The organism is Flexithrix dorotheae DSM 6795 (genome assembly GCF_000379765.1).
GTDB lineage: Bacteria > Bacteroidota > Bacteroidia > Cytophagales > Flammeovirgaceae > Flexithrix > Flexithrix dorotheae.
Genome location: NZ_KB903498.1, coordinates 115,344 through 230,686 on the forward strand (window position 1 = coordinate 115,344; position 115,343 = coordinate 230,686).

Sequence of the window (115,343 nt, forward strand, 5' to 3'; positions counted from 1 at the left end):
GGAAAAAATGCCCTGGTTAACAGGAACAGCCTATTGGCCATTCAAGGATTTTTCAACTCCAGTAAGGCCTGAAAATCCGGTACCTTATGTCAATCAAAAAGGGATTGTGGAAAGGGATTTTGCCAAAAAGGAATCTTTTTATGTCTTTCAATCCTATTGGACAGAACAACCTATGCTGCACATTTACGGGCATACCTGGCCGGTAAGATGGGGAGAAAAAGGAGAGGAAAAACTGGTAAAAGTCTATTCCAATTGTGAGGAAGCAGAATTATTTCTGAATGGCAAAAGTTATGGAAAGAAAAAACGGGACAGCCAGGATTATCCGGCAGCTGGTTTAAGATGGCCTTTGGTTTTTCAGGAAGGAGAAAATACGGTGAAAGTGGTTGGGAAGAAAGGGAAAACTACCGTGGAAGATGAAATATCCTTTATTTACCAGACGGAAAAATGGACTTCTCCAACCCAATTGGAGTTGGAAGTTATTGAAAAAACAGATGAACTTACCTGGGTGGAAGTTGTGGCGAAAGATAAAAATGGAGTACTATGTCTGGATGCCAAAAACCTGGTAACATTTTCTCTGGTAGGTGTGGGAAGATTAAGAGATGATATGGGTACTTCTTCTGGGGCAAGCAAGGTTCAATTGTATAATGGGAGAGCAAGAATTGGTATTTATCATGAGAAGGGAGAAAATATAGTTAGCGTTATTGCTGAGGACATTCCTCCGGTTTTTCTGAATCTGGAAGCAAAATGATGGGAATTCGATTTTCTGGATAATCCTCCTTGCAAAAACTAATTCAGCGTATCACTTTTCATAGAAACAACATCTTAAAATTTATAAGGTGTTGTTTCTTTTTTTATAGCGACTACTTTTCACCTCAAAGAGCCCTTCTAAATTTTGTAATTGTGTCATGAAAAATCTGAGGCAATTATGTTATATTTGTTTTGATGAAGTTGGTTTTAAAAAATACAGAAGGTGTAATTAATCAGAGGATCAATATTACCAAAAAAGAAATACCTTGTCTTGATTCCTCATGGCATTACCATGCCCAGTACGAATTATTATATATTTCCCAAAGTTCGGGAATTCGATTTGTTGGGGATAGTGTTTCTCAATTCTACCCTGGGGACTTGGTTTTGGTAGGGCCTTATTTGCCCCATTTATGGCGGAATGATGTTTCCTACTACAGTGAAGATGACACCAATAAGGTAAAAACTATTATTCTTAAGTTCACTAAAGATTTTATAGGAGAAGGAACTTTCAAAAATCCGGAATTTGCTGAAATCGACCATTTGCTTGAAGAAGCCAAATTTGGAGTTTGTTTTGGTAAAGATACCAGTGCCAGCCTTCACCTAGATTTATTGACTATTCCTGATTTGTCACCGGCCAAACAATCCATTAAACTATTGGATATTTTATGCAGCCTTTCTCAAACGGATGACAAAACAGTACTTTCCACCTCAGATATGCGGCAATATACAACGGAACATTCTGACAGACTGGATTCAGTGCTGAAATACATTTCTGATAATTATGCCAATAATATCATGCTGGAAGATATCGCTAATGTGGCCTGCATGACGACCAACTCTTTTTGTCGTTTTTTTAAAAAAATGACGAATAAATCCTTTACCCAGTTTTTAAATGAAGTCCGGATACGAAATGCTTCCCGGCTGTTGGTTCAGGATGATCTACCTGTTTCAGATGTCTGTTATATGGTCGGATATAATTCCATTACCAATTTCAACAAACAATTCAAACAGATAATGGGAGTAACACCAAAGAACTACAGGTATTCGATTTAATTCCCAAAAATCATATCAGGGTAAAATACTGTAATTAAGAGGTAAAATAAGCAATTAGTTAATCAACAGGTTTCTTTTAATTTGTAAATCCTATTAATGCATTTATTATACCTTGTTACTATGAAACGTTTACCTTATCTCCTTTTTTTTATATTTTTTAATCTGATAGGTTTTCAGGCTTTTGCCCAGGAAAAACCTAATATAATTCTGTTATTTTCAGATGATGCTGGTTATGCAGACTTTGGTTTTCAGGGAAGTAAAATCATGAAAACCCCCAACCTTGATCAGCTGGCCAGGGAAGGGGTAAAATTTACACAAGGATATGTAAGTGCCTCTGTATGTGGGCCTTCCAGAGCCGGATTGCTCACTGGCAAATACCAGCAAAGATTTGGTTTTGAAGAAAATAATGTTCCGGGATATATGAGTGCCTCCGGCTTAATGGGTGATGAAATGGGCATTCCGCTCGATCAGCAGACCATGGCAAACTACTTAAAAAAACTGGACTATAAAACTGCTTTTTATGGCAAATGGCATCTCGGTGGAGCGGATCGTTTTCATCCTTTAAAACGGGGATTCGATGAATTTTATGGATTTCGAGGGGGTGCCCGTAGTTATTTTCCTTATAAAAATATTCCAAAAAGCCATTTGGATAAGCTGGAAAGAGGATTTGGAAATTTTCAGGAACATGAAGGTTATCTTACAGATGTTTTAGCAGATGAAGCAAATGCATTTATAGAAAAAAATAAAGAAAACCCTTTTTTCATCATGGTTTCTTTTAATGCGGTACATACCCCAATGGATGCGGATGAAGGGGATTTGAAACAATTTCCCTCTTTGGAAGGAAATCGGAAAAAAGTAGCAGCCATGACTTTGGCTTTGGACAGGGCCTGTGGAAAAATCATGGATAAACTCAAAGCACTTGGTTTGGATGAAAATACAATAATTGTTTTCACCAATGACAATGGAGGACCAACTGATAAAAATGCTTCCATCAATAAACCATTGAGTGGTACAAAATCGAATCATCTGGAAGGCGGAATTCGTGTGCCATTCCTAATGAAGTGGGAGGGGAAAATTAAGGCAAACTCTACTTATGATTTCCCCATCAGTACACTGGATTTATTGCCTACATTTTTTAGTGCAGGCGGGGGTAAAACGGATGAATTGAAAGATTTGGATGGAGTTGATCTCCTGCCTTTCATCAGTGGAGATAAAAAGGACAGACCGCATCAGGTACTTTATTGGAAAAAAGAGGCCAGAGGTGCAATTAGAAATGGAGACTGGAAATTAATCCGCTTTCCTGACAGGCCTGCTGAATTGTATAATATTGAAGAAGATTTATCGGAGCAAAATAACCTGGCTGCGGCTTACCCCGAAAAAGTAAAAGCACTTTACAAACAACTTTTTGAATGGGAATTAACTTTGGAGCGTCCCCTTTGGCAATTAAAAAGAAGCTTTGAAAAGTATGACCTGGACAGAATGGATACTTACAAACATGTGGATGGACAGGAATAAGGTTTTTGATTTTTGAAGAAGATTAAAAATTAAATAAATTCCAGGTGATGTAAATTGCAACAAACGACTCCAAAATGGTCCTAAATATTGTTATTCTGATATTTTTTCTGCTGCTGCTGATTGTTGCCATTTCCAAATGGAATATTCATCCCTTTGTGGCCTTAATTTTAACGGCTATGGGATTGGGAATGGCCATGGGAATGGGCGGGAAACATACAGTTGAGGTATTGTTGGAAGGTTTCAGTGAAACCCTGAGATGGATTGCCATCATTATTATTTTGGGTGCCTTTATTGGAGAGGTTTTGCAGGAGACGGGTGGAGCCATTCGGATATCGGGATTTGTGGTAAAATTAGTGGGGGAAAAGAAATTGCCCTGGGCCATGGGACTCACCGGATACCTGGTTTCCATTCCGGTTTTTGTAGATGTAGCCTATATTTTATTGCAACCAGTTACAGAATCACTGGCTTCCAAAAGTAAAAAACCTGTGCTTTATATTGGGCTTGCCCTTGCAGCAGGACTGACGGTATCCCACACCTTAATTCCCCCAACTCCGGGCCCCATGGCCGTTGCATCCTTGCTGGGGATTAATATTGGACGGATGCTTTTGATTAACTTAATTGTGGCCTTGTTTGCCATGGCAGGTGGAGTGCTTTGGGTGATCTTTTATTGTAAAAATTCATGGATTGCCTACGATAAAAAATTGGAGAGTAAAGCGAAAAATAAAGAAATTCCTGCCAAAGAAAAGGCAGAAAATCATTTTTTGATTTTAGATATTTTACCAATTCTGATACCCATATTTCTAATTGGAACTGGAGCTTTTGTAAATTTGGAGTCCGGAACATTTCTTTCCCAACTTATTGATTTTATTACACTTCCCTTGGTGGCAGTTTTAATTGGGACATTTATTGCCGCGTTTCAATTTACGCATTCCACTAATAAAAGCTCCTTAAATGAACTGGTTGAAAAGGCTGTTTTGAAATCTGCTTTGGTGATAATGATTACGGGAGCAGGAGGAGCTTTAGGATTTATCATTAAGGATACAGGAATACAAAGTGAAATTGTGGAAGTTTTTTCGAAGTTTCCCTTTTTAGGAATAATGTTGCCATTTGTAGTCGCTTCCATTCTCACCATATCCACTGGTTCCATTACCGTTTCTCTGGTTGGAACAGCTTCCATGCTAGGACCGATGGTGGATAGTCTGCCGGTTTCCCCGGAAATGGTAGCCGCTTTAATTGGCTGTGGGGCCTTTTGTGTTTTTCATGCCAATTCGAGTTTTTTCTGGCTTTTAAACCGGCTTCATGAAGTTCCTCCAAAAATCCTTTATCAAACATTTACTTTACAATCTTTAGTAATGGGCATTTCTGGTCTAATTGGAGTAATTATCCTTTTGCTAATTGGATTCTAAGGGGTTTAACAAAAAGCGGAAGTAGGGTAAAATAAGTTAAAAAGAGGGTAAATTTCACTAATTGCTCCTTCTTTGAAATCATTTAATTTGTATAAAGAATAAATTTCCTAATTGTCCTGAAAAAGGAACCCGGCAAAGGAATAACTTAAACTGATTAAAATAATTACCAAAATTTAAAAAACTGTAAATAAACGCACCCATGTGTTTTGGCTTCAAAAGCCTGATAAAAAGTGTTTTTGGATAAATTAATATACAGGTGTTGCCAGAAGTTTAAGGGTTTGCGCTTAAAAAGTGGAAACGGAATATTAAAGTATATTCTGGTTAAATAAGAAAAATATGAAAATAAAAGCAATCGAAACCTTTATCCTTTCCGATAAGCTTCAAAATAGCTTTTTCTTTTCCCAATGGGTATATGATGAAAGGAAAATCTGTGTGGTCAAAATTACCACGGATACAGGATTGACTGGTTGGGGGGAAGGATACGGACCAGCAGAAGTAATCAAAGCTGGTATTAAAATGTTAAAGCCACTTTTGATAGGAAAAGATCCTGTTTCCCAGGAAACACTTTGGTTTGAAATGTATCGTAAAACCCTGGATTTTGCCAGGAGGGGAATTCTTACTGCAGCCATCAGTGCCATTGATGTAGCTTTGTGGGATATTAAAGGAAAGGCGATGAATTTACCTGTTAGTGTTTTGATGGGAGGACAACACCGCAAACGTGTGATGCCCTATGCTACAGGTTTATATTTTTCAGAAAGTGCTAATCTTTCGGAAAAGCTGGCGCTTGAAGCCCAGGAATATGTGGCCCAGGGATTTAAAGCCATAAAAATGAAAGTTGGTTTTACCATAAAAGAGGACGTTAAGTTTGTGAAAGCAGTAAGAGTGGCTATCGGAGACGATGTCCAACTCATGGTAGATGCCAATCATGCCTATTCCCTGAGAGAAGCCACCGAGTTATGTAAATTATTAGAGCCCTATAATATTGGCTGGTTTGAAGAACCTATCAGTCCGGAATTTTATAATCAGTATTGCGAACTGCGGAGCAAATCCAGTATTCCCATTGCAGGAGGGGAATGTGAATATTTACGCTATGGTTTTCATCATTTACTGAAAAATAATTGTGTGGATATTTTACAAGTAGATATCTGTGGGGCAGGAGGTCTTACTGAAGCCAAAAGAATTGCAGGATTAGCGAGTACTTTCGGTATCGAAATCATCCCTCACGTTTGGGGTACAGGAATTGCCTTTCATGCAGCATTGCATTTTATTGCCAATCTGGAGCCGATCCCAGGAAGATTATTTCCTCCGGATTTTTTCATTGAATATGACCGTACTGAGAATGGCATCAGGGAATCTTTAACCTGTCCTGCCATAAAAATGAAAAATGGATTTATTGATATTCCACAATTACCCGGGCTTGGAATTGAAATAAATGAAGAAGCCCTTTACAGGTACTCGGAAAAAGTATTGACTTAAAGAATTTTTTTATTGCAACTCTGCTAAATGAATAGTTAATAACATCATACAAAACAAAACACGCACTTTTAAAACCTTCTACCAAAATGGATTTTGGATACTTGAAATTATATATAGGTGGTCGTCTGGTAGATGCCTCCAGTGGGCAGCGTCATGCCATTATTTGCCCCGCCACCGAAGAGAAAATTGCAGAAATTGCCTGGGCGGATGAATCAGACGCAGAATTGGCTTTGGCTTCAGCTGAAGAGGGATTTCAATATTGGTCGGGTCTGTCCCTTGTGGAACGGACAAAATGGATGTTGAAGTTAAGGGAAGCTGTACTAGCAAAAGAGGAAACCCTGCGCCTTGGAATTATCCATGAAATGGGAAAAACTTACCAAAGTGCCTGGGAGGATATCGAGGCAATAGTAAATGGCCTGGAATGGTATCCCAATGCCATGAAACATCTGCGTGATGAGCAAATCCCCGATTACGAAAACACCCATCAGCATAAGATGATTCACCAGCCTGCGGGAGTGGCAGTAGCCTATTTAGCCTGGAATTTTCCTTTGCTAAATGTAGGTTTTAAAATTGGACCTGCCCTTGCTGCAGGTTGTAGTTTAATCATAAAACCTTCAGAACTTTCTCCGGTTTCTGCTTATTTATTGGGCCAGATTCTTCATGAAATCGATTTTCCTGCCGGGGTAATTAATATCCTTACAGGGCCACCTGAAAAGGTAGCAGAAACCATGACCAAAAGCCATATCCCTAGGGTACTAACCATGATTGGTTCTACCTCAACAGGGAAGAAAGTGATAGCAGGAAGTACAAATACCATTAAAAAACTGGGTATGGAGCTTGGGGGAAATGCACCTTTTATTGTTTTTGAGGATGCAGATTTTGAGGCCGCTCTGGATTTGGCTATTGGGATAAAGTTCGGCAATTGCGGACAAATTTGTGTGGCTGCAAACAGGTTTTTTATCTATGAATCAATTTATGAGCAGTTTTTAACTGCCTATGTGGAAAGAGCCGAAAAACTAAAAATCGGGTTTGGGGTTCGGGAAAATATAGACATGGGTCCACTGGTAAGTACCCCGGCCAGAGAAAGAATGATTGCCTTAATAAAAGATGCCTTAGAAAAAGGAGCAACTTTGGAAACCGGAGGAAAAGTACCAGAAGGATTTACTAAAGGATATTGGTTTGAACCAACCGTTTTAAGTAATGTAACCACTGATATGCGGGTTTATCAGGAGGAAATTTTCGGTCCGATTGCCCCATTTATGTCTTTTAAAGAAGAGGAAGAAGTTTTGGCAATGGCCAACGATACTGAATACGGACTGGCTTCTTACCTGTTTACCAACAATCTCCAGCGGGTGGATCGATTTTCCAGAAAATTGCAATTTGGAGAGATTCAGGTCAATGGGGTGAAATATTCTATATATCTGCCTCATGGAGGAATCAAAAACAGTGGAATCGGGCATGACTGTTCTCATCTGGCCCTTCATGATTATCTGGTGAAAAAAAGGGTAACTGTTGCGCTTTAATACTTTTCTTAAATCTACTGAAAAAATTAAATTCAAAATATTATGGAAGTTTTTTTACCTTTTCTACTGGTAATTTTTGCCAGTATTTTCCAGGGAAGTTTTGGCCTGGGAATGAAATATATGGCTCCTTTAAAATGGGAAGTCTGGTGGCTGGTCCATGTGACTATTGCCATGGTGATTTTTCCACTAACCTGGGCCATTATCGCTGTTCCTGATCTATTCAGTATCATATCCAGCGCACCTGCAAGTGCCATTGGTTTGGGGGTATTATTCGGGTTTTTATGGGGAATTGGAGGGATATTGTTTGGAAAAAGTATTCCCTATATTGGCCTTTCCTTAACTTATGGAATTGTGATGGGATTAGCCGCCTCTGTAGGGTCATTAATACCGTTGTTTCAAATGGAAAATGCTTTTTCTCATCCATCAGTTCCTTATATTATTGCCGGAGTAATGATCATGTTAGTGGGTGTGGCCATTACTGCCAAAGCAGGTATCAACCGCGATAAAATAACTAATGCAGAAAAGGGTTCCTCCAATATTATTTTGGGGATATCTATTGCCGTAAGTTGTGGCATTTTATCCGCCTTGTTAAATGTGGGATTTGCCAATGCCACACCGGTTGCAAAAGTAGCAGAATCTGCCGGGGTAATTACCAGAAACAGTAGTCTGGCCGCATGGGTGGTGGTTTTATTAGGGGCATATGGCATGAATGCGATATATGCAATTTTCTTGTTATTCAGGAATAAGAGCTGGTCAGAATTTAAAACTGCAAATGCCAAAAAGTCTTTTCTTTGGGCTATAATTGCTGGTCTGTTCTGGTTTGCTGCATTAGGCATTTATGGCCAGGGTTCTGCATTAATGGGTGAAATGGGACCAATTATTGGCTGGCCGATATTGCTGGGTTTATCTTTGATTATCAGTAATTTCTGGGGATATAGATCCGGTGAATGGAAGGATGCAAAAAAGCCATTCCAGTTGTTATTAATGGGATTAGCAGTGCTGATTTTTGCAAGTGCCATTCTTGGATATTCTAACACTGTTGGTATATGAACCGGAAAATTTTGGGATATGGAGAGTTGATGTTACGGTTGTCCCCCCAGGGCCATGGCAATTTAATAGAACAATCTGATGCCCTGCACATGTCTTTTGCGGGTGCGGAAGCAAATATAATTGCCGATTTAGCTTTGCTTGGGCATCACACTTTATTTTTCACCACTTTTCCCGGAAATCCCATTGGTAGAAAAGCCAACCAGTTTTTGAATAGTTTTGGTGTAAATACTGATCTGATTTCCTGGAAAGAGGGGAGGTTAGGGACTTATTATATCGAACATGGTTCTTCTATCCGGGCCACAAGAGTGACTTACGATCGCGAAAATTCATTATTTTCCAATACAAAAATTTCCCATAAAGAGTGGGAAAATGCACTTTCAGCTGTGGAGGTGTTAATTCTTACCGGCATTACTCCTGCACTTTCAGAAATATGTATGCTCAATGTAAAAACTGCGCTGAAGGTTTGCAAAGGGAGAAGTATAAAAGTATTGTTTGACCTGAATTTCAGGCGGACTTTGTGGAAAAATGACAAAGCAAAACAATTTTTTGAAAGTATATTACCGGATGTGGCGATTCTGTGTGGCAATGTAGGATCAGCATTTGATATTTTTAATATCCGTACGTCTGAAATAGAAGATTACAAAAGCCTTGAACAGGCGACCAGACAGGCAGCGGATGAATTGGGAAATTATGGTGAATTTGAGTATATAGCCATGACGATGAGGCTACAGGAAAATGCAAGTAAAAACAGACTTGGGGGATTTATCAAAAAGGAAGAGAAATACGCTTTTAGCCATGCTATTTCCATCAAAATAATTGATCGCCTGGGTGGGGGAGACGCTTTTGCGGCTGCGGTGCTCCATGGTATTTTAAAAAAGTGGGAATTGGATAAAATTGTGAATTTTTCTGCTGCGGCCTTCGCTGCTACACAGACTATTCAGGGAGATATAAATTTTCTCACTGAGGAAGAAATTTTAAGTCTTGCAAATGGGAATACCAGAGGATTCGTAAAGAGATAGAAAATGACTAAAGAAGAAATTTTAACTGAATTATTCCAAACAAAAATTGTGGCCATCATCAGGTTAGACAAATCTGAGCCAGTCGTCCAGGTTGCTGAAGCTTTAGTAAAAGGAGGAGTAAAGGCCATTGAAGTCACCATAGGTACGCCAAACGCTGTGGAAGAAATTGAAAAGCTGGCTGGAAATCCGGATATATTAGCCGGAGCGGGATCAGTGATCAATGCAGAAATGGCTGAATTGGTGATTAAAGCCGGGGCGCAATTTATTGTAACACCTGTTAGTAAACCGGAGATAATAGAAATGGCCCATCGGTATGGAAAACCTGTTTTATCAGGAGCTTTTACGCCAGCTGAAATGTTACAGGCCTACGAATGGGGAGCCGATATTGTAAAAATGTTTCCGGCTGAGTCGCTGGGATTGCCTTATTTCAAGGCTGTAAAAGCACCACTCCCACAATTACCAATTATGCCAACAGGAGGTATCACTATAGACAATGCCAGAGAATGGATTCAAAATGGAGCAGTTTGCTTAGGGGTGGGAAGTACCCTGGTAAATAAAAAATTGATTGCACAAAACGATTATGAAGCTATTTCGAAATTGGCCAGAGGAATGAGAGAAGCAGTAAATCGGGCAATGGCTCAATTTTACCCCGGATAAGCGAAGATTTCTCAAAAAGAGGTAAAATAATGTAAGTAGAAGATAATTTTTTGAAATAGGAAATCTGAAAATTCCCATTCCTTTGTATCCAAGAAAGCTTCAAAAAAGGAATTAAGGTGATTTTTAATGACCTGATAAAAAGAACAAATAATAAGATGAAAATGAAAATACAAATTATAGCTATCCTTAGCCTGATTTCAATAAACCTTACTTTTGCTCAGGAAAAAGGAATTATAAATAATGGAAAAAGTCCTTATGTAAAATTAAGAAGTGTAAATCTTGGGGATTGCCAGTGGACTGAAGGATTTTGGGCAGATAAATTCAAAATAGCCGAAAAATCTATGGTGCCTTATATGGGTAGCCTTTTATGCGGAGATACAGGTCATGCCTTAAATAACTTCAAAATTGCTGCTGGTTTAAAAGAAGGAGAACATAAAGGAATGCACTGGCATGATGGAGATTTTTACAAATGGCTGGAAGCTTCTATGTATATCTATGCTCAAAATGGGGACAAAAAAATATTGGAAGAGGTAGATCAGTATATTGAAATAATCGGGAAGGCTCAGGAAGCAGATGGTTATTTGCAAACCCAAACGCAACTCCGGGACCATGTGGACCGGTATGAAAACAGAAGATTTCACGAAATGTACAACACGGGGCATTTACTTACAAGTGCCTGTATTCATTACCGAATTTCCGGCCAGCGGAATTTTCTTGATATTGCCATTAAACATGCCGATCTGCTTTACACCATTTTTATGCCCGAGACAAAGCAATTTGGACGCTTTGGATTTAACCAAACGCAAATTATGGGTTTGGTGGAATTATACCGAACTACCGGGGATAAAAAATATTTAGAGCTGGCAGAAAGGTTCATCAATAACCGGGGGAAATATAAAGTGGAGCATCATCCTACTACTCAGGGATATCCTATTGGGGATATGGTGCAGGAAAGAACTCCTTTAAGAGAATCGGATGAAGCGGTGGGGCATGCTGTTCTGGCATTGTATTATTATGCTGGAGCTGCTGATGTATATGCGGAAACTGGTGAAAAAGCCCTGATTGATGCCCTGGACCGGTTATGGGAAAATGTTACCTACAAAAAAATGTATGTTACCGGGGCAGTTGGACAGGCGCATTATGGAGCATCTACTAATAGGGATATGATTCAGGAAGGATTCATTAATGAATACATGATGCCGAACATGACTGCTTATAATGAAACCTGTGCCAATGTTTGTAATTCTATGTTTAATTTTCGGATGATGGGATTGCATGGGGAATCAAAATTTGCTGATGTGATGGAACTGGTGCTTTATAATAGTGCCTTGTCGGGAATCAGTCTGGAAGGAAAGGATTATTTTTACGCCAATCCGCTGAGAATGATTCACAATACCCGGGATTACGAAGCCCATGCAAATGTGACTGAATCTGCCCATAGGGAGCCATATTTAGCCTGCTTTTGTTGTCCTCCAAACTTGGTGCGGACTATTGCCAAATTATCCGGTTGGGCTTATAGCTTATCCGATAATGGTTTGTCGGTAAATCTTTTTGGTGGAAATAAACTTGACACCAAATTATTGGACGGATCCAGCATCAAACTTACTCAGGAAACACAGTATCCATGGAATGGAGCCGTAAAAATTACTATTGATGAATGTAAAACGGATGCCTTTGAAATAATGGTGAGAATTCCGGATTGGGCTGTTGGTACTAAGCTGCTGGTAAATGGAAAAAATGCAGGTGTGAAGGCTGTGGCAGGTAATTTTGCTACAATTAAGAGGGAATGGAAAAAAGGAGATGTGATAAGCATAGATATGCCAATGGATATCAATTTTGTGGAAGGCCATCCGAGAATTGAAGAAGTGAGAAATCAGGTAGCAATAAAAAGAGGACCGGTAGTTTACTGTGTAGAATCACCTGATTTACCCAAGGACACCGATATTCTTGATGTGTACATTCCAGGAAATGCCAAATTGGATGTAAAATACAATCCTGATTTTTTAGGTGGTGTTTCTACCATCAATGGAAATATTTACCTGCGATCTGATGGAGGAGAAGGCATGTATCGAACCATAAAAAAACCTGCCTGGAAAACCCTGAAAACTCAATTTGTACCCTACTATGCCTGGAGCAACAGGGGTACTGCAGAAATGACTGTATTTATGCCGGTGGTTTGGGAATAACCTTATATTTCAAATGAAAATGAAAAACTTGAAATTACTATTGCAAATCATTATTCTGACTTTCGTAGCTTTTATTAGTCAGGGGCAGGAAAAGAAGAACATTCTTTTTATTGCCATAGATGACCTTCGGCCTGAATTGGGATGTTATGGTTCGGAAATAGCCGTGACACCAAATTTGGATAAATTGGCGGGAAACGGGCTTTTATTTGAAAGGGCTTACTGCCAGCAAGCTATTTGTAGTCCTTCGAGAGCTAGTTTAATGACCGGTTCTCGTCCGGAAACCACCACCATAATTGAGAATTATACCTATTTCAGGGACGTGAAACCTGATATCAAAACGATTCCCCAGTATTTTTGGGAAAACGGTTATGAAACAGTTTATTCAGGCAAAATCTTTCATGGTAAATTTACGGATGAGGAACTTTCCTGGAGCAGAAATCCAGCTCGACCTGCAGTAAATAAACCAAATTTCCCCGGAGGATATGCTTTGCCTGAAAATCAGGAAATTTATAAAAGGAACAAAGCTGAAATGAAGGCAAAATATGGTGGAGAATCCTATGGGTTGGGATTAGGGCCTGCCTATGAGTGTGCTGAAGTAGAAGATCAGGCTTATATGGACGGTTATAATACCGATGTGGCCATTGCTACCCTAAAGGGATTGGCTGAAGATAAAGACAAGCCATTTTTTCTGGGACTTGGTTTTATAAATCCCCATTTGAATTGGGTTTCCCCAAAAAAATATTGGGATTTGTATAAACCTGAGGAAATTCCGCTAACCACACAGGAAAGCCAGCCTGAAAATGGAGCAGCCATGGGGTTGCATGCTTCCTTTGAGTTAAGGGTTCGCGATGGAATTCCCAAATCAGGTAATATTGAGCCCAAATTGGCCAGAAAACTGAAACATGCTTATTTGGCCAGTGTAAGCTATGTAGATGCTCAAATTGGACGCATGATTACCGCTTTGGAAGAGGCAGGATTAAGAGAAAATACCATTATCATCGTTTGGAGCGACCATGGCTGGCATCTTGGTGATATGGGAGTTTGGGGAAAAGCTACAAATTATGAAATAGCGACCAGAGTTCCTTTAATGATATGGACACCTGATATGCCTGACAAAAACCGGGGAAAATCGACTGAAGCTTTGGTAGAACTAGTGGATATTTTCCCTACCCTGTGTGAATTAACAGGATTAGCATCTCCCAAGAAACTGGAAGGACAAAGTTTTGCGCCACTTTTAGAAAATCCAAATCAAAAATGGAAGAAAGCTGCTTTTAGTCAGTTCCCAACTCCGGCTTTAAGAGAATGGGCAGCTAATCCACTTTCCCAGGGAATGCGGGAAATTTATTTCGGCCCTTTAATTGAAGAAGTGGAAGGCAGAATTATAGCCCAGCAAAAGGAGAAATGGGATAGAGCACTATTCGAAAATAACCTGATGGGCTATGCCATGAGGACGGACCGTTACCGTTTGGTAGTTTGGAAGGATAGGAGGGAGAAAGATGCAAAACCTGTATTTATAGAATTATTCGATCATCAATCTGACCCGAATGAAACTACCAATATTTCGGAAAAGCATCCAAATGTTGTAGCTAAACTGATGAAGCAATTTCAGGAAGGCTGGAAGGGAAACCAAATTGATGTGGGAAATTAATCCTAACTGCCAAACATGGATTTTTGCCGGAATATCCTATGGCTGGATTACAATTCAAATTGCGGTTATAAAGGGGTAAAAATTGGTAAAAAAGAAGGTAAAATAATGTAATTATAGGGTAAATGTTGAGAATTTAATTAATGTAAAATTTGCCTAATTTGTAAAGTGGAAATATTGATACTTAAATGATTACCAGCAGTTTAAGGTTCAATAAACGCTTTGTAAAGCAATTCCTAATTCGATAAAACCCAATGTGATAGATAAGATGGACCGGCAGGGTGAGTATTTTACCGATCCTGCCTCATTAAAGCTCCTGAATCCCGATTTACAAAAGGTCTCTATTGAAGACCTTACTAAGAAAAAGTGGTTTTTATGGTACATTGGAAATTACGGCTCTTTCCACTATTGAGCTCATTAAAAGGAAAGAGGGAATTAAATTTTACCTAAATAAATGATTAAATCAAATATCTAAACTAAGCTATTATTCACATTTTTCAACTTGGATCATTATGCTAATAATTCTTTAAACCAGCCAGCTTATAACAAGTTGCACATTATAAGTTTATAGAGATTACCTGCTGAGATCCACATTCCATCAAGAGACAAACCAGTATCCCAAGCCCTTTACCAAAAAGGGGAATGTTAAACTATTGTTTTTAATTTAAAATAATGAAAATGAAAAGGTTACAACTCAAAAGCCGTATGGGCTATCTTTTTAAGTGGTTAGGCCATACCAATCTAACTTTCTTGTTAATTCTGGCATTTCAAATTAATGTAAATGCAGCACCGCCTCAACAAAATACGGTTTCTGGAACAGTATCAGATGAAACCGGGCCATTACCTGGTGTTTCCATCCTCATTAAAGGGACAAATAGCGGAACAACTACAGATCCAATGGGAAATTTTAAAATTCAGGTAGATGACGAGGCCATACTTGTATTTTCATTTATAGGTTATGTTTCCTTAGAGCAACCCGTAGACGGAAGGTCGGTAATAGACGTGATTATGGAAGAAGATATGCAAAACCTGGATGAAGTGGTTGTATTAGGTTATACAACCAGAAAAAGAGGAGAACTTACCGGATCAGTAAGTACGGTAGAATCCAAAGATATTGCGAGTTCTTCCAGCACCAATATTGCTAAATCCCTTTCAGGAAGAGTTCCCGGACTGATTGTGGCTGACAGAGGGGGATATCCCGGAACCAATGATATTACTTTTCTGGTTAGGGGTCAGTCTACATTAAATAACAACTCCCCTCTAATTGTTTTGGATGGTGTACCCACCAACAGTTTTGCTTATCTGGCACCCAGCGATATTGAAAGTATTACGGTATTAAAGGATGCATCAGCTGCGATTTATGGAGCAAGGGCAGCCAATGGCGTTATCCTTGTGACCACTAAAAGGGGTAGCAGTGGAAAACCGACAATTAACTTCAACACTACCAATAAATTCGCCACCTTTACCCGGGTGCCTTCCATGATGAATTCCTATCAATATACTACTTATCAAAATGAGATAGATGAGCGATATGGAAACCCTATCAAATATTCTCCGGAAGAAATTCAAAAATATCAGGCAGGGAATGACCCTATCAATTACCCAAGTACAGACTGGTATGATTTAACAATGGCAGATCATTCTTTCGAAACCAGAAATAGTTTGACCATTTCCGGAGGTACTGATGCAGTAAAATATTTTGTAAGTGGAAATGCCCTGAATCAGGGAGGCATGTATGAATCTGGTGATTTGAGATTTAAACAATATCAAATTAGATCTAATCTGGATGTAAAAGTAAATGACTTTATCAAACTGGGCGTAGATTTATCAGGAATTAATGGCAAAAGAACTGAGCCTGGCGTAGACGTAGGATTTATCCACAAACATTTACAGGTCACATTACCTACGGAAGTGGGGCAATACCCGAATGGATTATTTGGAGTAGCTGCAGAAAATGGGGCAAATCCCAGAGTAATGGCCAGTAGTCTGTCAGGATTTAATGAATTCAGCAACAGTGAATTACGATCGAGATTTACAGTTGATTTAGACCTTAGTAAAATTACAGACGGATTAAGCCTAAGGGGTGTTGGAACCTTTACTCAGAATAATAATGACAGCAAGCTGTTTAATGACACCTGGACAGTATATGATTATAATGCAACTTTAGATGAATATATCCCCATTAATGGATTTAACTTTAATACGGGGAATTACCTCAGCCTTACGGAAAGTCATCATAAACTAAATGAGGAATATTATAATGTTCAACTGGGTTACGAAAAAACTTTAGGGGCACACAGTATAAAGGGTTTTGTAGCCTACGAGCAAATAACCGGAAGACAAAAAGAATTTGAGGCTTATAAAAGAGATTTGATTTCCAAGGAACATCCTTCACTTTTTGCCGGTGGTGCTGATGGTCAGACCAGTGACGGGGTTTCATCGGAGTGGGGAAGACTCAATTTTTTCGGTTCAATCGCTTACGATTATAAAAAGAAATACCTGGTTGATTTTACCTTGAGAAGGGATGGTTCCAGTAATTTTGCTGAAGGTAAACAGTTTGGTACTTTTCCCGGAGTTTCGGCTGGTTGGGTAATTTCTGAAGAAAGTTTTCTGCAAGGGGCAGGCAATTGGTTAGACTTTTTGAAAATAAGAGCTTCATGGGCCCAAATGGGTAATGACAGGGTTCCTCCATTTCAATATTTAACTCAGTATAACTATGGTGGGGGAAATGCCGCCAACAGAAACTATTACATTTTTGGGGAAAGTCCTATACAGTATAATTCCTTCTTTAATTCCAATGTTCCCAATCCTAATATAACCTGGGAAAGGGCAGATTCTAAAAATATAGGAATAAGCTTTTCATTCCTGGATGATAAAATTTCTGGTGATGTCAATTATTTCTACCAGAAAAGAACTGATATCCTGGTGACAAGAAATGCTTCAGTTCCGGATTATACGGCTCTTCAGTTGCCACAGGAAAATATTGGAAAGGTGGACAATTTCGGGTATGAACTGGAACTGTATCATAAAAATACGGTAGGCAATCTTTCTTATGTTATTGGGGGAAATTTCACCATGGCGAAAAATAAAATAGTCTATATGGATGAGGCGGAAAATATTCCTGAATACAGAAAGCAGGAAGGTCACCCGATGAGCTCCTACCTCATTTATCCATCGGATGGATTATTTAAAAGTCAGGAAGAAATTGATAATACCCCTGCCAAACTGGATGGTACACTTCCCGGTGATGTGAAATACATTGATCAGAATGGAGATGGCAGAATAACCGGAGAGGATGTGGTGAGGAAATATACTTCTCCAATACCTGAATTACAATATGGAATATCCGGTTCCCTGCAGTATAAAGGCTTTGAATTCAATATTTTATTCCAGGGACAGGGTAGGGCTGAAATTGAAATTTTGCATGATAATGAGGGCAATAGACCTGAATTTCAGTTCACAGAACGATGGACAGAAACAAATATAGATGCAAGATACCCGAGAGCTTTCCAGCTGGAAGATATTTATAATGCCAAGCTTTCAAATGTCTGGTTACATAATGCCGCTTTTGTGAGGTTAAAAGATATGGAAATTGCATATACCATTCCATCCAGTACATTAGGTTTTGCCAATATCAGAGTATTTGCCAGGGGTTCTAACCTGATCACATTCGATCATCTCAAACATTTGAAAGGATTTGACCCGGAAATGTCAAGGTACCGAAATTTCACTGATGGAATATACGGTCCGTTGAAATCGATCACTTTTGGAGCGAACATTCAGTTTTAAAGTGCAATGTCTGAGTGGGTAAAAAGCACACTCTCCATGATTGAAGTGAATTGAAAATATTTAATCGAATACTTTTTAGTACCCATATTAATTAAAATGTGATCATGAAAAATATACGAATAACCATTATATTTTTAATTGGAATTTTTATTTCCATAGGCTGTGAAGAGGATGTACTGGATACCAAACCAGGAAATGCTTATTCAGAAGCTGATATTTACAGCAATATAGATTTGACCGAAAGACTAGTATTTTATACCTACAATATTACCGAAAACTGGGGACTTAATTTGAATAACTGGTGGACCAGGAGAATAGGAATCGAAAATGCTTCAGATGAAGCCTGGTTCCATTTTGTTCCTCATCAATATAGAATTACCAGAGCTGAAATTAGCCCGAATAACATGGGTTTTTTCCTGCACAAATGGGAACAGTACTATAGATTTATAGGCTCAGCAAATGATTTTTTAAGCAGGATAGATGGAAGTCCTGTAAGCCAGACCAACCCGGAGGAAGTGGCGGTTTTAAAAGCTGAAATGAAATACCTGAGAGCCAACGGTTATGCCAGATTGATTAATTATTTTGGAGGTGTGCCCATCATTGATGAGCCTTTCCAACTTACGGATAATTTCAGTGTTCCCAGAGATTCCTATGAAGATTGTGTGGATTTTATTGTAAAGGAATTGGATGAAGCCATTGCACTTTTTCCTCCGGAAAAGGTGACCAGAACAGGGGCTGAATTTGGCAGGGTTTCAATTAGTGCCTGCATGGCTTTAAAATCGAGAGTATTGTTATATGCAGCCAGCAAATTACATGATCCTTCTACTACTCCCAATGGCCCGCTTTACGATTATACCAAGGCTACCAAATGGCAGGATGCCGCAGATGCAGCTAAAGCATTAATTGATTTGAATGCTTATTCTCTGGTCCCGGTAACCAATGCGATTGATTATCAGAATATGTTTTTGAGCCCGAATTCGGAGCTGATATTTGCCCGGCCCTTCCATCCAGATTTCCCGAATGTACCCGATGATTTCAATACTTTGCCAGATAAAGCGCAATCGCCAGTAGGTTCTGGAGGATGGGGGCTCAGTAACCCTACACATAATTTTGTTCAGGATTTTAAAATGGCCAATGGATTAAGAATAAATGAAGCGGGGAGCAATTACGACCCAAAAGACATGTATACCAACAGGGAATTGAGGTTCTATGCCAATATCAATTATCAGGGGGCAACTTTTAAAGATAGAGAATTGGAATATTGGTTGCCAGGCGGAGCGGATAGTAAAGATGCTCCTGGGCCAGATCACTTTGCAGCCACAGGTTATAACCTGCGTAAATTTTTAGACGAATCTATTGTAATAGATGAAGAGCAATCTGCTAACAGACCATTTCCATTAGCCAGATTACCGGAAATTTATTTGAATTATGCCGAGGCTCAATACCATTTGGGAAATGAAACAGAAGCCAGGAAATATGTGAATATGGTGGCCGGAAGAGTTGGTTTACCAGAAATAACTTCTTCAGGAGTGGATTTACTAGAGGACATTAAATATGAAAGGCAGATGGAATTATTCTTTGAAGGCCATCGGTTTTACGATCTGAGGAGATGGATGGATGCAGAAAAATTGGGAGAAGATATTGTAGGAGTAAACTGGGAAAAGCAGGATGCTAATGGGAACCTGGACCCTGAGGGAGAACTGGTGATGATCGATGTGGAAGTGGAAGATCGGTCATTTACAGAAGCCAATTATTATTTACCAATTCCCCTGGAAGAAATTGAAAAATCGGGAATGCAGCAAAATTTTGGTTATTAGATATTTCAAACCCTAGAAAACAGAGGCCTTGAAATAAGGCCCTGTTTTTTTGTCCATTAAGTACCAGAGTTCCGCTCCGGGGATTCCATTCTGGAAATACTATTCCGGGAATTATAATACAAGATTTTTAATTCTATCCAGGCACTTACTTTAAAGTCCCCATTTCAATTATGGGAATGCCTCATTTCATACCCCAACATATTTTCTGTATCAGTATTTTCGTACAGCAAATGAAAAGCACATTTAAACTTTTCAAATGGGTTTTATTATTTCATTTTTGACTAACTTTCCTTGGAATTTAAATTTATAAGGAATGAGTAAAATAGAAATATTTGAAGGAGATAGAGCTGGGAATTACGAAAATTTTGTGGATACCTGGATTCCGAATTACCGATATTTTATGAGTATTGTCCCTCAATTACTCAATGATGTGGATGAAAAAAATTTATTGGTGGCAGGATGTGGTACAGGCAATGAAATCCTGGAATTCGGGGAAGAACTTTCAAGCTGGAATATTACAGGAGTGGACCCTTCAATTGAAATGCTGAATCAGGCTAAAGAGAAATTGAAAGCATATCCGAATGTTAAACTGATCAATAGCAGGATAGACCAATTACCTGAAGACGTTTATTTTAGTGCCGCAACCTTGCTTTTGGTTTTACACTTTTTACCAGATAATGGTAACAAATTATCTTTATTAAAAGATATCCAAAAAAGGTTAAAACCTAATGCGACCTTTGTTATCCTTGATATTACGGGTGAAAGGCAGCCATTGGAAAATAATCTTAAAATACTTAAAAAATTACTTCCAGACTCAGTGGATGAAGCCCAAAAACAAATGAGAGTAAACAGAATTTTAACTGAACTCGAAATTATTTCGGAAAATCGTTTGTCTGAATTGCTTAGGGAAGCCGGATTTGAAGAACCTACCAGGTTTTTTCAGTCATCTATTTATGTTGGCTGGATTACCAGGAAAAAATGATTTCACTTTAAAGTATCTAAATCTGGGGATATAGTTCCTAAGAATATTCAATCATCATTAAACTTTCTGATCTTTTTCTTTAAATAGGGGCATATTGTCTGTCGATGGACTTGCTGTAAAATCCGATAATCTGAGGAGTATGGTCATTGAAATTATTATTTTTTCACAACGGGTATTTCTGTATTCCCATCTTTCTGAAGGCAATTGGCTCTACATATAATAGTACTTTTTTTGGGAAGTCTTATTTCTGCTGGTTTAACCTTGACCGGATTATTCATTTGGCTTGGCAGAGTTCAGAAGAAGAAAAACGTTGATGCCTATCCATAAAGAAAGGAATAAAAGAAACCATTGATACTAAGCATTTCCGAAGTGTTTATCCACAGCAATTGGTTTTTTGTTTTTATCTATAGCTACAAGGGAAAATTCTCCACTCACAGCCTTTTCTCTATGTTCCGCATACATCTGTTCTATAAAAATATCTACCCTTACCTTTAAACTGGTTTTTCCGATATGAGAAATCCTTCCAACCAACTCGATAATAGTACCTGAAGGAATGGGTTTTTTAAAATCAATCCTGTCACTACTCACCGTTACCATCCGTTGGCGACTAAATCGAGTGGCAGCAATAAAGGCAACTTCATCCATCATGGACATAGCCATTCCTCCAAATAAAGTATCATAATGATTGGTAGTGTTAGGAAAAACGGCTTTAAAAATTCGGGTTTCCGATTGATCTATTCTTTCCTCAATTGTCATAATTTTTCAAAAAAAGTTTATGATTTCATTTTTCAGGATCAATTCGCAGGAAGGATTTTAGTTTATCCTCCTGCAATTGATTTTGGTATTCTGCTTTTAATTCAAGCAAACAATTTATGCAAAGGCAATCATTGTATTTCCCACGAATATAATCCCTTTGTGCTTCATTTAATCTGGCACTAATACACTGGCAAATAGAAATAGAGCCGACTTTACATTCAAATGGTTTGTCACATCTGGGGCAATTTTTCACTTCGTGTTTATACATTTGAATAGCAGTTTAATAGTCGGTCTATTTCTAATTTAATTTAAGGTCTATACAACGGTTTGATCATCCTTTGCCAGAAAGGCTGCTTTCATTTCTGCCGATGCAGCTACCATTTCCTCCAAAGCTTTCTTAGTTTCTTCCCAATGCCTGGTTTTTAAACCACAATCCGGATTAACCCAGAGGTTTTCAGCAGGAATAACTTTGGCAGCTTTCTTCAAAAGTTCAACCATTTCTTTTTTGGATGGAACTCTTGGAGAATGAATATCATAAACACCAGGTCCAATTTCGTTTGGATAATTGAATTCTGCAAAAGCATCCAGCAATTCCATCTGCGATCTTGAACATTCAATAGTAATCACATCTGCATCCATTGCGGCAATGTGATTTATGATATCATTAAATTCAGAATAACACATGTGAGTGTGAATCTGAGTAGCATCTTTTACTCCAGACGAGGCTAACCGGAAAGCGTTAATAGCCCATTTCAGATAGTTTTCCCGATCAGCTTTACGAAGTGGCAAGCCCTCCCGTATAGCCGGTTCATCTATCTGGATGATTTGAATCCCCGCCTGTTCCAAATCGCTTACTTCATCCCGGATGGCCAGCGCAATCTGATTACATGTCTGAGACCTGGGTTGGTCGTTTCGCACAAAGGACCATTGCAAAATGGTCACAGGTCCGGTAAGCATACCTTTTACATATTGCTGAGTTAATGACTGGGCAAATGAGGACCATTCAACTGTCATTGGCGATAAGCGCTCTATATCCCCATAGATAATTGGAGGTTTTACACATCGGCTTCCATAGCTTTGTACCCAGCCATTTTTGGTAAAAGCAAATCCTTTCAACTGCTCACCAAAATATTCAACCATATCATTTCGCTCAAATTCTCCATGTACAAGGACATCAATCCCTATTTCTTCCTGCCAGCGAATACTTTCCTCTGTTTCTTTTTTCAGTTTTGCTTCATATTCCGTTGCGGTCAACTCCCCTTTTTTAAATTTTGCCCTCCAACTTCTAACTTCGGGGGTTTGGGGGAATGAGCCAATAGTGGTTGTTGGAAAAATGGGAAGCTGCAGGGAGTTTTGTTGCTTAATTTTTCTTACAGGGAAAGTATTTTCTCTTTTGGCCATCGAATCGGTAATTGCATTCATTCGCTTAATTACCTTATCATTATGGATCAAAAGAGATTTTTTCCTATTTTCTATGGCGCCCTTATTTTCGAGGTATTGGGTTGATAGTTTTCCAGAGACGTTTTCAGTTGCCAGTTTTTTTAAGATGACTACCTCATCCAATTTTTGTTTTGCGAAAGCCAGCCAGTTTTTAATCTCCTTGCTAAGATTTTTTTCATTGGTTTCTAAATCCAAATCACATGGTGAATGAAGCAGAGAACAGGAAGGCGCAACCATTACACTTGCTTCACCCAGTTTTTCAGTGGCCTTATTGATAAATTGCAATGACTTCTGAAAATCATTTTTCCAGATATTTCTGCCATCGACTACTCCCAAAGATAGCGTCATATTTTCTGGTAAAGCACTCAGGGTTTCCTCCAACTGTTCAGGGCACCTTACCAAATCTATATGTAAGGCACATACCGGAAGTGATGTGGCCAGCTGAAGGTTATCTCTCAGACTTTCAAAGTAAGTGGTAATTATCGTTTTAAGAGAAGGAAATTTCTTCTTAATTTCGTAATAGGCTGCTTTGAAAGCTTGTTGAGCTTTCTCCCCAAGATCCATCGCTAAAAATGGTTCATCGAATTGTATCCATTCTACCCCATATTTGCTTAGTTTATCCAGGATATCAATATAAACTGGTAGAAGATTTTTGATTAAATCCAGTTTATCAAACCCTTCCTCTTTTTCTTTACCCAAGAGCAGATAAGATACAGGACCAAGAATTACGGGTTTGGCCTTTATTCCCTGTTGTTTAGCATCGGCAAACTCATCGATAATTTTGGTTGAAAATAATTTGAATGATTGGTTTTTATTGAACTCTGGAACAATATAATGATAATTGGTATCAAACCATTTGGTCATTTCCATGGCGGTAATATCCAACCCTTCTTTTTGGTATCCTCTTGCCATGGCAAAGTACAAATCCAATTCCTCCTTACCATGATTTTCAAGAATTTGATGGTAACGTTGAGGAATTGCTCCAACCATCAGTGACATATCCAGTACCTGATCATAATAAGAAAAATCGTTGACAGGAATAAGATCAATTCCGGCATCCTGCTGTAATTTCCAGTTTTGAAGACAGATTTCCCTCCCTTTCAGTTTAAGTTCTGCCAATGAAATTTTGCCTGACCAATAATTCTCGCAGGCCTTTTTGAGTTCCCTTTTGCTACCAATCCGCGGATAGCCAAGATTATGCGTTTGCATTTTCTTTTAACTTTTAAATGATTGAAAATAATTTAAAAGCTCTTAGAAGACTTCGCAATGCTCTGCAAGAAGGAATGTTTAGGAAAAGAAGCGTACCAAAAAAGCTATATACCTGTTTTGCTCAAAAAGGCTTATATTTTTTTGTACATCATACCAGACATAAAGCTTTATTCCGCGAAAGCATTGTCAATTCGGAACAGGCAGGTCTCCTGACTTATAACAGTTTTTATCGTCCTTCCCGCCATCGGCAGTGGACATTATTCTGATAAAAACCTTTAAACGTTACTTACAGTTGCGCGACAGTTCGTGATTTTCACACGATTCCCTTTTCATACACAGCTAAGTATAACCTTTTCCGGTTGATGAAGAAACAAAGAACTTGTTGCGGTAAAAGTACTTAAACTTTAAGTTAATTTTGCAATGATGATCAACTTTTATTTTTAAACCACATCAATTTAAGTGTTCTTCCAATCCAACTTTAGAATAAATAGACATACCAGAGACTGAAATGTACACGATGTTGTAAGCTTTGTAACAAGGATTATTATTTTTCTTTGTCCTAAAACTACCTCTACTGAACAGGCGCGTTAATTTTTTGCCTTTTTGAAAGGGGTTTTGCTTTTGTTCTACTTTTTTCCTGTACGCTTCTTTTTAGGTTGATGGCAATAGTGAACGTAAGTATTGAAACTATCAACCAAAATACATCTATGAATAAAATATCATATTGTTGTTTTGAATAGGTAATCCATATCCAGTTGCCGGAGATAATTCCATTGGCAATGGGGATCAGCAAACCAAATACAGCTCCTATAATCAGACAATATTTGTTAGTGAAAAAATTGTCTCGTTTAGCAGAAAAAAGGATAATAAAAACTAACCAGGAATAAAAGAAAATATGGTAGATTGATGTCATGCGGGATGCATCAAATTCATGAATAAAGGTTTTTACAGCTAAGAAGGTGAAAGCGGTTGTGGGAAACATACTTAGGCACATTGCCAGATAAATCCATCCCACCCACCTGTTAAACTTACGCTTTTTCTCTTCCACATTCCTTTTGTCTCTGGCCACCAACCAGATCAATACACCAGAAATAATAACAAAACAGGAGGCTATTCCTAAAATAAAATATATTATTCTTAATCCTGCTCCACCGAAGTCCCCAAAATGTAATCTATACAAAAGTCCTGATGCCCCGTCTATGTAAGAGGTATTTTCAAACGGATTTTTTTCATCGATTATCTCTCCGCTTTTGGCATTAAAAACCAACTCTCCTTCTCCAATAAACCTGCTGGTATATTCCGGATGTCCACTTATTTCGATGTGCATATTGGCATCACCGTAGTTATAAATTTTTACAGTTTTTATGTAGAAGTTTGACCATTTTGATGTGGTGACTTCGACAAAACTGTTAATATCCACTTCATTTTCAAGGTTGGCCATTGCCATAGGAAATTCTTTTTGACCAAAACCCATATCATCATACATTTTCTTTGAGTCGCCTTCGTAAAGGAAAGACAAAACAGGAGGAGACATCACAGTAGTACTGATAATAAGAAATACGCCAGTTACTGCATAAACAAATTGATAGGGGAGACCTAAAATACCTAAAGCTGTATGTGCATCCGTCCAAACATTTTTCAAACTTGCTTTTGGTCTAAAAACATAAAAATTTGAAATGATTTTTTTCCAATGTACTAACACTCCAGTAATTACAGCAAAAAGAAAAAAGAAGGAAACTATTCCAGCTATTAAATAACCTGATCTTCCATATAGATTGAGCTGTGCTAAAAAATGTAACCGATATAAAAACTCACCTATGGAGTAGTTACTGGCATAATTATATGTTTTATAGTCATCAATATTCATATAAAAGAAATTCCCTCTTCTTCCTTTCTTTTTTTCTTTTGATGCGTTTTTAGGGGCGGAAAGATTAACAGACAATCTTCTATTTTCCAGAAATCTCGTAAAAGATATATCTCTGCCGTATAACTCATGCCTGTGGTTAAGGGTATCCAACATCACATTGAGATCGAGCTTTGGAATGCTACTTTCCATTACAGGTTCGTTTCTTTCCCAGCTAATTATTTCATCTCTAAAAAAGGAAAATGACCCGGCAAAAAATATCACATAAAGTATCGCACTAATTATAATCCCACTCACCGTATGAGTGTGGAATAATATATTGTAAACTCTATTACTCATCTTCATAATGGGAGCGGATTATAGATTTTTTCGAAATAGGAAATTATTGAAAAAAAGAATGTAATGAGGAGATAAATGCCCCAAACTTTCCAGCCATTTTTTGCAAGGAAAGCGACAATTAACAGCGTTACCCAAACGATAAACCCTCCAAACCTAAGTGTAAAAATGACATTGGCATGATGGGACCAAAAAGCCAGTGCCAGGTGAAGTGAAATGGTTACCAGGTAACCCCCTAATAAACCAGCAGAGATTTTAGCAAATCGTTGGCTAAAAGATTTGGTTAAGTATTTTTTATTTGCAGGCATTTTAATTAAATAATTTCCAAGAGTATAGAGAGCAAAAAGACAACTATGGCAATTCTAAAGTTGATATAATGAAGAGGAGCCAGCAATATTATCAGGCTCCCGACTGTCATAAGTGTTACTGAAAAAGCAAATATTCCGGACCCAAAACCAAAATATATAATACTTAAAACCAAGGCTGCAATAAACAAGATATTACCTACCCATTTACTGTACAAATGATGGTTTTGTACCCAAACAAGGAGTTTCCCGGAACGATTGAGTTCTGCTTTTTTGGAAGTATTGTAAAAAACATAAAACCCAAAAAAAGTAATAAAGAAAATTATAGTAACCATGGAATAAGTTTGCTATAAAGCTATTAGTTTAAATATTCAGTTTTTGAGTGGCACATCTCCACATAGACTTGTAAGCAGTCGTTTTAGTCTTTCCTGCTTCGTCTTTATTGTAGGTAGTAGCCTCAATAAAGTAAGTACCTGTCTCATCGAAATTAATTTTCAATTCACCATTACTGTCACTTTTCAGCTCTTGTTTCTCACCAGAGGGTAAAAAGAGGGTTACTTTTACATTTCCTTTGATATTCCCATTCAGATAAGTTTTGAATATTTTGTTTGTTTGATGCTCCATAGAAGAAGCTTCTTCTATTAATGCCAATCCATTAGTTTTGGAAACTACTGGTGTGGAAGTATGCTTACCTATAAGTACTTGTGCATAAGCATTAAATTGATAGGCTGTGCCTTCACCCGGATCTTTAGCGGTATGATTGATTTCTAACCGATATATGCCTTCTTTTTTAGGTTTAAATTTAGCGGTAAAATGATCCACATTAGCCTTTGTTTTAAGTTGAGTTCTTTTGCCATTGGGTGATACAAGCCATAATGCAAATTCAGGCACATCCGAATACCAATCGCTGATCTGTTCATTTTTTCTGTCCTCGAACTCGCTATAATAAATTTTCACCTGATGTTCAGTTCCTATTTTTCCTGAAACTTCGGTGTCTATGTAGAGTGCATGAGCCAGCGCATTTGCTACAGTAACTATGGAAAAGAATAAAAATAAATAGATTTGTTTGAAGTTGTTTTTCATGATTTTTAGTCCTTTGATTAAGAAAATTAAGTTTGTTTATATATTATGAACATACCGGATTAAACTATTTTCAATAGATAATACGGTCTTCATTAGGCAAATTAAACCTGTAATCTTGCGCCTGCAATACTAATTGTATACACTGTTATTAAGCACTGCTTTCTCACTGCTCTCACACCAAGTTTCCTTTGTATAGAGGATGTTAATGAGCCACAAATTAAGTATAAGTCACTGCTGCTACTTTATGAGCAAAGAGTTTGACTATGTCAAATTCCAATTCAACAGAATCAACTTTACAGACAATTGGCATCGAAAAATTATAAGGCTATCTGTTTATAATCATTCTAAATAACAGCACAAACATAATAGGTGTAAATTATTAAAACAATTTATTTTGAATAATTCTAAATAATATTTTTTCAAATAGATCTTTCCACAAATTCAATTGATTTGTGAAATTGTTTAAATCTAGAAAGTCAATTTTTTGCTATTATTTCTTAGTAGAGATGAATTACATTGCTATTGCTAGCATTGATTTAATCACTAATTCAGATTCTTGTAGAGTGACATAATGAATACTTTTTGGGGCTATTATTTGCTTACTATGGCTAGATAAATTCAATATGATCAGTTTTTTTTAAATTAGAATACAACCGAGAAAATTGCACGGAACCAAATCCTAAAAGGGTAAATTTCAACAGTAACCTCTTTAACCATTTTCCTATTCTAATTATCCTTTTTTTCATGACTAGAATTGCATCCCTTTTTTTGAAAATTGCTGTGGATATTATTCCATTTCTATTCAGCAAATCTTCATGGCAACTTATTTTATTTCACTTAAACTTTTCACGCTTTTCAAAAGCTATTACAATACTTGAAAAAGCAGGGGAGAAAATTGAATTTTTATAATTTAATTAGAAAATAATCAGATTACAATTACATATATATCTGAAATATAAATAGCTTATTATCAAGTAGTTAATTAAAATTTTACCTATGCTTTAAAATTATATTTTTATTATCTTTCGACTATTTTGATGCCCAAATTTCTTGAAGCAAATACCATCACTAGTGCTAGTTATTTTCCTACTTATTGCTAGGGTTTTTTAAATGGAACTGTTGTTTTTTAGTATTGCCCTTTTTACCTTCGCTCCAGTTATTTAGAATTGTTATAAATAACAAAGATTAATCAATTCAATATCTTTCAGAATGCTTAACAGCCATTTTTCAAAATAAAATTTAATTTAAGGTCTGTTTCTAGCATGAAAAGACCTCTGAAACCGTACTAGGTGCGGTTTCAAGAGGCACAAATACTTATAATTGAATTTATATATTACCAGAAAATACAAACTTTAAATTACGTTTATCATGCTTGTTTAGAATTAGGTGGAGCAAAAATCCACAATTAGCCTATCTCGAATTACTTAGATTGATATATCATCCAACTTGGGGATTCAGAGATAAAAATTAGATTTTACGCATTATATAACAATATACAAACGTACGGTACCTACGAGTTAAACACCAGAAATGTACCTGGAAAGTTAACGTCCTTACCAAAAGGAATGCGACCTGATTATTCCATAAGCCAAAAAGAGAATTTAACTGAACACAACAAATATGACTAAGTTGAGCATTATCATTATATCATTTTTGATATATCTATCCGACCCTACAGGGCTAATTGCACAAACCATAACGGTTTCCGGTTCGGTAACAGATGGAGGAAAGGAGCCTATCCCCGGGGCAACTATCCAAATTGTAAGTGCTAGTACAGGGGCAGTTGCTGATCAGAATGGATTATACACCATTTCGGGATTACCAATAGGGCCTGCTAAGATACGGGTATCCTGTTTGGGTTACCTCACTATAGAACAGGATTTAGCACTCGGTGAAAATAAAAAGGTTACCCAAAACTTTGTGTTACAGGAATCTTCAGTAGATCTTGAAGAAGTGACGGTGACTGGAAAAACCATGGTGCGGGAGGTAAAAGAAAAAGCCTTTAATGTAGGTGTGATTGATGCTAAGGTTTTACACCAAACATCTCTGGATTTGGCGCATGCCCTGGACCGTACTTCTGGTGTAAAGGTTAGGGAGAGTGGGGGAGTTGGGTCTCAAATGAATTTCTCGATTAACGGTTTTAGAGGCAATCAGGTAAGGATTTTTATTGATGGTATTCCCATGGACAACCTTGGCTCGGCTTTTCAACTCAACAATATTCCAGTGGGCATGGCGGAGCGTATTGAGGTTTATAAAGGTGTTGTGCCCATCAGCTTGGGTTCTGATGCACTTGGAGGAGCTGTGAATATCATCACAAATTCCTATGCCAAAAATCATCTTGACATTTCTTATTCCTATGGGTCATTTAACACTCACCGAACTATTGTCAATGCTATTTATGTAGCTCCAAAGTCTGGCTTTACCGTTCAGTTGAATGCATTTCAGAATTATTCGGACAACAATTACAAAATGAACGATATTGATGTTGCCGATATAAATACCGGAGCATATTATCGCGATCAGACTGTAGAACGCTTCCATGATACTTATCACAATGAGACTGCCATAATTAATATGGGGGTAGTGAACAAACCTTATGCGGATCAATTGCTGATAGGAGCGACTTTGGGACAAAACTATAAAGAAATACAAACGGGAGCACGGGTTTCGGCAGTATTTGGCGAATGGAACCGCAAAGGAAACATCATCATGCCAAGCCTGAAATATATAAAAAATGATCTGTTTACAAAAGGATTGAATGTGAGGGTAAATGCCAATTATAATGCAGGTTACGAGCAAAATATAGACACAGTGAATCGCAGATATAACTGGTTCGGGCAATACAAGGAGTATCCAAATCCTGGAGGGGAAAATTCCTATTCGCTTTATAAATACAGAAATAATATCGGGGTAACCATTGCAAATTTTGAGTATAAGTTCAAAGACAGGCATACCGTTGCCCTGACCAATACCTTGAATTCTTTTGATCGAAAAGGAGAGGATGAACTCAATCCAGACAACGATGAATTTAATGAACCTAGAAAAAATTTAAAGAACATTACTGGCTTTGGCTATACTTATGAAGGTGAATCCTGGAACGCCTCGGTTTTTGTGAAGAATTACTTTCAGGAAAATAAGTTCACCAAGGTTACTGAACTGGAAGGATACAATCAGTATGAGTATACAAATACAGTAAATACATTTAGTAGTTTGGGCTACGGTACTGCTCTCAGTTGGTTTCTGAACGATAATTTACAGTTAAAAGCATCTTACGAATCTAGTTACCGATTACCTGAATCATACGAATTGTTTGGTGACCTTATCAATTTGGATGGCAATATTAATTTAAAGCCTGAAAATAGTAATAATTATAATCTGGGATCTAGTTTTTGGATTTACCCAAACAAGAATAACCGTATTAACATCAATATAAATGGTTTTTACAGACATGCCAAGGATTTTATCCGCCCCAGGTTAAACAACAACCAAGTTAAGATTGTGATGGATAACCTCGGTAGTGTTACCAATTTGGGAATAGATGGGGAAGTATGGTATCAATACAAAGAAGCGCTTAGTATAGGAGCGAATATTTCTTATCAGGATTTACGCAACAATACCCAGTATGAACCAGGGCAAACAGTAGAAAGTGCTGTTTACCGGGATCGCATACCCAATGAACCATATTTATTTGGTAATGGAAATATTGCCTACACATTTAAAAATTTGTGGAGAAAAGGGCATCGTATGAATATTGAATATAACCTTCGCTACGTACATGCTTTTTACCTGTACTGGCCTAGCCAGGGAAGCGATAAGTTCGATATTCCAGAACAATTGTCCCACGACCTGACACTCACCTATTTCTTAAATGATAAGTTTCAGTTTACGGTGGAGGGCAGAAACCTGACCGACAAAAATCTTTATGACAATTTTAGTCTTCAAAAGCCCGGAAGAAGTTTTACCGGTAAAATCAGATACAACATTTTCTAACATTTTTAATAACATACAAACATGAAAAAAATACATTTATTAATTATTCTCAGCGGAGCTTTGCTATTTGGGAGTTGCAGTGATGATGAAGGAGATAATCCAACTCCAGAAGAACCAGTTGAAGAATCGGTCTCTAAATATATCATTACAGCCAGACCTATCGCCTCAGAGGGAGTGGCCGATTATATTCTTACAGTTGATGATTTGAAAACTGGAAGTATTTCTACTGAAGGTAATGGAATTGAACAAGATGGTACTTATCGCTATTATGTTACCGGAAATAACAAATTCTTCAGTATGCTGTACGGACAGGGAAATCCTGGTGCCGTAACTACTTATCAATTGAATGGAGAAGGAGAATTGGAATTGTTATCGGATTTTCAATCTGAAACTGTGAGAGCATTTGCTCCGGTGAAGGAGGATATTCTGACTATAAAAATTACGCCTAGCGCGGATAATCCATATGCTTATTGGTATAGCATAAACACCAATTCACTGACTATAGTAAAAGAAGGTCAGATCAATGTTCAGGAATTGGCCGATAAAGAAAATGGTGAACTAGCCTTCTTTTCGTGGATTACCCCAAAAGATGACAAGGTTTATTTACCATATTTCACCATTAAAGGAACCTCAGAAGGAGGATGGGGAACGGATTACCCAAATGAAGCAAACATTGCGGTATATTCCTATCCTGAAATGGAATACCTGGAAACACTTACTGACGATAGAACCAGTTTTATCGGTCGTTATTTCACAGTTGGATTATCCTTTGATGAAAAAGGAGATGGCTACGCCTTTTCTTCTGCAGTTCCTCAAAACTCAAATTGGGAGGTTATTCCAACTTTACCTTCGGCTATAACCAGAATTTCCAACTCTACTGGTGACTTTGATGATTTTTATTTTGATTTGGAAGAAGCCTCAGGAGGATATGTTATTGATTCCCATATATATGCAGGTAATGGTAAATTTGTAGGAGTTATGCAGAAAAAATCTGAATTATCCACAGCCTGGGGTGGTGGGACTGAATATGCCATCATCGATGTTTACAACAAAACTTTCAAATGGATAAGTGGTTTGCCTGATCCGACCACCATCACGAATATTACCGGAAGTTATAACAATTTTGTTTCTGAAGACGGCAGCACCGTGTATGCAGGAATTACAACCGAAACAGGAAGTAATGTTTATAGTATTGATATTGCCACAGCCGCTGCTACTAAGGGGCTATCAGTTGAAGGTGGTCAAATCACAGCAATTAATCACCTGGAAACCCCTGCTTCAGACGAATAATTTAAGCCTTCAGAATTGTATTATACATGATACAGTACTGGAAAACTGAAAACCCAAATCAACATTTGGTTTAATAGTTTAGGTGAGGGAATCATAAAAATTGTAAGACATAAAAAAGCTTGATCTGATCATTCATTAAAAAATTGAACTAACTAACTAAAAGCATCAACCGAATGAATTTGCTCAAGTTTTTTATGGTTCCCCCAAAAATCGAAGCTATGGATTAATGCTCCCTTTTCATTAGGTGACTTCATAATTCTTATACTGAATTAGGAACAATGTTATTTGTGTAATTTACACGTTGATATTAGTTTTAAAATTCTTGTAAGAAATCATTTTAACAATGATTAAATGCACCAGGTATTACCCGGTGCATTTTTTATTTTCCCTGTTGGGTAAAACACTTTAAAAACGGGTGAATTTTGGTAAATTATAAATATGATTTTTAGCCCATTAATATTTCCAGTACAAACACTTTACAAGATATTGCACCTTACTTGTGAGTCAAAAGATAATCCAACTGCAGCATTATTTTTTTACCAACTTTTACTTTTCTAAAATTCCATACTCTAACTTTAAGTAATTGAAAATGGCTTCCATTTCCTGAGATGAAACTGGTCGGTCATAAATTAAAATCCTGGCTAATTCGCCATCAAATGATTCTCCTCCCTGATGGTTTATGGCATTCCTCTCTGTGCCAATAGCCATACGGGAAGGCTCCCAGCTACTCACGGGATATTTTCCTGTGGCAATAGGTTTAGAAGGATCATCTACAAATAATTCCAGATCGACAGTAGTCCCCGGGCCTCCTGCGGCTTGTCTTCCTGAAACAATGTACCATTTATTGATTGGCAGGTAGGGCCCGACTACTTCTGGGGTAGTGTAACCCCCTCTTGAAAACTCTCCTTCACCACTCCTGGAACTCATCCAAACTTTTCCATCAATATAAAAAGATCCCCAAAATCCTGCAAATTGTCCCTCTTCGTTCTGAGGAGGAGCAGAATTGCGTAGGCACCCAAAAAAGGCCTGAGGATAATTTCCACCTCCTCTTTCCTGCTTATAAGGCTTGATTATCACCATCCAGGTATAACCTTTTCCTGTAATTAAGCCGTGGAATGCATTATCATTATCGTTTATTAATTCATCCTCTCTAAATATGATACTGCTATGTCCATTAAGGCCCTCAGCATTTTTATTGAGCAAGGGTCTCCCTGAACCAGGAATAGTTCTGCCTGCATCCGTGTAAATATAATCTTTGGATGCAGCATTTGAAACCTGGTTCCTCCATGAAATTACCAAACTATCTGAAACCACTTTGACCTCTGCATCTGCATTTAAATCTAACAAAAGTCCTTCTGTTATATCCAGGCGGTGCTCTTGCCATTGTTTACATCCATATAAATGGAATAAAATAATTAAAATGTAAAGGATGTTACTTTTCATTTGTAATATTTTTTTGTTCTTCAAATCATTGAAATACAGGTTTTTTGACCATTATATTTGCCTGACCTTCTATTATTTTTATAAATTGATTGACGTCTACATTTTTAAACTCCTGAACATTTCCCGACCCATGCCAGAAAATTTTTAAGGATTTAATGATGGTGGCTTTTCCCAAGCCCACTTCTAATCTCATGGGTGAGCAACCAAAACTGGCCCCAGAGTTTACTTCCCTATGGATTTCCCGGTTTTTTCCCTCTTCTTCAATTATTATCTTTACTCTTGAGCCTACCGCTTGTTTATTTGACTCCATGCCCTCTAAATGAATATTTATCCAATTATTTGATGATTCATTTTGACTGTATGGATTTTCGAATAATAAATTCTGATAAATATCACCCGAATAGGCACCACCCATTACGATATAAATATCCTGATCCCCATCATTATCAAAATCAGCAAAGGACACTCCATGCCCTTTTTGTATATTTCCAAAGCCACCTGCAGTAGTTACATCCTGAAATTTGATTCCTTTGTCATTCCTATACATTTTATTAGGGAGAATTGACCGAAGATCCGGATCACCCGTCCCAAGGTACATGTCCAGATAACCATCGTTTTCCAGGTCACCGTAGTTACAACCCATCGAAAACAATATTTTGTAAAGTCCGGCTTCCCTGGTGACATCTGTGAAACTAACTTTACCGTCTTTGTTTTCGCCATTGTTAAGATAAAGCCTGGGCATATTGGCTTTAAAAGGGATGTCTAAATGTTCAGCAGCAATATTATAGGCCATTGGTCTGGACCCCTTCCAGTTATATCCCGAGACAAAAATATCCAGCCAGCCATCATTATTATAATCCCAAAACCAGGTAGGAAAAGTTGAAATATTTTCTGCTAACCCTGTTTCTTTTGATACTTCGGTAAAAGTGGGAATTTCGTTTGGTGTTTCTCCATTATTTCTAAAAAGCAAATTAGGACTTTCTAATGTAGAAATATAGATATCCATCCAACCATCATTATTGTAATCGCCCGTAGTCACTCCTTTAACAAATTCCTGAATATTGACTCCCGAAATTTTAGCCACTTCTTTAAATGTCCCATCCTGATTATTTATAAATAGTTCTGAAAAGTGATTTTGCAATTTGCTGGAAGATTCATTTCCAATAAAAATATCAAGCCAGCCATCATTATTAAAATCAGCCCAGGAAGCCGTCTGGGTTGGGAAAAAGGAAAGAATTCCAGCTTCAATGGTCACGTCCTTAAATAAAGGAATACCTTCTGCATTAGTACCGGTATTTTTGAGCAAAGAATTGGGGTGTCTGCCGTGTTCATCCAACCAGGCCCCTCTTAACACAAATACATCTGCATTTCCATCATTGTCATAATCGGCATGAACCATATTTAATCCACCTACAATTCCAGTTAAACCTGCTTCCTGAGTTTTTTCAGAAAATGTATTGTCCCCATTATTTTGAAAATATTGCATTTGATCACTGACACCCCAGGAGGTAACCATAATGTCTAAAAATCCATCTCCATTAAAATCTTCCATTACACTTCCTCCTGACAAACCTTTTGCATCTACTCCGGCTTTTCCAGCAATATCAGTAAAGTGTTTTAAGGGATAATCCGATTCAAATTTTTCAAAAGGGATTAACCATTTTTCAGGAACACTTTCGGGATATTCACCGATGGTCATATAAGCAATATTTAATAACCAGATAGCATCCAGTGAACCAGGATTTTGATTAAGAATATTTGTATATATTTTGATAGCTTCCTTAGAACCATTTTGTTTATGATGAATGCCTGAACCTTCAATAGGAATAATACAAGAAGCGACATTATGGTGGTGAATACAATTTTCCTGTTCTCCAATTCTCATATAACTAATGCCAGTATAGGAGTCAATTTTCTCTATAATCTCCCAGACATTTCCCGGAAAAACCTGTTTGTTTTCCAAAAGTTCTTTCCGCAGGTTTTCAAATAGCTTTGCAGCCTCATTTGATTGCCCTGCATTAAGTAGCCCAAGTCCTTTGAAATATTGATATTTGAGTTTATCCTCCAGTTTTTCGGAAGAAGCCATCATTGAATCGTAATGGGCAATACTTAATTCCTGCATGTAGGGATTTCTCCAGGTAGAAGCTTCTTTTCCCATTTGCTTTAGCAAGGCTTTCATATCCGGATTTAAATTCTCCTGTTTGGGATTTTGGCAGCCAATTAATACTAAAACTATGAAGGGGAAAAACCTGAATAAATTCATTGACAGACAATATCTCATGAGATTAGGGATTAAATGCCAATTCTTTTTTAAGTGGAAATTTGATTTTTCTACTTTCACCTTTGTAGGTGTGAAAAATGATTTCATCAAAGGAATCTTCAATCTCCAGGCTCCTTGAAGATTGGGATAAATAAGTAGAGCCATAGTAAAATTCTTTAACCACGGACCTTCCATCCTTCAACTTAATTTCGGCCCAGGCATCATGAGCAGATAAAGGCATCAATTTCGTACTTTTATTTTTAAATCTAAAAGTTTTTAGTTCATCTGAATTTTGGGTAACTACCAAAAGAGGGCCGTTTGATCCCATTAATTTTGCCATTCCCTTTCCTTCTCCTTTTACCAGAAATCCACTTTTTTGAAATGGCAAAACTTCAAAATTTCCTTTTCCATTTCCTTTAAGAAACGTTCCTAAGGAAGCATCATATCGGCCTGTTTTTACATCCGGGGAATATGAATTGCCAGTAAGCACCACATCTAAATGTCCGTCATGATCAAAATCTTCGGCCAGCATTCCATAAACCGGGGCATATTGCACCTCTTCAGGTAAGGATTGAAAATGAAATTTTCCATTACCCTCATTGACCATCAGGCTGGAAACAAAGGTTTTGGCTTGTAAAGTGTATGCATCCTTCAATTCACTTTTGGTGAAAACCCTGTCAATTGTGGCTTTAGAAAAATTTTCATGGTTAGGAAACCGTTTTTTCAAACTGGCAATCTGAATAGCGAGTTCATCTCTATTATGATAGGGAAAGTTTAGTTGCGTATTTTTTGCATTCCACTGGAAACAGGATAAAATTGGATCAACAGTTCCGTTTTCATCAAAATCCTTTGTAAAAAGCGTAACAGGTTTTTCAGGATTACAATCAAATTGGGAATTTAAACCAAGGTTACCCAACAGATAATCCATATCTCCATCCTCATCAAAATCCCCAGTGGCAATGCTATTCCACCAGCCAGAAGAATTTGGAATGGGGTTTTCTTGTTTAAAATGATTGCCATCATTATGGAAAAAAGTGATCGGCATCCACTCACCCACAACCAGCAAATCCATTTTCTGATCCTGGTCATAGTCTGTCCAGATGGCATCTGAAACAATCCCAATACTTTGTAAACCCGGAGCAATCTTTTCAGTTACATCCTGAAATTTTCCATCCACATTTTCCAGAATAAAACTCCTGTCGGCAAAGGGATAACTAAAAGGAAGAGCATTTCCTCCAACAAATAAATCAAGATCATTATCCCCATCATAATCAGCAGCTATTATACAAGATCCGTTATTTTTAATTTCGGGTAATCTTGACGCATCAAGTTCAAAATTTCCGTATCCGTCATTCATATAAATTCTATCCTGATAGGCGTCATCACCCGGAGGTAAATGAGTTCCGCCACTCACTATATACAAATCCAGGTCCTGATCATTATCCAAATCAAAAAACAATACACCTAAATCTTCATAAGCTGAGGTATTCAATTCTCTTTTATTGAAATTTCCATTGGATGTTTGTAGAAAAAAGACAGCATTTTCCCCATAAGCTCCACCCACAAAAAAATCTTCCAGACCATTCTGATCAATATCTCCAACAGCAATTCCAGGGCCTTTCCGGGATAGCTTGTGGGGTAGCAAAGGTTGATTCTTAAAATCTACGAAGTGATTTTCCTGATGTCTATAGTTTAAATTTTCAATTTCCTTCGAAGGGTAAAAAAGTTGGTCAGGTTTTCTAGTCTGTTTTTTATTATACTTTATTTTAGCAGCCTCCTCAAATTTAATTTCAAGCACCCGATTTACAGTTACATTGCTTAATCTGGTCACCAGATTTTCCCTGTCAGGCCAGATTATTTCTATTTCAGAAACGATAGAATCATCTTTTAAACCAAAGTGGATATAATCCTCCATGGTAGATTGATAACCCCGAACAATTTGCTTTTCAACAATCTGTTGTCCTTCCGCAGTTTTTAGGATTACTTTAGCCCCAATGCTGTGTAGGTTTCCATTGGGGCCAGTTAGTTTTAATCTTAAAAAATTTGCCCCTGTATTTACCTGATTATTAATGATTTGATTCTCAAAAATAAATGCGGGTTCATCGATATTATTTACAATTAAATCGAGATCTCCATCATTATCAAGGTCTCCATAAGCCGCACCATTCGATAATGATGGTAATTTAGGGAAACTCTTTCCTGTATGGTTATTAAAATGGTTATTCCCTGTATTTTTGTAATAATAATTTGCTCTTTTGAGTTGCGGCAATTCCGCATAAATTTTGGCAATTTCCTTTTCCCTTTCTGCAGAATTGAAAATTTTTCCTATATCATTCATGGAATAGGTCACAAAATCGAAGTTTGTAATATCCTTTGAATAGCCATTGGTGATAAAAAGATCCTTGAAGCCGTCATTATCAAAATCAGCAAGAAGCGGTCCCCAACTCCAGTCTGTTTGATGTATCCCTGAGAATTGCCCTAATTCACTAAAAAGGGGATTCCCAAATTCATCTTCACCGCGATTAACAAATAACATATTTCGCATATACTGCGGAGTGTAGCCGCTATTCAAAGTTTTTTGAAATCGCTCATAATTCATACTCCCGGCCATCATTTTCTTCCCTTCGCTATGTTCCGGAAGCATATCCAGAGTGATGATATCCAACAATCCATCATTATTCATATCTGCGATATCATTCCCCATGGAAAAATGACTTTGATGCAACAGATAGTTTTTGGAGCACTCAAGAAAACCCTGATGTACGCCATTACTGTCTCCCTTATTGAGATAAAGTAAATCATTTGAAATATAATCATTACTTACAAAAATATCAGGCCAGCCATCAGCATTTATATCTGAAACATTTAAACCAAGACCAAAACCCTCTTTTGTTATTCCGGCAGAATTTGACACTTCCCTGAATACGATATTTTGCCCATTAATACCCTCATTTCTCAACAGCTTATCCGTGGTAATTCCAGTACCATCATCTACCTGTTGCCTGATATCATGTCCATAAAAATCAGAGTTTGCGGCATTGAGCAGGTAAACATCAAGATCTCCGTCCTTGTCATAATCAAAGAAAGCCGCCTGATTGGTATATCCGGTATCATCCAAACCGAAGGCTGCAGCTTTTTCCTGAAAAGTTGGAATGCCTTCTTTATTTATTCCCTGATTGATGAACAATAAATTGGCCCTATCCCTTTTTTTTGAATTACCAGAAACGGAAAAATAAATATCCAATAAACCATCCTGGTTGATATCCACCAGAGAAACCCCCGTGCACCATTTATTTGTTTGTAGGTTCGATAAATGAGTTATATTCTCAAAATTTAACTTTTGGGTTTTTGCAGTTCTATTTAGGTACAATTGTGAAGGAACCATATTTCCAGAAAAAACAATATCTGAATAACCATCATTATTTAGGTCACCGATAGCGGCACCTCCTCCATTATAAAAATATCTGAAATCAATTATATTGAAAGAATCATTTGGGGAAAGTGCATTGATAAAATGCACGCCTACTTCTTCTGGGTCGTGCAATTTAAATTGGAAATTTTCCTTTGGAGAGGAACACGAGCCCAAAAGGATAAGTGATAATAAAAACCATTTAAAAAAGAAAAGAATGCTTTTCATAAAAAAAATAAAGAGCAAGAAAGTAACTTCTTGCTCTTCAATATAAATTTATTGATAATTGGGATTTTGTACTAACAAAGAGTTTGCATCAATTTCAGATTGAGGAATGGGTAACGTTTCATGTTTTCCAGCTACAAAACCATTAAATTCTCCAAGTTCCTGCTCTGCCAACCCCCATCTGATAAGATCCCAGGTCCTGTGATTTTCCAAAAATAACTCAATCCTTCTTTCTTTAACAATAGCCTCGAAAAATGCTTCTTTTGACAAACCAGTTGGTAACTCTTTCAGTTCAGCTCTTTCCCGCACAAGGTTTATAGCAGCCTCAGCATCTCCAGTGGGTCCGTTGTTCACCTCATTCAAGGCTTCTGCATACATTAACAACACATCCGCAAATCGAATCAAATGAAAGTTAATTCCTGAATCTCCGGCACCCCCTGCTTCCAATTCAGCAGGAATTACGTACTTCCTCAATCCATAATCTGTAATGGAATTGGCACTATTGAAAGGTACACCAAAATAGTCTTCTCCTTCTTCCACAATGATATAATCCTTGCGTTTATCTCCATCTTCAAATGCACTCACAAAACTTTCATTAGGCTGAATATTCATTCCAAACCCAAAATTGATGCCTTGCTGAGTCGAGCTATTCCAACCACTCATCCAGCTTCCTTCGCTATCATTGGCCCAACCTCCGGCATTAGTCACATGTTGCACTTCAAATATAGACTCTGATGTGTTATCTCCTCCAGCCATAAATTGAGGTGCATATTCTTCATTAAGTACGTATTCCTTAGAGTCTATTACTTGTTTAAAATAATTGGCAGCTTCAGAAAAATTGTTTTGATAAAGTTCCACTTTCCCTAATAAGGCTAGGGCTGCGCCCTTTGTAGCTCTTCCTAAGTCAGAACTTTCCTGAGCAGATCGTTCTGGTAATACATCAATAGCTGCTTTCAACTCATTTCTTACGAAATCTATAACCTCACTTTTAGGAGACTTGGCCATTTCCAGATTACTAATTGTCGTGGACTCAGTTCTAATAATTACATCACCAAAGTGTGTAGCTAAGGTAAAATAATATAAACCTCTTAAAAAGTTTACCTCTCCAAGTAACCTGGCTTTTAGACTTTCATCCATTTCTATCGCAGGAATTTTTTCCAGTGCGAGATTTGCCCTATTTACTCCTGTATAAATATAGGACCACATGCTTAGCCTTCTTTCATTGGTAGGTTGGAAATCTGCCTGGAATTGATTTGGTCTGGGGATACCGAGGTCGGTATTATATTGATTCCCAATGACAGTAATTTCATATTTCCAAAGCCTAATCCACTGCAAAACATCATAAACAGAGTTTACCGCTGCAATTGCATCACTTTCTTTTGTATAAAAAGAAGCGTCTGATGCTTCATTCAAAGGAACCTTCTCAAGGAAGCTATCATTACAGGAGGAATATATAAAACTCAGTCCAATTATAATTGAAAAAATTATTATTAGTTTTTTCATATTTTTAAAGTTTATTTTTTTGAAAAATTTTAATTGACTTGGTATCAAAAGTCAATATTTAACCCTAATAAATAGGTTTTAGGCTGAGGGGTGGTGGTCATATTATATTTTCCAAATCCCGCACCTTCTCTTCCTAATTCCGGATCATTTATCAAATTATAATCATCATTATTCCAAATCGTAAACAGGTTCTTACTACTCACATAAACCCTAAATCTTGAGATTCCCAGTTTATCGGTAATAGTTTCGGGTAGGGTATATCCAATCTGAATATTCTTACTTCTAAAATATGATCCATCAAAAACCTGGTAACTTCCTGTCCGACCATCTCTACCACCACTGGCATTGTTAAATCCTTTCACCCCCCATAACATGGGATCGTTTGTATCTCCCTCCTTGAACCATCGATCCAGATTATACCTCAATCTTCCTCCGGGTTGAATCATGTAATTATCATTATTTGCCAATAAGATATCATTACCCTGCTGGCCTTGAAAAAACAATGTAAAATCAAACCCTTTATAACTTGCATTAAAATTAAGTCCATACATTAGATCAGGATAAGGAGAACCTATCACCTCTCTGTCTGCGTCTGTAATCAATCCATCCCCATCTATATCTTTAAAACGCACTGCCCCCGGCTCAACCCCCGGATCATAATCACGTTCAGAATTTAGCGCATTAACTTCATCAATTTCAGCCTGGTTTTGGTAAATACCATCAGCCACATAACCAAAGAAAGCAAAAACTTCTGTTCCTTTATCCGCGATAATATCCCCGGTATTCGCCCCGGAAATTATTCGCTTCCCATTGCCTAATGAGGTAACCTCATTTTTGATTCCTGAAAGATTGAGGGTAATATTGTATTGGAACTCCCCATTACTTTTTCTATAAATAGAAGAAAACTCCCATCCCTTATTTTCCACACTACCGGCATTTACAAAAGGAGAGGAACTAAATCCAGATGACGAGGGTATAGGTACCTGAAGCAACATATCATCTGTATTTTTCACAAAATAATCTAAGGTAAATAAAAGTTTATTGTCCATTACTCCAAGATCAAGCCCAAAATTGGTTTGGGTTGTTTCTTCCCATTTTATATCCTGGTTGGCCAACGATAAGGGAGCCGCACCTCCCTGCGGAGTTTGTGAATCGCCAAAAGTATATCTTTGATTAAGATTTACAGTGGCAGCAAAAGCATATAATCCAATTTGATCATTTCCTAGTTTCCCCCAGCTTCCTCTTAATTTCAAATTGCTTATACCAGCCAAGCCATCCATAAATGCTTCTTCAGACAACCTCCATCCTGCAGAAAAAGAAGGGAATACTCCCCATCTGTTACTTTCTCCAAACCTGGATGACCCATCTCTTCTCACATTGGCCTGCAATAAATATTTATCTTTAAAAGAATAAGTAAGCCGACCAATATAAGAATTTAGTGACCATTCATTTATACCACCACTGGTTTGTCTTGATCCATTATCACTTCCATTAATTACCCTTACATTTTCATCCAAAAAGTTCATTCCTGAAGAATTCAGAAATTCATACTTATCTTCCTGAGCCGTAATTCCTCCCAATACAGCTATTTTGTGTGAACCAAACGATTTTTCATAGGTCAAAATATTATCCCATTGCCAGTTGGTAACGGTATTCGTATTTCTGCTTAAAGAGGTGGCTCTACCTAAACCACCAGCGTTTTCCAATAGTGGACTCCAACTTGTGTTATCATTGTAATTGAATAATCCACTGTAAGTTGACCTAAACTTCAGTCCATCAATAATTTCAAGTTCGGCATAAATATTTCCTAAAGCCTGCCAGCTTTTTCTTTGGTCATCCCATTCTTCAATATATTGGTTGGGGCTGAAAGTACTAAAATCAAATGGTTCCCCTGGTCTGGTTGGTCCATTCCAGGAGCCATCTGGAAATCTTTCCGGATTAATGGTAGGTACCATCCGCCAGCCTCCCTGAAATACAGTATTAAATGATCCGGTTCCTCCAATCGCCATTTCATTTCCACGGCTTATTTGCAGACTTTCACCTACTTTGAGTCTTTTCCCAATTTTATGATCAGAATTTATCCTTACGGTGTATCTTTCAAAGTCCTGCCCTATCATTACTCCTTCATTCTTTAAGTATCCAAAAGCTACGAGAAATTGAGAATTAGCATTTCCACCCGAAAAATTAAAGTTATGGTCTGTAATCATTCCTGATCGCCAGAGTTTATCCCAGTAATTTACTCCCTCACCAAATTGAGAAGGATCCCCTGCGTCTTCCCAGGGGGAGACTGTATCACCAGCTCTTGCCACGTCAATAGCATTTTGTACATATTCACTGGCCGACATAAATACCTGTCGGTCATTATCCTGTTGCACACCAAAATAGCCATTGTAACTTAACCTCGTCTTACCATCTACACCTCTTTTTGTGGTTACAAGCACTACTCCATTAGCTGCCCTTGCTCCATAAATCGCTGAAGCAGAAGCATCTTTTAATACTTCAATGGACTGGATATCATTTGGATTAATACTTCCTAATCCTACCCCATCATTTAATATTTGTCCATCAACCACATAAAGCGGATTACTATTTCCTACTGTTCCTGTTCCTCTAATTACTACTGTTGAACCTGCTCCTGGTCGTCCTGAATTTTCAGTAACAGTTACACCAGCAGCCCTTCCCTGTAATGCTGAGGATACATTTACAGTTGGAAGTTGAGTAATTTCTTCAGAGGAAACAGAAGAAATAGCCCCAGTTAAATCTTTTTTCTCCTGCGTACCATAACCAATAACCACAACTTCTTCCAGTTGCTCTAAATCGGGGCTTAGGGTTACATTTAGCACTGATTGATTCCCCACTTCTATGTCCTGGGTTTCATACCCGATATAGCTAAATTTTAAAGTTGCACCTTCAGGAACATTAAGAGAATATTCACCCTGGGCATCACTGGTGGTTCCTGTAGTAGTACCCAGAATTAAAATACTTACACCTGGTAAAACCTCTCCATCTTCAGAAGAGGTGATTTTACCAGATACCTTATTCTGTTGTAAATTATAATCTATTATAGCAGGATTATCTTTTAAATTCCTGCTCACAAATATATTCCCGTTTATTCTTTTAAAGGCCAGTTGATTATCCTTGGACAAACTCCGGAGAATATTACCCAGTGTTTCTTTCCTCGTAATGACCTTAACCTTTTGCCGGTCATTTACAACAGCGTGGTCATAAGAAAACTCAAATTTAGTCTGAGCGCTTATCTCATAAAAAATTGTTTTTAGATCTACATGGCTCCGCTTGAGGTTTACATATACTTCCTCCAGGCTTTTTTTCTGGGCATTTACGTCCTTGGCAATAAGGAACCCAAAGCAAAAGCTCTGAATAAGAAAACCGAACATTGTTATTTTAGACATAAATTTAATTTGCCGTAATAATTTCAATTTCATATTTTTATGAAGGTTTGGTGGTTAAAAAATCATCAATCAACCAAAACATACTTAAGTTGTCATCCGCCAAGAAGCCTGCTTAAGTGTTTCGGTAATCAAGCGCCAGTTTTTCTTTCCGAGAAACTGGCTTTTTTTAGGTAGAATTCATTTTGCTCATATTTACATTTAAAGATTAATTATTACTTTGTTGCTATCAATTTTATAAGAAAATTTGGAAGAAAAACTCAACCCATTCATTACCATTTCAAGGCTGGGATTGGAAAACCTACCACCGCTGTAGTATACCTTCTTTGTTCCTTTTATCTCAAACTCAACCCCATACCATTCCTGCAATTGGGTAAGCACTTCTTTAAGACTCCCTTTTTTTAAAATCAAAATATTATCTTTCCATCCAAAAATCTGCTCATATTCCAAATTTTTTATTATCATTTCCTTATTTTCCTTATTATAACTTACCATTTCATTCTTATGTAAAATAACACTACTGTCCACATCAGAGTTCTCTGCTGGAATTACTTCTACTTTCCCTTCCTCCACAGCAACATGTACGTTGTTATTTTCCGTTCTGCTATTCACATTAAATGAAGTGCCTAAAACCTTGGTCGTCACAAATCCGGACTTTACCAGAAATGGTAAGGATTTATTAGGGGTTACTTTAAAATATGCTTCTCCTTCCAATATAACTTCTCGGGTATTTCCAGAAAATTTTTCGGGAAATTTGATGTAACTATCTGAATTAACCTTTATCTCACTACCATCAGAGAGTCTAAAGGTCTTTTTCGCCCCTTTTGGAATATTGGCTTCAATAAACTTTATATGGTCACTCGATGTACCATTTTTTTGATTATATAAGAGAATAAAACCCAGAAGAGCTGCAATAAAAAATGTAATAACCGCTGCAAATCGTCCAAATCTAATTTTAAATTGATTCAAATTAGATAAATTTGTTTTTGAGCTGATAATGTTTGCATGTCTCGATTTTTTTCCATTTAATATATTTGAATGAACTGCTTGTATTTCTGAATCAGAAATTTCTTCTGTGTCAAATTTAAAAGACAACAGTATTTCTTTAGCTTCCTTTACCTCGTGTACTTTTGCAATGTGATTGGAAATAAATGAATTCCAAAAAATATTGGATTCCTCATTGGGATTTTTAACCCAATTTTGGAAATATTCGTCCTCTACAAAATCTAATACCTTATAACTACTGTATTTCATATCTTTAAATATGTTTTTATATCTTGGTAAACACCTGGTTCTGACATCTGATGCAAATATTTTTGAACCAAATTATTTCCCCCAAAAAAATTGTGGTTAAGCAATCTTCAATGCTTACAAAAAGCAAAATAGAATTTTATCATATTTATTTGATTGCACTCTCATTACATTTAAAGAGCGATAAATTAAGTTTCTTACCGATTTTACATTTGAAATATCCATAATTAAAGCAATTTCTTCATATCCAAGGTTTTCATAGAAATAATAAAAGATAGCCTCCCTCTGCCTTTTAGTAAGTAAATTTAGTGCCTCCTGGAGCACCTTTTTCTTTTCCTCATTCAATGCCTGGTTTACCATTTGGCGTTCCTGTGAAATGGATATTCTAAATTCATGAAATTCTTTTTTTTCTTTTGCAGACAAACGATTTTTTTGTTTTATGTAAGCCTGAACTCTTCTTCTCATGGATTTAAAAAGATAAGCTTTCAGATAAGTAATTTCCCCAAGATTTTTACAGTTTTCCCTTAGATAAATAAAAAAATCCTGGATTAAATCCTTTACTGTTTCCTTATCATTATAAAACTGGCTGCAATAATTGTATAAAGAGGTAAAAAATGTGAAATAAATATAATTAAATGCCCCTTCGTTTCCTGCCTGAAAAGCATTCCAAATTTCCTGGTCTGTTTTTCTGGAAAAAACATGGTAAAGACTATTTGTATTTTTTAGTTTAAATACCTTTTGATCTTCTAGATTTTCAATTTTGGTACTTTCCATTTTCATATATTAAACCAATGAGTGCAAAATAAAAAATATTGGTTTATATAAAGGATAACAAAATCTTTGGAATAACATCAAAAAAAATACTTTTTTTTCAAAAAACTTTTCGTTAAAAAATTTTAAATTATAAAATTTCTATTTTTTATAATAATATTTCTATTTTATGAACAAAATCTCCAAATTCACTAAGTCAATAAGAAATGCTTAAATCATTATATTCAGCCTTTTGATAAGATTATTCTGAATATGATTCCCCGAAAAATCCAATTTTTTCTCTCCGGTTTTTGGGGTTCATTAAAGCCCCAAAATACCCATGAAATTAAGCCTTTCAATAGAAGAAATCTGATAGTCTTAAAGCCACCAAAATAGCAAATTGCCAGGAATTTGGCATAATAAATAATCTGCTAGTTTCTGTATCTTAGCAGTGAAATCTGTGGAAAATCCGACTTTATTTTACACGTAAGATTACTTAACTTAGATTATTGAACAACATCCCCACGATATCCTTTAAAAGTAGTGAAGGCGCTACAGATATAGAATTTCTGCATTTGTCTGAGCTCTTTTCGAGAATAATTAATTCTCCAAATCATAATCCCAGAAGGCCGCATAGGCTCACTTTTTTTGCCTTATTAATTGTGACTGAGGGTTCAGGAGTACATCAGATTGATTTAAAAAAATATGCTATCCACAAAGGCTCAGTACTAAAAATTGCCAAGGGACAGGTACACGCTTTTCAAGAGGATTTGCAATACGATGGGTACCTTGTTGTATTTACAGAAGACTTTGTGTTAAAGTATTTTTCCAAATCTACCATCAAATTTATCTCCCATCTTTATAATTATCACATTTCAGACCCAATGGTTGAAGACAGCCCGTTTAATGACTCTTTTCTGGAACAGGTAACCCGGGAACTAAAAGGCAATAGTAAATATGCCCAAAAGGAAATAATAGCTAAAATGTTAGAGCTTTATTTACTGAGATTAGAACGGCAGGCCCACAGCACACGTGTTGAAAAATTCAACAATAATTACCACTCGATTTTCATAAAATTTAAGAATTTGGTAGAACACAACTTTGCCAAAACCAGAAATGTAAAGGATTATGCCAAACATCTGTCTATTTCTGCCAAGCACTTAAATGTGGTGGTACGAGATGTTACACTAAATACCGCCAAATCTTTTATTGACCAATATGTGATTTTGGAAATTAAAAGGGCCATCCTTAGCAGTGATACCAGCTTAAAGGAAATTGCTTACCAAATAGGCTTTGATGAAGTGACCAATTTCACTAAGTTTTTTAAAAAACATACCGGTTTTTCCCCTAAAGAATTCAAATCTACGCTTTAAACACTGGTTTCATATTTACCATTTTTTACTATTGATTTACCTTTATAGCTCTGACTACAACTCCTACTTTTGTAATGTGAATTAGTGAAATTTAACCATTTTAAAGCACCCCAATTTTTATGTCTAAAGCTTTCAGGTAATGGTATTTATTAAGTTTTAAACACAAAACAATAAAAAAATGAAAATAGCAGTCACTTCAGCCAGCGGACAATTGGGTTCCGCTATTGTCAAAGCGCTTATCCCGGAAATTGGTAAAGAAAATGTAATTGCCATTGCCCGGACTCCTGAGAAAGCCCGGCATTTGGATGTGGAAGTGAGAAAGGGTGATTATAACAATCGAGAAGATTATAATGAAGCTCTAAAAGGTGTAAATAAAGTATTATTGGTCTCAGGGATGGATGATCCTCAAAAACGCATCCAGCAACACCGAAATGTAATTGAAGCTTCAAAACAAAATGGTGTGCAAAAAATAGTGTATACCAGTATTATAGGAGATGAAGAAAAAACGGCATTTAAGCCAATTGTAAAAAGTAATCGAAAAACAGAGGATGACATCCGAAACTCAGGTTTGCAGTATGTAATTGGCAGAAACGGGATTTACATTGAACCCGATTTGGAATATATTGATACTTATGTAAAGACAGGTGGAATCACCAATTGTGCTGCAGAAGGGAAATGCACCTACACCAGTCGGGAAGAATTGGGTTTTGCATATGCACAAATGTTACTGAATGAGGCTCTCAACGGACAAACTTTGAATCTTGTAGGAGAAGCAATCACTCAGGCTCAATTGGCGACATATATCAATCAGGTATATCAAACTCATTTAAAATACACTGCCATTTCTGTGGAGGCATACCAAAAAGAAAGACAGGCAGCCTTAGGAGAATTTCTCGGAACCATCATTGCCGGAATTTATGAAGGCATTAGAAACGGAGCCAATAATGTACCTTCCGACTTTGAAAAGGCGGCAGGAAGAGCTCATCAGTCTCCTTTGACCATGATTGAAAATTATCATCAAAAGCACTCATAAAACATTCTACCAGTTATGCGTATCATTGAAAACCTGCTAAAATCAGTCGTTTTAGAGGAAGGTATAATAACCGAAAAAATAAAACTTTCTGAGGCTGCATTTAAAATTCGCTTAGAAAACAAAAACATTAGCAAAACCAATTTTGTTCCTGGTTCATTCTTAAGAATGGGTATCGGTATTGGCAATGACGAATTGTCTATGAAAGACAAAATCAGGAGCTACAGTGTATGGGATATCAATAAAGATGAAGGGTATTTGGATGTGGCTATTGCTACTCATAGTAATGGAATTGGGTCGCAATGGGTAAAAGATTGCCAGGTGGGTGATTCCGTTCATTTCAAATGGAAAAAAGGAAAATTTCTTGCCGATGATTCCGCAGATAGCTATTTATTGATAGGGGATCTGTCTGCACTTTCACATTTGTATATGATACACCGAAATATTGGCTATGGCAAACAGGTAGAAAGTATTTTATACAGTCAGGGAAAAAATGAATTGTTTGCCGATGTTGATGGGACTTTGCCCTTCAATTTTTACGAATTATCCCCAAACCCTGTAAAAGCCCTCACAGATAAGGTTAAGGAAATAGTCCCTGCTTTTAAGGGTAAGAAAATAGCATATATAGCCGGTGACAGTAGGATTTGTGTAGCCTTAAACCAATTTTTCAGAAAGGAATTACAATGGGAAACCAGGCAAATTAAAACTAAACCCTTCTGGAATCCTGAAAAGAAAGGACTGGAATAAAAATTAATTATCATCGGGGAAAAGAATGTCTCACTAAATGAGGCATGCTTTCCCGATATTTTTTCCAAAGGATACCACCATTAATATTGGTTTTGATTTTTCACAATACCATAAGACTTTCTTTTTAGAAAAGACTGGAAATGTTGAATGGGTTCCTGCCGTGCCTTTAGTTTTTATCTTAAAATATAGATTTAAGGCTCTGATATAAATTCATATTTAGCATTTGCCCGGATGTAAATAAGGCTTTCCTTTTCCCCCGGATTTGATACTCTATGTACTGCATTTCCTTTTGAACTGAAACTACTCCCGGTCTCTAAAGTCTTACTTTCAGATTCAACATTACTTGAATGATACACTGGGCTGCCCTGAATCACCACAGCTCGGAAAGATGCTGCATTACTTAATATTTTTCCTTTAAATCCAGCTGGTAGCTTCACCAGTGTCCCAAATAGCTCGTTTTCCTGCGGTTCCCCCCATAAAAAAGCAACCTTTGGCCCAAGAATAGTTTTTTTATCTGCATCCACCCAATTGAGGTTGGCCGCATCCAACCAGACAATATTTGATTGTTCTACATTAACTGGCTTTTCTCCATTGTCGAAAGCCTCTTCGGTAGGATGAACAAGATACGGCCCACTTTCAATCTCAATGTAGGCCATATTGATGTTACCCCTGGCTGATGTAATATGTCCTTCTCCTGCAGGCTGCGTCCAGAAAGAACCTGCAGGCATCCACATTTCTGCAGCCTCAGGATCATCATTATGAATTTGGCCGCTTATCACTACCCCCCTATAGGTGACATTATGAATATGTGGGGGAGATGAAAAGCCATCTGCAAACTTTACCAGAAAGCCAGTTGGTCCACTACCATTCCGATCTCCCCAGATTGTACCGGCTTGTGGGCTTTTATCGCCACGTGCTGGATTGAGCGGGCTCCACTCAATATCAGAGGCCAATACTATTTCTGTTTGCGAATCGGTAGTCGCTTCTTCTGGGGAAGTGTTTTCGTTTTTGCCCATAGGATAGCCACAAGCTGTTAAGAGGCCTATCCAGGTGATGATTACCAACTTATTTATTTTTGTTAATTCAGATTTCATTATATTTTTCCTTTGGATAAAAATGAGACATTACAAATCTGGCCTTTACACTTTAAAATTGGTAGTATCTATATTGGTAATGATTGTACCTGAATTGGTTTTTCTTTTTAAATTAATCCGATTTACCGGTTTTCTATTTGTTTTTGATATCCCTTATCCCTATGGTTGAATATTTAACCCCCCAAAAATACAATACGAGAACTCAAATCCCTGCCTGAACTATTTGAATTACAGAGAATTTGGGTGTTGAAAAACTGCTTAAAGGGCTATTAGGTCGGAAAGTTTTAAAAACACAAAAATAATAAGCAAACAACTCGTTTTATTAATTAAACCGCTGTAAATGAGTTAGTTATTAAAAATTCATAACTTTGTTTATGTTAAGTAGAGATGGTTTTCCAATTCCTTCGAGAATTTTCCTATTGGCCTGCAAAAATTAAATTTTTCTATTTGGGAGTTTCTCAATTTTAGTCTTCTAAGATTTGGTTAAGGTAAACAATTCAATGGACTTTCTTTTTCCTTTTAATTCGTTTATTCCTAAGGATTTTACCGCAAAAGCTTTATCCAATTCCAGTTCTTGTAGTAAATCTTTGGAAATCAAATTATCTACCTGGAAATCGTTACACAAACTCTGAATCCGTGAAGTCGTATTTAGTACGTCTCCGGTAAAGATTATTTCTTTTTTAATTGCTCCGATTTCCCCAGTAGTTACACGGCCAATATGGAATCCGGCTTTAAATGCAGGCAACAAACCAAACTTTTGAAAATATTTTTCCTCCTGTTTTTTCAGGTCAGCCTTCATATTATAAAAACATTGTACACAGTTATTGTTTTTTATCCCTTTTCCCAATTTCCAGGATACAATGATTTCATCCCCCACATATTGATAAATTTCACCCGAACAATTAATTATGGCCTCTGACAAATCCGCATAATAGGTTTTTAGCAATTCAAAATATTGAATATGTCCGATTTTTTCTGCAATACTGGTGGAAGATTTCATGTCCAAAAACATAAATATTCTTTTTTCCTCAATCGGTTGATGATATTTTCCAGTGAAAAAATTCAATAAAATGCCATGTCCGATATTTTCACTTATTTCCGCATAAAATAAGGAAATTACCAAAGCTGAAGCCAATTGGATATCAGTACTGATATGAGTATAACTCGTTAAATAAGCTAACAATTTCTCCCATACCCTGATATCTAACAAATTTGATTGAAGCTCCATACTTACTGCAATGGGAAAGGTAATGATGGTGATCAGGAATAGTAATAACGAATAAAATAAACTCTTGTAGATGATCTTTTTCAGAAAGCTTTTGTTTTCAAATATCCTGTTGATAAAAAGTAACTCAATAGTTCCTACAAGTAATCCAACAATCGTGATGGCCAGGCTGGAAAATACAAAAATTTCGAAATTCATTTCAATTACCGAAGTATTCTGCAAATCCATGTCTTGAAGTGCACCCCTTTCTACAACTAAGAAAACTAATCCCGATACTAACCAAATCAATCCAAAAGGAAGGATGCGGGAGGCGTTTCTTTTAAATTTAGGTGATAACATCCTTAAGAAAAACTTGTGTGTTAATTTAATAAATTAAAGATTTGTGTTTTTTAACTTAAATCTTTCGATTTTTAAAGATAAAACATTTGATGGAACAAAAGTCCATTGCCGTACTCCCTTTTGAAAATATAAGTTCTGACCCGGAAAATGAATATTTCTCTGATGGTATGACAGAAGAACTTATCAATGCATTGGGGAAAATAGGAGGCTTAAAAGTAACTGCACGGACCTCTTCTTTTGCCTTTAAGCATAAAAAAGAGGATGTTCGCATTATTGGCAATGAATTGGGTGTTTCCACAGTGCTGGAAGGCAGTATTCGGAAAGCCGGGAATAGAGTCAGAATCACCACACAACTTATCCGGACAGATAATGGCTTTCATATCTGGTCTGAAAATTTTGATCGAGAGTTGAATGATATTTTTGCCTTGCAAGATGAAATCAGTCTCTTAATTGCCGATAAAATCAGGGAGAATTTTGGGCATATGGATATCGATGAACATCTGATAGAACCTCCTACTCAAAACATTGAAGCATACACTTTGTTTTTGAAAGCCAGATACCATCATTTAAAATGGAATACTGAAGGTATAACCACTGCTATTCAAATCTATGGAGATTGTATCAGTAAAGAACCAAAATTTTCCCTTCCATATTTTGGATTAGGATACTGTTATTCTATGTCAGGTTCCTGGGGTGAAGATAAAAGTGAATTGCTGGAGGTAGCTGAAAATTATCTGAATGAAGGTTTATTGCTGGATCAGCAATCGTATCATGGTTTTTTTGGTTTGGCCACATTATATTTTTGGGGTAAATGGGATTTTGAAAAAGGACTGTTTTATTTTAAAAAAGCCTTGCAACTAAATCCCTCCTACACAGAAGCTGAAGAAGGTCTTGCTGAATTATATACCGCCATAGGAGATTTTAACAAAGGATTGGTGCATACTCAAAATATACTTAAAATCAATCCCTTATCCCCCAATCACTATTTTACAAAAGGTAATATATTGTTCCTCTCCAATAACTTTCAAGGAGCCTTGGAATGTATGGAATCAGCCCTGCGAATTGATCAGAATTTTTCTCATGCCATTGAATTAAAGCAATTGTGTTATATTAAATTAAAGGAGTATGAGAAATTAAATGATTTTTTATTAAAAAATCATCATCTGGCTGAACATCCCAATGCCTGCAGAGCCCTTTATCAACTGATCCATCAGGATGAAAATATTGATTTTGACCTTGCTTTAATTGGGCCTGTTTTTAATGAGAAAAAGGGTGTTACCTTGTTTCCCTGGCCTCTGTTTTTGCATGTGTATTTGGGAAATATAGAATTGGCATTGGATCTTTTGGAAGAAGCAATAAGAAAAAAGAGAGGTCAATACATTAATTTTATGAATTCCCCTCTTCTGACACCATTACACGGTCACGAACGGTTTAAATCACTAATTAAAGAGACCTTCAAGCCTGATATTCAACCAAAAGAAAAAGTGCAGATTCCGGCAGTGCAAAAAGAAGCAAACAGCTTGTTATCAGAAAGTGAAACAAGGCAATTTTCAGCACTATTACAGGAAATAATGGATAATGAAAAACCCTACTATAATTCCACTTTATCCTTGAGAAATTTGGCTGAACTAATAAATATTCATCCGAATAAATTATCCTGGCTACTCAATAAACAATTGGGGAAAAGTTTTAATGAATATATTAATTCCTATAGAATTGAAAGTTTTAAAACAATGGCCTTATCACCTGAAAACAACCACATGACCTTATTGGGATTGGCCTATGAATGTGGATTTAATTCAAAATCAGTTTTTAACGATTCTTTTAAAAAATCTACAGGGAAAACCCCTAAATTATGGTTAAAACAAAACCGAAAATAAGCACCTGGGCTCCACACCGGGTACAGAAAAGGCAATCTCTCTATCAGCCTTTTATGGCAAAATAATACACGGTTAATTCTGAATTACTACTTAAAAAATTGTCCTACTCCAAACCTGCAGAATAGCACTATTTTTTGAATTGGCAATTACCATTTTTTTGATAATGTGATTTCATATTCCAGAAAACCTCACTCACTTCTTAAAGATTTTACCGGGTTAGCAAAAGCCGCTTTTAATGATTGCCAGCTTATGGTCAATAAAGCAATTACCAAAGCCATAAAACCAGCCACAAAGTATATTTCTACACCTACTCCTACCTGATAGGCAAAACCTTCCAACCAACGATTCATGACATACCAGGAAACCGGAATGGAGATAAGCAAGGCAATAATAAAGAGTTTTATAAAACCTGCGGAAAGAAGCGTTACAATACTGCCTACGGAAGCGCCCAATACTTTTCTCACACCAATTTCCTTTGTCCGCTGACTCGTGGTGTAGGCTGTTAGGCCAAATAACCCTAAACAGGCAATAAGTATTGCAATTCCGGCAAAAACACTAAATAACTGACCAAAACGAACATCTGCTTTGTACTGTTTATTAAAAGTTTCGTCCAGAAAACTGTAAATGAAAGGACGATGCGGAACCAGAGCTGCCCAGGTTTTTTCCAAATCACTAAGTGTGGCCGGAATATTTTCCGATTTCACACGAATAGAAAACTTCCTCATACTGTATGGTTCGAAACGGAGAGACAAAGGTTCCACTTTGTTATGAAGGGACTGGTAATTGAAGTTTTTGACTACACCTATCACCATTCCCGATTTTCCCCATTGATCAAAGCGTTTCCCAATCATATCTTCAGGATTGTGATAACCCCACATTTTAGCTGCGGCTTCATTGAGGATTAGCGATTGTGCCGTATCATTTGGGAAATCTCTGGAAAATGCCCTTCCTGCAGCCATTTCAATCTTATAGTTGGGTATAAAATCCTGATCAATTTCATAAATTGTAGGTCCGTAGCTCACCATTTCCCCATCAGGACCTTCTATGGTGGTTCCTGCATTGGGTAAAAAATTCCCAGGAACTGCCCTTGAAGCAGCAATAGAAAGTACATTAGGATGATCGAGTATGGTGTTTTTAATGGTTTCAATTTGTTCCTGCACTCTTCCATCCCAGCCAAAATCCACAATTAGCATTTGTTCCTGATCAAAACCTAAATCGTGATTGCGGAGGTATTGTAATTGGGAGAAAACCACTGCGGTTCCTACCATAAGGGCAATGGAAAGACTAAATTGAAAAATCACCAAACCTTTTCTCAGGGCAGCACCACTTCCAGACGATTTGAAAGTACCTTTAAGTACTTTTGCCGGTTGAAAACCGACCAATAAAGTTGCAGGATAAATTCCAGCCAAAATACCAATAATCACTATCCCTGATAATAAATATACAATGGTCTCCCATTCCAATAAATTCTGATAAGAAATGGGTTTCCCGGTAAGGTCCTGGAGAATTGGAGAAAATAAAACTACCAATAGCACAGCCAAAACCGCAGCGAAAAGGGCAAGTAAAATGAACTCGGATAAGAACTGGCCCATTAAAGTCTGGCGATAAGCCCCAACCACTTTTCTAATTCCAACTTCTTTTGCCCTCTCCAATGAACGCGAAGTGGAAAGGTTGATAAAATTTATACAGGCAATTAATAAAATGAAAACAGCTATAGAAGAGAAAATGTAAAGGTTTTGTAAACTTCCGGTTTCCCCAGGTTGCCGGCCGGCCACCGAATGCAAATAGGCATCTGCCATGGGTTCGAAGGCTATGTCATAACCGGAATCTTCCCAATTTCCGGTATACTTTTCTACGAACTCCGGAACTTTACTTTTTAAGGAAACAATACTGGCATTGTCATTTAAAGTAAAGTAAGTATAGAAATCAACATAACCCCACCAGTCAAAAATTTCAGGTCTAAATCGCTTAAAAGTACTCATGGAAATCAACCCCTCAAATGTAAAATGGGAATTGGCCGGTACATTTTCCATTACACCAGTCACTTTCAAAACTTCGTTTTCCTCAATCTTTATCAATTTTCCGATTGGATCCTCTGCTCCAAAATATTTTTGAGCAATTTTCTCTGTAAGCACTATGGTAAATGGCTCATCCAGGGCTGTTTGCGGATCGCCTGCCAAAAATTTCCAGCTAAACATGTCAAATGCATTGGAATCGGCAAATACCATATTGTCCTCCTGAAAACGCTTATCCTCATATTCAAAAAGCATATTACTGGGGCTGGTAAACCTGAAATAACTCTTTACCTCAGGAAAATCATTTAAAAGTGCCGGCCCCGCAGGTGCGCAACCCCAAACCTGAAATTCTTCAGGAGAAGTAGGTTTACCTTTTTCCTCAAATGATTTGTAAGCATGCAACACCCGATAAATATTATCCAAATTCTGGTGGTATTTGTCGTAGGACAATTCATGTTTTACATACATGATAATCAACATGCAGCAGGCCATTCCCACACCAAGCCCCGAAATGTTAATAAACGAGTATAGTTTTTTATTAAAAATATGCCTCCAGGCTACTTTAAAATGATTTTGAAACATGGCTCTATTGATTAAGTTGTTCTCTGAAGTGATTGGTTTTATAAATTCAGGATGCAAGTGCCGAATGACCTGATAGTTAAAATTCCGCCTGGCTCTACCTGGAGAAGTTTCCCATTGCATTTCAAAAACTTCAATTAAATCACCTTCCAGTTCTTCCAGGTAATCTTCACGGCAAAACCACCGCAGGAAATTCAATGCGTATTTAGGAGGAGAGGGTTTCATTAGCTAAAAGAGATTTTGGGAATTTGCTGGTAAATTCGCGTTCTTAAGGCATATTGCTCATCCAACATACTTTTCCCCATGGCTGTAATGACATAAAACTTTTTCCTCCTGCCCCCTCTGTCTTTGGTAATGCCACCAAACCGGGATTTTACAAAACCCTTTTCATCCATGCGTTTTAAAGCTACATGCACCGCACTAATACTGATTTTTCTATCCAGTTGCTCCTCCAGGCTTTCCAAAATTGAAACACCATATGCCTGGTCATGTTGAGCTGCTACTGTGAGCAAGACTAATTCTTCAAACTCACCCAGTGTTGCACTTTTCATTCAATTTTTATTTACTTAACAAAAGTAAATGTAATGCATTATTTTCACTTTTGTTAAGTAAATATTTAAACCCCTATAATTTTTAGTTGACAGGTATTTTTAAAGGATTAGAGGCAGGCAATGATTTCCATGAAAATCCTGGTAATTCTAATAAAAGACTTCATTGGTACTTTACTGAACCATGATTGCAATTTTCAAAAATGAATAAAATTGATGTATTCAGGAAAAGATCAACCTATGCCTGTCTGCTTCCGTCAAATCCAATTTTCTCATGTTTTGATTAAAATAACTCCTGAAATGATGATAACTACCCCTAAAACCTTCTTCACTGTAATTGGCTCCAGTGGCATATTAAACCAGCCAAAATGTCCTGCGATTGCCGCAAAAATGAGCTGTCCGGACAAACCTAAAGTAACTGCAGTAGAAATTCCTAATTGGGGAATGATGTAATAAAATAAAGATACCGCCAGGAAACTTAATAACCCTCCTGTGAAATACATATACAATGGTATCTCCTTTAGCTGGTGCATACTTGGAAACTCTTTTACCGTGAGCAGTAAGGCAATAAATGTAAAGCTTGCACTCATGGTCAGTGCCGTGGTGGTGGCCAACAGGGAGTTGTCCAGTAAAATACCCAGTCGGGCATTTACTCCCCCCTGAATAACTACCATAATTCCTACCGAAAAGGAAAGGAGAAGCAATATAGGATGATTCATTGTCTTTTTATTTTACATTGATAGGAATAGCCAACGGACGCATGGGTGAGCCACTGGCGCCTTTCAATTTAAGCGAAGCGGCAATAAATGCAAACTCAAAAACTTTGTCTCGAGACAACTCCTCAAGAAACATTTGCTCCATAAACATCACTCCTTTTTCAGCGAGTAAATAGGTATGTACAGGTACCCAGTTATCTTCCCTTTCCGGGGGAAATGCTTCAAAACTGAGGTTATCTGCTCCCAAAAGCATAATGCCTTTTTCTTCCACCAGCCAATTAACTGCATCCAGACTAATTCCGGGAAAATTGTGGAGATATTCGGCTGCATTTTCATAATGACGCGCCTGGCCGGTCCGGATCAAAACCACATCTCCTTTATTCAATGTAGTACCCTGCTCATTCAGTGTCTGTTTTAAATCCTGAGCCGATATGCGGTAGTTCTCAGGGAGGGTCCCCTTGTAAGCTTCCACATCAATAAGTATACCCCTGGCAATAATTGGGGGTATTGTTTCAGCACCTGTTTTTTTCCATCCCTTGTCACCGAGATGCTTTTCGGGGGTGAAGCCATTCCATATTTTTCCATTTAATCCAAAATGATTGAGTGCATCTATATGCGTACCCATGTGGGTGTACATGGAAATGGCATCTCCTGTATAACTTACTTTTCGGTTCATCTCCTCTCCCAGCCCGTTGGGGTTGTCTACCACAGTTCCGTGAGGGGTATGGGTAAGCCAATATTGATAACCCGGATCTCCCAGGGAATGAAAACTTGGCATCCCCACAAAATACTCAACACTAAGGTCATAAGTTTTGCCTGTACTGATTTGGGACAATATTTGAAAACGGGTGTCCTCAGTCATCATATTCAAGGTGCCAATTTCATCTTGCGGACCCCAGGGACTTTTACCAACACTTTCCTTTTGTTGGGCCACTGTTGTTATTTGTATAGATAACAGTATCCAAAATAAAATCTTTAATTTTTTCATGATTTAGATATTTTAGTTTTGAGCAAATATCCAATCCATGATTACTGATTTCCTTAAGGTATCTTAAGAAAGGCTATGGCCAATATTTTTTCGAATAGTACTTAAGTGCTCGGGAGTGATTCCCAAATATGAAGCGATCATATACTGTGGGATCTGCTGTTCCATTGTTCTATACCGCTTCCTAAAATCAAAGTAACGTTCTTCAGCCGATAAACTCATCGCATGAATTGTGCGCTCCTGAAGTGCTACATATCCATGCTGCGTTTTTATTCTGAAAAACCGATCCATCATGTGAATTTCGTTAAATAACACATCTAGACGATCTCTGTGAATTTGTAGCACAACACTATCGGTTATCGCCTGCATAAAATAAGTAGCAGGTTTCCCGGTGAGGTAGGCATATAAATCATTCATCCACCATCCCTGAATACCAAATTGAAGAATATGTTCTTTCCCCGATTCATCAATATTAAAGAGCTTCAGGCAGCCTTTCACAATAAACCGCATATGATTGGAATATTCTCCTTTTTGAAGCAAAAACTGTTTTTTCCCGAGCGTAACTGGTTTGAAGGCATCCTTTATTAAATTCAACTCGCTTTCTTTTAGAGGAACCTGTTCTTTAATGTGTTGGATTAATATTTCATGCATCTTTACTTCATTAATTCAGCCAATAAGCCAAAAATTCACCAGAATTTCATCAAACAAAATATTTACGACAACAATTTACCTCCACCAGTGAATTTAGTTTATGGATTGGGGTTATCCAAAGGAAGAAAGATGCATTGAAACTGCCTTGCAAGCGGAAAAGGCGTTTTCCCGGGCTGAAGAATTTAATAGGTATGAATTGTGACCCGGGAATACGCTTTATTTATATTTCTACTCAGGTAAATACTGAAAATTGTATGTAACACTTAAACAGGCCATTCATCATGATATCCATTCTTCCACTTCCCGGCTTCCAGTTCTTCATCAGTGGCCAGGCATTGATCTAATTCTTTTGTAATTTGGGCTACATTCATTTCCTGACCAATGAAAACTAATTCATTTTTCCGATCTCCAAATGTTTTGTCCCAGTCCGATTCTATCATTTGCTGATTTTCAATGTAAGCTGTATATTCCATTCGTTGATTAAAATTCATACTGCTCCACCATACTCCTGCACTATTGGCTCGAAGTGAACCTCCGGCCTGGCTCCAGAGTAAGGCCTGGGCTGGTCGGGAAGCCAGCCAGAAAAGCCCTTTGCTTCGAATGATCGTAGCAGGAAAATTCCTTTGAATGTATTCCCAAAAACGGATTGGATCGAATGGTTTTTTGCTACGGTAAACAAAGGAAGAAATGCCATATTCTTCCGTTTCGGGTGTGTGGGCATCTTTTTCTAATTCCTCCTGCCAGCTTTCAGATTGCTCGGCTTCTTCAAAATTGAAAAGCCCGGTTTGAAGGATTTCGCCTGGTTTGATCTGCCCAAATGATGATTCAATGATTCTGGCTTTTGGATTGAGTTTCTGAAGTGTCGCTTTTAAGATTCCCAAAGAGGCTTTGTCCACCAAATCTGTCTTATTTAAAATAATTACATTGGCAAACTCAATTTGGTCGGTAAGCAGGTTTACAATAGTCCGGTAATCTCCTTCCATGTCGGTCAGGTTTCTGTCCATTAGCATATCCGGGCTTCCAAAGTCTTTAAAAAAGTTGAAAGCATCCACTACTGTGACCATACAATCCACATAACTGAACCTGGATAAGTCAATCCCATTTTCTTCATCCACAAAACTGAAGGTTTGGGCTACGGGAACTGGTTCACTAATTCCAGTACTTTCGATGAGCAGGTAATCGAAGCGATTTTCCTTTGCCAGGCGTTCTACTTCCAGCATCAAATCCTCCCGAAGGGTACAACAGATACAGCCATTACTCATTTCCACTAGTTTTTCTTCAGTTCGGGAAAGGGTATTTTCACTTTTTACCAGGTTTGCATCCACATTCACTTCACTCATATCATTCACAATCACAGCTACTTTCAACCCTTCCTTATTGTGTAAAATATGATTGAGCAGGGTAGTCTTTCCCGCTCCTAAAAAGCCACTCAATACCGTTACAGGCAGTTTTTTGATATTTACCATCTATTTCTATTCAAATAAAGTTTTTAATTGATTATTTTCAGTTATTCTTCTATCAGCTCACTATTTTCCAAAATAAAATTCATGTGATTAATATCTTCTACATTCAGCCGAAGTGTACCGATCACGGTAATTTTTTCATCTGTACCAAATCCTAAAGCTTCGTTCTCAAAAAAGATCTCGGCAACCGATTCAGGACCAGCTCCACCACAGAAATAACAACTGCTAAAAGGATATTTGGAAAGCACGATTACGGGTTCATCTCCATAGTCAAAAGGCATCACAAAACCCTTTAACTTCACTTGTTTCCCTTCCAGTTGTTTAATTTCCTCATCGAATTTCGGCACAAGCAGGTAATGTTGTTCCTTCTCCTGAAACTCCGGTTCGAATTTCACTTTGGCAAAAACCTTCCAGCCATTTGGCAGGTCATTTTTTTGAGCAGATAAAGGGGCAAGCGAAAACCCTGTAACCAACATTAAAGAAAGCATTAGGAGCCCGAATTTACATAGAGGAAATTCCCTTTTAAAAATTGAATATTTAGTGTTAATCATTTTTAAAAAAAGTTTCGGTTATTCATTGGTACAACATTGATCGTCAGCACACTTACAATATTTCCGGTTATATAAATGGAATATAATCAGACTTGCGGTAGGCAGGTAAATAACTTCTTCAGCCCAATGGAAAAGTTCAAGCTTTTCATTCATCAGGATGAAAAATAATATAAACCAACTGACGTAAAGTGCATATTTCACCCATAATTTGCTGGTTTTTTCCCCCGATTGATAAATAGCAATAAAGGATAAACCTAAAAAGATAATATCCAGGGAACTCCACCAGGAAGGACTATTGTGGCCATGATCTGATATGGTGGCATGGGCTACAAATAAAAAAGGAGTCGCCAGGCAGTGTACAAGGCATAGTCCACTTATAAGGGAGCCAAATATATCTGGTTTTTCATTTATTTTCTTTAGAACAATGGGCAAGTTTTTCATAGATTTCTATGGTTTGGAATTTCTTCTGAATTTGATTTTATCTTTTTTCCAAAGAGGATTGAGCAGGAAAGACTATATGCCTGTTAAATATTTTTTCAAATGCCCCTTTTTTCAATCCCCGGCCAATAAATACCAATTTACCCTCTCTTTTTTCCCCTTCTTTCCAGGGATCACCATCGGTAATCACAAAGGTGCTCCGAGCCGACTGAAGCACCACCCGGTTGGGATATTGGGGAAGGGCAATGATCCCTTTTACCCGATACACCTGATGCCGGTAAAGATTGACAATTCTGGTTAAATCCAGAGAAAGGTTGTCCAGGTTAAGCGGAAAAGGAAATGTTAGAGTGAAGGATGTTATCCCATGGGCATTATGTTTATGATCATGCTGATGGTCATGGTTGTGTTCATGTGCATGATCATGATGGAAATGATGCGGTTTGTCTTCCATCTGCCGAAGTTTTGTTGTGCCCGTTTTCATAATTTCAGGAACAGGGAACACGCCTTGTTTTCCGGTAAAAATTACAGCATGAGGGTTAATATTTTCCACAAGAGCCTGAACTTTGGGTACTGCTGTTTGAGATACCATATCAATTTTATTAATCAATATAGCATCTGCTAAAGCAACCTGTCGCAAAGCTTCATCTGTTTCCCGAAGCCACTCTTCCAACAATCCGGCATCGGTAAGACATATTACCTGCTCAAGATGAAAATATTTTTCTACCCGTGGGTCTTCCAGAAAAACCTGGATTATGGAGCTGGGATCTGCAATTCCGGTAGTTTCAATTACCAATCTGTCATACTGATCCTGTCTTTTACTGGCTTCACTCAGCACATCAAGTAATCCATCGGATAGGGAACAACATAAGCATCCGGCACTAAGCTCCACAATCTCCTCCACCCCATCCATTATAAGGCCTCCATCAATGTTGGTTTCCCCACATTCATTTTCAATGACCATGATCCGTTCTGGCAATAATGCTTTAATGAAATGATTCAAAAAAGTGGTTTTTCCTGCTCCCAAAAAACCTGTGATAATATGGACTGGTGTTTGTTTCATCTGCTGATACCTTTATTTATATTTATAAATCCTAGAAAAAATACTACTCCCGCACCCAGGGCAATCTTCCCCAGACCCAACCAAAGCGCAGCCCATTGTATTTCTTTTTTAGGCATTTCGAAAGTAGGCAGGTTGGAATAATCCTCCTGCAAAATAGGTTTGTCCCAGAACAACCTGGTAAAGTAAAAATCTGTTATTTTACCATGAAAATCAGCCAAAGCATCCTGAAAGTAAAGAAAGGTTTTCAGGTCTGTTTGGGCGATTTGGGTAAGAATATGCTGCATATTTACAGCGGGATTCAGCCAGTGAAACCTGTACGTCCAAACATTTCTATTGAGCACCTGAGCATTATAGTGATCAACCTCTTGTTGGCTGTTCATGTCTTTGAGAGTGGTGAAAGCCGCATAAGCTTTGGGAAGCATATTGCTTTTTATCAGACTATCGCTTCCAGCCAGTTCGGGTTTATGGGCAAGAAACTCCATAATTACCTCACGGGACTCTTCCTCCACATCCTCATTTTCCAGCCCTGTCCTGCGTGTAAGGCTGGCCAGAGAAGTACTGCTCATTGGATATTTCGTGGTGACTATTACATTGAGAATAGCTGGAACCACAATCAGGATTAAAAGCCAGCAACCAACAGCCGTAATTGCATTGAAAGAAGAACTTTTACGGAAACTGACAATTAAAAATATGAGCCCAAACCAAAATGCATTGTACACCACTACCCCAAAAAGCCAGGAAATGGCCGGAAGCAAATTCTCAGGTTTAAAGGGATTACCAGCAGAAAATAAACCGATTAAGGAAATCAGTAAGGCTAATCCGGTTATCAAAACAAAATAAAAACCCAGCCTGGTCAAAATAATCCTGCGGATACCTATGGGTTGGATTTGCAATAAAGGTAAAGTGCCATTCTCCTTGTCGGAGGAAAATAAGCCATAACAAAACGCAATAATGAGTAATGGAAAAAGATATACCATCACGAAAGAAAGATCGAAGTTACCAGCCATTAGATTAACCGGGTTTGCCAGTTCATTTTCAAAAAGCTGGTAGTGCAGACTCATGCCGGTAAGGCGGTAGTAATAACGAAACAGGTCTCGCTGACCAATAGCAAGAGAAGCATAATCATGCGGAAGTAAAATGGCATGGTAGCCATGCCGATACCAGGCGTAGGCGGGACGGGAGGCAATATCATGGGCACGCTCCTGTTCAAGTGTCTTCATTTCCTCAGTGAAGCTGGCCTGATAAGCAGAAAACTCGTTATGTTCTAAAGCTTTCACGGCCTGGATGGTCTGCCTTTGTTCATTGATCTCCGATTTTCCATAATAAATGGCATATAAACCAAACAAAAAAATTACAGCAAGCATGAGAAGCTGAAATCTGTTGCGGTAAAAAGTTTTCCACTCATAGCGGATGAGGGTTCGTGTTGATCTATCCATAAAGTGGTTTTAATTTTCTGTTGGTATAAAAAATAAGTAATAGTATAATTCCCAGCCAAAAGGCAAGTGAAATCACTTCTATCCAATAGTGCTTTAATAGCGCAAGGGCTGTAGGAGTTTGGTAAGAAAAATCTTCAACTTCAGCCCACAATTCACTTCCTGCCTTATATCCGTAAAACTCCCCATAATGAGAATTCTCAGCCATATCGTTATTCATTTTTCGCACCAGCTCTCTTCGGTAATCCTCCACCTCATCCTCAAAATGGATGAAAGTATGTGGATCTGTACCTGAGAGTGCCATGGAAAGATGTTGGACCGACAGAAAAGGATTGAAAAGGCTCGCCATGCTTCCCAATCTGTTTTGCTGCTGGAAAATCTTTCGAAGCTTCCCAAGGTGATAATCATATATCTTATTATTATATTCCTCTCCGGCCTGCATACTCACTCCTTCAAAATTAAAAGGAAGTTGTTGTACAGAATCCATCCCATATTTTTCCAGGTATTCCTTTTCAAGTCTGGCCATACGGATGGAACGGGTTGATTTTCCATCCAGACCGTTAGCCTTATCTTCCTCTATTGCAGCCTTGAATTCCCGCATAGAGGGAAGCTGGTACACATTCTCACTCAGGTTAACTACTGTTTTAGGCATCAGAATAGCCAGGAATATCCAACTTGAGAGTAAGGTCAAAAGCGCATTTCGTCCTGTTGATGAACATAAGGAAACCCACACTGAAAATGCAATAAAAAGAAACAGGTATACCCCATAAAGTAAAGCAAAGAGCAGTAGCCTGATAGCCACATCCGGAATAGCATCCTGCTGAAATTCACCTACAGAGATAAGCATTATGCCCATCAAAAAAGGAAAAAGAAAAACCGCCAGAATAGCTCCGTAAGCTAAGATTTTCCCCCATGTAAGGGTCTGAAAAGAAACCCCCTGACTCATCAGCAATTTGAGTGTACCACTTTCTCTTTCCCGGGTAAAGGACGCAAATGCCAAAAAAATTATCAGTAACGGCATTAAAATCTGCAAAACCAGTGCAGCACTAAGTTCACCAAACCGAATCATGCTACTGTGATCCTGGGCAGGACGGAACATAAATTCGTGCTGGTGATGTGCTTCCAGGTAAACTGAAGTTCCGGTGTAAGTATCCAAACCAAAGTCAAACAGGCTCAACACAGTTTTTGGCTTGAATACAAATGTTCCATAATGAGCGGCAATATGGGGATGCTTATCCCCCTGATTCAACCATTCCTGCCGTTTCACTTCCTGTGTTTGAGTGATGATCGTTTGTTGTTGCTCGTAATTGAGATACCCGGCAAATAGAGACAATCCCAGTAAAAGTACAATAATCCCCCCTAATGCCAGTACCAGCTTTTCGCGGAGGGCTGTTTTTATCTCTTTCCAGGCAATTAGTGAAATCAGACGCATTAGTTATACATGTGTTTTAGGTATAATTTTTCCAAATCCTGAAAGCTCACTTCATCCGATGCAAACCGCTCTATAAGTACACCCTCCTTCATTATTCCAATGTGGGTCCCGGTAACTTTGGCACGAAAAAGATCATGTGTAGCCATTAAAGTGGCTACACCTTTTTCCTTCATATCCAACAATAATTCTGAAAACTCATTACTTGCTTTTGGGTCCAGACCTGAGGTAGGTTCATCCAGCAACAAAACGCTGGCTTCCCGTGCCCGTGCCAGGGCTATACCAACCTTTTGTCGCATCCCTTTTGAATAGCTGCTTACCCTTTTATGGATAAAGTCAGGCTGTAATCCAGACTGATACAGCAAAGTTTCCAACTGCTCTTTATCATACTTTTTGTTGCCTACTCCGCAAAAGAAATCAAGGTTTTCCAATCCGGTCAGGTTAGGATACAACATCAAATTTTCAGGGATGTAGGAAAGTAATTGCTTGGTTTCCTTCCCATACTGCGTTACATCCAGTGAATTAATGCTGGCTTCACCCTCAGTCGGTTCTATAAAGTTGAGAAACAGGTTAATAGTAGTGGATTTCCCTGCACCATTCGCCCCCAGCAGACAGAAAATCTCTCCATCTTTCACTAATAGATCCAGTCCATTGAGGGCAGTAAATGAACCGTATTTCTTGGTAAGGTTTGTGGCTTTTAGCATATCTCAATCTAATTTTTCCAAACCAGTGATGTTACCACCAGAAGAAGTGAAAGATTTACTTGAAGTATTGGAGGACACATCAAACTCATATACAGCATTTTCATCATTGGTTGCAATGGTGAAAAACAGATTTTTATCCTCCTGTTCATGAATAATCATTTTCCTACTGCCATAGGTTGTGGGGAGACCAGGCACATCTCCTTTGCTTGACTTATCATTCAAGTCAACCTCTACATATTTGAATTGAGGCTGATTGGTAAGGTATTCCCAAAAGTCAGTTTCGTCCTGTACATTGGCGGTAAATGTTCGTCCACCAGAAGTGTGATAAATGCCATAGCAAATATTTCCTACAACAGATTCAAGATCAAAGAAATAGTCAGGATCAAAATCAGTTTGTCCATTTTTTATGCGGAGTATACCACTTGGGCTTTTTCCTCCGGCCTGAGTAGTACCTAAAGCCTGTACAAAAATATCTCCGCTGGCATCCTGGATCATACCGGCATTAGGGGCCTGTCCTCCAAAAACCATCCCTGTACGACCATCTGCAATGACTTTTTCAACCTGATTGGTGTTTAAATCTATTACTGCTACAAATGCTGAGTCATTAACTGGGGCAAAGTTTTGCTCATAATGAACCCCCATGAATAATTTTCCATCCCTTTCCATCATATCCAGGTAATAAGTCCGGGTAGCCTCCGGGAATCTTTGTGTCACCGTGCTTAGGGAAACTTCATCCGTAATCCGCATCGTGGTCGGATCAAAAATAATCAGCTTCGATATTCCTCCGGCAACTGTTCCATAGGCTACATGCTCACTCTTAAAATAAAGCGTTGAGAAAGTATTGGCACCAGGCACTACAATTCTTTCTTCTTCCTGCGGAATAGAATCACTTTGAACTGTATATTTCACCAAATTAGCCGGAGCTCCAAAAGGAGTGGCAAACAAGGCTCCATCAAATGAAAAGGTATTTGAACTTCCAGTTAGCTCCACCGCATTATCATTCCCTATGGCAGAAAAGCCAAGGTCATTAACCCATTGAATATAGGTAGTGACATCCGGCCATGCACCACTTAAAGTTGAAACCACATAGCCTGATTTTATGGTGGGTGTATCCTCAACCGGCTCAGGATTATCATCATCAGCGCAACCTGTAAATAAGCCTATGATAGCCAACATTATTACACTGGCAAAAAGTAGTGTTTTCTTCATTTTTAGTTTGTTTTTAATTTGTTTTTGAGATATGTTCTTAATGTCATATAAAATGCCCTGCCAGGACGCTGTACGCTAAAATTGTCGTAGGCTTTTTGGTCAAACAGATTAGTCGATTCCAGCGATACTGAAAAACGATTGTCTGGGAGAGCGTAGGAAATACCAATATTTTGTATAAACTGAGCAGGTATCGTGTTCTTAAGCTCCTCTAGGCCGTCCACAGACCAATACAGAAAAAAATCGTGTACGTAATTTGCAGACCACCAGGCTGAGAAATGGTTTTTCCCATTCATGAAATTTTTCTTTTGAAACCTGATTTCCCCATGGCCAAACAGGTATGGAATATTGGGCAGACGTGCATCATAATACCTGTCATCTACAGAACCAGTCACATTTTGTGGAGAGCGGTTCCTGATATCCTGGTAGGTAGCATTAGCTTTTACTTTCAAAAAATCAAAGGGTTTGAATTGCAATTCTGCATCTATACCCCTGATTACAGCCTGCAAAAGATTCTGATACTGCGCAAAAAATTGTGAAGTACGCAACCAGATAATATTATCTGTGTACCGAAAAAAACCATTCAAATCAATATCCAGCTTACTGGAATGAAATAGTCCTCCCAAGTTCGCATTATGGCTTTGTTCAGGTTTCAGATTAGGGTTTGGCTTGATGAGGGTAAAGTCACCGAATAGCTCAATCTCATCTGGTAATCTGGTAGCGTATTCATAGGAAGCTTTAGCCAGAATTTTATCTGAAAAATTATAGCGAAATGACTGCGCATATCCTATATTGGAAACGGATTGCTGGTGAGGTTGATACTCCAGGTTTTGAATGGTATATCCATCTGCAGCATAAGCAAAATGTTTCAGGGAGGTATAACTGATCAAGTTTCCGATGGAATGCTCATAAGCAATTCCTATGGCATTTTTCACCAGTTTGGTTGGGTTTGTATAATAATCCTCACCGTAAAAATCAGCCGCAAAAGCATCCTGCCCAGTACGCCTGAACCAGGAGCTAAATACATTAAGGGTGATACGTCCGTTTTTCCAGGGATCATAGTGGATATTCAATCGACTTACTGCATTTTTCGAGTTCAGTTCCAATAAATTTCTTGAAGCAGATATCTCTCCTCCATCTGTTCTTCTGCGGTAAATTTCCCCATCCCAGGTATAAGCATTGAGGGTAGTATCGGTAAAGTTTCCTGTTGTCCGATTCATCCCAATATACCATTGTAAGCTGGTTTTGGGCAAAATTTGTTCTTTTTCATAATCTATGCTGCTCCCCCATGTGGATTCATTGTAAGTAACCTTTCCATAGGGTTGGGCCATAATGGCATTGTGCTGAATTTCATCATCCAGCCCAGAATAACGGACGCTAATGATTAACCGATCAGCATAAGTTTTATCTATTACCCCTGCATAATAATTTAATAAATAATTCGAGTAGCGATCATGAAACCGCCTCACTCTTGCAGGTTCAGGGTTCCCAAAAGCATTAGGGATTTCCACATCCACTGGATAATTGTTATCGGAATAATTATAGAAGGAATTGATTCCGGAAATAAAGTTATTTTTTGGATTTACAAACTGGCTATTGAGATTTGCTTTGTGGGTGTTAAATGAACCAACAGAATAAGAGGCATCCAGGTAGCTGGTATACTCATTTCTGGAAACAATATTGATGGCCCCGCCAAGTGCATCTGCTCCCAAATGTACAGGTACTACTCCCTTATAAACTTCAATTTGCTCCATCAAATTGACTGGAAGTACATTGAGACCCAATCCTGAGCCAAAATAATTCAGAGGTATTCCGTCCAGAAAAAACTTCACCTGTTTTCCAGACATGCCATTGATGTTGATTTCTGCCTCACTCCCAAATCCACCTGTCTGGCGCACATTAACCCCAGGAATTTGCTTGATCAATTCACTGGTATTATTGTTTTGCATGTAAAAATCCTTTGTCTCCAGCACTGCAACACTCGCCACACTTTCCCTCAATTCCTGCGCTTCTGATTTTCCAGTCACAATTACATCTTTTAACTGAGTCACACTCTCCTTTAGGGTAAGATTTAGAGTCAGGTCTTTTCCTTTCAATAAATGAAAATTTCGCTGGGCAGCCTGTAGTCCCATAAAGGAGGCCGTGAGGGTGTAGTCCCCTGGATTTAGGTTTTTAAAAGCAAACTTCCCGGCATTATCCGATACAGCAGCTTGTTGATTACTCAGTTGTACATATGCACCAGGAATTCCCACTCCATCCTCACCGGAGATAGTTCCTGAAACGCTGGCGTTTTGCCCATAGCAGAAGCTACAGGTAAGGATTAGTAAGGTTAGGATGGTATTTAAAAAAATCATTATCATTTTTAGTGCAACAGTGTTGCAAATATAGGATTTAATTTCAATTGCAACACTGTTGCATTTTAAATTTTATTTTTTTTAGAAATTTTAAGGACACAGAAAGTAACAATTGCAGGCAAAGAACCCTTCCGGGTAAATTATCAGAGTGGCTTTTCCCAATTCATTAAAACTGTTTTACAAGACTAATTTTTGAAATAAATTGTTGTTCTCGGAATGGATCGAGTTCATTGCTCAACTGAGAATCATTAAATACTACATAGAGGAAAGACAAAGGAAGATATTCCCAGCTGGCCCGAATATTCCACCTGCCCTGCTGATCGAAACTGTTATACTGGTAAAAAGTGGAAAGTTGTATACGAGGGTTTAGGGCAAACCTGGTTCCTATAGAGTAGAGATCTGTGGATAAATCCTCCTCTATTCCTACTTTTTGCAGGTCGTTATGTTCATAATCCAGGGTAATGGCAATGTGGGGAATGGGAACAAAACGTCCTGAAAACTCGAAAGTATTTCTTTTCCCATTATAAAACTTTCCAAAATTAAACCGCACATCAGCGGACCATTTCTTCGATAAATCAGTATTGTAGCGAATTAAATAACGGGTATAATAATAATTCCCCTCCTCAATTTGTATTCCCAAAGGAGCAAAATCAAAGTTTATATTTTGCCATGTGGGGGTAAACGAAAGTTCCAAAAAACTATCGTCCTTAAACCAGGTATAAACCGGAAATATGTAAAGACTGGCCTGCTGAAAAGTTTGGGGAGAAGCGGCATCCTGCTGAAAATTGACGAAAACACCAGGATCCCATCGTCTAATCCAGTCCACTTTTTTGGGACGCCAGATATAGTATCCTCCAGGGTTATGGCGAATTACATTAGTTTGCCTCACAAAACCCATGGCCGGATTGTAGTTGGCATCGGTAAATTCGGTTACCCAACCGTAGTAAATCTGATTGCTGGTATTGCCTGCAAAAATCCTCCCTGCATAACCCGTTTCACCTGTTCCTTCATCTATAGAGGTAGTCAAAAGGTATTGAATATCCAACTGGCTTTTTGGGCGAATCTGTCCATCCAGCGTAATAGTAGTGTTATTGTTCGACATCAGATCCATTCTTGAAGAAGCCTCATCAAAACGATGTGTAACCATTATGCCCACATTGTTTTCTTTGCCATAATTTCTCAGATACCTGGCCACTGCAAAGTTTGAAGCTGCGGAATTATCTGTTTCCCTTTGTCTCACAAAAAGCCCGGCTATTGCCTGTTTATCATTTCGCTGGGTAAATCTGGTACCCACATCAATAGGTGCAGGAGCCGCATTAAAGCTCCCCTCCAATCCGATTCTTCTGCTAAAAAAAGGGCGAATGGATTGCTGTTTACCACCCGCCCATACCCCCGAGTTTTCTAAAAAAAACTGCCGTTGTTCAGGGAAAAATATGTTAAACCTTTCCAGGTTATTTACGGCCCTGTCCAGGTCAGCCTGGGCAAAGTCTGTATTAAAAGTCAAATCCAGAATTGAGTATGGGTTAATCGCCCACTTCACATCGCCTCCCAATTTTAAGTTTCCTTCTCCTGTAGTATTATCAGCATTTTCCATATAATCATACTGATAAAGGGTGTATGGCTCTATTCGAATGTTGGCAGATGGAGCCGGGACCTCTATACCCTTAAGTTTAGCCGCATAAGTCATACGATAAGGGGTAAATGACTGGGGAATTGCGGGAAAAGTAGATACTTCTATATCCCTTCTGGCGTACCTCACAAGGGTTACCCCCCACTCCACCGGATGATCTCCTTCTGGTTTATCATACCTCAGTGTTTTGAATGGAATGGCAAACTCAGCCGTGTAACCCTCTTCCGTTCGCTGGGTTCTTACCCTCCACAGCGTGTTCCAGCCATTGTCATAACTATTCCCATTGAAATTCTGGAAATCGCGCTGGGTAGCATAAGGAGTGGTTTGAAATGCCTGAGCATATTGTTTAAGGTTTTGAGGATCAAGTGCAATTCCAAAAAGGTCATTTTCCCCCCATTCAAAATCTCTTCTCAAGTCCTGCATCCGAATACCTCTCTTCCCTACAGAATCAATACAAAATGCGCCTACATACAGATATTTATCATCAAAGAGGAACTTCACTTTTGTTTTATAGCGAATAGCTCCTCCCTGACGGGGTTCTGTACGAAAAAAATCAGAAACAACTGGTGCTTTTTCCCATTGCGCTTCATTGAGTTTTCCATCTACCGAAATTTTCTTATCTGTTTTAATTGCTTTAATCTCTACCGGTACCTCAGAAGGGGGAAAATTTTGATCATCCTGAGCCAACAACCGGATAGCAAGCGTCATTCCCAAAGTAAAAATTATCAGAAGTTTCATCACAACCTGAAGTTTAATTTTCGCTTGAATGGATTGATTTAATTCACTCTTCCTTAAAATCAATGATTATTTGCGCAGCCCGAACATTGAGTTTTTCAATTTCAACCAACATAAATTGTTGGATCTCAAGAACCATTTGTGGAGTAAGTTCGGGATTGGGTTCATGGTGATGGTCATGTCCTTCATGGTCGTGATGATCGTGCTCATTCCCCGGAACTTCCACAATATTGGCCTTCCAGGTTGAAAAATCCTCCTCCAATACCTTTACTGAATCCAGAAATGCTGATTGGAGTGAGGGATCCACGCTTTCTGAAAATTGCTGTATTTTTTGCATTTTCTGCTCCATTTCCCCTCCTTTTTTCATGGCTTTATTATGGATTTCTATACCTTGGATATTCAATTGTTCATCCTGAGAGGAGGAGCACCCCATCATAAATAAAGCAATGATCATCCAAATGATTAAAGAGGATACTTCCTGGCTTTGGACTTTGTGGATAAAAAAAGTTTGTTGGGTTAACTTATTCATTGAATAATTCATCATGTTATGAAAAGTTTAATCGTATCTGGCATTTAATTAAATTTTCTCCGGGACAGGAGTTTTATTTCCCATGCTTTATGGGTTTATTTTTTTCTACTTGTCGGTTGAAAAAACAGCAAGATTGCAGGACAGGGCAAGCAGGAAATATTTCCCTTTGTGCCGGTAGTCCATTATTTTCAGTTTCATGGAGGATTCAATGGGTTTTCATCCATTGACCTTTATGAAGCTAATGTGTCCTAAATGAATAAGTAGGGAGGCGCCCGTAAAAATGGAAGGGGTTGGATGATCAGGGAAAGAACAAAGTAAGATTCTTTCTCCATGGTGATATAGCTGGTAAATTCTCCTGATAATGAGAGGTTAGAATGGTAAAGTGCCTGGTTAAAAAAAAGGTTGCAAAGTTCACAGGACGACCCTTCATCATCCTGAATTACCAAATGCTGGGAATGACAGGAACTATTCAGGTGGTGATCCTTGTGAGCAGAAGCATGGGTATAAAAAAATACAGGTAATATACCTAAGTATAAAGTGAGAAAAGCACTCAGTATTTTTACCTTTTTTGTCATAAAAACAAAATTATGGAAAAAAATCACAAATGCAACATTATTGCATTTGTGATTTAAAATATCGCTTCCCCAGGATAACTCGGAATTTTCCATTCAGGGTTTTCCTAATGCAGTTTTCCCGGATTAAAAAACTTCTCTTTTATAGAATAGCAGCTTGGAAAAATACCGATTTCCATTTGATTAATCGCTTCACAACTTTCCTTTATCACTACCATTAGCCATAGTTTTTTAGCCATTATTAGCGATTGCTTTTCTTCTTTTTTAAAGTGAATTTTGCACCAATTTAGAATTGGTCTAATTAAAATGTAAAATAAAATGAAGAAAAATTACCTATTTACCTTTCTACTTTTAATGGTGATCAATACCTTCCTTTTTGCCCAGGAAGGCACCATTTCCGGTACAGTAAAGAATAAAAACGGGGAACCGCTTTCCTATGTAAATGTAGGCCTTGAGGGTACTTCTAAGGGTACTACAACAACCAAAACTGGTGCTTTTCAAATTCATAAAGTTGCGCAGGGACAGTATTCACTGGCTTTTTCCATGATTGGATATGAATCTCAGAAAATAGACATCCAGGTAGTTGCTGGTGAAACTACCGAAGTTGCTCCAATCGTGCTCACTGAAAAAGAAGAAGAACTCGCAGAGGTAATTGTTTCAGATACAAAAGCAAAATATGTGGAGTCCAATGTTTCTCCTTCACTACGGCAAAAAACCGAAGTGTTCAAGCTCCCTCAAAATATTCAGATTGTAGGCAGCCAACTCATGGTAGACCAGCAGGTGACCAATATCATGGAAGGGGCAATCCGAAATGTGAGCGGTGTTACTATGCTGGAACATTGGGGCCATTTTGCCAGAATCAATATGAGAGGTTTCAGATTACCTGCATTAAGAAATGGTTTTAACGTGAGTGATGCCTGGGGACCTCTTTCCGAAGATATGTCTTTTGTAGATCGGATGGAGTTTGTAAAAGGGCCTGCAGGTTTTATGTTGGCTGCGGGTGAGCCAGGAGGCTTTTATAATGTGGTAACTAAAAAACCTGTTGAAAAACCTTTAGCTCAGGTAGCTGTCACTGCTGGAAGTTTTGACTTCTATCGGGCGGAAGCAGACTTTGGAGGTGCCATTACAGAGAATAAAAAATTGTTATTCAGGTTAAATGGCATGTATCAGACTTCTGACAGCCACAGAGGAGGTGAGGACGCTAAACGATTTATGATCTCGCCTGCTTTAACCTACAATTTATCCGAAAAAACATCTATTACCGGTGAATTAAACTACCAGCAGGCTGAGAGTTATATTGGAGCCGCTTATGTGTTTGGCCCTGTTTCCAGCGGTTATGGAAGTGTGGATAAAAACTTCAAAATGGTAGATACGAATTATCCGGCCACCGATATTAAGGAGCTGACTTTATTTGCAGATTTAAACCATAAATTCAATAACAACTGGGAAGCAACATTGCGATTTTCTCATTTAAAGTTTGACCAGGAAGGTAATTCCCACTGGCTGGCAAGTATGGAGGAAAATGGAGATGCAATTAGATATGCAAATATTTGGGATGCGCTTTCTGTAGGTAATTACGCTCAGGGTTTTATTCAGGGAAAAGCTAATACTGGCAACATCAGCCATTCTATTTTAGGAGGAATTGATTATACGGACAAAGAATACTGGTCAGACTGGAGCCAAAATGTTCCTTATACCACTCCTTTCAATATATTTAATCCTACTTATGGTTATCCTGCACCAGAATTTGACCGATCTGTGGATTTAAAAGACAGATCTACAAGTCCATATGATGGCTACATCACCACTGCCTATTATTTACAAGATGAGATAGGATTCCTTAATGATAAATTAAGACTTACACTTGCCGGTAGATATACGCATGTGAACTCCAAATGGAAAGAGGAAGATGACAGCAGGTTTACACCAAGAGTTGGAGTAAGTGTCAATATATTAGAAGATTTGACTGCTTATGCGCTTTACGATCAGTCATTTATCCCACAGGGAGGAGCCAGTTTTGATGGAAAACCATTTGACCCTGAAGAAGCCGCAGATATTGAGGGAGGACTCAAGAAGACATTTTTGGATGGAAAGTTAAGAACCTCTCTTGGTGTTTATCAAATCACTAAGCAAAACATTCTGGTGGGTGATCCTGAAAACCCCAACTTTTCAAAACAATTGGGTGAAGTACAATCCAAAGGGTTTGAATTTGATTTGCAGGGTGAAATTACCCGAGGATTGAATGTAGTACTTAACTATGCCAATACCGATGTAAAAGTTACCAAGGATACTGACCCGGAAAATGTTGGTAAAAGAGTGGCAGGACATGCCAAACATGTCACCAACGGATGGTTTACCTATTCCTTTTCAAGCCAGTCAGCACTGAAAGGTTTCGGAGCTTCACTTGGTTATCAGTATCAGATAGATCGTTCTACCTGGGCATGGAATGCTGAAAATGAAACCGACTTACCTGATTACTTCAGGTTGGATGGCGGCCTGTTCTGGGGTAATGAAAAACTGAGGGTTCAGTTTAACATTAATAATTTATTGAATGAGTACTTGTACTCAGGAGCAAATTACGGTACGTATCTGTACTGGCAATCCGAGCCAGGTATCAACGGAAGAGTAAGGGTAACTTATAATTTCAAATAATTAACCCGGAAAATGTACCTGTCCATTCCAAAGCAGGTACATTTTTCTAATGCTTTTGAAGGAGAGAAAAATTGCATCATTCTACTGGACATTTTTAAAAATTAAGGTAAAAATGAATATTGTTTGTCTCCTCCCCCTAGCCCCCTCAATTGAGGGGGAAATTACTTTTTCCACTCTGGAGTGTTGCGGCATTCCGAGGATACAGGGGAGGTTTTTAGCTAAACAATAAGAAATAGCAAAGTTGATCTAAGTTGGAAAGTTTCCATCTAAGATTAGTTATGTCCAGTACATAAAAGGCGTTTCTGGTACCTACTTAAGGGGATTTGAAGTGGTCTGGCATTATGTAACTCATTATTTGACTAAATATATACTTGCATTGTTTTCATTATTCATTATCCAGATTTTTATTGGGTTTTACTTTTGGTATGCTACGTCCAAAAAAATGATTTTGCCGGTGATTTTTGGCATAGAAAAGAAGGCTCAGGAAAAACAAACCTTGTTTAAATTATTGGGATCTTTTCTTATGGCCTCTGGTGGTTTTCTGGCCATAAACTATTTTGGGTTTGGAGCAGGTCTTATTTACCTGTCTATTGTTTTGATGACAATCGCCAGCCTGATTATTTTACTGATTCCTTTGGGTGTATTGAATAAAACTACTTTTTTGATCACTTCAATTATATCTGTTTTAATTGAAAATTTAATTTAAATGCCAGCAAATCCTAAATACCTAACAAATTCCCCATGGCAGCGATTTGCTAAAATTTCAGCCGGTTTTCTGGGTGGTTTTGGCGTTAGCATTACCTTTCATCTGGCCTTGGCCGCATGGTTAAATCGCCCCAATATTATCATCACCAGTGCATTTACGGCTTTCCTGCTGTGGGGAGGCTTAATGATTTTGGCATTTTTGGCTAAAAATGGCTGGAAATTATGGGGTTTTTATCTTCTAATGACATTGTTTTTCGGACTTATGACAAATGTCGGAATATCTAGTTTTTGAAAAAATGAGTACAAAAAAAAGGGCCCATAATATCATTTTCCATACGCACACCGTAAGCGGGATTGTGATCAGTGTGGCACTATACATTATTTTTTTTGCGGGTTCTTTTTCCTTCTTCAGGGATGAAATCGTGAATTGGGAACGGGGACACACTATAGAGGTAGAAGATGAAATTGGAATAAATGTAGATTCCGTCATCCAAAACCTTAGCCTTACTTATCCACTTTATGGAAGGGATATTGACTTACACCATTATTATAATGAAAGAAAAATAAGTGTGAGCCTAAGTGCCTCCAAGGACTCTACAGCCCCGGAGGAAGCTAAAGTAAGGGCTTTTTTTTACATGGATACCCATGATCATTCCACTGCAACTTATCAGGAATCTTATACCCTCGGGGAATTCTTATATCGGCTACATTTCTTTGCTCAAATCCCTAATCGGGTTGGGTATTACCTCTCAGGTTTTGTGGCTTTCTTTTTCCTGTTTGCTATCCTTACAGGTATAATTATTCATTGGAAAAAAATTATTTCCAGTTTCTATGTTTTTCGGCCCTGGGCCAAATTGAAAACGATTTGGACAGATTCGCATACCGCTTTGGGGTTGATCGGTTTCCCTTTCCAGTTGGTTTATGCCTTAACTGGTTCCTTTTTTATGCTTAAAACCATATTGGTCATTCCTGCAGTACTTGTTTTATATAATGGCGATCAGGAAAAATTTAGTACAGAATTAGAATACCATCCCCCAGCATATGAATTGGGTTATGAGCCATTTCAAAATGATTTCACATTTAACGACTATTTAGATCAAACCAGAGAAAGATGGGGTGATTTTAAAATAACAGAAGTTAAAGTGCTTAATTATGGAGATGTAAATATGCATGTTTCTATTGCCGGGAATATGGATTATGATCATCAATTAAATGGCATCGGAGAAATTATTTATAAGGTTTCCGACCACAGCATAGTGAAGGAAAAAAGTCCTCTGGAAGGTTCCTCCTATCTTGATGGCGTGAAAAATCTATTATTCCGATTGCATTTTGCAGATTTTGCGGGAATTGGCATGAGAATCATCTCCTTTGTGCTGGGGCTTGTTTCCTGCTATGTCATACTGTCGGGTGTCATGATTTGGCTGGTGGCCAGAGATAAAAAAAATGTTTCGGAAAAACAAAGGCGTTTTAACCAGAAAGTGGTGTACAGCTATCTGGCCATTTGTTTGAGTATGTTCCCGGTGATTGCACTCGAGTTTGTCCTGGTTAAGCTTATTCCCCAGGCAGGAATGAGTTTTATTTACTGGACATTTTTTGCGGAATGGCTTGGTTTAAGTATCTTTTTTACCCTGAAAAAGGATAATGTTTTCACCCTGAAATGGTCATTAATTTTAGGAAGTATATTTGGGTTGATGATTCCGGTTGTCAATGGCATAATTACCGGAAATTGGTTTTGGAGGAGTTGGCAAAAAGGATTTCATCAAATTTTAATCATTGATTTATTTTGGATACTCCTTTCGGCTGTATCACTATTCACTTTATATCAATTGAAAATCCGTAAAACACCAAAAATATGGGCAAAAAACAAAAAGTATAAAACCGTAGCAGTTGCTAAATCGCGGTAAAACAATATTTCATAACAATTTGTACAGTCAATTTATTTGTACAAATCGTTTAATGAGAAAAGTTCATCGGACGGAAAATCCGGGAAATGAGGATGCCTGAGACTAATCATCCATGTTATAAAAAATAAGGTTTATAATGGTTTGCTATAATGAAGGTCATATGCTGAGGAAAATTCTGACGAAACAGTTGAGAAAGTACTTCGTAATTCAGGTTGCTTTCAAAATTTGGTTCTCAGTAAAATTATCCCTAATCTTAAAAAGTAGAGAAGTTATTCATTCTTCAGAAGTCCTTTATCATTAAAAAAATATGAATAACCCTTATAGGTATATCAAACATAATTATAAAGAAATTGCCTACCAGGTGGTTATTATCCTTGTATTGTTTATATTTTTTGCATATAATCAGACGGGGTCTCTCCACTTTACAATATACTCCTTACTGGAACTGCGTAATGTTGCTTTTTTTGGTAATTATATAGGCGCAGCAATCATTATTAATTATGTACTTCTTCCAAATTTTTATTACAAAAAACGAGAAATTTTATTTTTTATCAGTGTAGTGATTTTAATTACACTGGTGATTCTGATTGATGAATACGTACTGGAACAAATTTATTATCCTGATACACGTGGCACCTACTTCCCCGGTTTTTTATTTACGCTAATTGAGACACTTCCTGTGATTATCATCACCGTAGCCTTTAAGTTTGCCTGGGATTTCAACAGAAAACAAAGCGAAATTGAAAAGCTTAAAACCTTGGTAAAAGAAAGTGAATTACAGTTTTTAAAGTCGCAAATTAATCCTCATTTTTTATTTAATAATCTGAATAATTTATATGCGCATGCCATAAAAAAATCGTCTAAAACCCCCTCCATTATTTTAGAGTTATCTTCCGTGCTTCGCTATATGTTGTATGATTGTAAGGAAAATTTTGTCCCTCTTGCAATGGAAATAAAAAACTTAAAAGGCTTTACCACCCTGTACGAACTACAGATAGGACAGCGGGGTTCTGTTCAATTCCATACAGAAATACCCTCTGCCGATTATGCCATTTCCCCTTTAATTTTAATAGTGTTTATTGAGAATGCCTTTAAACACAGTACTGAAAGTCAATCTAAAAATATTTTAATTGATATTCAGGTAAAAGTTTCGGAGTCTGGCCTGCTAACTTTTACTTGTGATAATAGCTTTTTACCCGATTACGGCCAGAAAGATCACTCAGGGATTGGCTTAGAAAATGTAAAAAAACGTTTACTTTTACTATATCCCAAGGCCCATCTTTTAAATATAAAAGGTGAAAAAAACACCTACCATGTTGAATTAAAAATGCAGCTAAAACCTATTAATTAATGCTCAAGTGTATTATCATAGAAGATCAACCTCCTGCTCAGCAGATTCTGCAACAATATATTGATGACACGGATCACTTAGCTTTAGAAAAAATATTTTCGGATGCTATTGAAGCCAGGGCATATTTAGAAAAAAATACCATTGACCTTCTTTTTTTAGACATTAAATTACCCAAAGTTTCAGGGATTGCTTTTCTCAAATCTTTTAAGGACCATCCACCTACAATTTTGACTACTGCCTATTCCGATTATGCTTTGGAAGGCTATGAATACAATGTGGTAGATTACCTCCTTAAGCCATTTTCATTTGAGCGTTTTTCGCAGGCTGTAAATAAAGTATTGGCATTAATGAATACCGAGTCATTAGCTGATAACCTGTCAAAAAATGTTGCTGATACTGCGCTATACATTAAATTAAAGCACGAAATTGTAAAGATAAACCGTGAGGATATTTTACATATTAAATCTGATGGTGATTATACTGAAATAGTAACCGAATCCCAAAAACATTTATCTACATACTCCTTGAAAGACTGGCTGCAAAAGCTGGATGATAGCTTTTGCCAGGTACATAAGTCGTATATCATCAATCTAAATCACTTAAAAAAAATATCACAAAACAAAATTTACCAATCAGTAAAATATATTATCCCAATAGGCCGAGCATACAAAAAAAATTTTATGAAAAAGCACCTAAAGCAATAAATGAGCATGCAAACCGAATTGTGTATTGCCTCCAAAAGCGACCTTTACAACCCCTTTCTTTTTATGTATTTCAGGAGTTTTAACAGACCAACTAATATGTTGTTCATAGCCGTAAATTGGTCGTTCACAGATTTACATTTTATTAATTCTTTTAATTCAAATTATATTTAGAGATTTGTCTTTATAATCATTCTAAATAAGGAAAATGGGGAAATTTGAACCCCATACTTTATTCAAAAACTTATAAATGATTGATTATCAAATGTTTTGAACTTGGTTATTTTATTTTTTAATAAAGAAAAACTAAAGCAAGCTTACACCTATTCGCTATAAATTATACTTACCTTCTCCTATTTACATACTAACTCAAAATTGAATTTAACTAGGAGTTATTAATCCATAAGATTAAGCCATAGTATAAAAGGGGTGTATTTTTGCCATTCATTTAAAATTAGTCTAATTAAAATGAAGCAACTATACTATGTAATTTTTCTAACTACCCTGTTTTTTAGTCCTTCCCTGCTATTGGCTAATGATCAACCAGGAGTAATTACTGGTACAGTTCAAAGTGATACTGGAGAACCACTTGTGGGCATCACTGCCCTACTTGAAGGCACTTCCAGGGGAGCGGTAACCGATGTCAACGGGCATTTTGAAATTAAAGAGGTAGCGGCAGGAAATTACACTCTTGTAGTTTCGGGCATAGGTTATATACGCCAAAACCAGGCAATAACCATTTCCTCAGGGCAAGTACTTAGCCTCAGTTTTGCTCTCAAAGAAAACACGGAGGTATTAAGTGAAGTAGTGGTTAAATCTGAAAAAACCGCTGTAGGAAAATTAGAAGGTAGTGGCTTTAGTGTAAAAGCAGTTGAAACGAAAGAGCTAAAAACACAAAGCATGGACATGCACCGTGTATTGGATAGAACTGCTGGGGTAAGGGTAAGACAGTCAGGTGGTATGGGTTCAGATTTTACCTACTCCCTGGATGGGATGTCAGGCAATGCCATTCGTTTTTTTATCGATGGAATTCCCATGGATTATTTCGGGTCTTCGTATTCCATTAATAATATTCCTATTGCACTAATTGACCGCATAGATGTTTACAAAGGTGTGGTCGCAGCTGAGTTAGGCTCTGATGCATTGGGCGGAGCTATAAACCTCGTCACGAACCAAAACATTTCCAACTTTGTGGATGCATCCTATTCTTTTGGTTCCTATAATACCCATCGTGCGGCATTACATGGCCAATGGCGGCTCAAATCCGGATTCACCACCAAGCTCTCTACATTTTACACCTATTCGGATAATAATTATAAAGTTTGGGGAAAAGGAGTGCATTATGCTGATGCCTCTACAGGTTTTAAAGCACAGGAATTCACCAAAGAAAATCCTGCTGAAAGGTTTAATGACGATTTCCAAACCATCAGTGCAAAGTTTGATATAGGTTTTAGCCAGAAAAAATGGGCCGATCAGTTTTTTATTTCACTACTTGCTTCAGATCAAAAGAAAGGTGTACAAACCGCACAAACCATGTCTCATGTTTATGGTGAAATGCGAAATAATGAACAAGTTCTTATGCCAAGCATAAGCTACAAAAAAAGTGATTTATTTACAGAGGGGTTAGATGTGAATATCTTTGCAGGTTATTCTTATACCGAAGGGGTATTGGTAGATACTACAACAATGAGATATGACTGGAGGGGAGAACAAATAGGGACAAACCCTTCTGGCGGTGAAATGGGGCGAAATGGGAAATCATTGTTTACTCAAAAAGACAACTCCAATATTGTTAGGTTTAATACAACCTATCAATTACCTTATGATTTTACTCTAGGTTTGAACTACCTTTATTCAAGTACAAAACGTTCAGGAGAAGACCCTTTTACGCCAGTATATAGAACTCCATATATTGAACCTCAGGGAATAAGCACACATTTTGCCGGATTATCATTAGAAACCATAAAATTTGATGGTAAACTTCACGCTAATGCATTCCTGAAGTATTATGACTACAGTGCTCATATCAATGATCTGGTTTATACCACCGAATGGGAAATCATCGAGCATAAAAATAATGTAGTCAATTGGGGAGGAGGTTTTGCAGCTTCCTATAAGTTGTTCCCAAAATTGATGATCAAAGCTTCAGCGGAACAAGCCACGAGAATGCCCAGTCCCACGGAAGCTTTAGGAGATGGAGTCACCATTAGGAATAACCCGAATATCGAACCGGAACAAAGCTTTAATACTAATATTGGGGCGGTACTTGGAAGGTATCGGCTTGGCTATAATAATGGTGTAAAAATAGCGCTTACCACTTTCTACCGAAATGTGACAGATCAATTGTTGTTTACCATAACAGATGGCCAGGGAAATGGGATATTTGAAAATATAAGAAAGATAGCAGGAACAGGAGGGGAAATAGATATGATCTTTGATTTTGATCAGAAATTAAAATTTACCCTGAATGGAACTTATCTGGATTTCAGGAATAACCTGAAAATAGACGAAAACGGAAGAGAAAATATAGTTTATGGTGACCGGGTAAGAAATAAACCTTATTTCATGGCTAATGCGGGATTGGAATATACCGTGATGGATTTCATTCAAAAAGATGCCAAGTTTTTTACTTATTTCCAATCGGGCTACGTACACCAGTTTTTCCTTAGATGGCCAAGCCTTGGCAATCAAGACAACAAAGATATTATTCCTACACAATTGGTATTTGATGCAGGTATCGGGTATACCTTCCCATCAAAAAAACTAATTCTTGCCATTGATGTCTCAAACCTATTCAATGAACAGGTATATGACAATTACTTACTCCAAAAACCTGGACGAGCAATTTTTTTCAAAATAAATTATCAAATAAAGTCAACAGTAAATTAAAATTATGAAGAAGAATAAATTTTTAAATTGGAGCATTGGATGTTTACTTTTAGCCATGGGGCTAATCTTTGTTTCCTGTGAAGAAGAAGGTAACGATGTACCACCACCACCAGCAGACTCTAAATATACAGTAGGAGCATCAGTTGATGGTGAGGGATATTATGTCACTACTGATGATCTTTTATCAGGCTCTCTTTCAATAGTGGGTAATGGTTCTGAAGGTTGGGCAAATCTATCAGTAAGTGTTGATGGATATCTTTACATCCTTAATAATACAGAAGCTTTAACCGAAAAGTTTGAATTAACAGAGAACGGTCCTGTTAAAGTTGATGCCATTTCTAACTCAGCATTAACCCCTGGTGCTTTTTTCCGATACATTCAGGTTACTGATAATGGCGATTTATTCTTATCGACCAATCCAAATGATGAAGGATTAGTGCCTTATGCTATTATAGATCTGGAAACATTTACCGCCACAAGCAATGGATTCATTACTTTCCCTACCATAGGTAACAAAAACAACTTATGGACAAATGGATTAGTACAAGATGGCAGAATCTATTTTGGCTCCTTATATGGTGATGCTGCTACCTGGTCACAGTTATCTGACTCATTGATTACGGTGAGATACGATTATCCCTCCTTGGCAAACCCTGAAATATTGGTTTCCACTGCATCTGCAGGAATGACTGCCGGTTACAGAACAAATGGCTCCTTCGCCACAGAAACCGGAGATATATATCAATACAATATAACTAGTTCTCTTTGGTACGGTCACGATGAGGTAGCTAATAAGCCTTCAGTATTCGTAAAAATCAAAGATGGTGAATATGATGATTCTTATGTGTTTGATATTTCGGCCGAATACAACGAACCAATCGCTATTTGGAATGCATGGTATGCTGGAAACAATATCGCTTATGCCAATGTGGTAAGGGTAGCCGATACACCAGAATGGGGGGATCTGGTACAAAATACAGGCACCCTGGTTGAAATCAACCTGGAAACCAAAACTGTAACTGAGCTGAATTTACCAAAAGCATCCTTTAGAGACATCTTCTCTTTAAATTGTGTGGAAGAAGGCAAGTTCTATATTCCTGTAAGTGTTGTGGATGGAGATGCCAATATCTATGAAATTACGATTGGCGGTGGTGCAGATGGTTTCCAAAAGGGAGCTACTTTGGATGGAAGCAATGTATTTGTAAATGCCTTGTTTAGAAATTTTTAGAGAATAAGCTCTGATCTTAATCATTAAAAAACAAGATCAGATTAACATTATGCCTTTTAAATTAAAAATCTACTGTTTTTTCCTTAATTCAATGAGGTAGAATTTGAGAAAAAGGCATAATGTTTTTTTAGAGCTTATTTAAAATTTAGGTTTTCCGAAATGTCGGACCAAAGCGAAAACGTCCAGTTTTGGGTTCTCAGGAAAAAAGAAAATTTTTGAATAGCAGCGCTATTTGGAAATTTTCTTTTGAAGTGAGGTTTCATAAATGGGCGTTTGCAGCGAAACAGTTAAAATTTAAACATGCTCTTAGTCCAAAAAACCTGAACAATACTCAGGAATAGTTAAATCAGAACATTCCTTAATACTATATACCTTTTACCGATAAGTATATTTTTGATTCCCATCCTTCTTTAATAATAAACCTCCATAGCAAGAATATGAGCAAGCCATTAAAAAAACTTATCTTAAACTTACACCTTTGGATAGGCTTAATTACCGGAATAGTCTTGTTTATTGAAGGAGTAACTGGTGCTATTTATGTTTTTGCCATTGAGATTTCAGAAAAAATCTATGAAGATCGGTACACCATAACTAACATCCCTAAGAATGCTACACCCCTACCGCTCAGCCAGTTAAAAGAGACCGCTATTGGAGCATTAAAAGAAGATGCGCCCATTTTAAGGATTTACCAACCAAATGATCCCAAAGCAACCGTTTCCTTTGTATTTCAAAAAACAAAGCATGATGCCCTGACTTATGCCGGTTATATGGAAGTGTGTAAAACTGTGTTTGTCAATCCATATACTGCAGAAATAGTGAAAATTGAAAACACCAAATGGGAGTTTTTTAATGTAATTATGTGGATGCATATGACCTTACTTTTAGGCTATGAATGGGGAAGTCAGATAGTGGCCTGGAGCGTGGTAGGATTTCTCATTTTGCTTATCAGTGGCCTGGTACTGTGGTGGCCCAAAAATAAGAAAAGTCGTGGTATGCGGTTTTGGTTTAAATGGAAACCAGGGTTCGGATTCAAGCGTAAAAATTTTGATTTACATGCAATCCTTGGGTTTTATATTATTTCTCTGTCCATCATAATTGCAGTAACCGGCTTGTTTTGGTCTTTCACCTCTTTGAATCAGGGGATTCAATGGATTGCCAACGGAGGGAAAACCGTAACCCGACCTCTACCTGAACCGCCAACCGAAAAAGAATCGGATGATTTAAATCCTTTGGATAACATGCATCAAATAATCAGGTCCCAGCTAAACAATGCACATGCTTATGTCATCAAAATGCCAAGACGACCAGAATTTCCTTATGTAGTTCGGCTTTACTTATCCAATAGGGTATTTTATGACAGAATCGTTTATTATTTCGATTCCGGTTCCGGCTCTCTTTTAAGAAAAGATGAAGTCTCTGACCTAAGTGGTGGAGAGCAGGTAAGCGGTATTAATTATGATATTCATGTCGGTAGTATTGGCGGATTACCCACTAAAATCCTGGCCTTTTTCACTTGCTTGATTATTGCCAGCCTGCCTATTACAGGTTTTATTATTTGGCGGAATAAGTCTTACCGAACCTGAAAATTTACCCGGAAAATATAGAGAGATAAGTCCCCTTTGCCAAAGACTTTCCTTTGAAATTAATGCCTTGTAACCCTTCCAACACCTTCCAGGCAATTCTCTGGATAAATCTAATTATCGTAAAAATCAGCATAAAAAAAGCCTGCTTTCATTAAAAGTGGAAGCAGGCTTATAACTTTTTTTGCCTACAATCTTCTAGGTTTAAATCTCAGATTTAGGACGGCCTCTCCCCTACCACTTGAGTTTAATTCCACCGTTTACCACAAATCCATCCACTGGAGCATAAATACTTCTGAATTCAGGGTTATTGATATCTCCAGTAAAAATGGTATCAAATGCCGTTTGCCGGGTATCCAGAAAGTTTTCAAAATTTAAAAATAGGGAAAGATGTTTCCCCAACTTCTTTTCTGTCATTAGCCCAACTATCCAATAAGATTGTCCTGTGGCACCATCGGCTAATTTCTGAGGACTAAAGTAGTAGCCTTCCAGACCAACCCAGAAATTTCCATGCTTTTCATACATTAATACATTATTTAAGCGGTGTTTTGCCACCAGCGGGTATTCCTCAATCTGACCATCATAATGCTCTTCTACATCGGTAAAAGTATACCCTATAAATAGTTTAAAATGGTGAAAACTCCATTTCATGTTTACTTCTACTCCTTTCGTATCCACAATTCCTTCTGGCTGTAAAAATTCATAGTAGTTTTCCCTTTGGGTAAGCACCAATGGATCCTGAATTTTGGTGTAGAAAAATAAGGTGTTGGTATTTAATACCAATTCATCGGTCAAAGCCCAACGGTAGTTTACATCAAAATTTCCCCCAATAGAATATTCTGCCTTGGTCTGATTGGTATTGATTGGCAAAATATTCCTGAAATGCAGGGACTCCGCTTCTTCCGTAAAAATGGTAGGTGTTTTATACCCCATTCCTCCTCCCAGCCGGAAAGTTAAGGCATGGTTGGGTTCAAACATTAAAGAAAATCTGGGTAGAGGAAAAAAACCGTAATCTGACTGGTAATCCGCCCTTATTCCCGATTCTAAATGCCATTGTTCTGAAAAATCAAAGGTATTTTGGATAAAACCGCCAAATGTAGAATTTGAATAGTCCAGAGGTTCAGTAGTGATACCCAGACCCTGGTCAAATCGGTCTGTCCACAAATTTACTCCAAAAATCCATTCAGACTTTTTACCTGTGGTTACATAATTTAATTCGCTGAATGAGGACAATTGCTGCCCTGCAAATGCATAATCGGGAATGGCAATTTCCCTGTCATAAAAACTGAAGCTGTTTTTAAAGGTGAGTTTCGAATGACCTGAAAAATTATGAGAAAAAATAACCTGACTGGATATTCTGTCCGTTTCATTGTTTTCAAAGTATGCATCCGGAATATTCTCGCCTTCCACATATTTCATGTTTCCGCCAAGCCGGTCTTCTGATACTATATTTGCCCCAACCATCAGTTCTGTATGCTCATTCAAATAAAAAAACAGGCGGGGATTTAAAGTAAACCGATCAAATTTGGGAATTGCTGTTAAACCAATATCGGCTGGATCATAAGCTGTACCTTTGTTGTAAGAAGCAAAGACCGTTGTACCGACTTTCCCATATTTTTGGGAATAAAAAGCACTGGCATCCAAACCCAGCGCAGAAGTCCCATTCAACATTAAGCTCAGTTCCGGATGATCCTCGGGAGTTTTGGTAACCAGATTGACCAGTCCTGCAATAGCTCCCCCTCCATACAAAGTAGAGGAAGATCCTTTTATCACTTCCACCTGTTTAAGGTCAAGTGGTGCAATTTGCATTAAACTTAACCCACTGGAAAATCCAGAATAAAGTGGTAAACCATCTCGCAAGAGCTGGGTATATTTTCCATCCAGTCCCTGAATTCTGATACTGGAGTTATAACTTGTAGCAGAGGTCTGTTGGGTTTGAATACCCGTACTTTCATTCAAAAGCATACGAATATCCCCGGGTTTCATATTTCCTTTTTCAGAAAGCTCTTCCCCGGCAATGAATTCTACCCTGGTTGGAGAGTCCTCAATGGTACGGCTGCTCCTTGTGGAAGTAAGGACAATTTCTTCCATTTCTTCATGAGCATGCGATAAAAATATGGTTTTGTTTTGCATAGGATCTTGTATTGGAAACTGAAATTCCAATTCTTGTTTTTCATAGCCTATGGAACTGATCTGGACCACAAAATTTCCATCTGGTATCCCTTTCACCACTGCCAGTCCATTAATATCTGTAACACTACCCTTTTGCAAAGCAGGGATATAAACTGCCACACCAATCAAATTCTCCTTCGACTCTTCATCTTTTATGTTCAATTCAAGATTGTTTTGAGCCGCAATCATGTGAAAATTAAACAGCAGGAAGAGCCATAATAAATTTTTATTCATTATTGATTAAAATTTAAAGTTAAAGTATACTTCTCCATGCCTGTTTCGGACAGAAACAGCGGAAAATAAAAAAGCTACAACTTTAAATATATCTGGGAGGCTTAAGGGGAATGATGCCGTATCCCTCAGAAACATAATCGAGGTAATACTCTGATTTTGGAATTTTAGGCTGGGATAAAAGACTAAAATCACATAATCTTTGATCTTTAAGGAAAAAACCTGAGCAATTACCACAGGAATAAAAGGGCGAACAGGGTAAACTGGAATTATTATTATCCTTGTGCCCATCTTTGTGTTCATGATTTTGTGCTTCCATTTCATTTCCCTCAATTTCATGGCACTCGTCACTTATAGAGCAACATGGATTAATTGACAGTGTCAACACCAGAAAAATGAGCGATAAAGAAATAAAATTCAACAAATTCTCAAAAGATTAAACCGAAATTCCCAATCTGGCAAAATGCCTATTAGTGACGCAAATGTAGTGCTATTCATTTTGTTGGACAAATAGCATGATCATCAAACTCCTTTAAAATTAAATATTCAGTGGGGATCACATTCAGCCCTGTGCCCATAATTTCATTTTTTTCTGACAGAACTTGGTAAATAGCCAAACCGCTTTTTAAAGGCAACTGTAAAATGCTGGGGATTTTTAAAACCAACTTCTTCCGAAATAGCGGCAATGGATTTATTGGTAGAAGTAAGCTGTAAATGTGCAAAATTCATCCTTGAAATAACCAGGTACTCAGATGGACTTACCCTGAAAAGTTCTTTAAATCCGGTTTTCAACTTGGTGGCACACATTCCGGCTAGTTTAGAGAGCTCATTTATAGAATAAGGAGTTTGAAAATTTTGCTCTATCACCTCTTTAATATAATGGTATTTTTCAACATCATGGCTGGACACATTTACCTTATTTTGATTGGTACATGGGGTACAACTATCGAGTTGGAGTATCAGTAATTCAGTAATTTTAGCCTTCATATAGGCTTTGCGCATAGCTCCAGTAAAAGGGCAGTGTAAAATATCACGAATAACATGATGCAATTCCATGGAGATGGGTATACTTTTATTGCTCATTCTTACCGGTTGGTTACAGTAAATACCTTTTTCCAATACCCTGAGCGCTTCCAGTTGATCGCCAAACAACTGCTCGACAAAATCTAAAGTCAGGTAAATCTCCAGGGTTTTTCGATTCAGAGGACCAGGGTATTTTAGCAAGCCATTCACTTCCGGTAAGAAAAATAAATTATGGTGTCCTTTTCTAATTTCCACATCAAGACCACTGGAATTGGCTTTGTAAATAGAATGGCCGTCCAGTTCAAACTGCATCTTAAAGACAGGAGCCTGTTGCTTCACATCAATTATCAGATCTTTATTAAGGCTCACTTCACGCTGCTCAACGATAATTCCATCAAAATTTGATTTCCGCATTTTACCCTTCATTCCCGGAAAAGCCACATGGTGTTCTGCTTCAAAGGTATCGTTAAGGGACTTTACCTGAACCAGTTCCTGAAAATCTTCGCTTTTTAAATGAATCTGCATAAATGTCTGATCGCGTTAGTAGAATGTCTGTTTGCGTTGTATGCCACGCTACTCTAGCCTCTATTTTTGCAAAAATATCTATAATTTATAATTAATCTTAATAAGGATAGTAGTTTTTTGTCGAAAATGGATAAAGCCACCTATACATTTAGTCTGTTTTTCTTTTGTCTTGGAATTTTTTGCCAGGCTCAGGATAATGGATTGGTTTATGGGGTCGTAAAATCTATTGATGGAACACTATTACCTCATTCAATTATTCAGATTGAGGAAATCTCAAGAGGAGGAACTACCGACATCAATGGTGCTTATGCCTTGGATAATCTGCCTATAGGTGAATATTCCATTAAAGTATCTTTTGTGGGATATCATACCATTTCAAAAATCTTCAATATATCAAATTCAATAAAGGAGGTTCGGCTCAATTTTGTGCTAACGGAAAATACCACAACGCTGGAGGAAATTAATGTAGAGAGGAATTTGGTGGAAGAAAAGGAAATTGCTGGGTTTGCCATGGAGGGTATTTCTATGAAAGCGATTCGAAACCAATCTTTGGAAATTAACACAATTCTGGACCAAACAGCAGGAGTTCGTGTGAGAAAGGCAGGAGGTTTGGGCTCAAGGGCGGATTATTCGGTAAATGGTTTGGGAGGAAAATCTATCCGGTTCTTTATTGATGGTGTTCCCATGGACTATTTTGGTTCCTCCTACTCGGTAAATACCATTCCTATATCCTTAATTGATCGCATTGAAATTTATAAGGGAATAGTTCCCATAGAATTAAGTAATGATGCTTTAGGTGGTGCGATCAATCTGATTACCAAAAAAAGTTACGATAACGCTGTAGAATTGTCCTACTCTTTCGGATCTTTCAATACACATCGTGCATCCCTTTTGGCAAATTACAGAAATAAGGATTCGGGTGCTACAGTCAGACTTTCTGCATTCTACAATTATTCAGACAATGATTATCAAATTTGGGGAGATGATGTATATGCCACAGATCCTGAAACCTACACTGTTCAAAGAGGAATAAAAGTACGAAGGTTTCATGATGCCTTTGCATCCAAAGCAGTAAAAACAGACATTGGATTTACGAATAAAAAATTTGCTGATCAGTTTTTTTTAGGCTTGTTATACTCTGATTTGGATAAAGAACTCCAACATGGTTCTACCATGGAAGTCCCTTATGGAGAAGCTACCTATAGCCAAAATGTTATCGTCCCCTATCTTGTGTATCAGAAACACGATTTGATTAAGGGATTCGATCTCAATCTATTTAGTTCATTGTCCCAATTGTCTAGGAGTCAGGTAGATACTTCTCGTAATATTTACAACTGGTATGGAGAAATTGAAGGAACTCGTACCCTTGGAGGCGAACGTGTCAGGACTTTAAATGAACTAAATGAGCGGGTCTTTTTAAACAGGGTAAATCTGGTTTACAGGATTAATGAACAACACCAGATTGGTTTTAATTCTATTGTAAGTTTGTTAAACCGAACTGAAAATGACCCGCTCATTACCCAAAAAAATGACGGGTACTGGTCTCCACAAAAGTTTAAAAAAACAAGTATGGGACTGCTTTTCCAAAGTGAAATGCTCCAAAAAAAGCTCAATACCTCTGTTTTTCTAAAAGCTTTCCATTTCAATGCTGACATCAAAACCTCTGAAATTATACAGGGTGTCCCCAATTATTTCACTGAATATACTTCCTCCGGCAGTTTGGGATTTGGTTTTGCTGGTTCGTATCAATTAACTTCCCACCTCCGGATTACTACTTCCTTTGAAAAGGCTAACCGGTTGCCGGAAGCCAATGAAGTATTGGGAGATGGATTAATGGTAAGTAGTACCAGCAGTCTCCGGCCGGAAACAAGTTATAATGCAAATCTTGGATTTAATTTGCAACTATTTGCAGCACAGGAAAACAGATTAAAATTATCTGCAAATGCCTTTTACAGGGATGTGTTTGACCTGATACAACAATGGCAATATGATTTAGGGGCCTTTGTTTATATTAACTTTGATGAAGTCCGGATGAGCGGACTGGATGCCAAACTGGAATATTGGTATAAATCAAAATTTAGCCTGACACAAACATTTTCCCATTTGAACCCGATCATAAAATCGGATTTTGATGAATTGGGAAATAATAATATCACTCAGGGATCCCGTCTGCCAAATACCCCTTTCCTGCAATTGAATACCAATGCCAGGTTGAATTTTAAAAATCTATTTCAGGCCAATTCGAAGATTTTTATTTACTGGACGATTGCCTATGTAGGTGCCTTCCATAGATACCCTGAAATTATTGGGGAATTTAATAAAGATATAATCCCGGCACAACTAGTGAACGATTGTGGATTTGGCTACACCTTTCCCAACCAAAAACTTTCCCTTAGTCTGGATTTCAATAACATCTTCAACGAACAGGTTTTTGATAATTACGCCATTCAAAATGCCGGTCGCTCAGCTTATTTTAAAATCACTTACAAAATAATTTAACAAGCAAAATAAATTTAACAGTTTACTATGAAATATTTATTCAAAACAATCACCATTCTGCTCATTGCAATTTTGGGTTTTTCCTGTGAAGAGGAAGGCAATGATCCAGTAGATCCAGTAGTCAAAAATACTTTCAGTGTATTGGGCACAATTGACGGGGCATATTACCTTACCCAAACGGAGAAATTAAATGAGGGCAATTTTTCCTTTGTGGATAATGGTACTCAGTTAGAAGCAGACCAGGCCGCACGAATCATTTCCTCAGGAGAATACATTTATTCATTAAACTACGGAACGGGATTATTGACTCAGCTCAAGCCAAATACCTCCGGTAATTATGACAAGGTGAAGGAAATTAATGCTGGTTTATCCGTTGGGACAAACCGACCGCGGTTTCATCTGGCGGAAGAGAATACAATTTTAGTTTATAATGTGGTAGTTACTCCTGTAGTCAATGAAAATGAAGAGGTCACCGATAATACCTGCACCCTCAGGCTGGCTACGGTTTCCCTGCCCAATCTTACCATTTCCAACCTGACCGAATTTGAAATTCCACAAAGTGAAAACGCAAAAAACGGTGCCACTATAGGCTATCATCCCATGCGGGTAGATTCTCCAATTATTTCCGGAGACAAAATCTATTTTGGACTGATGCATCTGGATATGTATGATCCATCAGTTCCTCCTCCATTCAAAGTTCCTAAACAAACCGGACTAGAGACTTTGGTATTCGATTATCCTTCCTATACCAATGGTACAGTGATTTCTACCAGTATGGCAGCGGGTCATACCTGCGGGTATCGGGCTCCTTCCATGCATTTGGATGAAAATGGAGATGTTTATCAGTCGAACTGGTTCATGTCAGCCAATTCGTTTGATTTATCTGCTGGAGACAAAACTGTAATCACCCGCCTAAAAAATGGGGCTTATGATGAGAGTTATGAATTCAATATTTCAGACGCTTTGGGAATAGAATCCAATGTAGGTACAGCTGGCTGGTTTTATGCCGGAAATGGAATTGGCTACATGCCGCTTCATTTGGAAAACGAAGGAAATTACTATACCGAAAACTCCTGGAGCCTGGCTCGGATCGATCTTTACAATAAGAAAGTTCAAAAGCTAAATGTGCCCATGTCGATGTTATTCAGCTATGAAAGTGGGGTAGTAAAAGATGGCAAATTCTACATGGCAATTAGTCCTATCGGAGGGGAAGCCTATGTTTATGAATTTGATCCTGCTTCTGAAAGTCCGGATGCCTTCACAAAAGGGCTAAAACTGGATGGGGGAAATCTTCAAATTGACGGAATCTATTAATCTTAATCAGGAAGTGGTGCAAATATTAAGTAGAAATTTGCACCGCCTCTATAAAGTTAATTCTATGAAAACTTACCTTTTTATCATCTTACTGGCTTGTATTTTTGTGGGCTGTAATCAGCAAAAAAATGAGCGTTTTAATTATACACTCATAAAATCCATGATTGATGTTACCCCCGACCAAGTTGAAAAATTTGATGCTATAACTTCCAGATATACCACACTTGGAAGGGAAACCTATGATAAATTTCATCACGATAAGGAAAAACTTGCCAAAGAGTTGGAAAAAGTGGCAAAAAACCAGGATGCTGAAATGCAATCTCTTCTAAGTGAAGCACAATACGTCATTTACGAACGGGAAATTAAAATAGAGCGCAAGGGCCGGGAACAACACAATATGAATCTAATAAAAAATGCCCTGGAAATGGACAGTACCCAACAAGTTCAATTTGACAGGGCAAATGAAGCTTTCTACACCACACTTATAGATAACCATGATAATTATCACGGAAAACCAGATGTGTATTTGGAATACTATAAAGAATTAGATGTGAGTCGCAGAGCAGCCTTCGAAGAGTTCATGAATTCTGATCAATACAACCTGTATTTAAAGCTGGTGGATGAGTATAAAATTGGAAAATCTGAACACTAAAAAGAAAGTCGGAATTTGCAGGTCACTTCTTCGGAAAAAAAGAAGGAATGAATCCGGGCTTAAATATATCATGTCGGTGTCACATTTATGGCTCGGACTTTCTTCCTCTGTGGTTGTTTTCATTGTCTGTCTCACTGGAAGCTTATATGCTTTTAAAGGACAAATTGAAAATTTAGTAAATTATCAATTGCTATACGTCCCACAAGTTAAAACAAATCAACAACCTGTAGACTTATTGCTTTCTAAATTTGAAAAACAATATGGGAAGGCAACCCAGGTATTTTGGTTTCCCGAAAATAATCGAAGTGTCCTCATTTCAAGCTTTAGTAAGGAAAATTTAGGTCATTCTGTTTATTTCGATCCTTATTCAGGAGAAGTGCTTGGAACTAAAAATGAGCACGTAAGTAAGTTATTTGACTTCATTTTAGAATTACACCGATTTCTCCTGATTGACGAAATCGGTAAAACTATTGTGGGGATTAGCGTATTGATTTTTGTTTATATGCTTTTATCTGGTTTGGTTTTGTGGTTTCCCAGAAAAATGAAACAATTAAAAAATGGGCTACGCATTAGATGGAATGCGCATTTCTTTCGGCTCAATTATGACCTTCATAAAGTATTGGGATTTTATGCCTTTTTATTGCTATTATTCATTGCCATAACTGGTTTGTATGTTTCCTTTCACTGGGTTAAAAATACCATAATCGTTAGTTTAGGAGGAAATTCAATTGTGATCTCTGAGGACAATCTGGAATTAAAAAATGAATTATCACAATCCTTTATGTCTATTCTAAATGAACTGGAGTCAGAAAATGAACCCTCAGGAAAAATTGATTCTTTGTCTGTACAACAAGTTATGGCCATATGCGATTCAGTTTTTCCCTTACCCGGAGAAATACAATTACAGTTGCCAAATGAGGTGGTCAATACCGTTCAGATTACCAAATCGAATGCCCATAATATATTGAACATTTCAGTGCCTGACCGAATCCTGCTTTCCAAAAAAGGGAATATACGAGACGTGATGACTTTTGCCTACCTGCCCTTACACAAACAGTTTATGGCCGTTGCAAAACCACTTCACACCGGGGAAATTATGGGCCTTCCCGGAATTATTTTGTATTTCTGTATTAGTTTAACAGGTTGTTCTCTACCCATTACAGGCTTTATTATCTGGTGGAAAAAAAGATAGTATTTTTGTCTGTCCTTGCTTTTAGGAAAGGTTTTCTATTGCTCCTTTATCAAAACCTTTTGCAATTAACCTGATTCCCAAAGTAACTTCAAATAAAGCAGTGGGTGTGTTTAAAATCAAATATTCAGTGGTGATCACTTCCAACACCTGAAATAGCAGTAACAAACTGGCAATTACAGATAACAAAGTGGCAGATAAAGCCCAGACTGAAAGCCATTTGGGAATTAATCTGGACTTAAAAAGCAATATGTAAAACAGCAAATTACCTGCGCATAACACTAAAATCATGAACACATGGTTTACATAGTCTCTTGTGGTTTTCAGTAAATTTCCCAATGTTTCAATTTCCGGGGTCTGAGCGGGCTCACTTACAAATGCCTGACTCAAGGCTAATATTTCCATCAACAGTATACTTCCCAACACCACTAACCCTGCTGCAATTATTCTAAAACTCAAAAATCCCAAAGCCAGACTTTCTCCATAACTTTTGATTTTGGGAAATAACAAAAGGGCAAAGGACAAATAAACGAGCCCCATAATGAACTGAAAGATCGTGCCTGAGATCACCTGATTTGGATGTGCTGCAGCTTTCGTCAAAAAATCTGCAGCATCAACTGCGGGTGCTACGCTTAATATTCCAGCCACCAAAGCCAAAATCAAAAGCATCCCTGCTACTCTTGTTTTGCGTTTTTCTAACTCCATTTTTGTTACCCTCTAATAATTACTTTTCTACAGCTTCTTGCTGATTTTTATAAAACCTTGTCTCAAAAGTATTTTCCGGGGTAAACAAAAAATTGTAAAAAACTGACATTCTCCTGTGTGTTACTCGCTTAATTTCCAGAAGTGCTTAGGATTAAAACCAGTAAATGCCTTAAACTCATGATTGAGATGAGCCTGATCAAAATATCCATTGGCATAGGCCAATTCTGTGAGATTCGGACCTTGGGAATATGATTTGATGACAGATTCAAAGCGAATAATTCTCGAATACATTTTAGGGTTAAAGCCTGAAAATTCGGCAAATCGCCTTTTAAATTGCCTTGGGGAAAGGCAAACTTCTCTGGCCAATTCAATCACTTTTGAAGTTCCCTTGTTTTCTTTAATGTACCTGATGATCCTGGTAATTTGAGGGTCTTCATATTTCCGGTTTGGCAAGAGTGATTTGAAAAAATCTGATAAAATCGCTATCCGCTGTTCAGAGCTGGGGGCAAGTGCCATTTTTTCAGTCAAAATACTTCCTTCCTGACCTAAAAAAGTATCCAGGGACATAAATTCCCGATAAAGCTTGTTTGCAGGAATATTAAAAAGTTTGGGTATGGCATGGGGATAAAATGATACACCAATTAAGTGATAAAAATCGCTAACCGGGAATTGAGTAGGTACTGCCGTTTGTCCCTGCACTGAGGAAAATAACAATTCTGCATAACGACTATTATTTTGGAAGGCAAAGGTAATTTCTGCCAAACTGTTTGCTATTACATAATAAATTGCATTAGATTTTTGCAATTTCTCATCCCATGTGGCCACCCAGAAATAGCTAATATATTCTTTAAGCTCCTCACAAGGCGGTATTATCTTATAATTCATCAGTTTTCACAAGTGGTTTGGAGGAAGAACCTGGGCTATTCATTGTTTTTAAAAATTAAATTGTCAATTTCTATCCCGGGATTATCACTTAAATCTCAAAATAGAAATTGACAAAGGAATACCCAAAAGCAAGATAATGATTTTCCTAATAATTGGAAAATTAATGAACCTTCCTCAACAAAGTACTATGACACAAAATAAGCGTTTCTAATATTTATCCCCGGAAATCCATCGGTTTTGGATACCCCAGGAAGTATTCGGTTTGGCCGATGATGTGATCACTAATTCACCTCCACTCATAATCTCCTGATGAGTGAGCCAGTTTCGTTCCAGCGGTTTTCCATTGAAAGTCGCTTGCTGTATATATGCATGGTCCGGATTATAGTTTTCCACCTTGATCAAAAAACTTTTTCCATTTTCCCAGTTGAACTTAATTTCTTCCAACAAGGGAGCATGCAGGTAATAAACCGGTTCGCCTATACAAGCCGGGAATAATCCACAGGAAGCCCATACATACCAACTTGACATGGTTCCTGCATCATCATCCATGGTGGGTAGATAAGTGGCTGGATCATTCTTGTAAATCCTGCCCACAAAAGAACCTGTTCCCCGACTATTGTTATTGAAGTAATGCTGCACAACAGTATCCACCGCAATTTTATGAATAATTGCCTGCGATTTCCATGGCTGGGAAGTTCCCTGGTACATTCCTGTGGTTTGTAAATCAGGCTGGTTGGCATGGTTGTAATAATCTCCTTCGAAAAACTCATCCAGTTCCGCCAGAAAAGTTTTCTCCCCTCCAGTCAAATCCATCAACCCATTTTGGTCGAAAGGAACAAACCAGCGATATTGCCAAACAGTTCCCTGATACATTCCTCTTGCACCCATTCTGTCCACATCATTTTTAGACAAATCTTTAAAATCTTTCATCCAGTAAGATTTGTAATTCAAAGCCTTATCCAAAAACTTTTTACCTTGGGTTTTTTGACCTAAAGTATCAAGAATTTGAGAAAGTGCCCAGGCATCGTAGGAAGCTTCCAATGCCTCATCAGGATGGTTGTATGGAAGTTTTTCAACCTCACTTATGAGTGAATCCGCAATTTTATCAAAATCTAAATTGACCCCTTTTCTATAGGCATCTAAAAGTACCACAATGGCATGCTCAGTTCTCACGGTAGGAGAAGGTTCGTTTTCCGTAGCAAAATCTTTTTTCCCATAGGCATACAGATTGGCAATTGACCCAGCGATATCCTTGAAACGTTCTGGATATACAATTGAAAGCAGAGGAAGCTGGGTGCGATAATTGTCCCAAATGGCCCATCCATTATAAATTGGCGTATCAGATTGTTGTACCGAACCATCCACCGCCCGATAATAGCCATCTTCTTCGTTAACCATATACGGAGATTGAATGGCACGGTATAAATAGGAATAGAAAAGTTCCTTTCGCTCCTGATCACCTTTTACCTCAATATGACTAAGTAATTTGTTCCATGCCAGATTACTTTCCGCTTTCATTTGCAAAAAAGCATTTTGTTTGACGGAATTTTTAGCATATTCTACATTTACTGAAGAAAGGGCTAAATGGATTTCCACATCTTCCTGGTCTGGTTTGAGCTGGGCCAATACCTGATGTTCACCTACTTCCACCCATTCAACAGACTGGCTCACTTCCATGTAATAATAAATCTTGTATTGGCCATCTCCGCAAGTAGTTCGGGCTTCAATCCATCCACACATGGAGTTGCCTTCAATATGGTGGGCTTCAGCCCTGAATCTATTGACAATTGAGTGACCCAGATCAAAATAAAGTCCTTTTTCACCTTCAGGGAATTCGTAATGATGCATACCATAGTTCCCCACCACAGTAAACTCAGCTGAAAGCTGATTGGTAAAAGCCACCCTATAATAACCTGGTGAAGCACTATCTCCAGTCTTCATCAATTTTGAGTTTTCCCAACTATCGCCTATAAACGGTTTGACCAGAATATTTCCACCGCTTCCCTGGCAACCCACCCCTTCAAAGCGATTGTGGGAAAACCCTAAAAATTCTTTTGCATAATATTCATAACCCGTGTGTGTGGAAGGATAAGTATGCGGGCCAATACTCAACATACTAAAAGGATAAGAAGCTGCTGGAGACATTTGCCCGTGGTCACCCGAAGTACCAAGAAAAGCATTAACTAAACTTGCAGGTTCAGCCTTTTCTTCAGTTAATTGATTGTCTTGTTTCCGCTGTGAACAGGAAAAATTAAAAACCAGAATTAAGGTATAAATTAAAAGTAAACGCATGAATTTTAGGGATCTAGAGGTTCTATTGGATTTTGTTGAAACGAATTGATATTTGGTAACCATTCTAAGGTGGTTGGGAAAATCCTATCTAATAATTTACAAGGCAAATACCCAAGTTCTTCCATATTTCTGTCATAAAAATTTTGTGAGCCAACATAGTCACTATGCCTAAAATTGGTGGTTACCAAGCCAGGTTTATCGGTTGGTACTCCATATTTAAACAACAGGCGGGAAGCATTGCGGAGATTAGTAGTGGTATGCCTTGCATGTGGCTCAATAATTATATGCTGTTCAGGAATACCGTACTTCTCCATTAATTCATTTTTCATTTCAATGGCTTCACAAGATGGAGTACGGTAAGGATGTACATGACCTCCAGAAACAATGATAAGAGGGGCTTTTCCTTCTTTAAACTGTCGGGCGGCCACTCTAAGATTGAATTTACCCAAAGGTGTAAGCGATACTCCATAAATTTCCGAACCTGCCCCAAGAACCAGAATGGAAGCATAAGGGTATTTTTCCCAGGAAACAGAAGGAATATAATTGACTGCTGTCTGGTTTTCGAGACTTTCCATAGGTTCATATCGTGCTGCTTCATCTTTATGATTGATATATAAAAGCGAATTTGTAAAATCAAGGCTAAAATCAAAAAACAAGGGACTTTTTTCTGCCTGAATCAGAATATCACTTGCCCAGGAATGAATCGTATATATATAAGTCCTGCTGTTCACATCATAAACCACTGAATCGATGTTGGGGTAAATTGCTTTTTCACCATTTCCATAGACCTTTATAGAATGGTTCATCCCTTCAGCACATATCTGCCAGGCCTTTTTTAAAAGCTCTACATCAGACAGGGAATCATATAACTGATACGCCATAGATGGGCGCACATGTTGAGTGGTTAAGCTTGCTAAAGCCTGGCTTTTTTTGAACAGCTTTTCCAGGTTCTTACCCACCTCTGCAATTTCTTTTTCTGACCATAAAAAAGAGTTTACCACACAGGAACGGTCCCTTGCACAGGATTCTACAGCCTTTCTAATAGCTTGAAGTTTCCTCTCTTTTAGTGCAGTAAGGTCTTTATCACTAGTCAGTAACTCCTTTGTTTCTGGTACTTTTTGAAAAAGAGTAAGCAAATAAAAATTCTTGTCCTGAACCAGGGAAGATGACTTAACATTCCGATAGCTTATGGAACCGGAAATATTGGATTGTCCCCAACTGATCTGGAGGCAAAGGCAAAAAGTTATGAATAGAAAAATGTATTTTTTCATATTATATAATGTGAAAAGTTTAGGTTTTTGAAGCTCACTTTGAGTTACCATTTACAGGATTAATCCTTACCGGTTTCTCATTGGGTAGTTGCACAAAATAGTCGGTGCCATAATTATTTCCCGGTTTAAAAAAATCTGTGGAAATAACTTGAGCACCACTTTCAAAGGCAGCCTTGGCCCGACTCATGTCATTAACCTTTGCTTCATAGGTCTCTATATCGGATCGGGTCCGTACCAAGTATCCTTTTTTCACCGCAGCTTTAATCTCTTCTTTCCTCATTAAAGAATTGTCCAACAGCAAAAAGGCTGCGTAAGATTGCCCGGGTTCTGACTGGACAAACATAGCCCTGCCTTCAAGGTTAGGCCTGTTTTCCACATATGGACTTTTTAAAGACATTCCGGCAGTGGAGGGTAAAAGCATAAATACAAATTTGCCAAGAGATGCTGAAAGCAGTGGCCAGTTTTGTGCTAAAACGCCCTCTTCCAGCGTGGAATATTCACCCCTAACCAAATCAGGAGTGATTACTTTTTCTTTTCCTAAAACCGAGAAAATTAAGTGATCCAATTCATCAAAAACTTCCGCAGTGTAGGGCAACACTTCTGCTGAATTTGGGAATATGGGAATACCTTTGTCCTTTGCCTCAATCATAATAAAAACAGGGACATGACCAGGGTGTTTATCCGACCAGTTTTTCAAGGCTATAAGCGCCTGCTCAAAGGTGGTATAATGGGAACGGAAATCTATATCCGGAACATGCAGTACTTTAAAACCTGGCTTTTCCAAACCAGTGCTGTCATATGGTAAAAATTCTTTATAGCCTTTTTGACGTAGGACATCATAAACCGCAGGTCTGGTAAACCGATTTCCCGTTGGATCGTAATAGACATCAATTTCAAAAGATCGTAACCCTGAATCAAGCTGTTCCCTAAAATCTGGGTGATCATAGGAAAGGCCTTCGCTCATTTTAACCTTGTTGGGATGGTATTCCTTGTACTTTGCTTTTTGATCTTCAGGTATACTTGCCTGATTTTGAGCCATCATCTGCTCAAAAATCGGATCAATAAAATTTGAAATGGCCGTATCAAGTGGCAGGGCATAACTATTATGTGTACCCAATACCTGGATTTGATTGATTTTTATACTTTCGGGTAAAACAACCGAAGCATCTTCTACCTTAAAAGCTGTTTGATTGCAAGCATATAGAATTAATCCAAAAAGGAAAGCACCTGATATCCTTGATAGATAAATCAGTTTCATGGAATACTTTGTTAAGAAAGTTCTGATGAAAAATAGGAATGATAAGATACTGTCAGGCTAATTGCCTGACAGTAAAAAATTACAAGGATTTTCCTTGATAAGAGCTAATTTAATTATCTATTAAAATTTGATTAATAGCCTTCTCTTTGAATCACTTTGTCGTCTCCCACCAGGTCTATATAAGATTGAGGGATTGGGAAATACTCGTTCACACCTTCTGTAAATTTGGCATTGGTCAGGTGTGACCTTTTAGTTTTCTCCACCTCAATATATGTGTTGATGGTCTCTGAGGCAATTCCCCATCTTACCAGATCGAAAAAACGATGACCTTCCATAGCCAGCTCTAGCCTTCTTTCCAAACGAACCGCCTCAAGTGCAGCCTGTGCATCGGTCCAAGCCTCGGTGTAAAGTGCTATTTTATAATCGTCAGCAGGTGATGATTGATCCAGTGTCATTACATACTGGCTGTTTTGTGCACGCTCCCTAACTTCATTTACTATCGCTCTTGCACCTTCTAGATCATTCAAAGCCACTAAGGCTTCGGCTTTCCATAAAAGAAGATCAGCATAGCGAATAATGTAGTAGTTAAGGGCACTCACATATGGCCAGGTTTTTACTTGTAAATCCGAATTTACAGAAACAATTCTTTTCTTAGGGCTGAATGGTCCGTAAGTGGACAAATCTCTTGCCCAGGATGATTCATATAAAATATCCAAATCAAGATAAGGAATCTCTGGTCTGCCTACGGTATGGTCAAGTCTCGGATCTACAAAATCACCATCCGTCAGGTCCACATTGTCATTTACAGGTAAACCCTCCACATTGGTTTTATAAGCATTAATTAGATTTTGAGATGGTCTGTGGAATCCATATTGTGGATAAAAAGGTCCTCCTGGTGCAGACAAACGATCACCAATGCTTCCATTGTAGTTACTAGGCGCATCGTCATTTACGGTATGCTGTACAGCAAAAATAATTTCTGAACTGTTGTCATTTTCAGGAAGAAATACATCCCTGAAATTTGGAAGCAAGGCATATTTCTGGCTCTCAATTACTTCGTTAGTGGCGGCCAGAGCTTCATTCCATTTTTGCTGATATACGTAGCATTTTGCCAAATAAGCTTTTGCAGTAATTTTATTAGGACGTCCGGCTTCCTCCTGATCCATTGGCAGGTTGTCGTAGGCTACCTGAAAATTTTCCTCAATTTTACCCCATAATTCATCTGAAGAAAACTCCACATTTGAAGCGTAATAATCTTCAACCAGGGTTGCAGACTCATCAATATAGGGAATCTGGTTATAGATCCTTTTAAGTTCAAAATAATAATGCCCTCTTAAAAAACTCAATTCACCCAATCTTACCGGCTTTAAAGCAGGATCAAAAGCTGATGACTCATTTAAAAGTTGTATAGCTACATTGGTCCTTTTTACTCCTTCATAAAGTGCTGCCCATTTACGCTCTACATCGGTAATGGTTGCATAAATGTTAAAAATTTCCATCTGGTGAATTTGGTTCTGGTCACCAGTACCTCCACCTCCTTTGTAGGCATCATCTGACATAACATCACCAAAACTCCAGTTAGATGCCGGAGAGTTGAAAGCACTACTGGCCCCATCAAATTGCCCATTAAGTATACTGTATGCTGCAATTATAGCTCCTTCCACATTTTCAGGAGCTGTCATGTTATCCGGATCGATTTCACCATAAGGAGTTTCGTCCAAAAAGCTATCTGAACAAGAAGCAAAAAATAATGCTGCTGTTAGAAATATATATATGAATGATTTTTTCATTTTTCTGTTTGATTAGAAATTTTTATAAAAATTGATCTTCAGAATACCTACTAATTTTAGAATTTGACATTAAGTCCCATAGTAAAGGTTCTTGATGGAGGATAAATACCACGATCTATACCAATATCAAGGTTTCTGTTACTTGAAGAGTAGTTTTGAAGACCAAGTTCTGGAGACATTCCATCGTAACCTGTGATGGTAAATACGTTATTCACCTGTCCGTACAACCTTAAATCAAGTCCTTTCAGTTTATTTCCCGGGAAAGTATATCCCAACTGCAGGTTATAAAGCTTAAAATACGAACCATCCTCCACATAATAAGAAGATACTCTGATGTTGTTGTTAGGATCATCCAAACTCAAACGAGGGATTTCAGAACCGGGATTTTCAGGGGTCCAGGCATCAAGAACAGTTTCGCTTTTGTTATAAGCTGCCTGGTTAAAGAATTCCGTTTTATACTTTGTCAGGTTATAAATATCGTTTCCAAAAGAACCGTTGAATAGCATACCCAAATCAAATCCTTTATAATAAAAACTCATGTTCACACCAAGAATCAGGTCAGGATGAGGCGAACCAATAAATGTTCTGTCATCTGTATCCAGGTCTCCATCTCCGTCCACATCATTAAAAATAAGGTCTCCTGGCTGAGCATTTGGCTGTATTCCATGAGCGTCTACTTCGGTCTGGGTTTTAAAAATTCCTGCGGACTCATATCCATAGAAAGAGCCGATTGGCTGACCAACTGTTGATCTGGAAATTTCCTGACCAAAGTTCACTCCGTGTAAAGAAGAGCTGGGAATTCCCAGGTAAGACACTCCTTCTAATTCTGTTAACTCATTTTTATAAGCAGTAAGGTTAAATCCTACATTATAATTGAACTCATTTGAGTGACCCTTATAATTTACCGTCAATTCCAGACCACTGTTTTTCATTTGGCCACCGTTTGTCCAAGTTCCATCACTTGTTCCTCCATAAGTAAGTGGAATTGGAGTATACACCAGGATATCGTCAGTCACTTTATTGAAATATTCTGCGGTAATATCCAATTTGTTATCAAACAAACCTAAATCCAAACCAACACTTGTCTGAGTGGTCACCTCCCATTTTAGGTTAGGATTAGCCACTCTCGTTTGTACAAGACCTGTATAAACCGACTCTTGTGCGCCATCAATGGCATAATTGGAATAGGTAGCATTGTTTTGATAGCTAAACAAAGTAGAGTAAGATGGAACCTGCTGATTACCAGCATTACCCCAGCTGGCACGAAGTTTTAAAGAACTTACTGGAGCTACATCAAAAAAGGCCTCCTCGCTAATGATCCAGCCAGCAGAAAATGCAGGGAATGTTCCCCAATTGTTTTCGCTTAATCTGGAAGTACCATCTCTTCTTAAAGTAGCCGAGAACAGATATTTATCCAGAAAGCTATAATTAACTTTACCAAAAAATGATAATAATGACCAGTCGCTGGCACTACCAGAGTTTAATTGGTTGTCAGTACCGTTAGACAAGTACCAGAAATTTGGGTCTTCATACAAAAAGCTTTGTCTTGAAGCCGAAAAGCCTTCCCCATAATACTCAATAGATTCCTGTCCAATTAATACATCAAAATTATGATCCCCAAGATCTTTTTGGTAAGTCAATGTATTTGACCATGTGAACTGGTAATTAAATGAATTGCCTGTACTTAAGCTATTTATAGAACTTGTGGAGAAAACATTGTCGTCAATAGGACTGAAGTTCCTGTAATTGTTGCTATTAAAATCGATACCCAGGTTAGTTTTTAGCTTTAAATCCCCCAGATCAAGGCCAGCAAAAACATTTCCCAAAAGTCTGATTCTTTTATCCGTATGGTCTTTGCCTCTGTCAAGTCTTCTCATTGGATTGCCAATATCATTAATTGGATTTCCTGCGTAAACTCCATTGTTGTCTTTTACAGGTACAATTGACGGAAATTGAAAGGCATCGTAAGTGATACTACCCAGAGAAGAGTTGATCCCCACATCGGTGGTTCGGGAGTAGGTTCCTGAAAAATTTTCACCTATTTCAATCAGATCCTTTATCTTATAACTTGAGTTAAATCTGGCAGTAATTCTATCAAAACCAGTATGCTTAATTATCCCTTCCTGATTGTAATAACCAAGGCTAAATACGTGTCTGCCCGATTCATTTCCTTTAGAAACGGAAAGGTTATATGACTGAACAGTTGCCGGATTAAATATTTCCTGCACCCAATCTACATCTGCACTTGGTATCACCTGCCCATCATCCAGGAAACCCGGAATTACAGCCTGATTTGGATCATCTCCATAAATATCACTTGAAGGCGTACCTCCATCATTCTTGGTGGCCTGCCATAACATATCACCATATCCCTGAGCAGAAAGCATTTTTGGTAAATTATAGGCTTTTTGAACACCAGCATAGGCATCAAACTCGATTACACTTTCTTCGCTTCCTCCTTGTTTGGTAGTAATGACCACCACTCCATTTGCAGCCCTTGAACCGTAAATGGAAGCTGCTGCAGCATCTTTCAATACCTGAATGGATTCGATATCCTGAGGGTTAATGCTGTTCATACCATTTGACACCGGAATACCATCGATGATGTATAGCGGGTCATTATTGTTAATCGTACCATAACCTCTCACCCTTACAGTTACATTACCACCTGGTGCATTGTCGGTAAGCACCTGCACACCAGCCATTCTCCCATCAAGCATTTTATCTACACTTGATGTAGGAATTGATTTGATTTCCTCTGCATTTACAGTGGCAACCGAACCAGTTACATCACGTTTTTTCTGAGTGTTATAACCCATTACTACCAGTTCATCCAGTTGGGCAAAATCCTCCTCCAGGGCAACTTCAATAATACTTTGATTTTCAATGTTAACAATTGCTGTCTGGAAACCTGTGAATGAAACTGAGATTTCTTTGTAATTACTGGGAATAGTCAATTTAAACTTACCGTCCACATCGGTAATAGTACCAGTTGTAGTACCGACTACAATCACTGAAGCACCGGGAAGTGGCTCATTTGTGGATGCCTCAGTAACTTTACCTGTAATTGTTATTTCTTCCTGAAGTTCCTGGATAACCGGATTTTCCTTTTTGTTTCCTTCACGTTCTATCACATAAATATTGTTGTTTATCCTTTTAAAATTAAAAGCTGTTTGAGCAGCTATTTTTTCAAGGACTTCCCTCAAGCTTCTGTTTTTTACTTTGATCTTTATTAAATCGGCATGATTAGAAACTTTCAGGTTGTAGGCAAACTGAAAATCAGTCTCTTGCTCTATCTCATTTAAAACATTGGATAAAGTGGCTCCATTGATGTTCAATGAGATTTTTACCTCTTCGAGGCTTTGGCTGGACGAAGGATTAGCTATTATGAATTGAATAGCGATCACCTGTATAATGGATATAATTAATAATTGTCTTGACACAACCAGAAATAGGTTTTGTAAGTTAGATTTCATAATTTTATAAGATTAAGTCTACAATCGTTTTTTGCCCAAGTCTGATCTCTTGGGCGGATGATTTGGTCCAGAACTGTTGGCGCAGTTCTGGTTTTTTTTTTGTTCTCTACCTGGTAAAAAACAAAAGGCAATTCATAAGGTCATTTTTTATTCATAAGCATTTAGCAAAAATTAAATGAAAAAAATAGTTTCAGTTATTTATTGGTTTTACAACCTTTACCTGTAATGATTATCTGGTTTTTACCAGTGAACTCATAATCGAAATTGACCAATAGTTTCAGGCCGTCCAACACATTGATTAAGTTTTCATTTTTATAATTCGCCCTTACCAAACATTGGTTTGATAAATCATTTTTAAGGTCTAGTTCAATATTGTACCATCTCTCCAGTATAGTAATCACCCTGGCAAAAGGAACCATTTCAAAATAAAGCGTATTGCTTTTCCAGGCTAAATAAGGCCCAAGTTCTACATCCGTAACCGCAATGGATAAATCATGAGGGTTGAAACGGGCTTGTTGGTTTGGTTTTAACAATTCCCCCTGAACTACTTTAGAATCTAATCCGGATTGACTGTCTGTTATGGCCGGACTTACCCTCACTATTCCGGTAGCTACAGTAACTTCAACTGGGTTATCCCGAAAAGCTCTGATATTGAAAGAGGTACCTAGAACAGTCGTAAAAAGCCCGTTAGATTCTACCACGAAGGGTTTTTCAGGATTTTTTGTGACATTAAAAAATGCCTCTCCTTCCAGTTTTATCGATCTTGTACTGTCAGAAAAAATCTCGGGATAAGTAATTGAGCTGGTTGAATTCAAATTTACCATTGACCCATCGGGCAGGGTAAATTTTAGCTTTTGCCCTTTTTCCGCATGCCTGGTGATCATTTTTACCTCAGGAACGATGTCTTTTTCTTGCAGATAGCCCCTGAAAGCCCAACCAAATACAGCCAGCAAAATAATTGCTGCTGCAATTCGGGAAACTTGTAAATGACTTAATTTGAAGTTTAATGTCCTGTGTGTTCGGGGAATGCTCTTCTTAATCTGGGCATAAATATAGTCAGCATCTTTTTCCTTCAATTTGAAGTTATTTTTAGCCTCCCATTCCATTTCCATCAAAATCTCCATTTCCTCAGGAGAACCATATTGGTCGAAAAGGAAATATAATTCCTCAAGCTCCTCCTGGCTACATCCTCCGTTTAGTAATTTCGATTTTAAAAATTCTTTTCTACTGAATTTATCCACTTAATTAATGTCTTTTACCCTAATACAAATAAACAGGGTGAAGGGGTGAGTGGAAAAATTAAACATCACGGGAATTTAACCTGCAATTAATATTGCCATAACCAAAAGGAGTAAATCGGTAATGGGAGCAATATGAAGTTTAAGCGTTTTGAGTGCCAGCCTGAGATGAGTTTTGACTGAATTGATTGAAATACCCAGGTTATTCGCGATTTCCTGGTTGGAAAGGTGGTTATACCTGCTCAACATATAAACCTCCTTTTGCTGAGGGGTGAGTACATTTACCACTTTCTTTTCCATTTCCTTTATTTCAAGATAATTGAAGCTGTCTAATACATCGAGGCTGGAAAGACTGGCTTGTTCATCTTCCAAAATTTTGGAAGACATTTCATAAGACTTGCTATAATTCCTTTGTTGCTCTTTGATTAAGTTTTTTGAAATGGTATACAAATAAGCATTTAAGGATTTATTTTCATCAATTTTATGTCTGTTTTCCCACAGTTTAATAAAGGTCTCCTGAACAATATCCTTACTGAGATCTTCAGAAGCTAACATTTTAAAAGAAAAGCCATACAATTTATCCTTATACAATTCATAAATTTCTCCAAATGCAGAGAGTTCCCCTTTCTGTAGCCTCCCGGCTAATTTCTTAATTGATATTTTTGATGACATTTTCGTAAAAAAAGAGTTCCGTTTGACAAAATATCTGCTGCAAAAAACAACAATTAAGATTATTTTACCAGCCTTATTTTAATCAATAAATTGTTAAATCTTAGTACCAAATCCCCGCCTGTTGGTTAGTTTCCTGTTGAGTTAAAATAAAATTCTGGTAGGAAAAATCAATTTATCAGAAACTTTCACCCTGATCTTTACTAAACAGAAAACTTAAAATTTCCCCTTCTTAATAACTGCGATTATGAAGCACAAAGTTGAAGTGTACAGCTTGTTATTTATCCCAAAAATTATTCTTCGGATAACTTTAACCAAATGGTAACATCTTATTACACCTGAATTTAAAATCAGAATTAATCTTTGTGGACTGATGCTGGACTTGTTTTTTCATGAGGGTACTTTTCTTTCTTTTCATTTCCATTCAATTTCCCTGCTTTGCTCAAAGCTCAGTAAATTCTTCCGTCCTGAAAAAGGGAAATTTCTACAAGTTTTCAGTTTCCCAGAAAGGTATTTATAAGCTCGATTATCATTTTTTGAAAGCCGCAGGAATTCCAGTGGATGAGCTCAATCCTGAAACGATCAAAATTTACGGCAACCCCGGAGGAATGCTGCCCCAGCTTAACAGTGAAACAAGAATTGAGGATTTGCAGGAAATAGCCATCTTATTCCAGGGCAAGCAGACAAAAAAATTTGGCCCTCAGGATTATTTACTCATTCCCGCAAATGGGCCTGATCGCCAGGTTTATGATATTGAAAAAGGAGTTTTCCGTGTGGAAAATAATCTATATTCCAGAAAGAATTTCTTTTTCCTCACCTATGGTGGAAATAAAGGGAAAAGGGTTTTAAAGCAAGAAAAGATGGAAGCTGAAGAACTCCCAGTCATCGCCTATTACAATGACTATTTATATCATGAAATAAACGAAATTAACCTGCTCAGTTCGGGAAGAGAATGGTTTGGTGAAAAGTTTTCTGAAGAAGCGGGAAAGGAGAAAATCTTTGTCTGGAAAATTCCGGGAATTAATCGGGATAAACCACTGAAAATTGGTACAGAAGTACTTTCAAGGGCTTCCATCTCTACTGATTTTAGGCTTTCTGCCAATGGAACTGACATTGGAACGATTACTTTACAGGAAGTTCCTAAAACTACTTATGGGAATAAAGCTGTTTTAAAAAGTGCCGAATTTGAAATTAAGCCAACGGAAATTTTTGATGTGGAAAATCTCCATTTAAAATTTGAGTTCCTGGCTGGTAATGATGATGCGGAAAGCCATTTAAATTATTTTTGGATCAATTGTGAAAGGAAAATTTCGGTGGAAGAACCACACGTTTTTTTTAGATCCCTTGAAAGTCTGAATTTTCCTAAAGTAACTTATCAAATAGAAAATGTAGGCTCAAAGGCCAGAATCTGGGATATTACCAATCCTCAGGAAATCAAAGAAATTCCTTTTGACATCAAATTGGGGAAAGGGGAATTTGCCGACTTCTCGGATACAATTAAAGAATATGCAGTTTTTTATGATTCCGACTTAACTTCTCCCAAATTTGAAGGCAGGGTAGACAATCAAAATCTGCATGGCCTTTCCACTCCGGATTTTTTAATTATTACCGTGGATAGCCTGAAGGCATCTGCCTTAAAATTAGCCGGGCACCGAAAATCTCATGATCAATTGGAGACTGAAGTAGTGGTAGTGGATCAAATTTATAATGAGTTTTCCTCTGGAAGAAAAGATGTAACAGCCATTCGCGATTTTATCCGAATGTTGTACAAAAGAGGCGAAAATCACACCTTAAAATATGTGTTGCTATTTGGCAAAACCACCTTCGATCCACTTGGCATTCGGGATTCAGTCCACAATCAAATTCCCATCTATCAATCTTACAATTCTATTCATGCCATCCACAGTTTTTCCTCTGATGACTATTTTACTTTTATGGAAGAGGAGGAAGGAAATTGGGAAGAAACAACTTCTTATGGAAATAAAATACATGATATGGATTTGGGTATTGGAAGAATTCCCGTATCAACCAAAGTGGAGGCAGCTAATATCGTGGAAAAAATTATTCATTACGATCAGGCCGTTTGTTTGGGAGGCTGGCGTAACAAACTGGCTTTTGTAGCCGATGATAGTGACGAGAATAAACATCAGCTACGGTCGGATTATTTAGCTACCGAAATAGAACAGGTATACCCCGATTTTATTCCCGATCGGGTTTTTGTAGATGCTTTTCCTCAGGAAGCAACCAGAACCGGAAAAATTTCACCGCTGGGACAGGAAAAAGTTGATTATCATATTGGAAATGGGGTATTGATTATGGATTATATTGGCCATGGGGCAGAAACCGGCTGGACCAATGAAAAAATTCTGACACTGGGCCAGATCAGTGGATGGAACAATCTCAATAATTTGCCACTAATGGTCACAGCTACCTGCGAATTTGGAAGATTTGATGATTGGAAAAGGAAATCGGCTGCCGAAGAAGCCCTCCTTAAAAAAGATGGTGGAGCCATTGGCTTACTTACCACCACCCGACCAGTTATTTCCAATACCAATTTCGACCTGAGCCAGGCTTTCTATCAGGTAGTGTTCGAAAAAAAAGATGGGGAATTCCCAAGACTTGGTGATATCTTCATGGATACCAAAAACAATAGTATTTCAGGTAATGTGAATAGAAATTTTGCCCTTTTGGCCGATCCTTCCATTACATTAGCGATCCCTTCTAACAAAGTAAATATCCACAAAATTGATCATATCGAAATCAACCATACAGATACCCTGGTTCCGGGAAAACGACTTTTAGTAGAGGGTAAAATTGCCGATTTAGAAAATAAAAGCCAAAAGCGATTCGAAGGTCGATTGATGATTACCATCTATGGTGAAAAAACTGAGGTCACCACATTGGGTGATGATGGACCCAAAACAAAAATGACTTATGAAAACCGGCAGAATATAATTTACAATGGTTCTTCTACCATTTCCAAAGGGGAATTCAGTTTTGAATTAATCCTTCCACAAACCCATAAAAAAACACATTCAAAAATTTTCATGAGCCTTTATGCCCTGGATAGCCTGCACAATTCGGATGCAATGGGAACCTACCAAAATTTTATTTTAGGACCTAAATCAAATGCTCAGCCCGGGAATATAAAAGATACAATTCCTCCGGAAATCAGCCTTTATCTGGACAATGAATTATTCCAGTCGGGTGGAGATACAGGCCCCACTCCTATCTTACTGGCTAATTTTAATGATGAAAGCGGAATCAATACCAATGCAGGGATAAAGGTATTGATTGATGATAATGAAAGTGAAGCGCTGGATTTAAGCAGGTATTACCAATCGGAGGTCAATGATTTTACCACAGGTGCTCTTGCTTATCAGCTGCAACCCATGGATTTAGGACTTCATTCCTTAACCCTTGTGGCCAGTGATAATTTCAATAATGAGACAAATGTGGAAATTTTTTTCAATGTAGTGGATGGTATTATTTCCATTTTGGAAAATTTGATTGTTCATCCTAACCCTTCCCACGATTCAGTAAACTTTAGCTTCCCGGTAAGTGAACTTCAGGAAGATTTTAGGGTTTCAGTGAAAATAATGGACGCAGAAGGCATTTTGGTGAAAGAAATCATGGGTAATTATTCCAGGGAAAGTGCTGACATTCAATCTATCCGCTGGGATGGACTTGACAATTATGGGAATAGATTTGCTTCTGGCACTTATTTTTACGAAATCTATATTGATTACCAAGAATCCGGGAGGAATGATATTTCGAAGGGGAAATTTATCCTGTTAAATTAAAATATAGTTTTTTTGAAAACAGAAAATTGCGTTAATATGGCAGAAAAGGATAACTTTTTCGATTTTATTAATGGCCTTTCACACAAAACTTCAATACTAAAATATAAGCAAAGCAAGATGATTTAGCTTTCGCCCCTTTTTCCAGTCGATGAAAAAGGGGTATAAAAATTATTGAACTGATTTTAATTTGTTTTCAAGAATGATGAAAGGAATTCCATTTTTTACCCAGGTATCCACATAATTTCCTTTGGGAATCACTTCGAATGCCAGTGATCCCAAAATAATATCTAAATCTCCATCCTGATCAATATCACCGGTATCCATAACCATCCACCTGCCGGATTTCACCTCACTGAAAGATTTTTCAGCAAACTGAAAGTTCCCAGAATTTTCTGCATAAATAAAGGATTCTTCCTGTTGATTTTCAAAATCCGGAAAAAAGGAAATGGCTGCTAAATCCAAATCTCCATCCTGATCAAAATCTTTCAGCGCAACTTTGTATGCCCCATTAAGTTGGAAAAAGAATTTCTGCTCCAATTTAAAATCTCCCTTATTTTCGAAAAGGTATATTCCATGGTAAGCCTTCAGTTGAGGTTTGTAATCAGCATTATCTCCACAGGTATATAATATATCTTTGTCACCATCCTGGTCAAAATCTATCAATTCAAA

At 37.8% G+C, this 115,343-nt stretch carries 81 protein-coding genes and 1 riboswitch (2 of these 82 cut by a window edge); of the genes, 35 read left to right on the forward strand and 46 right to left on the reverse strand.

The annotated features are described in order from the left end of the window. The 15 genes from A3EM_RS0136250 to A3EM_RS0136335 all read left to right on the forward strand — a co-directional run. Positions 1-748 carry the final stretch of a glycoside hydrolase family 2 TIM barrel-domain containing protein gene (locus A3EM_RS0136250; protein WP_020533149.1) on the forward strand. 1,733 nt of this gene lie to the left of the window's left edge, so the window shows 748 of its 2,481 coding nt (coding positions 1,734-2,481); its start codon lies beyond the left edge, outside the window; it ends in the stop codon at positions 746-748. A 194-nt stretch (positions 749-942) separates the two neighbouring features. Then, complete coding sequence (locus A3EM_RS0136255; RefSeq protein WP_020533150.1) at positions 943-1,800, forward strand: AraC family transcriptional regulator; 858 nt, start codon at positions 943-945, stop codon at positions 1,798-1,800. 120 nt (positions 1,801-1,920) lie between these two features. Further along, positions 1,921-3,315 carry a sulfatase gene (locus tag A3EM_RS0136260; protein WP_020533151.1) on the forward strand — a complete coding sequence of 465 codons (1,395 nt, stop codon included), beginning with the start codon at positions 1,921-1,923 and terminating at the stop codon, positions 3,313-3,315. Between the two features lie 74 nt (positions 3,316-3,389). Further along, positions 3,390-4,721, forward strand: a complete 1,332-nt coding sequence (locus tag A3EM_RS0136265; protein ID WP_020533152.1) for a GntP family permease — start codon at positions 3,390-3,392, stop codon at positions 4,719-4,721. Between the two features lie 336 nt (positions 4,722-5,057). After that, positions 5,058-6,197 (forward strand): mandelate racemase/muconate lactonizing enzyme family protein, encoded by a 1,140-nt coding sequence (locus tag A3EM_RS0136275; protein WP_020533153.1) that lies wholly within the window; start codon positions 5,058-5,060, stop codon positions 6,195-6,197. Between the two features lie 101 nt (positions 6,198-6,298). Further along, on the forward strand, positions 6,299-7,720 hold the full coding sequence (locus A3EM_RS0136280; protein WP_245576594.1) for an NAD-dependent succinate-semialdehyde dehydrogenase: 1,422 nt from the start codon (positions 6,299-6,301) through the stop codon (positions 7,718-7,720). A gap of 42 nt (positions 7,721-7,762) precedes the next feature. Beyond that, positions 7,763-8,770: an L-rhamnose/proton symporter RhaT gene (locus A3EM_RS0136285; protein WP_020533155.1), complete on the forward strand. Its 1,008-nt coding sequence runs from the start codon at positions 7,763-7,765 to the stop codon at positions 8,768-8,770. Then, positions 8,767-9,789, forward strand: coding sequence for a sugar kinase (locus tag A3EM_RS0136290; protein WP_020533156.1), 1,023 nt, complete (start codon positions 8,767-8,769; stop codon positions 9,787-9,789). Before A3EM_RS0136285 ends, A3EM_RS0136290 begins: the two co-directional genes overlap by 4 nt. Before the next feature lie 3 nt (positions 9,790-9,792). Beyond that, positions 9,793-10,446: a bifunctional 4-hydroxy-2-oxoglutarate aldolase/2-dehydro-3-deoxy-phosphogluconate aldolase gene (locus A3EM_RS0136295; RefSeq protein WP_020533157.1), complete on the forward strand. Its 654-nt coding sequence runs from the start codon at positions 9,793-9,795 to the stop codon at positions 10,444-10,446. A gap of 161 nt (positions 10,447-10,607) precedes the next feature. After that, positions 10,608-12,632, forward strand: coding sequence for a glycoside hydrolase family 127 protein (locus A3EM_RS0136305; RefSeq protein ID WP_157638254.1), 2,025 nt, complete (start codon positions 10,608-10,610; stop codon positions 12,630-12,632). A gap of 19 nt (positions 12,633-12,651) precedes the next feature. Beyond that, positions 12,652-14,280: a sulfatase gene (locus A3EM_RS0136310; protein ID WP_157638272.1), complete on the forward strand. Its 1,629-nt coding sequence runs from the start codon at positions 12,652-12,654 to the stop codon at positions 14,278-14,280. 253 nt (positions 14,281-14,533) lie between these two features. Further along, entirely contained in the window at positions 14,534-14,689 is a 156-nt protein-coding gene (locus tag A3EM_RS47865; RefSeq protein WP_157638255.1) for a hypothetical protein, read from the forward strand. Between the two features lie 266 nt (positions 14,690-14,955). After that, a complete protein-coding gene (locus A3EM_RS0136325; RefSeq protein ID WP_157638256.1) occupies positions 14,956-18,066 on the forward strand; it encodes a SusC/RagA family TonB-linked outer membrane protein in 3,111 nt (1,036 codons plus the stop codon). Between the two features lie 104 nt (positions 18,067-18,170). After that, positions 18,171-19,883, forward strand: coding sequence for a RagB/SusD family nutrient uptake outer membrane protein (locus A3EM_RS0136330; protein ID WP_020533164.1), 1,713 nt, complete (start codon positions 18,171-18,173; stop codon positions 19,881-19,883). Between the two features lie 313 nt (positions 19,884-20,196). Further along, the gene (locus A3EM_RS0136335) at positions 20,197-20,865 is read left to right on the forward strand and encodes a class I SAM-dependent methyltransferase (RefSeq protein WP_020533165.1); all 669 of its coding nucleotides are present in this window, start codon (positions 20,197-20,199) and stop codon (positions 20,863-20,865) included. 354 nt (positions 20,866-21,219) lie between these two features. On the opposite strand, the gene A3EM_RS0136345 is transcribed toward A3EM_RS0136335, so the two are convergent. From A3EM_RS0136345 to A3EM_RS0136380, 6 genes are all read right to left on the reverse strand, one after another. Then, entirely contained in the window at positions 21,220-21,621 is a 402-nt protein-coding gene (locus A3EM_RS0136345; RefSeq protein WP_020533167.1) for an acyl-CoA thioesterase, read from the reverse strand. 25 nt (positions 21,622-21,646) lie between these two features. Then, positions 21,647-21,889 (reverse strand): cysteine-rich CWC family protein, encoded by a 243-nt coding sequence (locus A3EM_RS0136350; RefSeq protein WP_020533168.1) that lies wholly within the window; start codon positions 21,887-21,889, stop codon positions 21,647-21,649. Positions 21,890-21,936: 47 nt separating this feature from the next. Then, positions 21,937-24,270, reverse strand: coding sequence for a 5-methyltetrahydropteroyltriglutamate--homocysteine S-methyltransferase (metE, locus tag A3EM_RS0136355; RefSeq protein ID WP_020533169.1), 2,334 nt, complete (start codon positions 24,268-24,270; stop codon positions 21,937-21,939). A 182-nt stretch (positions 24,271-24,452) separates the two neighbouring features. Then, positions 24,453-24,639, reverse strand: a riboswitch (cobalamin riboswitch). 202 nt (positions 24,640-24,841) lie between these two features. After that, entirely contained in the window at positions 24,842-26,479 is a 1,638-nt protein-coding gene (locus A3EM_RS0136365; protein ID WP_020533171.1) for a PepSY-associated TM helix domain-containing protein, read from the reverse strand. After that, on the reverse strand, positions 26,476-26,778 hold the full coding sequence (locus tag A3EM_RS0136370) for a hypothetical protein (RefSeq protein ID WP_020533172.1): 303 nt from the start codon (positions 26,776-26,778) through the stop codon (positions 26,476-26,478). Before A3EM_RS0136370 ends, A3EM_RS0136365 begins: the two co-directional genes overlap by 4 nt. A 360-nt stretch (positions 26,779-27,138) precedes the next feature. Continuing rightward, positions 27,139-27,858: a hypothetical protein gene (locus A3EM_RS0136380; RefSeq protein ID WP_020533174.1), complete on the reverse strand. Its 720-nt coding sequence runs from the start codon at positions 27,856-27,858 to the stop codon at positions 27,139-27,141. A gap of 1,620 nt (positions 27,859-29,478) precedes the next feature. Here A3EM_RS0136380 and A3EM_RS0136395 point away from each other — a divergent pair. Continuing rightward, positions 29,479-31,848 carry a TonB-dependent receptor gene (locus A3EM_RS0136395; RefSeq protein ID WP_020533177.1) on the forward strand — a complete coding sequence of 790 codons (2,370 nt, stop codon included), beginning with the start codon at positions 29,479-29,481 and terminating at the stop codon, positions 31,846-31,848. A 21-nt stretch (positions 31,849-31,869) separates the two neighbouring features. After that, on the forward strand, positions 31,870-33,138 hold the full coding sequence (locus tag A3EM_RS0136400; RefSeq protein WP_020533178.1) for a DUF4374 domain-containing protein: 1,269 nt from the start codon (positions 31,870-31,872) through the stop codon (positions 33,136-33,138). A gap of 546 nt (positions 33,139-33,684) precedes the next feature. Here A3EM_RS0136400 and A3EM_RS0136405 read toward each other — a convergent pair. From A3EM_RS0136405 to A3EM_RS44780, 7 genes are all read right to left on the reverse strand, one after another. Continuing rightward, positions 33,685-34,581, reverse strand: a complete 897-nt coding sequence (locus tag A3EM_RS0136405; protein ID WP_020533179.1) for a hypothetical protein — start codon at positions 34,579-34,581, stop codon at positions 33,685-33,687. Positions 34,582-34,606: 25 nt separating this feature from the next. Next, a complete protein-coding gene (locus A3EM_RS44770; protein ID WP_169513461.1) occupies positions 34,607-36,862 on the reverse strand; it encodes a CRTAC1 family protein in 2,256 nt (751 codons plus the stop codon). Positions 36,863-36,866: 4 nt separating this feature from the next. Then, complete coding sequence (locus tag A3EM_RS0136415; RefSeq protein WP_169513462.1) at positions 36,867-40,385, reverse strand: VCBS repeat-containing protein; 3,519 nt, start codon at positions 40,383-40,385, stop codon at positions 36,867-36,869. Between the two features lie 141 nt (positions 40,386-40,526). Beyond that, positions 40,527-41,978: a RagB/SusD family nutrient uptake outer membrane protein gene (locus tag A3EM_RS0136420; RefSeq protein WP_044240864.1), complete on the reverse strand. Its 1,452-nt coding sequence runs from the start codon at positions 41,976-41,978 to the stop codon at positions 40,527-40,529. A gap of 44 nt (positions 41,979-42,022) precedes the next feature. Beyond that, on the reverse strand, positions 42,023-45,388 hold the full coding sequence (locus A3EM_RS44775; protein ID WP_157638257.1) for a SusC/RagA family TonB-linked outer membrane protein: 3,366 nt from the start codon (positions 45,386-45,388) through the stop codon (positions 42,023-42,025). A 198-nt stretch (positions 45,389-45,586) separates the two neighbouring features. Next, a complete protein-coding gene (locus tag A3EM_RS0136430) occupies positions 45,587-46,639 on the reverse strand; it encodes a FecR family protein (RefSeq protein ID WP_020533184.1) in 1,053 nt (350 codons plus the stop codon). A 114-nt stretch (positions 46,640-46,753) separates the two neighbouring features. Beyond that, on the reverse strand, positions 46,754-47,410 hold the full coding sequence (locus A3EM_RS44780) for an RNA polymerase sigma factor (protein WP_157638258.1): 657 nt from the start codon (positions 47,408-47,410) through the stop codon (positions 46,754-46,756). Positions 47,411-47,895: 485 nt separating this feature from the next. Here A3EM_RS44780 and A3EM_RS0136440 point away from each other — a divergent pair, with 485 nt between their 5' ends. The 3 genes from A3EM_RS0136440 (at position 47,896) to A3EM_RS0136450 (ending at position 50,536) form a co-directional block, all read left to right on the forward strand. Further along, on the forward strand, positions 47,896-48,759 hold the full coding sequence (locus tag A3EM_RS0136440; RefSeq protein ID WP_020533186.1) for an AraC family transcriptional regulator: 864 nt from the start codon (positions 47,896-47,898) through the stop codon (positions 48,757-48,759). A 178-nt stretch (positions 48,760-48,937) separates the two neighbouring features. Continuing rightward, positions 48,938-49,792, forward strand: coding sequence for an NAD(P)H-binding protein (locus A3EM_RS0136445; protein WP_020533187.1), 855 nt, complete (start codon positions 48,938-48,940; stop codon positions 49,790-49,792). Between the two features lie 15 nt (positions 49,793-49,807). After that, entirely contained in the window at positions 49,808-50,536 is a 729-nt protein-coding gene (locus tag A3EM_RS0136450; protein WP_020533188.1) for an SIP domain-containing protein, read from the forward strand. A gap of 191 nt (positions 50,537-50,727) precedes the next feature. Here A3EM_RS0136450 and A3EM_RS0136460 read toward each other — a convergent pair whose 3' ends face one another. Then, positions 50,728-51,630, reverse strand: coding sequence for a DUF4437 domain-containing protein (locus A3EM_RS0136460; RefSeq protein ID WP_020533190.1), 903 nt, complete (start codon positions 51,628-51,630; stop codon positions 50,728-50,730). A 472-nt stretch (positions 51,631-52,102) separates the two neighbouring features. Next, on the reverse strand, positions 52,103-53,194 hold the full coding sequence (locus A3EM_RS0136470; RefSeq protein WP_020533192.1) for an adenylate/guanylate cyclase domain-containing protein: 1,092 nt from the start codon (positions 53,192-53,194) through the stop codon (positions 52,103-52,105). Between the two features lie 89 nt (positions 53,195-53,283). Between A3EM_RS0136470 and A3EM_RS0136475 the strand changes: the two genes are divergently transcribed. Continuing rightward, positions 53,284-55,074 (forward strand): helix-turn-helix domain-containing protein, encoded by a 1,791-nt coding sequence (locus A3EM_RS0136475; RefSeq protein WP_020533193.1) that lies wholly within the window; start codon positions 53,284-53,286, stop codon positions 55,072-55,074. A gap of 188 nt (positions 55,075-55,262) precedes the next feature. Here A3EM_RS0136475 and A3EM_RS0136480 read toward each other — a convergent pair whose 3' ends face one another. The 18 genes from A3EM_RS0136480 to A3EM_RS48425 form a co-directional block, all read right to left on the reverse strand. After that, positions 55,263-57,893 carry an ABC transporter permease gene (locus A3EM_RS0136480; protein WP_020533194.1) on the reverse strand — a complete coding sequence of 877 codons (2,631 nt, stop codon included), beginning with the start codon at positions 57,891-57,893 and terminating at the stop codon, positions 55,263-55,265. Continuing rightward, positions 57,893-58,219, reverse strand: a complete 327-nt coding sequence (locus tag A3EM_RS0136485; RefSeq protein WP_020533195.1) for a PadR family transcriptional regulator — start codon at positions 58,217-58,219, stop codon at positions 57,893-57,895. Before A3EM_RS0136485 ends, A3EM_RS0136480 begins: the two co-directional genes overlap by 1 nt. Positions 58,220-58,488: 269 nt before the next feature. Further along, positions 58,489-58,935: a DMT family transporter gene (locus tag A3EM_RS0136495; RefSeq protein ID WP_020533197.1), complete on the reverse strand. Its 447-nt coding sequence runs from the start codon at positions 58,933-58,935 to the stop codon at positions 58,489-58,491. A 7-nt stretch (positions 58,936-58,942) separates the two neighbouring features. Next, positions 58,943-59,920: a cyclase family protein gene (locus A3EM_RS0136500; RefSeq protein WP_020533198.1), complete on the reverse strand. Its 978-nt coding sequence runs from the start codon at positions 59,918-59,920 to the stop codon at positions 58,943-58,945. Positions 59,921-59,983: 63 nt separating this feature from the next. Further along, positions 59,984-60,568 carry a Crp/Fnr family transcriptional regulator gene (locus tag A3EM_RS0136505; protein ID WP_020533199.1) on the reverse strand — a complete coding sequence of 195 codons (585 nt, stop codon included), beginning with the start codon at positions 60,566-60,568 and terminating at the stop codon, positions 59,984-59,986. 263 nt (positions 60,569-60,831) lie between these two features. Continuing rightward, positions 60,832-62,034 (reverse strand): GTP-binding protein, encoded by a 1,203-nt coding sequence (locus A3EM_RS0136515; RefSeq protein ID WP_020533201.1) that lies wholly within the window; start codon positions 62,032-62,034, stop codon positions 60,832-60,834. Positions 62,035-62,075: 41 nt separating this feature from the next. Then, entirely contained in the window at positions 62,076-62,582 is a 507-nt protein-coding gene (locus A3EM_RS0136520) for a hypothetical protein (protein ID WP_020533202.1), read from the reverse strand. An 18-nt stretch (positions 62,583-62,600) separates the two neighbouring features. Continuing rightward, positions 62,601-63,023 carry a MerC domain-containing protein gene (locus tag A3EM_RS0136525; RefSeq protein WP_020533203.1) on the reverse strand — a complete coding sequence of 141 codons (423 nt, stop codon included), beginning with the start codon at positions 63,021-63,023 and terminating at the stop codon, positions 62,601-62,603. A 37-nt stretch (positions 63,024-63,060) separates the two neighbouring features. Beyond that, positions 63,061-64,080 carry a CobW family GTP-binding protein gene (locus tag A3EM_RS0136530; protein ID WP_020533204.1) on the reverse strand — a complete coding sequence of 340 codons (1,020 nt, stop codon included), beginning with the start codon at positions 64,078-64,080 and terminating at the stop codon, positions 63,061-63,063. Beyond that, complete coding sequence (locus tag A3EM_RS0136535) at positions 64,077-65,516, reverse strand: DUF3526 domain-containing protein (protein ID WP_020533205.1); 1,440 nt, start codon at positions 65,514-65,516, stop codon at positions 64,077-64,079. The genes A3EM_RS0136530 and A3EM_RS0136535 overlap by 4 nt, the downstream gene beginning before the upstream one ends. Then, the gene (locus tag A3EM_RS0136540) at positions 65,509-66,945 is read right to left on the reverse strand and encodes an ABC transporter permease (RefSeq protein ID WP_020533206.1); all 1,437 of its coding nucleotides are present in this window, start codon (positions 66,943-66,945) and stop codon (positions 65,509-65,511) included. The genes A3EM_RS0136535 and A3EM_RS0136540 overlap by 8 nt, the downstream gene beginning before the upstream one ends. Then, complete coding sequence (locus A3EM_RS0136545; RefSeq protein WP_020533207.1) at positions 66,945-67,646, reverse strand: ABC transporter ATP-binding protein; 702 nt, start codon at positions 67,644-67,646, stop codon at positions 66,945-66,947. Before A3EM_RS0136545 ends, A3EM_RS0136540 begins: the two co-directional genes overlap by 1 nt. Before the next feature lie 3 nt (positions 67,647-67,649). Further along, positions 67,650-68,855: a DUF4374 domain-containing protein gene (locus A3EM_RS0136550; RefSeq protein WP_157638259.1), complete on the reverse strand. Its 1,206-nt coding sequence runs from the start codon at positions 68,853-68,855 to the stop codon at positions 67,650-67,652. Positions 68,856-68,857: 2 nt separating this feature from the next. Then, on the reverse strand, positions 68,858-71,212 hold the full coding sequence (locus tag A3EM_RS0136555) for a TonB-dependent receptor domain-containing protein (protein ID WP_245576595.1): 2,355 nt from the start codon (positions 71,210-71,212) through the stop codon (positions 68,858-68,860). A 160-nt stretch (positions 71,213-71,372) separates the two neighbouring features. After that, complete coding sequence (locus A3EM_RS0136560) at positions 71,373-73,574, reverse strand: DUF5916 domain-containing protein (protein ID WP_157638260.1); 2,202 nt, start codon at positions 73,572-73,574, stop codon at positions 71,373-71,375. Positions 73,575-73,617: 43 nt separating this feature from the next. Beyond that, positions 73,618-74,115 carry a hypothetical protein gene (locus A3EM_RS0136565; RefSeq protein ID WP_020533211.1) on the reverse strand — a complete coding sequence of 166 codons (498 nt, stop codon included), beginning with the start codon at positions 74,113-74,115 and terminating at the stop codon, positions 73,618-73,620. A 233-nt stretch (positions 74,116-74,348) separates the two neighbouring features. Continuing rightward, a complete protein-coding gene (locus A3EM_RS0136575; protein WP_157638261.1) occupies positions 74,349-74,675 on the reverse strand; it encodes a hypothetical protein in 327 nt (108 codons plus the stop codon). A 104-nt stretch (positions 74,676-74,779) separates the two neighbouring features. Next, positions 74,780-74,911: a hypothetical protein gene (locus tag A3EM_RS48425; RefSeq protein ID WP_020533214.1), complete on the reverse strand. Its 132-nt coding sequence runs from the start codon at positions 74,909-74,911 to the stop codon at positions 74,780-74,782. A 79-nt stretch (positions 74,912-74,990) separates the two neighbouring features. Here A3EM_RS48425 and A3EM_RS0136585 point away from each other — a divergent pair, with 79 nt between their 5' ends. The 9 genes from A3EM_RS0136585 (at position 74,991) to A3EM_RS0136635 (ending at position 87,685) form a co-directional block, all read left to right on the forward strand. Further along, complete coding sequence (locus tag A3EM_RS0136585) at positions 74,991-77,324, forward strand: TonB-dependent siderophore receptor (RefSeq protein ID WP_020533215.1); 2,334 nt, start codon at positions 74,991-74,993, stop codon at positions 77,322-77,324. A gap of 442 nt (positions 77,325-77,766) precedes the next feature. After that, positions 77,767-78,030, forward strand: coding sequence for a hypothetical protein (locus tag A3EM_RS44785; protein ID WP_044240867.1), 264 nt, complete (start codon positions 77,767-77,769; stop codon positions 78,028-78,030). After that, complete coding sequence (locus A3EM_RS0136600) at positions 78,031-78,321, forward strand: hypothetical protein (protein WP_020533218.1); 291 nt, start codon at positions 78,031-78,033, stop codon at positions 78,319-78,321. A 4-nt stretch (positions 78,322-78,325) separates the two neighbouring features. Beyond that, a complete protein-coding gene (locus A3EM_RS0136605; protein ID WP_026210813.1) occupies positions 78,326-79,933 on the forward strand; it encodes a PepSY-associated TM helix domain-containing protein in 1,608 nt (535 codons plus the stop codon). 307 nt (positions 79,934-80,240) lie between these two features. Beyond that, complete coding sequence (locus A3EM_RS0136610) at positions 80,241-81,284, forward strand: sensor histidine kinase (protein WP_020533220.1); 1,044 nt, start codon at positions 80,241-80,243, stop codon at positions 81,282-81,284. Next, positions 81,284-81,988 (forward strand): LytR/AlgR family response regulator transcription factor, encoded by a 705-nt coding sequence (locus A3EM_RS0136615; RefSeq protein WP_020533221.1) that lies wholly within the window; start codon positions 81,284-81,286, stop codon positions 81,986-81,988. The genes A3EM_RS0136610 and A3EM_RS0136615 overlap by 1 nt, the downstream gene beginning before the upstream one ends. Positions 81,989-82,453: 465 nt before the next feature. Further along, complete coding sequence (locus tag A3EM_RS0136620; RefSeq protein ID WP_020533222.1) at positions 82,454-84,874, forward strand: TonB-dependent receptor; 2,421 nt, start codon at positions 82,454-82,456, stop codon at positions 84,872-84,874. Between the two features lie 4 nt (positions 84,875-84,878). After that, a complete protein-coding gene (locus A3EM_RS0136625) occupies positions 84,879-86,102 on the forward strand; it encodes a hypothetical protein (protein WP_044240869.1) in 1,224 nt (407 codons plus the stop codon). Positions 86,103-86,539: 437 nt separating this feature from the next. Beyond that, positions 86,540-87,685: a PepSY-associated TM helix domain-containing protein gene (locus A3EM_RS0136635; protein ID WP_020533225.1), complete on the forward strand. Its 1,146-nt coding sequence runs from the start codon at positions 86,540-86,542 to the stop codon at positions 87,683-87,685. Between the two features lie 231 nt (positions 87,686-87,916). On the opposite strand, the gene A3EM_RS0136645 is transcribed toward A3EM_RS0136635, so the two are convergent. The 3 genes from A3EM_RS0136645 to A3EM_RS0136660 all read right to left on the reverse strand — a co-directional run bounded on the left by A3EM_RS0136645 (position 87,917) and on the right by A3EM_RS0136660 (position 91,633). Then, positions 87,917-90,088, reverse strand: a complete 2,172-nt coding sequence (locus A3EM_RS0136645) for a TonB-dependent receptor (protein ID WP_020533227.1) — start codon at positions 90,086-90,088, stop codon at positions 87,917-87,919. Positions 90,089-90,170: 82 nt separating this feature from the next. Then, complete coding sequence (locus A3EM_RS0136650; RefSeq protein ID WP_169513463.1) at positions 90,171-90,404, reverse strand: hypothetical protein; 234 nt, start codon at positions 90,402-90,404, stop codon at positions 90,171-90,173. A gap of 263 nt (positions 90,405-90,667) precedes the next feature. Further along, positions 90,668-91,633: a helix-turn-helix transcriptional regulator gene (locus A3EM_RS0136660; protein WP_020533229.1), complete on the reverse strand. Its 966-nt coding sequence runs from the start codon at positions 91,631-91,633 to the stop codon at positions 90,668-90,670. Between the two features lie 126 nt (positions 91,634-91,759). On the opposite strand from A3EM_RS0136660, the gene A3EM_RS0136665 reads away from it, so the two are divergent. From A3EM_RS0136665 to A3EM_RS0136680, 4 genes are all read left to right on the forward strand, one after another. Continuing rightward, positions 91,760-94,132 (forward strand): TonB-dependent receptor, encoded by a 2,373-nt coding sequence (locus A3EM_RS0136665; protein ID WP_020533230.1) that lies wholly within the window; start codon positions 91,760-91,762, stop codon positions 94,130-94,132. A 27-nt stretch (positions 94,133-94,159) separates the two neighbouring features. Continuing rightward, positions 94,160-95,446 (forward strand): DUF4374 domain-containing protein, encoded by a 1,287-nt coding sequence (locus tag A3EM_RS0136670; protein ID WP_020533231.1) that lies wholly within the window; start codon positions 94,160-94,162, stop codon positions 95,444-95,446. A 64-nt stretch (positions 95,447-95,510) separates the two neighbouring features. Next, positions 95,511-96,098, forward strand: a complete 588-nt coding sequence (locus A3EM_RS0136675) for a hypothetical protein (protein WP_044240872.1) — start codon at positions 95,511-95,513, stop codon at positions 96,096-96,098. Further along, positions 96,067-97,290 (forward strand): PepSY-associated TM helix domain-containing protein, encoded by a 1,224-nt coding sequence (locus tag A3EM_RS0136680; protein WP_020533233.1) that lies wholly within the window; start codon positions 96,067-96,069, stop codon positions 97,288-97,290. Before A3EM_RS0136675 ends, A3EM_RS0136680 begins: the two co-directional genes overlap by 32 nt. 21 nt (positions 97,291-97,311) lie before the next feature. On the opposite strand, the gene A3EM_RS0136685 is transcribed toward A3EM_RS0136680, so the two are convergent. From A3EM_RS0136685 to A3EM_RS0136730, 9 genes are all read right to left on the reverse strand, one after another. Further along, positions 97,312-97,992: a DUF4386 domain-containing protein gene (locus tag A3EM_RS0136685; RefSeq protein ID WP_020533234.1), complete on the reverse strand. Its 681-nt coding sequence runs from the start codon at positions 97,990-97,992 to the stop codon at positions 97,312-97,314. A 120-nt stretch (positions 97,993-98,112) separates the two neighbouring features. Next, positions 98,113-98,877, reverse strand: coding sequence for an AraC family transcriptional regulator (locus A3EM_RS0136695; protein WP_020533236.1), 765 nt, complete (start codon positions 98,875-98,877; stop codon positions 98,113-98,115). Positions 98,878-99,084: 207 nt separating this feature from the next. After that, on the reverse strand, positions 99,085-101,169 hold the full coding sequence (locus tag A3EM_RS0136700) for a glycoside hydrolase domain-containing protein (RefSeq protein WP_044240918.1): 2,085 nt from the start codon (positions 101,167-101,169) through the stop codon (positions 99,085-99,087). Between the two features lie 5 nt (positions 101,170-101,174). Next, positions 101,175-102,440 carry a YdcF family protein gene (locus tag A3EM_RS0136705; protein ID WP_026210815.1) on the reverse strand — a complete coding sequence of 422 codons (1,266 nt, stop codon included), beginning with the start codon at positions 102,438-102,440 and terminating at the stop codon, positions 101,175-101,177. 34 nt (positions 102,441-102,474) lie between these two features. Continuing rightward, complete coding sequence (locus A3EM_RS0136710) at positions 102,475-103,698, reverse strand: Ca2+-dependent phosphoinositide-specific phospholipase C (RefSeq protein ID WP_020533239.1); 1,224 nt, start codon at positions 103,696-103,698, stop codon at positions 102,475-102,477. 131 nt (positions 103,699-103,829) lie between these two features. Then, the gene (locus A3EM_RS0136715) at positions 103,830-105,488 is read right to left on the reverse strand and encodes a RagB/SusD family nutrient uptake outer membrane protein (protein WP_020533240.1); all 1,659 of its coding nucleotides are present in this window, start codon (positions 105,486-105,488) and stop codon (positions 103,830-103,832) included. A 56-nt stretch (positions 105,489-105,544) separates the two neighbouring features. Continuing rightward, positions 105,545-108,964, reverse strand: coding sequence for a SusC/RagA family TonB-linked outer membrane protein (locus A3EM_RS0136720; protein WP_020533241.1), 3,420 nt, complete (start codon positions 108,962-108,964; stop codon positions 105,545-105,547). Between the two features lie 194 nt (positions 108,965-109,158). Beyond that, positions 109,159-110,205, reverse strand: coding sequence for a FecR family protein (locus tag A3EM_RS0136725; RefSeq protein WP_020533242.1), 1,047 nt, complete (start codon positions 110,203-110,205; stop codon positions 109,159-109,161). A 75-nt stretch (positions 110,206-110,280) separates the two neighbouring features. After that, positions 110,281-110,874 carry an RNA polymerase sigma-70 factor gene (locus tag A3EM_RS0136730; RefSeq protein ID WP_020533243.1) on the reverse strand — a complete coding sequence of 198 codons (594 nt, stop codon included), beginning with the start codon at positions 110,872-110,874 and terminating at the stop codon, positions 110,281-110,283. Positions 110,875-111,263: 389 nt separating this feature from the next. Here A3EM_RS0136730 and porU point away from each other — a divergent pair, with 389 nt between their 5' ends. Continuing rightward, a complete protein-coding gene (porU, locus tag A3EM_RS0136735; protein ID WP_020533244.1) occupies positions 111,264-114,674 on the forward strand; it encodes a type IX secretion system sortase PorU in 3,411 nt (1,136 codons plus the stop codon). Positions 114,675-114,842: 168 nt separating this feature from the next. Here porU and A3EM_RS44790 read toward each other — a convergent pair whose 3' ends face one another. Then, positions 114,843-115,343, reverse strand: partial view of an FG-GAP repeat domain-containing protein gene (locus A3EM_RS44790; protein WP_044240874.1) — the 3' portion only. 1,050 nt of this gene lie beyond the right edge of the window; only the last 501 of its 1,551 coding nucleotides appear in the window; the start codon falls outside the window, past its right edge; the stop codon is at positions 114,843-114,845.

Coding starts and splice junctions, on each gene's coding strand:
- A3EM_RS44785 (WP_044240867.1), top strand. CDS start 77,767: ATGATTTTGCCGGTGATTTTTGGCATAGAAAAGAAGGCTCAGGAAAAA.
- A3EM_RS0136255 (WP_020533150.1), top strand. CDS start 943: ATGAAGTTGGTTTTAAAAAATACAGAAGGTGTAATTAATCAGAGGATC.
- A3EM_RS0136645 (WP_020533227.1), bottom strand. CDS start 90,088: ATGAATAAAAATTTATTATGGCTCTTCCTGCTGTTTAATTTTCACATG.
- A3EM_RS0136560 (WP_157638260.1), bottom strand. CDS start 73,574: ATGAAACTTCTGATAATTTTTACTTTGGGAATGACGCTTGCTATCCGG.
- A3EM_RS0136695 (WP_020533236.1), bottom strand. CDS start 98,877: ATGAATTATAAGATAATACCGCCTTGTGAGGAGCTTAAAGAATATATT.
- A3EM_RS0136550 (WP_157638259.1), bottom strand. CDS start 68,855: ATGAAGAAAACACTACTTTTTGCCAGTGTAATAATGTTGGCTATCATA.
- A3EM_RS0136365 (WP_020533171.1), bottom strand. CDS start 26,479: ATGAAGATGAGTAATAGAGTTTACAATATATTATTCCACACTCATACG.
- A3EM_RS0136545 (WP_020533207.1), bottom strand. CDS start 67,646: ATGCTAAAAGCCACAAACCTTACCAAGAAATACGGTTCATTTACTGCC.
- A3EM_RS0136420 (WP_044240864.1), bottom strand. CDS start 41,978: ATGAAAAAACTAATAATAATTTTTTCAATTATAATTGGACTGAGTTTT.
- A3EM_RS0136610 (WP_020533220.1), top strand. CDS start 80,241: ATGAATAACCCTTATAGGTATATCAAACATAATTATAAAGAAATTGCC.
- A3EM_RS0136730 (WP_020533243.1), bottom strand. CDS start 110,874: ATGTCATCAAAAATATCAATTAAGAAATTAGCCGGGAGGCTACAGAAA.
- A3EM_RS44770 (WP_169513461.1), bottom strand. CDS start 36,862: ATGAGATATTGTCTGTCAATGAATTTATTCAGGTTTTTCCCCTTCATA.
- A3EM_RS0136620 (WP_020533222.1), top strand. CDS start 82,454: ATGAAGCAACTATACTATGTAATTTTTCTAACTACCCTGTTTTTTAGT.
- A3EM_RS0136525 (WP_020533203.1), bottom strand. CDS start 63,023: ATGAAAAACTTGCCCATTGTTCTAAAGAAAATAAATGAAAAACCAGAT.
- A3EM_RS0136475 (WP_020533193.1), top strand. CDS start 53,284: ATGGAACAAAAGTCCATTGCCGTACTCCCTTTTGAAAATATAAGTTCT.
- A3EM_RS0136710 (WP_020533239.1), bottom strand. CDS start 103,698: ATGAAACTGATTTATCTATCAAGGATATCAGGTGCTTTCCTTTTTGGA.
- A3EM_RS0136400 (WP_020533178.1), top strand. CDS start 31,870: ATGAAAAAAATACATTTATTAATTATTCTCAGCGGAGCTTTGCTATTT.
- A3EM_RS0136540 (WP_020533206.1), bottom strand. CDS start 66,945: ATGCGTCTGATTTCACTAATTGCCTGGAAAGAGATAAAAACAGCCCTC.
- A3EM_RS0136660 (WP_020533229.1), bottom strand. CDS start 91,633: ATGCAGATTCATTTAAAAAGCGAAGATTTTCAGGAACTGGTTCAGGTA.
- A3EM_RS0136705 (WP_026210815.1), bottom strand. CDS start 102,440: ATGAAAAAATACATTTTTCTATTCATAACTTTTTGCCTTTGCCTCCAG.
- A3EM_RS0136350 (WP_020533168.1), bottom strand. CDS start 21,889: ATGTATAAACACGAAGTGAAAAATTGCCCCAGATGTGACAAACCATTT.
- A3EM_RS0136295 (WP_020533157.1), top strand. CDS start 9,793: ATGACTAAAGAAGAAATTTTAACTGAATTATTCCAAACAAAAATTGTG.
- A3EM_RS0136520 (WP_020533202.1), bottom strand. CDS start 62,582: ATGATTAACACTAAATATTCAATTTTTAAAAGGGAATTTCCTCTATGT.
- A3EM_RS0136555 (WP_245576595.1), bottom strand. CDS start 71,212: ATGATAATGATTTTTTTAAATACCATCCTAACCTTACTAATCCTTACC.
- A3EM_RS0136330 (WP_020533164.1), top strand. CDS start 18,171: ATGAAAAATATACGAATAACCATTATATTTTTAATTGGAATTTTTATT.
- A3EM_RS0136615 (WP_020533221.1), top strand. CDS start 81,284: ATGCTCAAGTGTATTATCATAGAAGATCAACCTCCTGCTCAGCAGATT.
- A3EM_RS0136680 (WP_020533233.1), top strand. CDS start 96,067: ATGAGTATAAAATTGGAAAATCTGAACACTAAAAAGAAAGTCGGAATT.
- A3EM_RS0136530 (WP_020533204.1), bottom strand. CDS start 64,080: ATGAAACAAACACCAGTCCATATTATCACAGGTTTTTTGGGAGCAGGA.
- A3EM_RS0136460 (WP_020533190.1), bottom strand. CDS start 51,630: ATGAAATCTGAATTAACAAAAATAAATAAGTTGGTAATCATCACCTGG.
- A3EM_RS0136700 (WP_044240918.1), bottom strand. CDS start 101,169: ATGCGTTTACTTTTAATTTATACCTTAATTCTGGTTTTTAATTTTTCC.
- A3EM_RS0136265 (WP_020533152.1), top strand. CDS start 3,390: ATGGTCCTAAATATTGTTATTCTGATATTTTTTCTGCTGCTGCTGATT.
- A3EM_RS0136565 (WP_020533211.1), bottom strand. CDS start 74,115: ATGATGAATTATTCAATGAATAAGTTAACCCAACAAACTTTTTTTATC.
- A3EM_RS0136285 (WP_020533155.1), top strand. CDS start 7,763: ATGGAAGTTTTTTTACCTTTTCTACTGGTAATTTTTGCCAGTATTTTC.
- A3EM_RS0136720 (WP_020533241.1), bottom strand. CDS start 108,964: ATGAAATCTAACTTACAAAACCTATTTCTGGTTGTGTCAAGACAATTA.
- A3EM_RS48425 (WP_020533214.1), bottom strand. CDS start 74,911: ATGGCTAAAAAACTATGGCTAATGGTAGTGATAAAGGAAAGTTGTGAA.
- A3EM_RS0136395 (WP_020533177.1), top strand. CDS start 29,479: ATGACTAAGTTGAGCATTATCATTATATCATTTTTGATATATCTATCC.
- A3EM_RS0136290 (WP_020533156.1), top strand. CDS start 8,767: ATGAACCGGAAAATTTTGGGATATGGAGAGTTGATGTTACGGTTGTCC.
- A3EM_RS0136635 (WP_020533225.1), top strand. CDS start 86,540: ATGAGCAAGCCATTAAAAAAACTTATCTTAAACTTACACCTTTGGATA.
- A3EM_RS0136470 (WP_020533192.1), bottom strand. CDS start 53,194: ATGTTATCACCTAAATTTAAAAGAAACGCCTCCCGCATCCTTCCTTTT.
- A3EM_RS0136480 (WP_020533194.1), bottom strand. CDS start 57,893: ATGAAACCCTCTCCTCCTAAATACGCATTGAATTTCCTGCGGTGGTTT.
- A3EM_RS0136535 (WP_020533205.1), bottom strand. CDS start 65,516: ATGGATAGATCAACACGAACCCTCATCCGCTATGAGTGGAAAACTTTT.
- A3EM_RS0136650 (WP_169513463.1), bottom strand. CDS start 90,404: ATGGAAGCACAAAATCATGAACACAAAGATGGGCACAAGGATAATAAT.
- A3EM_RS0136275 (WP_020533153.1), top strand. CDS start 5,058: ATGAAAATAAAAGCAATCGAAACCTTTATCCTTTCCGATAAGCTTCAA.
- A3EM_RS0136380 (WP_020533174.1), bottom strand. CDS start 27,858: ATGAAAAACAACTTCAAACAAATCTATTTATTTTTATTCTTTTCCATA.
- A3EM_RS44775 (WP_157638257.1), bottom strand. CDS start 45,388: ATGTCTAAAATAACAATGTTCGGTTTTCTTATTCAGAGCTTTTGCTTT.
- A3EM_RS0136675 (WP_044240872.1), top strand. CDS start 95,511: ATGAAAACTTACCTTTTTATCATCTTACTGGCTTGTATTTTTGTGGGC.
- A3EM_RS0136485 (WP_020533195.1), bottom strand. CDS start 58,219: ATGAAAAGTGCAACACTGGGTGAGTTTGAAGAATTAGTCTTGCTCACA.
- A3EM_RS0136445 (WP_020533187.1), top strand. CDS start 48,938: ATGAAAATAGCAGTCACTTCAGCCAGCGGACAATTGGGTTCCGCTATT.
- A3EM_RS0136325 (WP_157638256.1), top strand. CDS start 14,956: ATGAAAAGGTTACAACTCAAAAGCCGTATGGGCTATCTTTTTAAGTGG.
- A3EM_RS0136575 (WP_157638261.1), bottom strand. CDS start 74,675: ATGACAAAAAAGGTAAAAATACTGAGTGCTTTTCTCACTTTATACTTA.
- A3EM_RS0136500 (WP_020533198.1), bottom strand. CDS start 59,920: ATGAAAAAATTAAAGATTTTATTTTGGATACTGTTATCTATACAAATA.
- A3EM_RS0136305 (WP_157638254.1), top strand. CDS start 10,608: ATGAAAATACAAATTATAGCTATCCTTAGCCTGATTTCAATAAACCTT.
- A3EM_RS0136665 (WP_020533230.1), top strand. CDS start 91,760: ATGGATAAAGCCACCTATACATTTAGTCTGTTTTTCTTTTGTCTTGGA.
- A3EM_RS0136625 (WP_044240869.1), top strand. CDS start 84,879: ATGAAGAAGAATAAATTTTTAAATTGGAGCATTGGATGTTTACTTTTA.
- A3EM_RS44780 (WP_157638258.1), bottom strand. CDS start 47,410: ATGGAAAGTACCAAAATTGAAAATCTAGAAGATCAAAAGGTATTTAAA.
- A3EM_RS0136585 (WP_020533215.1), top strand. CDS start 74,991: ATGAAGAAAAATTACCTATTTACCTTTCTACTTTTAATGGTGATCAAT.
- A3EM_RS0136335 (WP_020533165.1), top strand. CDS start 20,197: ATGAGTAAAATAGAAATATTTGAAGGAGATAGAGCTGGGAATTACGAA.
- A3EM_RS0136310 (WP_157638272.1), top strand. CDS start 12,652: ATGAAAAACTTGAAATTACTATTGCAAATCATTATTCTGACTTTCGTA.
- A3EM_RS0136670 (WP_020533231.1), top strand. CDS start 94,160: ATGAAATATTTATTCAAAACAATCACCATTCTGCTCATTGCAATTTTG.
- A3EM_RS0136370 (WP_020533172.1), bottom strand. CDS start 26,778: ATGCCTGCAAATAAAAAATACTTAACCAAATCTTTTAGCCAACGATTT.
- A3EM_RS0136600 (WP_020533218.1), top strand. CDS start 78,031: ATGCCAGCAAATCCTAAATACCTAACAAATTCCCCATGGCAGCGATTT.
- A3EM_RS0136430 (WP_020533184.1), bottom strand. CDS start 46,639: ATGAAATACAGTAGTTATAAGGTATTAGATTTTGTAGAGGACGAATAT.
- metE (WP_020533169.1), bottom strand. CDS start 24,270: ATGCAAACGCATAATCTTGGCTATCCGCGGATTGGTAGCAAAAGGGAA.
- A3EM_RS0136515 (WP_020533201.1), bottom strand. CDS start 62,034: ATGGTAAATATCAAAAAACTGCCTGTAACGGTATTGAGTGGCTTTTTA.
- A3EM_RS0136450 (WP_020533188.1), top strand. CDS start 49,808: ATGCGTATCATTGAAAACCTGCTAAAATCAGTCGTTTTAGAGGAAGGT.
- A3EM_RS0136405 (WP_020533179.1), bottom strand. CDS start 34,581: ATGAAAAGTAACATCCTTTACATTTTAATTATTTTATTCCATTTATAT.
- A3EM_RS0136345 (WP_020533167.1), bottom strand. CDS start 21,621: ATGACAATTGAGGAAAGAATAGATCAATCGGAAACCCGAATTTTTAAA.
- porU (WP_020533244.1), top strand. CDS start 111,264: ATGAGGGTACTTTTCTTTCTTTTCATTTCCATTCAATTTCCCTGCTTT.
- A3EM_RS0136495 (WP_020533197.1), bottom strand. CDS start 58,935: ATGAATCATCCTATATTGCTTCTCCTTTCCTTTTCGGTAGGAATTATG.
- A3EM_RS0136260 (WP_020533151.1), top strand. CDS start 1,921: ATGAAACGTTTACCTTATCTCCTTTTTTTTATATTTTTTAATCTGATA.
- A3EM_RS0136715 (WP_020533240.1), bottom strand. CDS start 105,488: ATGAAAAAATCATTCATATATATATTTCTAACAGCAGCATTATTTTTT.
- A3EM_RS0136685 (WP_020533234.1), bottom strand. CDS start 97,992: ATGGAGTTAGAAAAACGCAAAACAAGAGTAGCAGGGATGCTTTTGATT.
- A3EM_RS0136505 (WP_020533199.1), bottom strand. CDS start 60,568: ATGCATGAAATATTAATCCAACACATTAAAGAACAGGTTCCTCTAAAA.
- A3EM_RS0136605 (WP_026210813.1), top strand. CDS start 78,326: ATGAGTACAAAAAAAAGGGCCCATAATATCATTTTCCATACGCACACC.